The organism is Bifidobacterium sp. ESL0704 (assembly GCF_029392075.1).
In the GTDB taxonomy this organism is placed as follows: domain Bacteria; phylum Actinomycetota; class Actinomycetes; order Actinomycetales; family Bifidobacteriaceae; genus Bifidobacterium.
Window position 1 is genome coordinate 2,191,516 of sequence record NZ_CP113929.1, and the last position, 115,343, is coordinate 2,306,858.

Annotated in this window: 77 protein-coding genes, 2 tRNA genes and 2 pseudogenes (2 of these 81 only partly in view); 43 read left to right on the forward strand and 38 right to left on the reverse strand. The window is 57.0% G+C overall.

Annotation, left to right across the window (positions count from 1 at the left end):
- The 3 genes from OZX64_RS08115 to OZX64_RS08125 all read right to left on the reverse strand — a co-directional run.
- On the reverse strand, positions 1-759 hold the 5' portion of the coding sequence (locus tag OZX64_RS08115; protein ID WP_277172560.1) for a DUF3152 domain-containing protein. It extends 45 nt beyond the left edge of the window; the window shows 759 of its 804 coding nt (coding positions 1-759); the start codon lies at positions 757-759; the stop codon falls past the left edge of the window.
- Between the two features lie 465 nt (positions 760-1,224).
- A complete protein-coding gene (locus OZX64_RS08120) occupies positions 1,225-1,512 on the reverse strand; it encodes a hypothetical protein (protein ID WP_277172563.1) in 288 nt (95 codons plus the stop codon).
- The gene (locus OZX64_RS08125) at positions 1,485-2,216 is read right to left on the reverse strand and encodes an MIP/aquaporin family protein (RefSeq protein ID WP_277156770.1); all 732 of its coding nucleotides are present in this window, start codon (positions 2,214-2,216) and stop codon (positions 1,485-1,487) included. Before OZX64_RS08125 ends, OZX64_RS08120 begins: the two co-directional genes overlap by 28 nt.
- A gap of 660 nt (positions 2,217-2,876) precedes the next feature.
- Here OZX64_RS08125 and OZX64_RS08130 point away from each other — a divergent pair.
- Positions 2,877-2,950: transfer RNA gene (locus OZX64_RS08130), tRNA-Lys, on the forward strand.
- A gap of 73 nt (positions 2,951-3,023) precedes the next feature.
- Here the strand turns inward: OZX64_RS08130 and OZX64_RS08135 are convergent.
- Positions 3,024-4,607 (reverse strand): MFS transporter, encoded by a 1,584-nt coding sequence (locus tag OZX64_RS08135; protein WP_277172565.1) that lies wholly within the window; start codon positions 4,605-4,607, stop codon positions 3,024-3,026.
- Between the two features lie 301 nt (positions 4,608-4,908).
- Here OZX64_RS08135 and OZX64_RS08140 point away from each other — a divergent pair, with 301 nt between their 5' ends.
- A complete protein-coding gene (locus OZX64_RS08140) occupies positions 4,909-6,645 on the forward strand; it encodes an AAA family ATPase (RefSeq protein WP_277172568.1) in 1,737 nt (578 codons plus the stop codon).
- Here OZX64_RS08140 and OZX64_RS08145 read toward each other — a convergent pair.
- The 8 genes from OZX64_RS08145 to OZX64_RS08180 all read right to left on the reverse strand — a co-directional run bounded on the left by OZX64_RS08145 (position 6,589) and on the right by OZX64_RS08180 (position 13,400).
- Entirely contained in the window at positions 6,589-6,870 is a 282-nt protein-coding gene (locus tag OZX64_RS08145; protein ID WP_277172570.1) for a hypothetical protein, read from the reverse strand. The genes OZX64_RS08140 and OZX64_RS08145 overlap by 57 nt on opposite strands.
- Before the next feature lie 41 nt (positions 6,871-6,911).
- Positions 6,912-8,720, reverse strand: a complete 1,809-nt coding sequence (spxB, locus tag OZX64_RS08150) for a pyruvate oxidase (protein ID WP_277172572.1) — start codon at positions 8,718-8,720, stop codon at positions 6,912-6,914.
- A 437-nt stretch (positions 8,721-9,157) separates the two neighbouring features.
- Positions 9,158-10,585, reverse strand: a complete 1,428-nt coding sequence (locus OZX64_RS08155; protein ID WP_277172575.1) for an MFS transporter — start codon at positions 10,583-10,585, stop codon at positions 9,158-9,160.
- Between the two features lie 471 nt (positions 10,586-11,056).
- Positions 11,057-11,503 (reverse strand): 50S ribosomal protein L9, encoded by a 447-nt coding sequence (gene rplI / locus OZX64_RS08160; protein ID WP_277156766.1) that lies wholly within the window; start codon positions 11,501-11,503, stop codon positions 11,057-11,059.
- 17 nt (positions 11,504-11,520) lie between these two features.
- Positions 11,521-11,769, reverse strand: a complete 249-nt coding sequence (gene rpsR / locus OZX64_RS08165; protein WP_277143412.1) for a 30S ribosomal protein S18 — start codon at positions 11,767-11,769, stop codon at positions 11,521-11,523.
- A gap of 73 nt (positions 11,770-11,842) precedes the next feature.
- Positions 11,843-12,484: a single-stranded DNA-binding protein gene (locus tag OZX64_RS08170; RefSeq protein WP_277172577.1), complete on the reverse strand. Its 642-nt coding sequence runs from the start codon at positions 12,482-12,484 to the stop codon at positions 11,843-11,845.
- A gap of 82 nt (positions 12,485-12,566) precedes the next feature.
- On the reverse strand, positions 12,567-12,863 hold the full coding sequence (gene rpsF / locus OZX64_RS08175; RefSeq protein WP_277146104.1) for a 30S ribosomal protein S6: 297 nt from the start codon (positions 12,861-12,863) through the stop codon (positions 12,567-12,569).
- 288 nt (positions 12,864-13,151) lie between these two features.
- Positions 13,152-13,400 (reverse strand): hypothetical protein, encoded by a 249-nt coding sequence (locus OZX64_RS08180; protein ID WP_277172580.1) that lies wholly within the window; start codon positions 13,398-13,400, stop codon positions 13,152-13,154.
- On the opposite strand from OZX64_RS08180, the gene OZX64_RS08185 reads away from it, so the two are divergent.
- Positions 13,381-16,434, forward strand: coding sequence for a hypothetical protein (locus OZX64_RS08185; protein ID WP_277172584.1), 3,054 nt, complete (start codon positions 13,381-13,383; stop codon positions 16,432-16,434). The two genes, OZX64_RS08180 and OZX64_RS08185, sit on opposite strands and share 20 nt — an antisense overlap.
- Positions 16,435-16,686: 252 nt before the next feature.
- On the forward strand, positions 16,687-17,700 hold the full coding sequence (locus OZX64_RS08190; protein ID WP_277156762.1) for a ribose-phosphate diphosphokinase: 1,014 nt from the start codon (positions 16,687-16,689) through the stop codon (positions 17,698-17,700).
- Positions 17,701-18,174: 474 nt separating this feature from the next.
- On the opposite strand, the gene OZX64_RS08195 is transcribed toward OZX64_RS08190, so the two are convergent.
- The gene (locus OZX64_RS08195) at positions 18,175-19,128 is read right to left on the reverse strand and encodes a hypothetical protein (protein WP_277172587.1); all 954 of its coding nucleotides are present in this window, start codon (positions 19,126-19,128) and stop codon (positions 18,175-18,177) included.
- A 1,209-nt stretch (positions 19,129-20,337) separates the two neighbouring features.
- Here OZX64_RS08195 and OZX64_RS08200 point away from each other — a divergent pair.
- Positions 20,338-21,306, forward strand: coding sequence for a ribokinase (locus OZX64_RS08200; protein WP_277172589.1), 969 nt, complete (start codon positions 20,338-20,340; stop codon positions 21,304-21,306).
- A gap of 457 nt (positions 21,307-21,763) precedes the next feature.
- On the opposite strand, the gene OZX64_RS08205 is transcribed toward OZX64_RS08200, so the two are convergent.
- The gene (locus OZX64_RS08205) at positions 21,764-22,567 is read right to left on the reverse strand and encodes a histidine phosphatase family protein (protein WP_277172591.1); all 804 of its coding nucleotides are present in this window, start codon (positions 22,565-22,567) and stop codon (positions 21,764-21,766) included.
- A gap of 301 nt (positions 22,568-22,868) precedes the next feature.
- On the opposite strand from OZX64_RS08205, the gene OZX64_RS08210 reads away from it, so the two are divergent.
- The 3 genes from OZX64_RS08210 (at position 22,869) to OZX64_RS08220 (ending at position 26,599) form a co-directional block, all read left to right on the forward strand.
- On the forward strand, positions 22,869-23,921 hold the full coding sequence (locus OZX64_RS08210; protein WP_277172608.1) for a LacI family DNA-binding transcriptional regulator: 1,053 nt from the start codon (positions 22,869-22,871) through the stop codon (positions 23,919-23,921).
- A 256-nt stretch (positions 23,922-24,177) separates the two neighbouring features.
- A complete protein-coding gene (locus tag OZX64_RS08215; RefSeq protein WP_277172611.1) occupies positions 24,178-25,140 on the forward strand; it encodes a nucleoside hydrolase in 963 nt (320 codons plus the stop codon).
- A gap of 112 nt (positions 25,141-25,252) precedes the next feature.
- A complete protein-coding gene (locus OZX64_RS08220; RefSeq protein ID WP_277175031.1) occupies positions 25,253-26,599 on the forward strand; it encodes an MFS transporter in 1,347 nt (448 codons plus the stop codon).
- 120 nt (positions 26,600-26,719) lie between these two features.
- On the opposite strand, the gene OZX64_RS08225 is transcribed toward OZX64_RS08220, so the two are convergent.
- Entirely contained in the window at positions 26,720-26,860 is a 141-nt protein-coding gene (locus OZX64_RS08225; protein ID WP_277172613.1) for a hypothetical protein, read from the reverse strand.
- Positions 26,861-27,005: 145 nt separating this feature from the next.
- Positions 27,006-27,245 (reverse strand): hypothetical protein, encoded by a 240-nt coding sequence (locus OZX64_RS08230; protein ID WP_277172615.1) that lies wholly within the window; start codon positions 27,243-27,245, stop codon positions 27,006-27,008.
- Between the two features lie 312 nt (positions 27,246-27,557).
- Between OZX64_RS08230 and OZX64_RS08235 the strand changes: the two genes are divergently transcribed.
- The gene (locus OZX64_RS08235; RefSeq protein ID WP_277175032.1) at positions 27,558-28,622 is read left to right on the forward strand and encodes a YwiC-like family protein; all 1,065 of its coding nucleotides are present in this window, start codon (positions 27,558-27,560) and stop codon (positions 28,620-28,622) included.
- Positions 28,623-28,977: 355 nt separating this feature from the next.
- On the opposite strand, the gene OZX64_RS08240 is transcribed toward OZX64_RS08235, so the two are convergent.
- The gene (locus tag OZX64_RS08240; RefSeq protein ID WP_277156756.1) at positions 28,978-29,547 is read right to left on the reverse strand and encodes a DNA-3-methyladenine glycosylase; all 570 of its coding nucleotides are present in this window, start codon (positions 29,545-29,547) and stop codon (positions 28,978-28,980) included.
- Between the two features lie 451 nt (positions 29,548-29,998).
- Positions 29,999-32,527: a phosphomevalonate kinase gene (locus OZX64_RS08245; protein ID WP_277172617.1), complete on the reverse strand. Its 2,529-nt coding sequence runs from the start codon at positions 32,525-32,527 to the stop codon at positions 29,999-30,001.
- A gap of 494 nt (positions 32,528-33,021) precedes the next feature.
- On the opposite strand from OZX64_RS08245, the gene OZX64_RS08250 reads away from it, so the two are divergent.
- The 5 genes from OZX64_RS08250 to OZX64_RS08270 all read left to right on the forward strand — a co-directional run bounded on the left by OZX64_RS08250 (position 33,022) and on the right by OZX64_RS08270 (position 36,848).
- Positions 33,022-33,375, forward strand: coding sequence for a phenylpyruvate tautomerase MIF-related protein (locus tag OZX64_RS08250; RefSeq protein WP_277156754.1), 354 nt, complete (start codon positions 33,022-33,024; stop codon positions 33,373-33,375).
- 650 nt (positions 33,376-34,025) lie between these two features.
- Positions 34,026-34,289: a hypothetical protein gene (locus tag OZX64_RS08255; protein WP_277172619.1), complete on the forward strand. Its 264-nt coding sequence runs from the start codon at positions 34,026-34,028 to the stop codon at positions 34,287-34,289.
- Positions 34,289-34,711 carry a hypothetical protein gene (locus OZX64_RS08260; protein WP_277172621.1) on the forward strand — a complete coding sequence of 141 codons (423 nt, stop codon included), beginning with the start codon at positions 34,289-34,291 and terminating at the stop codon, positions 34,709-34,711. The genes OZX64_RS08255 and OZX64_RS08260 overlap by 1 nt, the downstream gene beginning before the upstream one ends.
- Positions 34,702-36,018, forward strand: a complete 1,317-nt coding sequence (locus tag OZX64_RS08265; protein WP_277172623.1) for a hypothetical protein — start codon at positions 34,702-34,704, stop codon at positions 36,016-36,018. The genes OZX64_RS08260 and OZX64_RS08265 overlap by 10 nt, the downstream gene beginning before the upstream one ends.
- Complete coding sequence (locus tag OZX64_RS08270) at positions 36,015-36,848, forward strand: hypothetical protein (protein ID WP_277172625.1); 834 nt, start codon at positions 36,015-36,017, stop codon at positions 36,846-36,848. Before OZX64_RS08265 ends, OZX64_RS08270 begins: the two co-directional genes overlap by 4 nt.
- Before the next feature lie 66 nt (positions 36,849-36,914).
- Here the strand turns inward: OZX64_RS08270 and OZX64_RS08275 are convergent, their stop codons facing one another.
- Positions 36,915-38,786, reverse strand: coding sequence for a C69 family dipeptidase (locus OZX64_RS08275; RefSeq protein ID WP_277172627.1), 1,872 nt, complete (start codon positions 38,784-38,786; stop codon positions 36,915-36,917).
- Positions 38,787-38,954: 168 nt separating this feature from the next.
- Between OZX64_RS08275 and OZX64_RS08280 the strand changes: the two genes are divergently transcribed.
- Positions 38,955-39,272, forward strand: coding sequence for a mycoredoxin (locus OZX64_RS08280; protein ID WP_277175033.1), 318 nt, complete (start codon positions 38,955-38,957; stop codon positions 39,270-39,272).
- 364 nt (positions 39,273-39,636) lie between these two features.
- Entirely contained in the window at positions 39,637-46,647 is a 7,011-nt protein-coding gene (locus OZX64_RS08285; RefSeq protein WP_277172629.1) for an InlB B-repeat-containing protein, read from the forward strand.
- Between the two features lie 70 nt (positions 46,648-46,717).
- Here OZX64_RS08285 and OZX64_RS08290 read toward each other — a convergent pair whose 3' ends face one another.
- The gene (locus tag OZX64_RS08290) at positions 46,718-47,071 is read right to left on the reverse strand and encodes a carboxymuconolactone decarboxylase family protein (RefSeq protein ID WP_277172631.1); all 354 of its coding nucleotides are present in this window, start codon (positions 47,069-47,071) and stop codon (positions 46,718-46,720) included.
- 69 nt (positions 47,072-47,140) lie between these two features.
- Between OZX64_RS08290 and OZX64_RS08295 the strand changes: the two genes are divergently transcribed.
- Complete coding sequence (locus OZX64_RS08295; RefSeq protein ID WP_277172632.1) at positions 47,141-47,461, forward strand: metalloregulator ArsR/SmtB family transcription factor; 321 nt, start codon at positions 47,141-47,143, stop codon at positions 47,459-47,461.
- Positions 47,462-47,617: 156 nt separating this feature from the next.
- On the opposite strand, the gene OZX64_RS08300 is transcribed toward OZX64_RS08295, so the two are convergent.
- Both OZX64_RS08300 and OZX64_RS08305 read right to left on the reverse strand, forming a co-directional pair.
- On the reverse strand, positions 47,618-47,920 hold the full coding sequence (locus OZX64_RS08300) for a hypothetical protein (RefSeq protein ID WP_277172634.1): 303 nt from the start codon (positions 47,918-47,920) through the stop codon (positions 47,618-47,620).
- 13 nt (positions 47,921-47,933) lie between these two features.
- Positions 47,934-48,191: a hypothetical protein gene (locus OZX64_RS08305; protein ID WP_277172636.1), complete on the reverse strand. Its 258-nt coding sequence runs from the start codon at positions 48,189-48,191 to the stop codon at positions 47,934-47,936.
- 910 nt (positions 48,192-49,101) lie between these two features.
- Here OZX64_RS08305 and OZX64_RS08310 point away from each other — a divergent pair.
- Positions 49,102-49,911: a hypothetical protein gene (locus OZX64_RS08310; protein WP_277172638.1), complete on the forward strand. Its 810-nt coding sequence runs from the start codon at positions 49,102-49,104 to the stop codon at positions 49,909-49,911.
- Between the two features lie 101 nt (positions 49,912-50,012).
- Here OZX64_RS08310 and OZX64_RS08315 read toward each other — a convergent pair whose 3' ends face one another.
- The 6 genes from OZX64_RS08315 to OZX64_RS08340 form a co-directional block, all read right to left on the reverse strand.
- Positions 50,013-50,183 (reverse strand): hypothetical protein, encoded by a 171-nt coding sequence (locus OZX64_RS08315; RefSeq protein ID WP_277172640.1) that lies wholly within the window; start codon positions 50,181-50,183, stop codon positions 50,013-50,015.
- Positions 50,184-50,712: 529 nt separating this feature from the next.
- A tRNA-Lys gene (locus OZX64_RS08320) sits at positions 50,713-50,785 on the reverse strand.
- Positions 50,786-51,045: 260 nt separating this feature from the next.
- Positions 51,046-51,450 carry a DUF1516 family protein gene (locus OZX64_RS08325; protein ID WP_277172641.1) on the reverse strand — a complete coding sequence of 135 codons (405 nt, stop codon included), beginning with the start codon at positions 51,448-51,450 and terminating at the stop codon, positions 51,046-51,048.
- A 436-nt stretch (positions 51,451-51,886) separates the two neighbouring features.
- Positions 51,887-52,246, reverse strand: a complete 360-nt coding sequence (locus tag OZX64_RS08330; protein ID WP_277172643.1) for a DUF1516 family protein — start codon at positions 52,244-52,246, stop codon at positions 51,887-51,889.
- 221 nt (positions 52,247-52,467) lie between these two features.
- Positions 52,468-53,517 (reverse strand): NAD(P)-dependent alcohol dehydrogenase, encoded by a 1,050-nt coding sequence (locus tag OZX64_RS08335; RefSeq protein WP_277172645.1) that lies wholly within the window; start codon positions 53,515-53,517, stop codon positions 52,468-52,470.
- A 371-nt stretch (positions 53,518-53,888) separates the two neighbouring features.
- Positions 53,889-54,938, reverse strand: a complete 1,050-nt coding sequence (locus tag OZX64_RS08340) for a DUF1524 domain-containing protein (protein WP_277172647.1) — start codon at positions 54,936-54,938, stop codon at positions 53,889-53,891.
- Positions 54,939-55,116: 178 nt separating this feature from the next.
- Here OZX64_RS08340 and OZX64_RS08345 point away from each other — a divergent pair, with 178 nt between their 5' ends.
- From OZX64_RS08345 to OZX64_RS08370, 6 genes are all read left to right on the forward strand, one after another.
- Positions 55,117-55,452: a hypothetical protein gene (locus OZX64_RS08345; RefSeq protein WP_277172649.1), complete on the forward strand. Its 336-nt coding sequence runs from the start codon at positions 55,117-55,119 to the stop codon at positions 55,450-55,452.
- Between the two features lie 117 nt (positions 55,453-55,569).
- A complete protein-coding gene (locus OZX64_RS08350; RefSeq protein ID WP_277172651.1) occupies positions 55,570-56,655 on the forward strand; it encodes a LacI family DNA-binding transcriptional regulator in 1,086 nt (361 codons plus the stop codon).
- Between the two features lie 630 nt (positions 56,656-57,285).
- A complete protein-coding gene (locus OZX64_RS08355) occupies positions 57,286-58,647 on the forward strand; it encodes an MFS transporter (RefSeq protein ID WP_277172653.1) in 1,362 nt (453 codons plus the stop codon).
- Positions 58,648-59,125: 478 nt separating this feature from the next.
- The gene (locus OZX64_RS08360; protein WP_277172656.1) at positions 59,126-60,673 is read left to right on the forward strand and encodes a glycoside hydrolase family 32 protein; all 1,548 of its coding nucleotides are present in this window, start codon (positions 59,126-59,128) and stop codon (positions 60,671-60,673) included.
- 514 nt (positions 60,674-61,187) lie between these two features.
- Complete coding sequence (nrdF, locus tag OZX64_RS08365; RefSeq protein WP_277172659.1) at positions 61,188-62,240, forward strand: class 1b ribonucleoside-diphosphate reductase subunit beta; 1,053 nt, start codon at positions 61,188-61,190, stop codon at positions 62,238-62,240.
- Positions 62,241-62,836: 596 nt separating this feature from the next.
- On the forward strand, positions 62,837-64,279 hold the full coding sequence (locus tag OZX64_RS08370) for a hypothetical protein (RefSeq protein ID WP_277172661.1): 1,443 nt from the start codon (positions 62,837-62,839) through the stop codon (positions 64,277-64,279).
- A 353-nt stretch (positions 64,280-64,632) separates the two neighbouring features.
- Here the strand turns inward: OZX64_RS08370 and OZX64_RS08375 are convergent, their stop codons facing one another.
- From OZX64_RS08375 to OZX64_RS08390, 4 genes are all read right to left on the reverse strand, one after another.
- Positions 64,633-65,610, reverse strand: coding sequence for a class C sortase (locus OZX64_RS08375; protein ID WP_277172663.1), 978 nt, complete (start codon positions 65,608-65,610; stop codon positions 64,633-64,635).
- A 104-nt stretch (positions 65,611-65,714) separates the two neighbouring features.
- A complete protein-coding gene (locus tag OZX64_RS08380; protein ID WP_277172665.1) occupies positions 65,715-67,706 on the reverse strand; it encodes a SpaA isopeptide-forming pilin-related protein in 1,992 nt (663 codons plus the stop codon).
- 172 nt (positions 67,707-67,878) lie between these two features.
- Positions 67,879-71,211: a BspA family leucine-rich repeat surface protein gene (locus tag OZX64_RS08385; protein ID WP_277172667.1), complete on the reverse strand. Its 3,333-nt coding sequence runs from the start codon at positions 71,209-71,211 to the stop codon at positions 67,879-67,881.
- A 791-nt stretch (positions 71,212-72,002) separates the two neighbouring features.
- Positions 72,003-72,221 (reverse strand): hypothetical protein, encoded by a 219-nt coding sequence (locus tag OZX64_RS08390; RefSeq protein WP_277172670.1) that lies wholly within the window; start codon positions 72,219-72,221, stop codon positions 72,003-72,005.
- 157 nt (positions 72,222-72,378) lie between these two features.
- On the opposite strand from OZX64_RS08390, the gene OZX64_RS08395 reads away from it, so the two are divergent.
- The 12 genes and pseudogenes from OZX64_RS08395 to OZX64_RS08450 all read left to right on the forward strand — a co-directional run.
- Positions 72,379-76,740, forward strand: coding sequence for a leucine-rich repeat domain-containing protein (locus OZX64_RS08395; RefSeq protein ID WP_277172674.1), 4,362 nt, complete (start codon positions 72,379-72,381; stop codon positions 76,738-76,740).
- 396 nt (positions 76,741-77,136) lie between these two features.
- Positions 77,137-79,653, forward strand: coding sequence for an InlB B-repeat-containing protein (locus tag OZX64_RS08400; protein WP_277172677.1), 2,517 nt, complete (start codon positions 77,137-77,139; stop codon positions 79,651-79,653).
- 328 nt (positions 79,654-79,981) lie between these two features.
- A complete protein-coding gene (locus OZX64_RS08405) occupies positions 79,982-81,046 on the forward strand; it encodes a 2,3-butanediol dehydrogenase (RefSeq protein WP_277156470.1) in 1,065 nt (354 codons plus the stop codon).
- Between the two features lie 296 nt (positions 81,047-81,342).
- Entirely contained in the window at positions 81,343-81,597 is a 255-nt protein-coding gene (locus OZX64_RS08410) for a type II toxin-antitoxin system antitoxin, RelB/DinJ family (protein WP_277172680.1), read from the forward strand.
- Between the two features lie 161 nt (positions 81,598-81,758).
- The gene (locus tag OZX64_RS08415; protein ID WP_277172683.1) at positions 81,759-82,967 is read left to right on the forward strand and encodes a hypothetical protein; all 1,209 of its coding nucleotides are present in this window, start codon (positions 81,759-81,761) and stop codon (positions 82,965-82,967) included.
- Complete coding sequence (locus OZX64_RS08420) at positions 82,964-83,761, forward strand: hypothetical protein (RefSeq protein WP_277172685.1); 798 nt, start codon at positions 82,964-82,966, stop codon at positions 83,759-83,761. The genes OZX64_RS08415 and OZX64_RS08420 overlap by 4 nt, the downstream gene beginning before the upstream one ends.
- A 2-nt stretch (positions 83,762-83,763) precedes the next feature.
- Entirely contained in the window at positions 83,764-85,374 is a 1,611-nt protein-coding gene (locus tag OZX64_RS08425; protein ID WP_277172688.1) for a hypothetical protein, read from the forward strand.
- A 134-nt stretch (positions 85,375-85,508) separates the two neighbouring features.
- Positions 85,509-87,047 carry a glucose-6-phosphate dehydrogenase gene (gene zwf, locus OZX64_RS08430; RefSeq protein WP_277172690.1) on the forward strand — a complete coding sequence of 513 codons (1,539 nt, stop codon included), beginning with the start codon at positions 85,509-85,511 and terminating at the stop codon, positions 87,045-87,047.
- Entirely contained in the window at positions 87,044-88,018 is a 975-nt protein-coding gene (locus tag OZX64_RS08435) for a glucose-6-phosphate dehydrogenase assembly protein OpcA (RefSeq protein ID WP_277172693.1), read from the forward strand. The genes zwf and OZX64_RS08435 overlap by 4 nt, the downstream gene beginning before the upstream one ends.
- 959 nt (positions 88,019-88,977) lie before the next feature.
- Complete coding sequence (locus OZX64_RS08440; protein ID WP_277172696.1) at positions 88,978-91,119, forward strand: InlB B-repeat-containing protein; 2,142 nt, start codon at positions 88,978-88,980, stop codon at positions 91,117-91,119.
- A 270-nt stretch (positions 91,120-91,389) separates the two neighbouring features.
- Positions 91,390-92,046, forward strand: a pseudogene (locus OZX64_RS08445) (6-phosphogluconolactonase); the annotation flags it as partial.
- Between the two features lie 327 nt (positions 92,047-92,373).
- Positions 92,374-92,607 (forward strand): annotated as a pseudogene (locus tag OZX64_RS08450) (6-phosphogluconolactonase); the annotation flags it as partial.
- Positions 92,608-93,186: 579 nt separating this feature from the next.
- Here the strand turns inward: OZX64_RS08450 and gndA are convergent.
- The 3 genes from gndA to OZX64_RS08465 all read right to left on the reverse strand — a co-directional run bounded on the left by gndA (position 93,187) and on the right by OZX64_RS08465 (position 96,995).
- A complete protein-coding gene (gene gndA, locus OZX64_RS08455) occupies positions 93,187-94,647 on the reverse strand; it encodes an NADP-dependent phosphogluconate dehydrogenase (RefSeq protein WP_277156476.1) in 1,461 nt (486 codons plus the stop codon).
- Between the two features lie 826 nt (positions 94,648-95,473).
- Positions 95,474-96,319, reverse strand: a complete 846-nt coding sequence (locus OZX64_RS08460) for a tyrosine-protein phosphatase (RefSeq protein ID WP_277172699.1) — start codon at positions 96,317-96,319, stop codon at positions 95,474-95,476.
- Between the two features lie 208 nt (positions 96,320-96,527).
- The gene (locus tag OZX64_RS08465) at positions 96,528-96,995 is read right to left on the reverse strand and encodes a hypothetical protein (protein WP_277172702.1); all 468 of its coding nucleotides are present in this window, start codon (positions 96,993-96,995) and stop codon (positions 96,528-96,530) included.
- Between the two features lie 489 nt (positions 96,996-97,484).
- Here OZX64_RS08465 and OZX64_RS08470 point away from each other — a divergent pair, with 489 nt between their 5' ends.
- The 5 genes from OZX64_RS08470 to OZX64_RS08490 all read left to right on the forward strand — a co-directional run bounded on the left by OZX64_RS08470 (position 97,485) and on the right by OZX64_RS08490 (position 110,504).
- Entirely contained in the window at positions 97,485-101,609 is a 4,125-nt protein-coding gene (locus OZX64_RS08470; protein WP_277172705.1) for a bacterial Ig-like domain-containing protein, read from the forward strand.
- 179 nt (positions 101,610-101,788) lie between these two features.
- Positions 101,789-105,832 carry an immunoglobulin-like domain-containing protein gene (locus tag OZX64_RS08475; RefSeq protein WP_277172708.1) on the forward strand — a complete coding sequence of 1,348 codons (4,044 nt, stop codon included), beginning with the start codon at positions 101,789-101,791 and terminating at the stop codon, positions 105,830-105,832.
- A 445-nt stretch (positions 105,833-106,277) separates the two neighbouring features.
- The gene (locus OZX64_RS08480; protein ID WP_277172711.1) at positions 106,278-107,111 is read left to right on the forward strand and encodes an alpha/beta hydrolase; all 834 of its coding nucleotides are present in this window, start codon (positions 106,278-106,280) and stop codon (positions 107,109-107,111) included.
- 324 nt (positions 107,112-107,435) lie between these two features.
- Positions 107,436-108,464: a LacI family DNA-binding transcriptional regulator gene (locus OZX64_RS08485; protein WP_277172714.1), complete on the forward strand. Its 1,029-nt coding sequence runs from the start codon at positions 107,436-107,438 to the stop codon at positions 108,462-108,464.
- A gap of 255 nt (positions 108,465-108,719) precedes the next feature.
- A complete protein-coding gene (locus OZX64_RS08490) occupies positions 108,720-110,504 on the forward strand; it encodes a glycoside hydrolase family 13 protein (RefSeq protein WP_277172716.1) in 1,785 nt (594 codons plus the stop codon).
- A 132-nt stretch (positions 110,505-110,636) separates the two neighbouring features.
- Here the strand turns inward: OZX64_RS08490 and OZX64_RS08495 are convergent, their stop codons facing one another.
- Positions 110,637-111,335 (reverse strand): histidine phosphatase family protein, encoded by a 699-nt coding sequence (locus tag OZX64_RS08495; protein ID WP_277172719.1) that lies wholly within the window; start codon positions 111,333-111,335, stop codon positions 110,637-110,639.
- Between the two features lie 281 nt (positions 111,336-111,616).
- Here OZX64_RS08495 and OZX64_RS08500 point away from each other — a divergent pair, with 281 nt between their 5' ends.
- Together OZX64_RS08500 and OZX64_RS08505 are read left to right on the forward strand one after the other, a co-directional pair.
- Positions 111,617-112,345 carry a DUF4235 domain-containing protein gene (locus OZX64_RS08500; RefSeq protein WP_277172721.1) on the forward strand — a complete coding sequence of 243 codons (729 nt, stop codon included), beginning with the start codon at positions 111,617-111,619 and terminating at the stop codon, positions 112,343-112,345.
- 461 nt (positions 112,346-112,806) lie between these two features.
- A complete protein-coding gene (locus OZX64_RS08505) occupies positions 112,807-113,598 on the forward strand; it encodes a nitroreductase family protein (RefSeq protein ID WP_277172723.1) in 792 nt (263 codons plus the stop codon).
- A 717-nt stretch (positions 113,599-114,315) separates the two neighbouring features.
- Here the strand turns inward: OZX64_RS08505 and OZX64_RS08510 are convergent.
- On the reverse strand, positions 114,316-114,582 hold the full coding sequence (locus OZX64_RS08510) for a hypothetical protein (RefSeq protein ID WP_277156500.1): 267 nt from the start codon (positions 114,580-114,582) through the stop codon (positions 114,316-114,318).
- A gap of 262 nt (positions 114,583-114,844) precedes the next feature.
- Positions 114,845-115,343: the 3' portion of an aldo/keto reductase gene (locus tag OZX64_RS08515; protein ID WP_277172726.1), read on the reverse strand. Its footprint extends 443 nt past the window's final position; only the last 499 of its 942 coding nucleotides appear in the window; its start codon lies beyond the right edge, outside the window — the gene reads right to left on this strand; it ends in the stop codon at positions 114,845-114,847.

Here is a 115,343-nt window from a genome sequence, read left to right on the forward strand (position 1 = left end):
GCAGCCGCGCAGGCTCATCGATTGCTCCTGCATCAGCGGCGCGGGCGACCCCGAAGCTGGGCATGAAGGCTGGTTGTCAAGATGGCCGAGGCGGTGGCCCGTCTCGTGGTTGATAACCATTTCGCGGTAACGGTCAAGACTCATGCCCGCTGAGAGCAATTGCGGCGTCGCCTCGTTGTAGCGGTCCTGATTGATGATGACGTTGTCGCCTACGCAACAGCTGTAGCTATTGGAACAATTGGCTGAAAACGTCTGCATCTGCGAGGCCTGAGCAAGATAAACGGTAAAATCGCAATGACTTGAATCGGCGTTATACGTAAACGTGGCGCCGGCACGAGGCCATCCGCGCGGATCGTTCAACGTACGGAACACGACGTTTTCAAAACTCTGGATCACACCGGCATCGCCGACATCGCCCTTGCCGCTCACACAGTACGAGTACTGGCGAACCTGCTTGCCGCTGGCAGCAGCGGTTTTCTGCGCCGCCGCGGCGATCACCGCACGTCGATGATCGTTCAACATCTCCCGACCGGCCGCTTTGCCCGCATTCGGTTTCGGCGGCTTTCTTTTCGAGGTATCGTTTGACCGCGTCGCATTCCCCGACTTATGCAGGGCTTGCGACGAGGCTTGCCGGGCTGCGGAATCACGGTGGCGGACAACGGCCGACACCACGGCTCTGCAACCCACAACGACGGCGACGACGACGATCAACGCCGCTACCGCGACGACGACCCGACGGACGAGATACACCGATTTCATCTCCGGTTGCGAAGCGCGCCCTGGCCTGCGCCTCGCTTCGGTGTTCCGAACAGCGTTCGGGGAATGTTCGCTCCCCAGCAAGGAACCTATGAAACCCTCGGAAATCGCGGAATTCCGATGCGTACTTTTCACCCGGGAATCGCGGACGCCATGTGCCGCATCTCGCCTGGACGGTGAACCCGAACCCGTCTGCCCATACGCTTGATGCGAGGCTTCTGATTGATGCAATCCCAAGAAACCACAAAAAACGCGAAAACCGCGCCTTACGCCGTGATTGAACGCACGGACGCCCGCAATCAGGATACCCGAGAACCAACGCAGGAAAACCCGAATGGCCCCGCCAATCTCCCCCAGCACGACGCTCGCCGGCGATGCTTTCACCGGCTTTTTGCCATGCGGAGACCTCGAGTCTGGCCGTCCACCACGTTTCACATTTGCTCCCACCTAGGCATGGATTGTTATGGGTCAATAATAGGGATTCTTTATGACGGGGAAATTCCGCGCGTCACCAATTTTCATAATCATCGCAAACGCACGCATGAGAACAATCGGCAATACGCAATTTTCTGATATCCGCAACCAGGTAAAGCGGCGGCACTGCCGCTCGATCGGGCACCAGGCACCAGGCACCAGGCACCAGACAAGCGAAAAGGCGCGACCTGCGAAACCGCAGGCCACGCCACTGTTATCAAACAACAGGATACAGGTCTTTTCGCCCCTGCCTATCAGCCGAAGCAGACCTTGAAAATCCACGCGCCGATGATGGCGCCGACAATCGGAGCCACGACCGGGATCCAGGCCTCGCCCCAGCGAGAAGTGCCCTTGTTGGGAATCGGGAGGATCCAGTGCAGGAAGCGCGGCACAAGGTCACGAGCCGGATTGAGGCCGGGGCCAGTGGATCCGCCCATGGAGGTCACCAGACCCCAAACGATAAGGCCGACAACGATGGCTGCAGCCGCCGGGTCCTTCTTGCCCCAAGGCAGAGAGAGCATGCACAGGGCGCCGAGCACGAGAACGAGGGTGCCGAAGAGCTCGTTGAGGAAGTAGACGACTTTGTTGCCGGAGGCCTCAGTGGTGCTGAACGTCGCAAAAATGGCGTCCGGGCTGGTCTCCATCTTGTAGTACGGGAGATAAGTGATGTAGATGATCAGCTGGCCCAGAGCAGCACCAAGAAGCTGCGCGATGATATACGGCATGACCTCGGACCATGGGAACAGGCCATTGACGGCTTGGCCGATGGTCATCGCGGGGTTGATATGCGCACCTGAGACGGAACCGATCATCATGACCGGGAACATCACGCCGAAACCGTAGCCCATCGCTATGTTGAGCCAACCGGTACCATGACCCTTCGTGCCTTTGAGTTCGGTGTTGGCGACCGCACCGTTGCCGAATATCATCAGAAAAGCGGTGCCGATGAATTCGGCAGCCAATTTTGCCGTAAGAGAGAATTCCATTATTCCTCCTTCTCGAGTGCGACGCATGCACCATCGCCACAACCGCGTAGCTTAGGCACAGAACATCTATCGTTCTTAGTCATTATTCGAAAATGCTATGCTCAAACGTTGAACATATTCATATCCGATAGGAAGAATCCTATCTCGCCAAATCGTTGCAACATTCCGATTTTAACGATTTTTCTTTTTTTTAAAATGAAATGTGAGTAAAATCACTTTTTTAATACAATAATTTATTCGATTCTGACTTAAAAAATAGTTATTTTACATCATTATACCTAGTCGAAAAAATACAAAAATATGCACCAGCCTTTTGAACAATAGAGATCAGACGCCTTCTCGCCGAGAAAAGACTCCCCCACTCACCATGAAAGTATTTACCGGCGCCATTGCTGTGCCCAGCACGGCAAACCTTCTTACAACGAAAACAGCATTTCGGAGAATCGAGGACCCAGCAAGATCTACAAGCGCGATATCACACAGCCGCACATTGCAACCGCAGAACCCATGCGACGATTCCCTTTCGCGCCCGATCGGCAAACGAACGAATCAGTCTTATCCCCCGAAAACAACGGAACGCAACACTCAACGACACACCGTCTTGCGTAAGTTTCAATGCGTATGTATACTATTTTCTTGGCTCTTGTAGTTTAGACCAGCGCCCCTATAGCTCAGCTGGTTAGAGCAGCTGACTCTTAATCAGCGTGTCCGGGGTTCGAATCCCCGTGGGGGCACAATCAAGGTATCGTCGTTAGGCGGTGCCTTTTTTCGTATTGTTTGTCAGATACACACCGCTTGCAGCGCCCGTCACCGCCCGTAAGGCTGGCCGGTCAAATCCTCCAGCGTGGCACGAACCGACGGTTCCACGTCATTTGCCTCGCCACCGGCTGCGATGCGGGCGGACTCGGCAAGGGCGATGCCGTCCGTGCGCTTATCGAGATCGAACCTGCGGACAACGATGATGCAAATGACAATGGAGAGGGCATACCAGCCAATCATCAGGGCTCCGAGGCCGTTGCAGGCGAAAGAGGCCTGCACCCGGCGCGAGGAATCAAAACCGACGAATCCCAAGATAGCGCCGACGACAATCGAGGAAAGCCCCGAAGTCAACTGACGCAATCCTGCCTGTATGCCGGTGAACGTCGAGGCGCGATATTTGCCGGACACGACCTGATCGACGTCGGCGATGAACGGGAAGACGGCCCACGGCAGATAACCGGAAGGCGCTTTGGCGATGAAGAAGAACAGGGCGCCGGCGACGGCGAAAACCGTCCACCACGGTTCCGCGATCACCCCGACCAAACGCCATGCCGCGAAGATCCAGGCCAGGCCGACGAGGCTCGCGGCAAAACTCGCCTGATACATGCGTTTCGGACCGACCTTGATCATGGTCGCGCCGAACAGCGGGTTCAACGGCACGGTGATGATGCCGGAGCTTAAGAGCAACGAGGCGAACGCGGCGGATTTGTTCCAGTCATAGATGACGAAAAACACGAAGGTCTGGCCGAACACATCGCCGGCGGTGAGCATCAGCAGGTACAGCGCCAGGTGGCGACGGAAAATCGCAATGCGCAACGTGCTGGCGTACTCGCGGAACATGACGATCAAGCGATGCCACCACAGCTTGATTTCCGCACGAATCGAAAGGCGCTCAGACCGCTGGCGTCCGGCAAACCCTTCGGATCCAGCGTACTGGCCGAATCCCGCCTCCTCGGGCGACATCTCCCACGTGCTCTTCCAACAGATCAACACCGCCACAGCAAAGCAGACCGTGATGGCGATGGTGAACATCATATATCCTGTCGGCCGGTGTTCACCGAAAATCGAAAGCGTGCCCCCACCGATGAGCAGAATAAGCGTGCCGGAAGCCCCTGAAATCAGCAGACGTATGGTCGAGAGCCTGGTGCGGTCGTCGAACCCGTACGCCATCTCGCCGGGCAGCGTGTTGTAGGCGGAGGCGAACAGCTGGGCGACGGTGACCCACAATACATAGACAAGGAAATAGAGCGCAAACGGCAGACCAGGAATCCACAGAAGGATGCCGACCAGAATCAGCGGGGGCACCAACATAAGGAAGAAATGCCGACGGCCATAACGGCGGCCGAACGAGAAACGGTAGAGGTTGTCGCCGAGAATACCGAACGAAAGAGCCGCCACACCACTGATGATGGCGCTTAAGCCCACGACCGATTGCGCCGAGGAAATGGACATGCCGCAGAACCGTGTCCAGAACAGCACCAGGTAGGTGCCAATGAGCGTGAGCTGGCCCCCGCCGAAAATGTCGCCGACGCCGTAGCCGATGGCGTTGCCTAGCGTGATTCGGTCGTGCCGGGAGTGGTGACGGAATCGTGTCTTGCTGCCTTGTCCGCCTCTTCGTCGAGTCCGAATCAAAATCTCATGCTCCTCATATCGAACGCCCTGAAACAATCATTTTTATGATAGACAAGACGTATGGCAACACGCCACAACCTATATATTCGTCAGTCATTTCGATCAAATCACCATTCCTGTATCGCCCTGCTGACGGCGGATCCCTCGAGAACAACATCTCATAATCGGCACACGCGTGAAACCGCAAATCCGCTTGCCCGCGATTACTACAGTTACGAAAGATGATCATTCTTGGCATCAATGGTTATTCGGGAGCTATCACTATGCTGTCTTCTACTGTTGCAGAAAGAGAAGAAGAAATATGTATCTTAAATGCCTAGAATTATCGAATTTTAAATGCTACTCAGGTTCACAAAAATTTGTTTTCTCTCCAGCCACCAACTATTTTGTAGGCAATAACAACGCAGGAAAGACAACGGTTCTAGATGCCATTGCCTTTTTAAGAGACGGCTTACCCAACGGGACAACCATAAAAGACTTCAAATCCCTTCGGCCAGAAGGAGACCAATTCTTCGTCGAAGGAACCTTTTCGGGAGAGGATTTGCCATCTATTATCGAACAATCAATTCCCAAAAATGCCTCTAGACTTGTCAAACGCATCGATGACGAAGGAAACCTCATCATGCGCCGTTCGTTTTCCGACGATACCCAGGTCAAAAAGGTGGATACCTACAATCCAGAAGATGGCACATACAGCAACGTCACTGGCATCTCGGCACCGATTCAGGCTATTTTCGAGCCTACTTTCATGAAAGCCACAGATACTCCTGACAACGTCATCAGCTTTAAGACAAACAAGACACTCGGTCGTCTTATCGCCCCATACACAGAATCTTTCATGAAATCGAAACAATGGGATAACTTCAATACCGCTTATGCCGCTGCTTTCAACGATACGGAAAAAGGCTACGTGAGTTTTCTCGACGAGCTCAAACAAGAAATCAATACACTCACCAATACACAGTATGGCAAAAACCTATCGCTACAATTCAAATTTGAGCCGCCCGAGCCTAAGTCGCTTTCCGAGCAAGGCACTATCAGCGTTTACGACGGATTCGTCGATTCAGACCTCAAGTCCAAAGGGAATGGCATACAAAGAGCGATAGCCTTCGCCATAATTGAGATTTATGCGAAACATAAGAAATCCGAATCCGGAACCCCGTTATTCCTCTGCTTGGATGAGCCGGAAACCTGGATGCATCCACAGGCACAGGTTCAACTTGCCGAAGCCATTTCGGACATTTCACAAACCGAACAGGTATGGGTATCCACACATTCGCCATATATGCTCAGATGTTTCGCAGGTCCCAGCTCTGAGGAGTCAAAGAAAACCGACAAACTGTATCTTTTCCGCGATTTCGATGATTCCATCCCAGCACAAGAACATATCGTCCCCAATGGGGAACTCGGAACATTACGTGTAGGACACCCTTCCTTGGCAGAAATAACGTATCAGGCTTTTCAGATGCCTACACCTGAATTCCACAGCGAACTATACGGCCTGCTTCAAGAAAAGCTTCAATGCGACGGACCCACAGCGGTCGACAACAAACTGATTCCAGATATCAAATACGAAGACGATCATGCCTTTTGGGAACGCCGGCACCAACAATGGATTTCCAAAGGCCGAGAAGGCAATGAGCCCCGAGAACCCGGACGCGAAAATTATCGAGAATATGCCCCCATCGCAGACATCTTTCGTGATGATCCAGAACTCAAACAACATATCATCGATACTTCGACTGTACGATTCGATAGCCGATCCCTTCAAAATAGTCGATCCATTAACAGAGGATGCAATCCAATCGTCAAGGAAAGTCTTCCTACTTTTATTCGCAATTCTTTTGACCATCCGGAGAGCCTCATCGATCGGGACAAAGCCAAAACGTTAGTGACGCAGGAAGAGGAATGGAAATTCTTCAATCAGGCAGACGAACTGGAAAACACACGCAAACATTGGAAACAGGCAGAACTCAAGGATTCAACGGAAATACTCATCAAACTTGTCAAAGCTCTGCCCAATCCCTCCACTGAATAATCCCTCCAACACACGAATCAAGTCAGATTCTACGAGAGCTTGGGTGCGGTCGTCGAACTCGTACGCCATCTCGCCGGGCAGCGTGTTGTAGGCGGAGGCGAACAGCTGGGCGACAGTGACCCACAATACATAGACAAGGAAATAGAGCACGAACGGCAGACCGGGAATCCACAGAAGGATGCCGATTGCCGGCACATCAAAACCATATGATGTACCGGCAATCAAGAGGATGCCAAGCAGCTAGCTCAGGCATCGGTTGTTGATGCTCAGGCGGACCCAAAACGCTTCAGCGGCTTGACATCGCCGCAAAGCCCATGCCGCTTAAGCAGCTCGGCGATAGATACCAACCCTTGCGAATGGTAGGTGCGCGCGAACTCATCCACGTCGGCTTCGCTATGTTGCTCGTCTACGTCGAGCACAAGCTGTTCGACGGGCAGCGGACGGATGCCGGAGATTTTCACGTCGATGACGCTCGGCCCGTCGTAGTTGGCCAGCGCCTTCGCAAACGCATCGTCGAGCTCGGCGAGTGTGCGAACCTCAAAGCCCTGTGCGCCCAGAGCCTCGCACGCACTTGCATAGTCTCCGTCAATCAGATCGACGCCCGAATGGGGCTGATTGATGTCATCCTGCTCGCCTTCGATAAAGCCCAGCGTCTCATTGGTCAGCACGATGTTGATGATCGGCTCATGGTACTTCACCTGCGTCATGATATCCTGCATGTTCATCGCGAATCCGCCGTCACCGCTGATGGAGAAGACCTGACGGTCGGGGTAGCTCTCCTGCGCGCCGATGGCGGCCGGCAGCGCGTAACCCATCGTGGCGTACCATGCGGAGGTCGAAATTTTTTGCTCGGGGCTCACCTTGAGCATGCGGTAACTGTCGATGGTCACGTTGCCTACGTCGACGGCAAAGATCGCGTTCGACTTGGCGTTGCGATTGATGCGGGCGAAGACCGTATCCGGTTCAAGCGGTGTACTTTCGAGATCTTCACGAGCCGCCGACCATTCGTTCCAGTTGGCAAGATCCTCCACGATCACGTCATAGTACGGACGCGAATCGACCTTGGGCGCGACCTCAAGCATCGCCTTCAATGTGGCCTTGGCATCCGCCACGATGCCCAGATCGACGTGGTGACGTTTGCCGATATCCGTGGGCTTGATGTTGACCTGGATGAATGTGGTCTCCGGATGAACAAAATAGGAAGCGAAAGGCATGTTGGTGCCGATGAACAGCACCGCGTCCGCGGATTTGGCCGCATCCACGCCCGGCTTGGTGGCCACGCGTCCGGCGCTGCGCACATACGCCTTCTGACCTTCCGGCAGCACACCGAGACCGAGCGCTGACGACATCATCGGGATCTTCATTTTCTCGGAGAGCGCCACCAGCTCCTCGGCCGCGTCCTTGGCACCGGTGCCGAAGTAGATCAGTGGCCGTTCAGCGTCATTGAGGATTTGGACGGCCTTGGCCACGTCCTCGGCGCTCGGCTCGACACTGACCGTACCGCGGCTGAAATCATGCGCCGTGGAGCGGAAAGTATCGTCAATCGGCGTCCAACCCAAATCCTTGGGAATGATGACCACGGCGACACCGGAATGTTCGTAAGCCTGCCGGATGGCCTGATCGACCACGGCCGGCAGCTGTTCGGCGGTCATCACCGTGCGGTTGTAGACGGCGACATCGTCGAAGATCGGCCCTTCATTGATTTCCTGGAAATAATCCGTGTTCATCATCGTCGTCGGCACCTGTGCCACCAACGCAAGCACCGGCACATGATCGTGTTTGGCATCGTACAGGCCGTTGAGCAAGTGAACGGCACCGGGCCCTGCGGAACCGAAGCACACGCCGATCTTGCCGGTGAACTTGGCTTCGCCGGCCGCGGCCAGCGCACCCGCCTCTTCATGGCGAACCTGAATGTATTTCATAGTGTCGCGCCGGTTGTGCAGCGCGTTCATCGTCGAGTCGAACGACCCGCCGGGAAGCCCGAAGATATGGGTCACGCCCCAATCCTCAAGTACCTTGATCATCGCGTCGGATGCATTGATTTTGTCGGCCATCGTCGGCCCCTTTCGCTTCATTGCCATATTCTGGTTCACGATGTGAGGTCGCGTTTACCGTTTCGTTGGCTCTTGCAGGATCGCACGTTTCGTCGAAACACCAGACCCCGTAAAAGTTTCATTAGCCAGTAAACCAATCAATTGCCTTCACATCGATTGATTTCAACACTAATGCATCGGACTGCGATTTACGCATTACATATCCGCTTTCCAGCCCTAAGCGAATATGATGAAAACTACCCTGTGATACTCATTGCATTATGCATCACATATACGGCTTAGCCCATCCACACAACGGACCGCGTTCCAACCGACGGACGCAATTGTCATTTTTACTTGTTTACGGCAACATCTGCGTAAAAGTGACGGCCGGAAACCGTAAATATATCTTTTTCTGATAGTCCTAAGCAAGCAAATAAAAAGTAACAGCCAGAAACCGACCCACACGAAACAGCGGATCAGACTTCGACCGGCCGCATTCCGACGGACGGAGTTTTGCGAACCTTGATGGAAACAAGCGTGATGCAGAGCGCCACCAGCGAAAGCACGATCAGCAGAGCGAAGGCATTGCTGGCTCCAGCCACCGACGCCGCTTTGACGTTGTGCGGAATGCGGGCTTCGCTGAAGGAAAGCGAGGCGGAAAGCACCGTCGTTCCCAACGATCCGGCATACTGCTGCAGCACGTTGAACAGCGAGTTGAAATCGGTCTGTTGCGGACCGGCGACAAATTTGCTGGCGTCCGACATCGTGTTGCCGTAACCGAAGTTGAAGCCGGCACGCAGGAACATATAGAGCAGGGTCAGAATCACCACGGTCGCTTTGCCGGTCATCGCCCACAAAGCCGTGGCTCCGACGATCAGCGAGATGTTGGAGATCAGAAGCACCAACGTCGGGCCGCGGCGGTCGTAGAGCCGGCCCACGAACGGGGCGATGGCGGCACCAAGCAACGAACCGGGCAGGAGCATCAGCCCAGCGGCCAACGAATCGATGCCAAGGAAGTTTTCGGCGAAAACCGGCAGAAGGAAGGAGCTGCCGATGTTGATGAATTGGAGAATGGCGTAGTTCGCGCCACGCAGGCTCACGATCGGGTTCTTGAACAGACGCAGGTTGAGTAGCGGCGACTTGGAGGCGAGGCAACGCCAGATGAACAGCGCGAGCAGCACCACGGCCACGCAGATGGCGACGGCCACCTTGTACGACCAACCGCCGTCGGCTCCGAACTGGTCGAAGATCTCGGTGAAGCTGATCATGAAGAAGCTCAGCAGCACCAATCCGATGCCATCGAAGGACTTGCCGGCTCCCTGCGCCTTCAGCCGCAGGTTCGTCTCTCCCAAGACCCACGCGACGATAAGCAGCGGCAGCGTGAATACGAAAATGATGCGCCAGGAGAAGTAGTAATTGATGAGGCCGCCGTAGGTGGGGCCGAGCGCGGGGGCGAAAGACGTGACCATGTTTGCCACACCGACGTAGGTGCCGCGTCGGCTCACCGGCACCAGCGCAAGAATGACATTGATCATCAAAGGAGTGGAAACGCCTGTGGCCGCCGCCTGAAGCAGACGGCCAAGCAGCAACAGCCAGTAGTTGAGCGGCAAGCAGCACAGCACGGTGCCGACGATGCTGACGATGATGGCGCAGCGGAAGAGCAGACGAGTGTCAAAACGCTTGAGCAGGAACGATGACGTGCTCATCACGATGGTGACCATCAGCAGGTAGCCGGAAGTCAGCAACTGGATGGTCGAAAGCGGCAGACCGAATTCTCGTGTCATCGTCGGGAACGTGACGTTCAACGACGTCTCGGTCAGGATGCCCGTAAACGAAAGCAACGCCGCCGCGGCGATGGATAGTTTTGTCTGTGTAGATACGCGTTCTTCTTGCAAATTCTTCAAACCTCAATATGCTTTTGCTGTCCCAAGCACTCCAGGGGTGTGGCAACAGTTGGCGCGCCCCGACCCCACCGAACGCGCAACTTACCTAGTATACGCCAATAGCCATCATCGCTTCAAACCAGAACGAGGAGATGGCCTCTTGCCGTACCTACCGGCCCACAACCGGCCCGACTCAGTCGGTTGCCACAACATGCGATTCCGCTATATTTAAGCCGCTGAGCCTCCCCCAGAGACCCAAAACTGGCGCGAATCAATGGTTCCGCCATATTTAAGCCGCTCACCACAACCCCGTGGCTTAGAATATGACGGAACTACGATGTTGACGATTGACGGGCGGCTTGATGGGATCGGTGAGCCCAGTCGTTACTAGCGTATACCGGCTTATACAAGAAAGTCCCGCTGACACGGCATTCGTGCAGCGGGACTTCCCTTGCTTAAGCTTCGGGTATCAACCCGTTATGAATCTTGAAATTACTCGGCAACGACCTTCACGGTGAAGTTCGCGGAGATTTCGGGATGCAGGGCCACGGTGGCGGGGAACTCGCCGGTGGTCTTGATGGTCTCGACCTTGATCGCCTTCGGATCGACAGCGGCCTTGGACTCGAGCGCGGTTGCGATGTCCATGGTGGAGATGCCACCGAACAGCTTGCCGGACTCGGAAACCTTGGCGCTCAACTCGACGACGGTGCCGTCGATAGCGGCCTTGGCGGCCACGGCGTCTTCACGGGTGGCTACGGACTTGGCCAGACGTGCGCGCTTCATCGCCTCGATCTGGGAGGCAGCGTTCTTGCTCCACGCGAAGGCGAGGCCCTGCGGGATCAGATAGTTGCGTGCATAGCCAGGCTTGACCTCGACGACATCACCCGAGTGACCGAGATTCGCGACGGACTTGGTAAGAATAACCTTAGTTTCAGCCATTTTCCTTGCCTTTCCTATCAGCGACCGTTGGTGGCGTAAGGCAGCAGGGCCATCTCACGCGCGTTCTTGATGGCGCGGGAAATCTCGCGCTGCTCCTGGATGGTCACGCCGGTGATACGACGAGAACGGATCTTGCCGCGATCGGAGATGAACTTGCGCAGCAGAGCGGTGTCCTTGTAATCGATCTCGGTGATCTTCGCAGCCTTGAGTGGATTCGGCTTCTTCTTAAACGGCTTTACCGGTGGTTTTGGCCTTTTACGTGACATATCAATGTCTCCTTAACACTTGTTTCAACGTCTATTGCTTGGCTTCTTGCGGTTTCGCGTTTCTAGCGGCTATCTAGAACTCGGGTTCGTCGGAATCCCCGCCGAAATCGGAGCTGCCTCCGAAGCTCGAGAATCCATCGCCCGAGTTGGCGGAACTGCCCCATGGGTCGTTGCCGGTGGCTGGGGACTGTCCTTGCTGGGATTGACCAGCCGAGGCACCTCCCGAGTAACCTGCACCGCCTTGGTATCCGCCGTTGCCGCCACGGTTATAACCGCCGCCATTGTTGCCGGCACCGCCGTTATAACCTCCGTTGTTGCGGGAACTACCCTGGAACCCGCCGTTCGAAGAGGACTGGCGTTGCACCTGGGCGGTGGCATAGCGCAGGGACGGGCCGATCTCGTCGACCGTCATCTCCACGACCGTGCGGTTGCTCCCGTCGTTGGCCGTGTACGAACGCTGCTGCAGACGGCCCTGCGCGATCACGCGCATGCCCTTGGAAAGCGACGACGCGCAATGGTCCGCCATGTCGCGCCACGCCGAGCAGCGCATGAACAGCGCGTTGCCGTCCTCCCACTGCTGGGTCTGGCGGTTGAACGTACGCGGCGTCGAAGCGATCGTGAAACTCGCGACCGATGCCCCGCTGCCGATGGTACGTAGCTCCGGATCAGCCGTAAGGTTGCCGATAATCGTGATAACCGTATCTCCTGCTGCCATGACGTGCCTTCCTCACCAACTTTGCCTCAAATGCTCGAAGCAAAAACCAATAGACTAAAATTCAATATTCCCGCGCAGGGACTTACTTGACATCCTTGCGAAGAATCTTCGTACGGATTACGGACTCGTTCAGGTTCAGAACACGGTCCAGCTCGTCGCTCGTCGCCGGCTCGCAGCTGTAGTTGACCACGACGTAGTTGCCTTCGTTCTTGCCATCGATTTCATAGGCAAGCTTGCGGCGTCCCCAGATATCGGGGTCGGAAACGGAACCGCCCTCTTTGGTGACGATTTCCATATACTCTTGGGTCAGCTTCTTCAGGGCTCGTTCGTCAAGCTCCGGATCGGCAATGAACATCAGTTCATACTTGTGTGCAGACATCACCCACCTCCTTCGGACTACAGTCGGCCGCGGTCTTTCCGCGACAGGAGTGTGTATGCGTGCCATATCACGACGCAAAACCGCGTCAGACATAGCTTTTCTATAATAGTGGTTCCGGCCGACTTCACCGGCCAGTCAATCCGAACCGATATAAGCACACATTTTCCGATAAATACGGCCGAAAAGCCCTATGGTTGTTGACCCTGCGACATATTGTTGACTAATAAAAGTAATACCCCGACAATGGGGTCGCAAAGAGCAGGAAGCGGGGAGAAAGATGATTTGCCCTCACTGTGGTGCAACAATATCGGAAAACGCCAAATTCTGTCCGCGTTGCGGGCAAAGCACGGCACCTGCCGGCTCACGGCAGCCGCAGAATCCCAATGTCGGGGCAAGCGGCGTCGGCGTTGATGCCCACGCGTCCGGGGCATCCATGCCTTCGATTCCCCTGCCGGAAACCCCTGCCTCAGATTTCTCAACGGCTCCCGGAGCAGCTGCAGGCAGCACAGGAATGCCGATGCCACAAGGTCCAGCCACTCAACCGGCACCCTCCGGACAACCAACCGGGCCCGTTCCTTCATACGGCTCCGCGCCCAATATGAACGGCACCATCCCGACCGCGGGCATCCCCACCGGCACCATCCCGACCAGCAATATTCCGACTGGCAATATTCCGACCGCAGGAGTACCGACTGGCACCATACCGACTGGCGTTATCCCGACCATAGGAGTACCGACCAGCAATATCTCCACTGGCAATAGCCCGACTGGCGCCATCCCGACCGCAGGCATCCCCACCAACACCATCCCGACCGGCAATATCCCCAACGGCACCATCCCCAATAACGGACAACCCTCACAAGCGCAGAGGCTTTACAAGGAAATCGTCACTCCCGCAAGTCTCAAGACGATGGGATCGTCCTTGGGCTTCGGCATTGGCGCGGCATTCGTCTTTGCCACGCTCAACGCGGCGATGCTCTCGGCCATCAGCAGCAACGCGATCTCGTCGATGATGAACAATCTCGGTAATGCCTCCCAGCTGCTCGATGTCAAATCCAGCAATTTCTTCTATACCATCATCACCATGCTCATAGCAGGCGTTTCGGGGTCGTTCTCCCTGAAGGCCTCGGCGTTCGGAATCTCGACCGACGCCCTCGGAGCCAGTATCTCGATGTGGCTGCCGATGAGCCTCTCCGGCGTCGCGCTTCTGGTCGGGGCCGCGTTCGGCGCCTACTTCATCGCGCACCGCGTCGGCGTCCGCTTCAAGTTCACCGGTATGGTAAGCGCGGCTGTCGTGGGACTTGCCACAGGCTTGATCTACGTGGTCCTCGGGGCTCTTTTCCCCATGAATTCCTCGACTTCCATAGGCATTCTGGAAGGCAAAACCGCACTCAACGGGGCCACGGCACGCACCTTCATCATGGCCTTCCTGATTTCGGCCATCGGCTCGTTGCTTGGGCTTGCGCTGGCACAATACGCCTCCGACAGCACCAACGTGTTCGTCGCCGCTTGGCGTTGGGGCCACCGTTTGCGCGGCCCGGCACGCACCTTCGTAGAGGCTTTCTTCATCTACATGGTCAGCTATACGCTCATCGCGTTGATCGCCCTCATCATCGTTTCGATCGCCGCCAACGTGCCTTCGGCCATTGTGCTGATTCCTATTATTATGCCGTATCTGCAGTTTGTGCTGCTCTCCTTCTCCTCGTTCGGAGGAATTGCCACCGTAGGTGACAACGCGATTCCCATCACCTTCGGCAGCCTGTTCGCCGCCAAGCCATGGGTTTTCATCCTCGGGGCAGTCATATTCATAGCCATCACGCTCTATATCGCGTTGAGGGCCTCGGCACGCGCCCTGCAAGACAAGTACTACGCCCGTTGGGAGCACACTTGGAAAGCTCCGGTGGGCACCCTCGTCCTCTGGCTGCTGATCGCTTTCGTGCTTACCAGCATGGGCGCCTCAAGTTCAGGCTCCAGCTCCGGAGCAGTGACCATCGTTTCGTGGTATCCCCTGCTGGCCGCAGTCTGGGCATTTGCCATCGAGGTGGTCGCCATGACCTTCGGACCGGCAATGCTCACCTCCATCCCCGGCCTCTGGCAATTCGTGCGTGGAGGCTGCGTGGAACCGACACCACAAAACGTCAACGCCTACGTGGATGCCTGCGGGGCTCGGTTCAGGCATATCGGCGGCAACGGAGGCAACGCGGCCAATGGCTCACCGACGCCTCAAACCCCCGCCCAAAACCATACAGCCGGCTTCCCGGGCCAAAACGGGACGCCCGGAGCAACCCCGACCTCAGCGGCACCTATGCCCGGTCAGGCCGCACCCGCCGGCGCCCAGCCTTTTGCACAGCCAGGTCAGAACGACGCAAATCCGCAGGCCTACGCCACGGGCAGTGTGCCCAACGCTCCATACCCAACGGGGAATCCGTCGCTACCAACGTATACGAATCGCGATAACCCTGCCGGCTTTGAAGATTTCAGCACGGCGTCACCCGTCGCCCCTGTCTCCGGTGCCGCCGCAAAGCCGATGGATCCCAAACAAAAGCGAATCATCATCATTGGCTCGGCCATCGTCGGGGCATGCGTGCTTCTCGGCATCATCTACAGCGTGCTGAACGCGACCGTGTTCAGCCCCAAAACGGTGGTCGACCAATACACCGCAGCCATCGCCGCCGGCGATTTCGATCATGCCAACGCCATTGCCGATCCGCAGGTAAGCGGCAAAAAAGCCGCGCTGCTCACCAATAAGGCCGCCAAGCAAGGCTCGACCATTTCCAACGCACGCGTGACCTCCACCGCGAGGAACTCCGACGGCTCGACGTCGGTGGCCATTACCTATACCCTTTCGGGCAAGACGCACAACGAAACGCTGAATCTGGCCGCCAAGAACCGGGAACTGCTCGTTTTCAACAAATGGACGATCACCACACCACTGGTTGCGAATCTACGAGTTTCCGGACCGAGCGCGGTCAAGGAACTGAATATCAACGGAATAGGCATCTCCGCAGAGAACTCGAGTGACACCGGCAGCTCAAGCTCGGACTCACAATCGATCAAGGCATACAATTTCAAGGCGTACCCCGGAACCTACACCGTCAAAGCCGCGGCAAACGAATATATGACCGGCAATACCTTGACGTTGGAACCGATTTCTTCTAATGACATGTCTTCTGTTTCAAGCTACGAAAACACCATTACGGTCAAGGCGACAGACAAGCTCAAAAATGCCCTGAACGAAGAGGTCAAGAAGAAAGTCGACGATTGCTCCTCATCCACAGATGCCGATCCTGCCGATTGCCCATTCGGCGATTCGTTCTATGAGGACAATTCGGATTATTCGAACTTCTCGTGGAGTGTAAGTTCCTATCCGGAAGTCGATGACGTCAATATGAGCGACTCATCATTCTCCACCGCATCCGACAGCGGCGAAATGGATCTCTATTATCAATACCGTTTCTTCTCTGGCGACGATTGGCAATCGGATAACGACAAACGAAGCATCTACGAAATGAACGGAACGTTCAGTATCGACGGCAACAAGGTGAATGTGAAGTTCGACGACTTTGACTGATGGGCCTTGCGTTCATACGACTTGAAGACGTCGGATCATGTCTGCTGATCGAAGCAGGTTGATGCACTGATCTAGGCCTGATCCGACAAAGCCCATCGATTCCAACCCTGCGCAACCCGCCTTTGAGCAATTTGCTCGGGGTTGCTTGTATCATAGAGACGGTTTCTTGTATTTCCTTTGTCTCGATGCGCTCGAAACGTAAGATATGGAATCGACGTTCGAAGACAAAGCAAAACTATCGGAAGGCGAGATATGTCGGCGATTCTCGAAGGTAAGTCCAAAAAACGACTGGCGTTGGTGACAGGTCGGGCATACCCGGAGCAGGCGGCGGCTACGGCCGAGTGTCTTGGTACCGTACCGCTGGAGACCACAGCCTATGACTTTGCCAACGGCGAGATGTACGTGCGCTATACCGAACCGGTACGCGGCGCCGATGTTTTCGTGCTGCAAAGCCACACTGACCCGATCAACAAGTGGATCATGGAGCAGCTGCTGATGATCGATGCGCTGAAGCGCGCATCCGCCCGTTCCATCACCGTCGTGGCGCCATTCCTCGGCTATTCGCGTCAGGATAAAAAGGGCCTGGGCCGCGAGCCCATCACCGCCCGCCTGATGTTCGACCTCTTCCAGACCGCCGGTGCCGACCGCATCATGACCGTCGACCTGCACGCCTCGCAGGAACAAGGCTTCTTCGACGGACCTGTCGACCATCTGACCGCGATGCCGGTGCTGCTCGACTATGTCAAGAACTCGATGCCGCTTGAAAACGCGACCATTGTCTCCCCTGACGCCGGACGTATCAAGGTCTCCGAGCGTTGGGCCGCGAAGCTCGGCGGGCTGCCGCTAGCCTTTATCCACAAGACGCGCGACGTCACGCGTCCGAACCACGCTGTGGCCCATGGCATTATCGGCGAGGTGCGCGAGCGCGACTGCGTGGTCGTCGATGACATGATCGACACTGCTGGCACCATCTGCGAGGCCGTGCGCACACTGCGCGAGGCAGGTGCGAAATCCGTGACGCTCGTGGCGACCCACGGGCTCTTGTCCGGCCCGGCTACAGAACGGCTGCGCGACTGCGGCGCCCGCGAAATCGTCTTGATGGACACTGTTCCGATTCCTGAGGAGAAGCGTCTGCCGAATATGACAGTGCTTTCTATCGCCCCGCTCCTGGCGGCCGGCATCCGCTCGGTCTTTGAATCCGGGTCAGTCTCGGGCCTGATGGACGGTCTGCCAGAGGACATGCACCCGCGCAACATGTACGCGTGACGAATCCTTCCATTTAAATGTCGTGAGTCCTCCAGCAACGTTGTTTGTTGGAGGACTCACGACGTTCAAACCTACCTTTCCGTCGCAAAACCTCCAACAGCTTTCACTCCCGGCACTTTCACGACTCAAACACACGGTCTAGCGACACAAAACCTCCAACAAGCTCCAGTAGCGGCACTTTTGCGACGCTTTGACTTGATATAGCGACGCAAAACCTCCAGCAATCCCCACTACCAGAGGATTCACGACGTTTCGATCCGACATAGCGTCTCAAAATCTCCAGCAAACTCTGCCAGTGCACTTTATGGCTACGACGCTTCGGCCCCTTCTGACCGTCGGAAGCTTTTCTCAGCTCAAGCCACTGGCACTTTGTGACGCTTTAACCTGATATAGCGTCACAAAACCTCCAGTAAACTCCAGTAACGGCACTTTTATGACGCTGTACGATAGCTTAAAGCCCAACAAGCCGTGTAATCACAATTTCATGCAGGGGACACCCGCATCTATCAACTTACGCACCATTTCCTTACGCCCTAAAACATCACGGTATGTAAGTCGAACTATTCGCGAGACTCCGTTACGGAACAGAAAGCGTTCTCGTTCCTGCTCGCGCCGGACGACTTCCTCAATTACAGCCCCATGCGTCATCGACGGATTGACATACTTTTCCATACCGTCAAATTCGACAACAACAATCTCCCCGCTACGTAGCTGATATTGAAAATCAACTCGGTAGTTCGATCCATTCCCATCAGAATATTCCACCTGAAGCTGAGGGACCGGAAAGCCCTCCTCAATCATCGTGGCCCTACAGAACGATTCGCCGCCACTTTCGCTGCGGGCATCAGCGAATCGAATCAGATCGGCCACCTTCGTCCGTCCATGTCGAATAGTCCGGCACTCAGCGATAATGTCATCTTTGGCGACCAGCTCCGCGGCCAAAGCCGAATCATAGATAGGCAATGAATCTCGGAATGAGCAACGATACCCACAATCCACAAGCGTTCTAGCCACAGACGTCACCGGAATGCCACCGACATCGTGAACCTCAACATGCGGCATCGAAACACAACGCAACAATGGGTTTCGCGACGAACTGGGACTTTCCTTTGTAGCGATGCAAATACTGCCGTCATACAGATTCTGGCGCACACTCAACCCATAGAACGCCGCAGCGGTAACCGAAGCGAACACCCAGCCGGAATGCTTGTGATGCAGGGCACGCGCCACATACAATGTATGCTGGCCAGGACTTAGCGCATTCCACTCCTGGAGCGGGAAAAACAAGCCCGGATACGGCTTCACCAGCTCGCCCGCGACTTGACGCCTATACAACGCCCTGTTCACCGAGGAACTTCCGCCGGCGCAACAACGTTGTTCTTTCTGCGCAGCTGCAATCAGTATGCTCGCCTCTTTATGGTTTCTCATACAGTTACCATAGATGAATCTTGCAAAAAGCAGAGAGAAATCAGAGTGCTGTGGTCGGATGCTATGGCTTATCCACAATTCGGGCGTGTCGCAAAAGTTATCCACAACGCGGCACAGTGCCAACGGCTAACCAACCCGACCGACGCTGCCCTTTGCCGCTCTGCACCGCCATTTTCCGGGTCCATCTTGCCGGCTTTTCATAGGACCATTACGCCCAACGCTCTTGCTCATGTTGCTCATCCCCATTCCCAACAATTTCGCCGCGTCGCCACCGTCATCGCTCCGCCGCTTCGCTGCTCCGCCACCGTCATCCTTTTCGCTCCTTCCCAACCGCCCGCTCCTCTTCTCTCGATCGAGCCGTCGCATAGGCAGCTCTTCCGTTTTTACTTCTGGAGGATTCACGACGCTCAAACGATGATTGGCGTCACAAAACCTCCAGCAACGCCTTCTACTGGCACTTTCGTGACGCCCAGACAGTCATTCGCGTCACAAAACCTCCAACAACCTCTTCCACCGGCACTTTTACGACGCTTCGACCCGATATAGCGTCATAAAACCTCCAGCAACGCCTACAACCGGCACTTTCGTGACGCCCAGACCATGATTGGCGTCACAAAACCTCCAGCAACGCCTTCTACTGGCACTTTTACGACGCCCAGACAGTCATTCGCGTCACAAAACCTCCAACAACCTCTTCCACCGGCACTTTTACGACGCCCAGACAATCATTCGCGTCACAAAACCTCCAACAACGCCTACAACCGGCACTTTTACGACGCCCAGACCACGATTGATGACACAAAACCTCCAACAACCACTTCTACTGGCGCTTTCGCGACGCCCAAACGACAATCAGCGTCGTGGAACCTCCAGTAGCCCCTTCTAGCGGCACTTTTGCGACGCCCAGACCACGATTGGCGACACAAAAGCGCCAACAGCTGCCTGCATTCCAATGAAATCGGAGCCCAATGATTATGCGACCAGCTTGCAAGCCTCTCGGCATCTACCATTTGCCTGCCGAATCCCTGCGCCCCCCCTATCATCAAGGACCATGCCGAAACAAGCAGGATACTCACCCTGAGATGAAAATTTGACTTGTTTGATAAAGCGTTTTACCATAGAGCGATAGTAAAGTAATCGTAGGCTAACACAAAATGTAGATTCCGGCTACAACCTACCTTCACATCAATTACGCGAAACGAGGATGAGATGAGCGCAACGACCCTTCTACACAGTATTTCCGGATCCATCAGCATCGTTGGATCGATGAATGCGGACTATACCGTCACAGCCGCACGCCTTCCCAAACCAGGAGAGACCATTGCCGGTGGCCCTCTGAAGATCCTCCCCGGCGGAAAATCGGGGAACCAGGCGGCGGCCGCGGCCAAGCTCGGGGCGCAGGTCAACATGTTCGGCGCAGTCGGCAGTGACAAGAACGCCGATTTCCTCCTTTCCCAACTCAACGACGCCGGTGTCGACACCTCGCACGTCCTGCACGTCGAAGGCGCCAGCGGCACCACGGTGATCACCGTTGACGATAACGGCGAAAACACCATCGTCTACTCCGCAGGGTCCAACGGCAAGGTAAGCACCGACTACATCAACGCCCAGAAAGACGTTCTGCTGCAGTCCTCAGTGCTCGGCCTGTGCCTGGAAAGCCCCATCGACACCGTCACGGCAACGGCGAAAATGTGCCACGACGCAGGCATCAAAGTGCTCCTGAACGATTCGCCGTTCACCGATAAGCTGCCCGACGACCTGATCGAGTACTCTGACGTGCTGCTGGTCAACGAGCACGAAATGGCGCAGCTGCTCAACATCGCCGAACCCGGCAACGGGGACTGGCTGGGAATGGACTGGAACTACATCGCACGCTCGATGCACGAGTTCGGTTTCAAAGAAGCCGTGGTCACGCTCGGTGGCGACGGTGCCATGGTTATCGAAAACGATCGGACCTATCATGTCAACGCCGCCAAAATCAATGCCGTCGACACCACCGGCTGCGGCGACGCCTTCATGGGGACGCTGCTGGCCGGTCTGTCCTCAGGATTCTCGCTGAACGATTCCGCCTCTTTGGCTTCCTATGTGGCGGCCTACGCGGCGACGGATTACGGCGCACAAGCCTCATACGGCACCAGCGATCAGATCGAGGCCTTCTTCAGCAAAGACCGCGACTGAGCCGATCGGCAGACGAACACACAACGTGGATGACATTTATCAGTAGCTGGTCCATGGTTATCCGCGTAATCGACAAGTGTGCTGACCATCCATACGAGACGGTCAGCACACTTTTTTATGGCGAATTTTTATGGCGAACCAGAGATAGACAGGACGCAGCGCCTAATGCCAGAAAATTATGAGGCCAGCCATTCGGCAACGGGCCTCCAACCATTCAACGACCAGCTAGCTGACTACCTGCAATTCCCCATGAAATAGGCGATAACCCAAGAGAGGGGAATGCCGACAAAAGCGCGTCCGCAACAGACTCCAAAATATTCTTCAAAACGTTCTGCCATATAACAGATAATCCGCTGGAAGACCGAAGACCAGCGAGGCCCCGCCGCCCTTTCAACGTTTCGGCGCTGATTGCGGACACGCATCTTGGCCACCCACCAGACGGCGGCTCATCCGGACTTTAGAGCTTCTCGCCTTCCTTGAGGTAGGACGTGTCGCCGATGCTGAGCACGTTCAGCTTTCCATCCTTGTACGTGATCTTCGTGACGCTGGCGTTCTCAAGAGGGGCGCTCTTGTATTTGTCCGTCATGCCGGCGAGCATCACATTGATGGCCATGCCGTGGCTGACCACGAGGACGTTGCCGCCCCCGTTCTTGCTCTGATCCTCGCCGATCTTCTTGATCGTACGCAGCATGCGCTTGCGAACGGTCTGGGAACTTTCGGCGTAACCGGATTTGTCCGCGAAGTAATGGGCGTCGTCAAGCCACGACCATTTATCGTCGCTCTTGGGGCGTTTTGCGGCTTCGTACGCTTCATACGAGGGGAAACCTGCCGATTGCGCCTGTTGCGCGCTGATGTTGTCGAGAGATTCACCCTCGAACTGGCCGGAGCACGCCTCGCGCAGACCTTCCAGCTCATGAATGGGCTCCTTCTGGCCGGAGCCCTTGAGCACGGCCGAAGCGGTATCGTGCGCACGCTTCAAATCGCTGGAATACACGGACTTGAACGTGATGTTATGCTTCTTCAGCCCCTTGCCAAGGTCGACGGCGACCTTTTCGCCATCCTTGGTGAGAGGCGTATCCGACCAGCCCTGAACCTTATTCAGCTCATTGAACATGGTTTTCCCGTGTCGCGTAAGATAGATGGTCACCGCCGCGGGTTTTGTCTGAGGCTGCTCCGGCTTGTCCGCAGCCGACGTGGCTCCGCATCCGCCAAAAAGCAGCGTGCCCACCGCCAGTAGTCCAGCCAACCATTTCTTGCTCATTCTCATTCCTCCTCGAATATCAGAGAATCCCTTATTTCTTTTAAGTATCCCGCCTAAATCGCAATTTAAACAAAATACCTAAAATAATACAAGAAAGCACAATCTCCGTTGATACGAATAGATAAAGCGCTTTATCGCACAATTGACATGTTACTGTAAAAAAGCGGCATGTCAAATCAAGACGCAAGTCACTCAAAACCGCCAAACCCCGTTCCCATGCGGCATACCGGCTAACGACTACACTTTGTTTGAAGCGGTCGATCGCAAATCAACATGAAAAAAAATGCGTAAACGGAGCAATATGAATCACAAGGCGACATTGAAAGATATCGCAAAAGCCTGCGGCGTCTCAGTCACGGCAGTCTCCCTAGTCCTCAACAACCGTCCGACACGCATGTCTGCGGAGAAACGCGAACTTATCGCAAAAACCGCCAAACAGCTGCACTACGTACCCAATCAGGCGGCTCGCAGCCTGGCCACCAACCAATCCATGCTGCTCGCGTTGCTGATACCCGATATCGAGAACATGTTCTTCGCCTCGCTTTCCAAGGCATTGGAAGACATCAGCAACGCAAGCGGCTATTCGCTGCTCATCGCGAACTCGGACGATTCCTGGAAAGCCGAGCACCGCCTGCTCCGGCAATTCGCCTCACGCGGCGTCGACGGACTCTTCCTGATCCCCTCAAGAGAGTCGGTCAAAGATTCCTCAAAGCTGCGACAAGACGTTGAGGGCTTGGATTTCCCCGTGGTCATCACCGACCGATTGGTCAGCGACAACTGGTGCGACGCCGTCGGCACCGACAACTTCATCGGTGGTAAACTCGCCGCCCAACGGCTCATCGCCGAGGGGCACCGTCGAATCGCATGCGTCTCAGGAGACACCCGCACCGGCAACGACAACCGCCGTATGGCCGGATTCCACGCCGGTCTCGAAGAAGCCGGGCTGCAACTGGAACCCGAGCTCAATGTCGTGGGCAACTACCGTTTCGACGGAGGCTATCACGCGGCGGACCGCATCCTCGACGCCAATGCAACCGCGGTATTCTGCGGCAACGATCTCATGGCCCTCGGCTTTATCCGTCGACTCGAGGAACGGGGCCTCTCCTGCCCCAAAGACTGTTCGGTCATCGGCTACGACAACATCTCCGAACGTTTCGGGTTCAATCACGCACTCAGCACTGTCGACCAGAACATCACCGCCGTCGCCAAAGCCTGCCACGACCTGATTTCGACCCACTTGGGACCGAGGAAGGCGAATGCAGATAGCAAACCCTGGATCGAGGCCCCAAAGCAGCGCCTTATCAAGCCCAAACTGGTCGACCGGTCAACCGTATCCAGCGTTCCGGCGCTATGAAACGATGGGAGGCAAGCACCTATAGCGACGAATCACGATAATATATTACGTCAGAAACTCTCGTATAGTAATAATTACAGAAAAGACAAACACCGGATTTGACGGCACCAATAAAACGCTTTATCATTAATGCCTATAGTGATAAAACGTTTTATCATTACAAATAAAACAACGGCCATACCGCAAAGACGCTGTCACCAACAAAGCTGGAGATTAGCCACACGCCCAACGACGGCCGTAGGAACGAAAGGCAATTATGAAGAAGAAAATCATTCTGGACCTGGACACCGGCGTCGACGACACCCTCGCTATCTCCTACATCCTTGGTAGCCCCGAAGTCGAACTGATCGGCATCACCAGCACGTTCGGCAATGTGCTCGTCGAACAGGGCATTCGCAACGATCTTGCGATCACCGACCTGCTGGGCCACTCCGAGGTTCCGGTCTACCGCGGCGAATCGCACGCGCTGAAGGCCGACTCCTTCACCGTCTCCGACATCTCCGCGTTCATCCACGGCAAGAACGGCATCGGCGACATCGAGATCCCCGATTCTCCGCGCAAGGCCGAAACCGACATGAGCGCCGTCGACTTCATCATCGACTCCGTTCATAAGTACGGCAAGGACCTCATCTTCGTGCCGACCGGAGCCGAGACCAACATCGCCACAGCTCTGCAAAAGGCCCCTGAAATCAAGGACGAGATCGGCGGAATCGTCATGATGGGCGGCGCCCTGACCGTATGCGGCAACTCCGACGCCTGGACCGAAGCGAACATCTCGCAGGATCCCGAAGCATGCGACATCCTCTTCCGTTCCGGCGCACCGGTGACCATGATCGGCCTCGATGTCACGCTGCAGACGCTCATGACCTACAAGGACAGCCAGGTCTGGCGCGATATCGACACCCCGGCAAGCCGCTTCCTCGCCGATATGGTCGACTTCTACATCAAGGCCTACGAGACCACCTCCCCGCATCTTGGCGGATGCGGCCTGCACGACCCACTCGCCGCCGCAGTGGCCGTCGACCCGACGCTGGTCAAGACCCTGCCGATCAACATGAAGGTCGACCTCGAAGGACCGACCCGCGGCCGCACCATCGGCGACAACACCCGCCTCAACGACCCGAAGAAGACGGCGCAGGTGGCGGTCGAGGTCGACGTGGAGCGCTTCCTGCACGAGTTCATGACCCGCATCGGCAACGTTGCGGCAGCAGCGAAGTAAGCCGAACACCATCGATTCCAAGGACGGAAATATGTCAGAATCAACCAAACAGGGCACCGTAAGCCCCACGAACGAAAAACCGAAGGGCAATGACCCCGAGATCACCAGCGATATGGCAGTCAAGGCGCTGATCCCGCTGCTGATCACCTTTATTTTGGGTACGCTGTGCCTGCAGGGCTTCAACCTGGTCTTCACCCAGGTCGGCAAGGACGTCGGCGCACCGGCCCAGGCGTCGCTGATCACCGCTCTGCCCAGCATCGTGCTCGGCATCGTCTGCTTCATCTACGGATCCCTCGGCGACTTTGTCTCTCTGAAGAAGCTGGTCGTGGTGGGCATCACCCTGCTGCTGGCCGGCTCGATCTTCGGCTTCGTGGCCAACTTCTTCTTCACGGCGAACATCTGGACCGTCATCGTGGCACGTATCATCCAGACCGCCGGCGAGCAGGTGGCGGGCTCCGTCTACCTGGTCGTGGCGACCAAGTATCTGAAGAACTCGTTGAAGGTCGTCTTCTTCGGCATCTTCACCGCAGGCTATCAGGTCTCGGCGGCCATCGGCGTCTTCGCCGCCGGCTTCCTGACCTCGATCCATTGGCAGTATCTCTTCCTGATCCCCGTGGTCACCGTGATCTTCCTGCCGCTGCTGCTGCACAACCTGCCGAACAAGTCCGGCACGGGTGAAAAGGTCGACGCGCTCGGCTTCGCCATCTTCGGCCTCGCCACCGCGTTCCTGACCCTCTTCTTCTCCTACACCGCTTGGTGGATGCTACTGGTTTCTCTCGTGCTCTACGTGATCTTCGCGGTTTACATCCACAAGGCGAGCAACCCGTTCATCACCCCGGCGTTCTTCCACAACAAGCGCTGGATCATGGCCATCAGCCTCATCCTTCTCTTCTACCTGCCGAATTACTCCTTCTCCCCGGTGTTCAACGCCATCGGCTCCGAGATCTATCACCTCGGCACGCAGACCGTGTCGCTTTACATCGTCTGGGCCTTCATCGTGGCCGCCATCTTCGGCACCTGCTCCGGCTGGATCGTCGACAAGATCGGCAGGAAGGCCGGCATCATCTGCGCCGCCCTTCTGCAGCTCGCAGGTCTGATCATCGCCGCGTTCTGCGTCATGTCGGGCCCTGTGGCGCTGGCTTGCGCCGGATGCCTCTACTACGCAGGCGTCGGACTGCTGTACTCCCCGGTGGTCGACACCGCTCTGGGCACGCTTTCCAAGGACGAGTCCGGCCGTGGCGTGGGCATGAACGATCTGGCCATGAACGTCTCCGGCTCCGTCGGCATCGCCATCATCGGCGGCCTGATGAGCTCCAAGTCCATGACCGGCTTCAGCCTCGCCGGCTTCACCGGTTCCGCCGCGAACTATGGAAACCTCTTCCTCGTGGCTTCCATCGCGACCATCGTCGGCTTGGTGGTTTACCTCATCTGCAACAAGAAAATCTATGCGGATGCGTGAATATGAATAGTAGATAGCCGGGAAGCGATCGCGACACAACGATGAAAGCTTTCCGGCTTTCTTTTTCCGAGCGCCGGTGCCGGCCACTGTATTTGTTAAGCGGTGGCCGGCACCGGCGTTTTACTTTGCCGCATCGGTCTGAGCCGCTGTTTCTTCCTGCGCCTTCTGCACCTGCTGCTGCTCTTCCATTCCTTCCAGATCTTCCGAGCTTCCCGAGCCGTCGTTTCTCCCTGTTCCTCCCACCTCTCCCGTTCTTTCCATTTCTCCTGCGCCTTTCCTTTCTTCTGTTTTCCGTTGCTTCTGTTTTCCGTTGCTTCTGTTTTCCGTTGCTTTTGTTCCTCTCGTTTCTTTCAGCCCCGTTCCTATCGTTCCCGTTGCTCCTCGCTAGCCACCGTTCCTTCCGAACCTACTGTTCCTTCCAAGCCACCGTTTCTTCCGTTTCTTCCGTTTCTTCCGTTTCTTCCGTTTCTTCCGTTTCTTCCGTTTCTTCCGTTTCTCCCGTTTCTCCCGTTTCTCCCGTTTCTCCCGTTTCCTCCGTTTCTCCCGTTTCCTCCGTTTCCTCCGTTTCCTCCGTTTCCTCCGTTTCCTCCGTTTCCTTCCGCGTCTCCCGCGTCTCCTCTTCTGTTCCTTTTGCTTTCTTTTTCATTTCTTCATTTCTCCCGTTTCTGAGAGACATGACGCATAACAAACGAAACGAACACAATATGCATGTCATCGAACCGCCGAATCCGTATTTCTTCATACCAAGCACTACGCTGAAGTCATGAACGAGACAGAATCTATAAATTGTGTCGCAAAAAATATGTGGATATGTCACCCACACAACGCGATACCAACATCGAGCGCGCCTACCGTCTCGCAGTCAAACCTCCATACGGATGACCATGTCCATAACGGCGCGATAGCCTCAACAACTTCCGCGCATCAGCCGCGACAACACTCTCACCATCACGGCAATATCTGGCTACCCGACCAGCCCGGGGCATGGGTCATGGCACTTTTCCCGGCACTCGGGGGCATTGTCATCGGCGGGCCCTCTTGGCGCAACGTCTGGCTGCTCATCGCATGGGCACTGTGCTACTGCTTCCAATTCTCAGCGGCCCGCTGGCTCGCCGTCCGCGCGCACGAGGTCAAAACCGAGCGAAAACGCCGACCCAAAGCCCAAAATTCCAACAATACCAATGCCACGAATTCGATGACGAAAGGCTCGTCGAACCCAACTTCAAGCCGAGTCCGCCAACACCCGGACCGACCCAATGCACTTCACCCAGACACGAACCGCACCCACGCTCCGCACAAGGCACGTCATTCGAGCATCTATCTCACTGCGACGACGGTCTATCTCATCGCCGTAGCGGTTATCGGCATACCGCTTCTGGTTTCCACGCCCAAACTGCTGTGGTGGATCCCTCCTTATGTCGTCATCGCCGCGCTTTCGTTCCTCGCGGCTTGGCGACGCAGCGAACGAACGCTTTGGGGCAATGCCGTCTCCGTCATCGCAGCCGGCTGCATGAGCCTACTGGCCACCTCGCTCGGCTCGAAGTTCTTCATAATGACCAGCGCGCACGAAAGCCTCGGGGCCAGATTGTCGCCGATCGGCCTTCACCTTGCCTCGACGTCGCAGCATTCATCGCAGTTTTTTCTCGGTTCGCCGCTACTGCCGAAAGCCGGGGCCGTCGCCGCGCTCGGTTTCATCCTCACCGAATACGCCTCGGTCGTTTTTGTCAAAACCATGTTTCGTCAGTACGGCCATTCCGGTTATTACGCACTGTCGGTCATCTACCACGCCGCCCTCGCCGCGCTCGGATTCGCCGCACCTGTGCTGCTACAGAATTTTGCCGGCATGGCATTGCCGCACGGCGTCGCCGAAACCAGCCTGCTTTGGGGCATCGCCGCCACCATGCTGCTGCTAATTGCCATCGTTTTCCCACGCCTCAAGCGACTGAAGGCCATGCAGGTCGGCGGCATCGAGGCCTTCACCAGTCTGATGAACCTCGTCATCATCGCAATCGCGTTGGCATAGGCGATGTTCGGCAACTGCCGTGCGACCGACCGCCCGAGCATCCCGAACCGTCCAGAACCGCCGCCGAACACGACCGTTAGCGATCACCCAAAGCCGCTTCAGCACACTTGCTGCTGGGAAACTGCACCGCACGAACCCTAAAAACCCGTTTACCAGCAGCACCTTGCGATCATGCCGGAAGCTGCACTGTACACCATTTACCAGCAGCACCTCACGCTCATTGCCGGAAATCACACCGCACAACCGCCGCAACAACGCCTACCGGCAGCAAACCATCCGTCGACATCCGTCAAGCATCCACAGACATACGTAGACCGACACGTCGCCCCCCCCAGATTCCAAACGATTGGACACCTCAGCGCGAAAGATACGGGTTGCCGGCGATGATGAAACGACGCGGCCGGTCCTTGGCCTTGGTGATGCCGATACGCTGTGTGGTCTCGACACGTTCACCGGAACGCAACGAGCCCGCTTCCAGCTTGAGCGGAGGCGTGCGCAGGTCGTGGCCGTACAAATCCATGGTGATGCCAAGCGACTTGCAGATTTTGCCCGGCCCATTGAGGCAGTCCTTGATGCGCCTTCCACCACGGCGTTCTTCGATAATTTCAGCGGTTCGCATATCCATCGGTTCGGCGGCACGGATAAGCGCACCCGCGCCGAAACCCTCCTCGAATGCGGTGACGTTCATGCACAGATTCGTGCCATAGACCAGGTAGATATAGGCGTGGCCGGACGGACCGAACATCGCTCGATTTCGCTCGCTTTTCCCGTGAAACGTATGGCTCGCGGGGTCAAGCTGGTCGTAAGCCTCGGTTTCGACGATGCGAACGGTCAAAGTCTCGCCGTCGATCTCGCGCGCCAACGTGCAGCCGAGCAACCGCCGCGCCACGGTTTCAGCGTCCTCGTTCAGAAATGCAGGAAACATACTTCTATTGAAGCCCACCCACCAGAATTCAGCAATTCGCGATTTTGAGGCATCTTGGTGCACCAAGTACCCTCAAAAACCGCGAATTACCCCTCAATCCTCAAAAAACGGCCTGCTTGGTGCACCAAGAACCCACGAATTCGGCAAATGACCCATGAATCTTTCAAAAAAGGCCAACTTGGTGCACCAAGAGGCCCCAAAATCACGGAATGCGCTGAAAACGGGAAGATCTGGGGCCGGTTTCGTATATATTCCGTATCTTGATGAACAGCAGAGCGGCATAATCATCATCGATTCGCGCTGCGCCGGCACCGACACATCGACCTGCCATTCAAAGACGACATACCAGCACAGCCAGATCGACCGACCGCTCAAAGACGACATACCAGCACAGCCAGATCGACCGACCACTCAAAGACGACATACCAGCACAGCCACATCGACCTACCATTCAAAGACGACGTGCCAGAGCCGCCAAATCGACCCCCAGCAAACGCGCCTCTTCAGCGGTTTTGCCGGTGACCAGCAAACCGGTATGCCGCAAATCCGCAACGGTTTTTGCGCCGAGCAACGCCATCAGCGAGCGCACCTGATTCTTCCATCCGTTGATTTCGGCGATCAAGCCGTCTTTCCCGTCTGCGTTGAGCACTTGCAGGAAATGGCCGGAGACACCGACAGCCCGCGCCCCCAAGGCGAGCGCCTTCACTACGTCAAGCGGGTTGCGCACACCGCCGGAAGCCAGCACCGCCATGGCGGTTTCGCTGTAATGAGTTGCTTTATAGCCGGCCTTGCTTGCCTCATCCGCACACGAGCTGGCATCCCTTGCAATGCCGTCGGAATTCGAGACAGAATCGACAACGCCACTATTATTTGACATATTGCATTTATTTGTCGACAATCCCAACAGGCACAACGCCGTGGACTGGCCCCAACCGGCCATATAACCGTATTCGTGACCGGCCCGTCTCGCGTTCTCGATACGCGCGAAATCGGTACCGCCACGGCCGCTCACATCGACGGTACACACACCCAAATCCGACAGCTGACGGACGGTACGCGCACTCATGCCGAAGCCGACCTCCTTGGCCATCACCGGCACCGGCGAGGCCTTGACGATGGCGGCGATACGCTCCGGCCATGTCTCGAAGTCGCGTGCGCCCTCGGGCATCACCAGCTCCTGTGCGGCATTGATATGAACCTGCAGGGCATCGGCCCCAATCATCTCGATAGCACGCAGAGCTTGCTCGACGCTCACTGAAAGCCCGACATTGGCGAAGACAAAGCCAGAGGGGTCATGCTTGCGGATCGCAGTGAACGTCGGCTCGAGCTGCGGGTCACGGATGGCGGCATGCTGTGAACCGGAGGCCATGGCCAAGCCGGTCGCGGCAGCGGCACCGGCGAAGGCCGCGTTGATGACACCGGTTTTCGCCGACCCACCGGTCATCGCATTGATATAGAACGGCACGTCCCAGGTTGCGCCGCAAACTCGCGTGGACAGGTCGACATCACTGACGTCGACACTGCCCAAACTGTGATGGACAAAGGCCAGATCGTCGAAAGCGTTGCGTTGGCTGTCACCGTGCTCGGCGAGCGCGAGACGAACGTGGTCGTCCTTACGATTCGAGCCGGCACCGGAAACCCGCGAATCCGCACCGAACAACCGGCCCACACCGCCGGCAGCAATCGAATTCGAAACCGCCAAATCACTTGTTGCGCAGTCGCCGCCCGGGTTGACGCCGACTTTACTTTGAAAATTTCGATAGGCCCCCACACCGCCGGCACCTTCACCAGGCACGAAATCCCCGGCTCCACCCATCCAATCGGCAAGCTGAATCCGGGGGGCCTGCACCGACAAATCCAGCGGAACGATGCTTTGCTCCTGCCAACCACGCGTGACGGCGGCCCTGTCAGCACTGGGCCCGGCAATCGCGATGCCGCAGTCGCCGCCGCCCGCACCGGAGCTTTTCGCCGCAGCTCCATGGTTTTCGGCCACTTCGACCAAAGCGCGCAAGGCCGGCGTCTCGATGGTCACGCCGGTAAACGATGAAAGGTTCTGCAGCAGCTTGCGAGCCTGACGCACATGCGCGATGACGGCCTGTTCATCATCGGCGACCAACGCCTTCGCCAACGCGTCGACGCACGCATCGCTGCCGTTCAAAAAGTCCTGATACAACCGTTCATGTTCGGCCGCGCTCTGTTGCTGGACATGACCGACCAGCGACGGCGTGGAAGCCGGGTTCCCGGTCCATCCGATCATCAGATGCAGATTGCTGCCGGGCTCGAACGCACGAAGCCGCGCAATGCTCAGCCCAGGCCAGGGCATGTTAATCAGGTCGCCTAACGCCGTGTCCTGCAAGCGATTGGTGACCCACTGACGGTCGACCGCCGTGAAACGGATGCAGCCGCCGAACAGGCTCGCAGCCAAATCGCCGCCGGAGCCGACTTTCTGCGCCCGGCTGGCCGAGACAAAGGCGAGTTTATATTGCTGCATCGGCTCGAGTTCAAGTCCATAGAACGCGGTCAGCGCCTTCATCATGGCCACCGTCACCGCAGCCGACGAGCCGAGCCCATACTTGCGGCCGGAGGCGTCATCAAGCTCGCTTTCGATATTGACGTCGTAGATTTTGAGGTCTTTGCCCTGCTGTTGCGCCAATTCCTCGACCGCGTGGATGACGGAAAGCACGAACGCCGCACCCGGCTGCTCCACGTCGGGCACCGCGCGTCCGGCCCGACGCCGCCACGTCACCGACGCTTCGGGGTGGCCCGCGGAATGGATACGGCCGACGGGATCGACGCCGAAGGGCTGAAGTTGGGCGGCGGAAGTGTCGTGTTCGGTGATGCGGGCGGTCAGGAGCCGATTAACGGCGATGAGGATTGCGGGATGGCCGTGCTCGACCACGGCATATTCGCCGGCGATATACAGCTTTCCAGGGGCCGTCGCTACGCTGCTGCCTGGTTCCTGGGCTCGCCTACCGCTCATCGTTATGCCGTTCCTTCCTCTCATCAACCACATCTGCGCCGCCACCGGCCCTTAAAGCTTACGTAGCACAGCGCAACTAACCAATATCCATGTCAATATTCCAAATGTACGCACAAACCAAGCGAAGATGAACACCTTGAGCCTACTCTGCACCAAATACCCCGATAATCTGCGCAGCACCACCACATTACCCGCACTCTCCCCTATCACCGGACTTCCGCGGGTATCGGCCCCGCACACCGGTCTGCGCACTACCCCAGTCGAGATCAAATGACCGCCAAGACCTTGAACGCCCGATCTGAGACGCACCAACGATAACGGCAGGAAACGAACAACAACAGGCAACGCAACGACCCTTCCCTTTCTTGCCGTTGCATTTCGGTAACGAGAGAAAATACGCGAGCCGCCCCCAAAAAGTGACATAATCCGCCATCAGCAGCGCGCGAGGGCATAAGATTGGCAACATCGAGATTCCCAACAACGAAGGAGCCATCATGCCAGTCATCCATACCCACGTTTCCGTTTCCACCACTCCCGAGCAGCGCGAGGCGTTGAAGGCCGCGTACGGCAAGGCCATCACCGCCGTCCCCGGCAAGACCGAGAGCTGGCTGATGTGCCCGTTCGAGGACAACATGCCGATCTATTTCGGCGGAACCAGCAGCTTGCCGGCCGCCTACGTCGAGGTCAACGTCATGGGAGAGCCGGGAAGCGTCGACCGCGCTGTTTGGGAATCGATGTCGAAGCAGATCATGACCGCGCTTCACGATGAGCTCGGCGTCCCGGAAGACCGCACCTACATCCGCTATACGGCCACCGGCGACTGGGGATGGAACGGCGGGAATTTCTGATCTCGCTTATCCAGCGGCGCTGAAAGGCACCGATACGAATTGTGCAAAAGGCGATAAGCCGGCCGGAGTTCCGCTTCACGCCACGGTTTATCGCCTTGTTCCCACCTTTTCGCCGGGAAGTCTGCTGTCAGGGACCATAAATGATGAATCAAGCATTTGGTCCGAATCCGAATAGTCACTCCCGGGTACGGTGCAGCGCACCCTTATTTACTTGATTCGTGAAGCCTCAGCACAGAAACAAAAGATACCGTCAAACGACGCTATCTTGCTAGCGCTTATTAGCCTTGAACCGACAATCCCCCCCAACCGAAAAGGAAGCTACCTAATTATTGACAATGTTCGGAGACTTTCCTACGGCTGTCACGATGATCAAGTTTGCCTGACATCCATTACAACGAAGGCAGAAAAAGTCCTATAAAAGTACGCCATGAATTGTCGAGGAACCTGCCGAACGGCTTCATTCCAAGACACCGGACCAAAATCCTTGTCCTGACCAACGCGCATATCCGAATAACGTATCATTCAGTTCTTCATGATTCACGGAGACTTGCCATGACCGCGCATACCGTAGTTTTACAACCGTAACGGACCTGTGACGATGCCAGTCTAAAGCCATGTATAACAGCGATTTCGGGATATAATTAAATGTCATGAGCGAGATCAAAAGCAATGAGGCTTCGGCATTATCACATACGCATGCCCTGTCGATAACGGCGGATGACATCATGGGTACAGTGAATTTCGGCTTTTCGGTATCGAATCTGCCGGCTGCCGGGGCTGCGAAAGCTGCATGCTCGTCCCTCGAGACCATGTTCCGGGACGTCACCGACGCCGTCCACGAGATAGGACACGAATCCGCAGAGACCCATAAGGGTCTGTCCCAAGCGGACCAATTGAGTGCTGGCGCGATGTGATGAGCGACGAAGAACACGAAACGCGCATAAGACGTTTAGACGAACGAATCGCGGATTGCGAACGACGTATCAGCCAAGCGCACGAGAAAACCCGCGAATCTGAAAAACAAGCGAAAACCTACGACGAGGCCAGTAGCATCATCATCAACTGGAACCGGCAGGTCACCGACGCCTGGCAGGACCTCCACCAACATGTCAAAGGCGACACAGAATGGCGACAGCTCGAGCAGGACAACGAGGAACGAGAAGCTGGATTTCGGCAGACACAAAACGGCTGCGCCGAAACATACGATATACTCACCAACCAGGCCAGACGGCAACATAAAAACGCGCTCGATATCCGCGACGAGCAGGAGAGCCTGTACCGCACGAAGCACAAATACGAGAACAAGGAGAAGCAAGGGAGGGGCCCATGGGACTGATCGTCGACAAACCAGAGCTGTTAGCCGCCCTCGGCCAGGCCGACCATGACATTAGGGCCCGCCAGCAAGAGACAAGACGAGCCATACGCACCCTCGATGATCTCGCTGCTGACACCACACTGACCGGCCAGGCATGGACCGCCGCAAAGCGACAGGCCACCGACGTGGTCAAACCTCGGCTCGAACAGGCCATCAGCCAAAGCGAACAGATCATGGCCGACAACCGCGAGTTTCGCATGCGCCTGGAGTCTCTGATCGAGGATGACTACCTCGACGAGGACGGCATCGCCGACTGCGTCAACCGTATACGCCAAGCCGACAACCTTCTGCGCCGGGCCCAAGATCTACTGCCTGACGACGCCGGAGAACTCAAAGGACTGCTAGACCGCATGTGGTGGCGAAGCGAGCAACAGGCCAACAGGCTCGAGGACAAGATCCAACGTCTCCACACCCTTGACCAAGCCACACGTCACCTCTACCAAAACAACCAGAACAAGTACGGCAAGGTCGGACACGGTATCAATCCCGACGGCAAAGATGACAGTCCTATTTATTGGGCTGTATTGGAAGGTCCGATCGGCTACGATCCACTGGATCCCGGAGAAAATAATCAAGGACAAATTGGCGACTGTTGGCTAATAGCCACGCTCGACGCCATGATGGAGACCTCTGAGGGACGCAAACAACTCAGGAACGGCGTCAAATGGGACGAGAAGCACCATTGCTACAAAGTCAGGATATACAAGAGCGGCAAGCCTCAATGGGTCACGGTCACCGATATCGCCTCCAACGGTGTGACAAGAGACGGCCTGCCCGGTATCGCCTCCTTGTATGAGGCAGCCATTGAGAAAGGCTTCGGCAAAGGTGCCTTGGATGGCAACACCCCCGGCAACGCCTCCCTCGCCCTAGGTGAAGGCAACCTCGCCGAATCACAGAAATACTTCCAGCTGTTCGGCTTCACCTTCCACGATATAGCCAGTGACGCCACCAAATCCGGCGGGTCCGAGGACGGCGGCATATCCGTCGCCAGCAGCGGTGACTACGGCAAGACCGATAACGGGGAAGATAAATATTCTCATTCTCTATGGGCCACACAGGCACCCGGTTCGGGCAAAGGCGCCAATATCCGAATTGTACCCAACCACGCCTATGAGGTCGTCGGAGCCAAAGACGGGATGATCGGCCTGCGCAACCCATGGGGCAAAATCAGTCAGAGTCCAGACTACAAGGCCGATGACGAGGACGGCGTGTTCTGGATCAGCAAGGAAGACTTCAACCGACTCTTCACGATGGAATCCCAGAAATGACCGACTTGAACGATAAAACGAGACAGGCAGGAAGACACGGCCGCAAACATCTTGTGCTCATCATCATAGCCGCGTTTGTGGCGGTCGTGACGGCGATCATCGCAGTGGATTTCACAAACCTGCATATGGAAGGAAAACACATGAACCAGCAGCAGGGACCAATCGTCAGGGAATCCGCCGACATTTCCCAGGAACGCATCGACAAGGGACGAGTCCAGTCCGCACAGCTCGGCGGCACTATGGATTTTGGCGATGTGGGTATGGGAGTGCCTCATACTTTGGGTAAGACCGACGGCCATTACTCGATTAATCCAGTAATCGGGAGCAGCAGCGACCGAACCGATGATCTCAATCCTATTCTGGATTTGGAGCTCGGCAAGACGGTGACCGTAAAGAAATTCGGTTGTTCGGTGACGTTGATCAAACTCATCGATTTCGACGGGGTTCAGGGCATCACCGTACTGGTCGAGCCCTACCACCACGGCCCTGTCACCCAACAATCGGCTAACATCCCCCAAGAACAACTCGCCCAAGGCCGGACCAGCACCGCGGCATTGGGCGAAACCATCGACTTCGGGGACGTACAGGCCGACCTGCCCTATGGACTCGGCACCCGAAACGGAGATGACACGTCAGCACACATCGTCGTCAGAAGGAACCACAAGTCCTACCCGATGCAATCAGTGGACCTCCGTCTGGGAGAGACCAAGACAACGGAAAACAAGACCTTGGGGTTCAAACCGGTATCGTTGACACTCGTCGCCCTCACGAATGCCAACGGCTTCCAAGGCATCACCCTGCTGGAGACAACGGCAGCCCCCACGCAATGACCAAGCGCTATACAGATGGACACTTAGGAACCTTGCTTGCGGGAACCTTGCTTGCGCCGTCGTCGATTATTGCTGTGGACGGTCCGAGAGGGCGAAAGCGTTGTGCATGTGCTCGCTGGAAATGTAGAGCACCTTGTCGAGCAACTGCTTGCTGCGCGCCTCGAGATAGTCGGCCATGCGCTGGTTCGCGGCTTCCATAATCGGACGCGCAGCATCCGTCTGCCGTTCGTCCAGTACCGATTGCGCCTGCTCAGCGGTTTGCGCTTCTTGGCCATCAACCGGCGCGGCCGCGGCTTTCCGCACCGCCTGCAAAAGCCGCGCATCGGCCTCGGCGACGAAACGATGACCGTGCGAGAAGATGTCCTCGCGGAACGCCTCGACGGCGCTATCGGTCAGGTCGAAGTGCGCATCGGCGAGCACCGCGATGAGACGGTTGGTCCAGTAGAGCGTGGAAGTGGAGACCTCGCCGGTCGTATCGCGCAGATACGCGGGCGTGCGCGAAACGTTGGTATAGAAGGGCGCGTTGGCGGTTGTGGGCTGTGAACCAAACGCCAGCCACATCACGGATCGGTAGCTCGCGGCCTCGGCGGGCAGATAACCGCGGATCTGCATGATCGCCAAGTGACCGGTGCGGCTGATGCCGATCGGACGGAAGCTGTGGCGCGTCGCCGGCGTACCCGCGTGACCATACGGATCGTACGGAGTGTCCTGATAATGCGAGCTCAGCACGACGCTCACGTCTTCGATGCTGACCTTGCTTTCCGGCCTGCGCACCCACGGGATGTCATCGGAAATCGGCGTATAGCGGGCGGCAGGCGAATCCCAGTCCTCGCTGGGGTTGAGGCAGCGCTGCATGTACCAGGCACGCGGGGTGTTGTAGATATGGTCGCGGAACGTCGAGGTGCCGAAAAGCTTGCGCGGGTTGAGATGACGCCAATGCTCCTCGGAGCTGTCCATGCTGCGGTCGAGGTGGTTCGCCTCGATGAACTCACGCAAATCGGCCGAGCAGAGGTAGTCGCGGGTGTCCGTCTCGCCCGGCTTCGGTTCGGCCAGCGCCTCCACCAAATCGAAATGGTCAAGACCGAGCTGGTTAGGGATAGCGGCATAGCAATCGTCGGGCACGCGACGGGCGATCCAATGGTGGCCGCCGATAGATTCGAGATACCACACCTCGTCGCCGTCACAGATACTCACGCCGTTGGCCTCGTAGGTGCCGTAACGTTCGAGCAACCCGCCCAGACGGATGACACCTTCGCGTGCGGAGCGGACGTAGGGCAGCACCAACGTGATGATGTCCTCTTCGCCGATACCGCCGGGAATCTCGCGGCGGGTGCCGGCTGAAATCGCGCTTTCAGCAGGGTTTTCACCAGCGGCTTTACCACCCACAAATCCGCCGGGCTGCAGCCGGCTCTCGCCACCATGGGCAAGGTACACGTCCAGCCCTTGATTGGCGATGTCATCGGCACAACCCGCGTCATAGGGTTCAGGCTCGCCGATCGACGCCCACAGCGCATCGACGGATGGTGCGGGCTCAGTGCTATTGACGCCGTTATGACCCGTGCCAGAAGCGACTTTGCCATCACCATCAGCGGGCACGGTATGCAGCTCGACCATCGGATCGGCGCCAAGCACGCGTTCGTTGACGGCGATGGTCTCGGTGGCGCTCATCGCCACGTTGCGCTCGCTCACACCGGCCTCGGCGAGGATGCCGCGGTTGCGCAGAGCGTTTGGTGCCATGACGTAGGCGCACGGATCGTCGGGCAGATCGATTTCGACGTGGCTCAGCACACTGCGGTAATGGCGAGGCTGGTCGGCCGGGCTCACGGCCACGAACCGCTTCGGATCGTAGCGTCCGCCACCGCTGTCGTCATTGCGCGCGATGAGCGTGGATCCGTCGTAGCTGGCATTTTTTCCTACAAGTAACGTTGTGCAAGGCATGGCCCCAGTCTACGACCCGGTTGCTATGAACCACGCGCCTGCCGCACGTCGGCGGAAAGCGAATATGCCAATGAAACATCGCGCCAATCCTTGCCGACACACAACATCGTCATATACGTTCTACGTGCGCAGCGAAACCTCTTTCCATCATCGCCGAGCCGTTCTATCATCAAGGCAGATTACCGGCATCCGCCGAATACGGCAGACGAATCAGAAAGGAGCCAGCACATGGCAGACAACGTGAACATCGAGATCTATGGGGCCGACTGGTGCGGCGACTGCAAGCGGGCGAAGGCGGCGCTGGAGCGTTTCGGCGTGGCCTACAACTGGCACGACATCGAGCACGAGGACGGCGCCGAGGCCAAGGCCATCGAAATCAGCGGCCAGAAGCACATCCCGGTCGTCCTCTTCTCCGACAGCAGCTTCCAAGTCGAGCCCAGCGCCACCGACCTCAAGACCAAGCTCGAGGCCTTGGGACAGCTCTGAGCGCAACATGCGGGTCGCGCGTTTTCACGCATGTGCGGCAAGCGTTCGACCCGCAGACCTGTAAATCTCACCCTATTTATTTATCTATTACGTGATGTGAACCCTCAAGCCAAACCATCGCTTCCTGCAACCGCACCCGATACGACACACAATATCCCACATCTCATCTGTTACAGCAATCGAATCGGTCGCTCCAACAACACCAATCACTCCAAACGAATAATCTTTATTACATATGGTGTGATATTACACATATTTGTGCTTACTTTCTGATAAAATTTATCCTCGTATATACTGCCGTCCTTGCTGATTCCGCATCGGGACAGCGATATTACGGAGAGCCAGACAAAGAAGAGGGCACATCATGGGAGATAAAGGGAGCGGCAGCAGCAGACGCCGTCGGTCAATCGTTGCAATCATCGCCACCATCATCAGCGTTGCGATGTTCGTGCCACAGACCGCATCCGCGGGGCAGCCCGCGATGTTCGGCTCCGGCCAGCCACCGGGGCAACCCACCACCGCGCAGACGGCATCGGCATCAGCATCAGCAGAAAAGCAAGAAAACCAGTCGAGTTCCAATTCGAATCAGACATCCGACCAATCCGGCCAATCTGCCGAAGCCGCCGCAACAGCAACCCCACAACCCTCATCCACATCGGGCCAACAAGTCCAAAATCCCTCAACACCGGTCTCCTCCCAGCCGACGCAACCGGCAACGCAACCGGCAACGTCCAAGCCCACTTTGGCGGCACCCACTTCACCGCTGACCGCAACGACGCAGCAGACAAAACCGACACAACAGCAACAACAGCCGCAAACGCCCAAAGCCCAATCCGGCACCTGCAATATCGGCCAAAGCACCATCGCCGACTGCTTCCCCGACCCGCAGCTGGCACAAGCGGTGGCCGAAGCGTCAAATTCCAACACCACCACCGTCTTCTCACGAGACATTATCAGCAAAATCCGGTATCTCGACAATTTACGAGGTATCGGCAATCTCGAGGGCATCCAATATCTGGGGATTACAAGCCTAGAGATCGATGAATACGCGAACCCAAAGCTTCGTGATTTCACACCGCTCTATCAGATGCACAATCTCTCTTTCCTCAAACTCCACGGTTTCGACCGATCACAGAATTACCCCACTGAGGCATCCACCCCAATCAATCTAAGCCAATTCTCTTCGATGCCGACATTGCAGTTTCTCATACTCGAGCAAGACCTCATCACGGCCGACCAATATCGGTGGGAAGAAAATCATTCCCTTTACGGATTGAGCCTCGAGGCTTCGACAGTCACCGATGACTTCACAATGGAATCAATAGCCTCATTCCGGAACCTGGCGCAGCTCAATATCAATGCGCTGCAAAGGCAACGCGACTATAGCGTCCCACCCTCACAGCAGCAACCCATCGATCTTACCCCACTCGGACAATTGAAAAATCTCAAAGCGTTGAGTGCAATGCTCCTGTTCAAAGATCCTAGCATAAGCAACCCCGACAATCCCAGCGACAATAAAAAGCCCTTGGAACTCAGCTTCATCGCCCACCTCAACCAGCTTATTTGGCTCGATCTTTCCGGCACAAACATCAAAGACATCACGCCACTGAGCTCGCTCACGCACCTTGTATACCTTGATCTGAGAGGGAACGCAATCGATGACATCACGCCTCTGGCAAGCCTCACCAATCTAGGCAATCGCAACGGCCTCTCTTCCGATGACCAACAAAAGATACTCGGTGGCATCGGTGGCTGCATACACCATGACCCGGACGAAATCGCCCTCAACCTGTCTTATAACAAAATCAGCAACATGGATGCGTTGAAAGACTTGCCCAGTCTCGACAAGATCGATTTGTCGTACAATAACTTCACTAAGACGACCATTCACGTCCCGCCTCACCTTGAGAATCTTGATTTGTCAAACAACAACATCACCAAGGTGACATTTACCGACCAATCCCTACCTGATGTATCGCTCAATAGCAATAAATTGACCAGCATCCCCACGTTTGCCGCATCAACAAAAATCAGCAGACTGGATTTGAGCAACAACAGCATTGACAATCTGAAAGGGATCGAACAGATTACCGGCATAGATAGCCTGATCTTGCGTAACAACCGCATCAGCGACCTGACCCCGTTGACCGGTCTTTTCCCAACTCTCACCAAGACCTCGCTGTCCAGCCTCAATTTAGACGGCAATAACATCACCGACATCTCGCCTCTTAGCGGACTACCAGAATATCAGTGCGCAGCATGGTGGTGCCACACCGATCGTCAGGTTTCCGTCAACAGCCAGAATATCAAGCTCAAAGACGTTGGCTCCGTAGACCGCATTGCCATCAAGACGGCAAAAGGAATCAACAGCGAATACCTTCAACCCGAAAGACTACGCCCAGCATCCACCAGCCACTACGACACCGACACCGGCACCGCGACCTGGGGGTCGCTGGCCGGCACCGACACCGCGAGATTGGACTTCGTTAGCAGCCCGCCCACCTTCAGACACAACGGCATCAGCTTCAGTGGCACGATATCGCAACGGGTTCTCGACTCGTACCAGGTCTCCTTCACGGACACCTATGACAGTTTCTCATCATATCCCACACAACACATAATCAAAGGCCAAAAGGCCGCGCGCCCATCCAAAGACCCTACGCGCTACGGCTACAAGTTCATAGGCTGGCAGGTCCAAGAGGAAGACGGCTCGTGGTCTAATTACGACTTCAGCTCACCCGTCACCAGCGACATCACGCTGCGCGCCGCATGGAAACGCGTCTACACCGTCAGTTTCGACTCCAACGGGGGCAGCAAGGTCGAGAACGTTCAGGTTCCCGATGGCGACTCGCTGTGGTCCGTCGGCTATGACGTTCCGAAACTCACCGGCTACAAGTTCGCCCACTGGCAGATACAGAAAAACGGCCAATGGGTCGACTTCGATTACAACTCACCAATTACCGACAACATCACGCTCAAGGCCAGATGGAAGGCCCTGTATAAAGTCACCTTCGACACTGGCGAGGGCGGCACCGCCATCGATCCCCAATACACTGCAGGCTGGGTGGTCCACGTCACCCCTCCGACCCGCACCGGCTATGTGTTCGTCGGCTGGCAATACGACAAGGACGGCAACGGCAAACTCGTCGACGCCGATCTCACCTCAGGCGTCAGCATCAACCGTGACACCACTTTCATAGCACAATGGATAGCAGGCACCAATGGGTGCTCAATCGGCGTGAGCAAAATCGCCAACTGCTTCCCCGATCTCACCTTTGCCGGCCAAATCGCCAAGGCGTTGAACGCCGACGTCACCTCGACCTTCACACAAAAGATGGTCGACACCACGAAGATCCTGAATCTCAGCGACAGCAGTGCCACATCCATCGAGGGAATCCAGTATTTCACCAATCTGACCTCGCTCAATCTCTCCGGAATGCGGCGAATTCAATCCATCGAACCCGCAGGCACACTCACCAAACTCACCTATCTGAGGCTCAACCAAACGGGCGTTTACGACCTTGCGCCGGTCGCCAAGTTCAAGAACCTCACACAGCTGGAATCCTCCGGAGTCGCGCTCAGCGACATCTCAGCAATCAAGGGACTCACCAAGCTCACCGATCTCACCATCAACGGCAGGACAGGAAGCACCAACGGCATCCAAGACATCTCTGCGATCAAGGGACTTACCAACCTGACCTCGCTCAACCTGGCTTGGAATGCGGTCAGTGACTTCGGGCCGATCCTCGGTCTGCAAGACCTGCACTATCTCAACCTTTCCGGCAACGCCATCACCAAGCTTCCGTCGGCAGAGCAAATAGCCAAGCTCGACGAGCTTACCGAAATCCACCTCGACAGAAACTCCCTGACCGACCTCAAGCCGCTCACGGCGCTTCCGGAACTCACGACGGTCTCGTTCGCCAACCAGTTCGTCAGGGCTCCGAAATCGGCGACTTGGACCAACGCCACCATCAAGACCCCCAAGTTGCCCGATGGGTCGTTCCTCACCTCCCCGAGCCTGAACCCGGCATCCGGCACTTACGACCAATCTACCGGCGTCGCCACATGGGCCAAACCGGAGGACGCGGATCAGGTGTCCGTGTCGTTCAACCAGAGCGTCAGCATCAACGACGCGGCGAGCGCCCTGTTCTCGGGCACCATCACCAGCGCCCTGCCCGCCCGCAGCAAGTTCTACGTCAACTTCAACACCGGCTGCGGCATCACCGTTCCCATGCAGACCGTCTACGAGGGCAACACCGCCCAGGAGCCGCCGGCGCCGACCCGACAGGGATACGAATTCAAGGGCTGGCAGTATCAGGATGGCAACGTATGGACGGACTATGATTTCAGCAAGCCCGTCACCAAAGACATCACTCTTACCGCCCAATGGAAACGCATCACCCACAAGGTCACCTTCGACACCGGCAAGGGCGCGTCCACCATCACCCCGGTGAACGTCGGCGAGGGCGACACGCTCACGCTGCCCCAAACCCCAATCCGCGAAGGCTACAATTTCGTCAACTGGCAATACAAGGATGGCAACGGCCAGCTGGCCGATTTCAACCCCAACCAGCCTATCAACAGCGACCTCACCCTGTACGCCAAGTGGGCGCGCATCATATACAAGGTAAGCTTCGACACCGGAGAAGGCGCGAGCACTGTGGAAGCGCGGAATATTCCATATGGAGAGCCGATCGGCTCCGTCGCAAAGCCAACCTTCATCGGCCATACCTTCAAAGGCTGGCAGATACGCGGCAAGGACGGCAAGCTCACCGACTGCGACCCCGCCACAACAATCGTCACCAGCGATCTGACACTCATCGCCAAGTGGGAGCGAACCGTCTACACGGTCCTTTTCAGAACCGACGGCAGCCCTGTCAACATGCAAAAAGTCGCTTACGGCGACAAGGCGAACAAACCGGCCACCGACCCAACGCGCACCGGCTACACCTTCGCTGGCTGGCAGATATATGACGACGAAGACGGCAAGATCGTCGATTATGACTTCGACACCCCCGTCACCAGCAACATCACCATCATCGCCAAGTGGACCCCCATCCCCTACACCGTCACCTTCGACACCGGCAAGGGCAGCAAGGTCCCTCCGCAGACAGTGAATTACGGGGAAAAGGCGCACAAGCCCGCCGACGAACCGACCTATGAGGGCTACACCTTCATGGGCTGGCAGATACGCGGCGAGGACGGCAAACTCACCGACTACGACTTCGACACCTCGATCACCGGCGACACCACCCTCATCGCTCATTGGACGCTGACGCCCTACACCGTCACCTTCGTAACGAACGGCGGAACCCCGGTACCCGAGCAACGCGTCGCTCCCGGAGACCCCGTCAAGCAGCCCGAGAACCCGACGCATAGCAGGTATGCGTTCGCTGGATGGAAGACCAACCTCGCCCTGACCGGCAAGAACTACGATTTCTCGACACCGGTGACACACGACCTCACGCTCTACGCCAAGTGGGTCATCTACGGCACCTGCATCATCGGGCAGAACTCCATCGCCGATTGCGTACGCGACCCGAATCTTGCCGAAGCCATCGCCGAACAAGTGGGCAACGCCGACCCGACATCGGTGCTCACCCAGGAGATGGTGGACTCCATGACCACACTCGACGCCGCGGACAGGGGAATCAGAAGCCTCTCCGGATTGGAGAACTTCACCAACCTCACCACCCTCGACCTCTCCGACAATGGCCTCACCAATATCTACACCCTGAGTAAGCTCACCAGCCTCACCGACGTGAATCTCAGCGGCAATTACCTGGAAGACACCGAGACACTGGCCACGCTTCCCGCTTTACGCACGTTTGACTTGACAAATCAGACACTGCAATACAAGATGCGATCCCTGTCGCCCGCAACCTATGACACGCCAGGAATGAGCACCATCAGCTCGCTGGACGCCACATGCGACCCGACCGGCTGCCAAATCCTCTCCGGCCAAAACCTCATCAACCGCCGTATCACCGTCTATGCTCCGGTGGGAGTGAACCTAGTCATCGCTCACGTAAAGCAACAAGGCACGTTGAACCACGCTTCGGGAACCTTCAGCGCCAATGTGACGCTCTTCACCCAGCCACCGAACGGCGATGGCGATGGCGACCCCTCATCCCCCGGAGGCAGCTTGCCCCCAGACGGCGGAAACGGGAGTTCGAAAGGCGGAAGCCTCACCGTCACCTACGCCGCGTTCTTCAGATCCGAAGGCGGCAGCAAGGTCAAGACCCAGACCGGCCTGCACGATGGCGACACCGTGACCAAGCCGAAGGACCCCACACGCGCCGGTTACACGTTCGGCTGCTGGCAAGTTCGCAAGAACGGCAACGGCGAGCTCGTCGACTATGATTTCTCGACGCCAGTGACCAGCAACCTCACCTTGCACGCCACGTGGACGCAGGGCGACCCCGAACCCCCGTCACCGCCAACATCCGGGACCCACACGGTCACCTTCGACACCGGCGAGGGCGGCAGCACCATCAACCCCATGCAGGTCAAAGATGGGCAACCTGTCGGGACGGTGGCCGACCCCACACGCAACGGGTACACGTTCAAGGGCTGGCAGATCGACAACGGCAGCGGCACGCTGGTCGACTACAACACCGCCACCACACCGGTCAAGTCGGATATCACCCTCGTGGCCAAATGGGAGGCGAAGCCTGGTACGCCTGGCAATCCCGGCAACCCCAATCCCGGCAACCCCGGTAACCCCGGTCAGCCTGGTAACCCCGGCAATCCCGGCAAGCCCAATCCCGGCAAGCCCAATCCCGGTAATCCCGGCAATCCCGGTAATCCCGGCAATCCCGGCAATCCCGGTAATCCCGGTAATCCCGGCAATCCCGGTAACCCCGGTAACCCCGGCAATCCCGGCAATCCCGGCAACCCCGGTAACCCCGGCAATCCCGGCAACCCCGGTAACCCCGGCAACCCCGGCAACCCCGGCAACCCCGGCAATCCCAATCCCGGTACGCCCGGCAAGCCCAATCCCGGCAACCCCGGCACACCCAGCAATCCGAATCCCAGTAACCCTACACCCGGCAACCCTAGTAACCCCGGTAATCCCAGCAATCCGGGTCATCCTGGTACGCCCAGCAAACCTGGTACCCCCGGAACGTCGGGAACACCGAGCAACTCCGGCAAGCCCACGTCCCCGAGTAATCCGCATCAGACGGGACAGAGCGACAGCAACAAGCGTCCGGGCGCAGCAAGCACCACGGACCCCGCCAAAGGCAAGTCGAACCGCAGAATCGCCGTAACCGGTGCTTCCGTCGTCGCAGTTGCGCTTATCGCGGCCGCCGCACTCGCCCTTGCCGCAGGCATCAAACTGTTCGGAAAGAGCAAAGGCCGCCATAGGGGCTAACGCCACCGGCAATATCTAGACGCGTGGGCGCTACGCCATATATTTCATGCGTAGCGCCCACGCGTTTGTATTATCTACCATCTTGGCCATACGTGTCGTACGCACTCAGCGCGTAGCTGGCGTAGCCATACTGCGGGGCACCGCCGAAGACGATGGCCATATTGAGCCCCTCGATCAATTCATCTCGAGAGACTCTCGCATCGGCCGCCGCACGCACATGCGTCATGATGCACCGTTCGCTGCCACGCGCCACACCCATCAATACGGCGATCAGCGCCTTGGTCTTGCCGTCAAGCGCCCCCGGCTTCAAGGCGTCGCGCTTCAAGGCCAGAAAGTCGCCGACCACCTGCGGGCTGGCTTCCTTATACGCGTCGCGCGCAGCAACAAAACGGTCTGTTTCCTGGGTGATGGCTTCGTCAATCATTGCTGACCTCTTTTATCGTTCATCGGTTCAATATTTATTGAACTAGTTTGACTATCGTATCATGGAAACATGAACGACCAGCTGCACACCGACCCCAAAGACGTCACCCTGCCACAAGCGATGTTCGCTTTGAGCGACCCGCTTCGACTCCGCATCGTTGCGCTGCTCGACGCCAACGGAGAGATGCATTGCGGCGACATCTACCGTGCGCTGGGCATCACCAAAACCGCGGCCTCCCACCATTTCAAGGTGCTTCGAGAATCAGGCCTGGTCTGGCGCGACCACCACGGAGTCCAGCAGAGCGCCCGTCTCCGCCGCCCCGAATTCGACGCGGTCTTCCCCGGCCTGCTCGACGCCGTGCTCAGCAATTTCGACAAGCGCACTGCCTGATTGCTTCGGAAAATTTCGCAACCCCTAAAACAAAAAGGCACCGCCGAACGACGGTACCTTGCTTGTGCCCCCGTGAGACTCGAACCCACAACCCACGACTTAAAAGGACGCTCAACAGAAAAAATTCTGGCGAGCATCCCTTCTCTGGAACAAAAATCAGGCGGTCTGCAGCGGGCCTTGAAGCAGGTGACGCAACCACTCGGAACGATTGGTACCATGCTTTTGCGCCTGCCGGTCAGCATTCTTGCTCCACGACTCAGGCACCAGCACCTGAAGCCTCACCGTACGCTCCTTCTTCTGCCCCGCGCGCGGACGGCCGAGCATAACGGCCTGCGCGTCATCGACATTGTCCATGCCGGTCATTTCCATCAGCATGGCCGCGGCCTCACGGCTCGCCTGCTCTCCTGTCGATTCGACGGCCTTTGAATCGTCCCATTCCCAGTGCTCGAGATCGCTCATAATGCCTTTCCTTTCAGTCCTTGTTCCAGAAGTTGCCCTGTTCGGCGTTTACATGGAAGACCACCAGCCTGCCGCCGGCCTTCTTCATCATCACCTCGATAGTGGGCACCAACGCGTCGCCACGGTACTTTCCCGTAAATTTGAAGTACGTTTCCCCGTGCGAGACGAAGGTCAGCCTGCGAGTCTCATGGAGGAACGCGTACAACACGTCCTCCACCGTGTAGCCGTGCCGTTCAGCCGACTTCGCGAAAATAACCCCATCAGAACTCATGAATTAATTATACTCTAAAAGTATACTCTAGCCAAAACGATTAAACACACCTTATCTTTTAAATTACGCACACTGTGTCCCAGATACAAGTACCCAACTATGCTGTATAACAACAATGACAGGCGGGATGAAGATAGTGTATCACAAAGAGCATTGCGAGCGAACTAAAAACTTTCGCAACTTCCGCAAAACAAAAGAAAAGATAACTGACACCTATAACGCCAAACGCATACGAAGAAAACGATTGTGACAATGCGTCTTCACCATATCCACTACTTTAATTTTGACAATCTGGCTCTGCAAGAAACCGCTCTTTTCTACTTACGGAAAATTCTCAATACTGCTATATTTCTTAGCCGGCTTCGAAATCGCATACTGTATATTGGTATCCAACTTTGCGTACCGTTTCTACATCAGATTGCTCAACCCTGTATCAAGGGCGATTTTCGCGTCCAGCTCGATATGTTTCTTCTTTTTGCCTCTATTCTTGTGCGGGTTATTACGCAACCCAAATAACCGACAACTATTACGCTACTTGCTCTTATTCTGTTCAGCTATCATCACCTGCATGGCGATAGCTTGGTTCATGGATTTCATATTCGACTTTACACAATACTTTTTAAGACGAGACACTAAAACCAAACAGCCACAATCAATCGCTTACAAACCTGTATTCGCTACCTGATCCTCCTTAAATAGCGCTGCCTGCACTATTTTTCTTGGTGCCGGATCGCTTACTCTTGGCGCAACCATACAAATAATCTTCAACGCAACAGCCGTATATTACGTTCTGTACTGGATCAGCGCGGGAATTCTCTTCTTCTTATTCGCCCTATGCATTGTGAGCTTTATATATATCCCAGCTCAGTTTTCATCTTTACCTGATATTCCACAACGGAAAAGCGCCATCTTGCAACGTATCGTGGCAATGTTCCTCATTCTTATATTGCTCGCAATATTGATATTGCTTATCTGGCGTCTTATAGAAATCATCCTAGAAGATACGACAATCGCTTGGGAAATAGTACCGATCATTTTGATATTATGGCTATGGTTATATCTAGGCGCTGCCACACGCAAAGGAAACATCAATTTCGTATACCGAGCAAAAATCTTCTGGAGCAAAATCGGAATCACTGCCTATTCGCTTTTCTTGACATTTCTTTTTCTTACCGTCATTGAAGCACATCTATTTACCGATAGCGATTGCCTCATCATTCTTATACCAATCCTTTTAGCTATGATTGTCCAGTGTTTTGTTGTGATTCTCGCTTTGAACGATGCACGTCATAGTAGAAACCTAAAATGGGTTGCCGACACATTCCCTTATCAGGTCGCGGGAATATTGTTCTGCGGCTTGGCAACAACCCTATTCATTTTCGAATTACTTAGACTCAACGCTCTTTTACCTGAACTACATAAATTAGAAGTACTAGCATTGAACGACCCCAGCAAAAATCAGCTGGTTGCAACATTGCAAATATTGCGCGGAAAAGATGGCTTTCCAACCACAACAGCAACCATTATTAAAGAAATGATGACCACTAATGAAGTCGGTATCGCCACCATTCGTAATTTGCTTTCTGCAATGAGCACATTCATCACATTTACTTTTATCACCGAATTATGGAAAATGCGCGCTTTTGAGAATCCGACCAAAACTCCTTGGGAACGAATACAAGAAATACCGTCTTGGTTTATTCAAAAAAGTGTCAGCTGAGACAAACACTCAATCATGTCCGTCAAAGGAAACAGCCAGATAAAAGCAAACGAAATGACTAAGAAAGGGCCTGCCCGAACAAGCCGGGCAGGTTTTACCGATCAGCGATTGCGCCTATCCTCATAGTCCATCACCAGCAGATAGCCAGTAACGGCTATCAACATAACGTCCACGACGAAACTATCCGTCTTCGCAATGAAAACGGCAAGCAGCGCCGTTATGAACTCCTGCAGATGATTGCTCTCGCTCGGTCCTTTCTGTTCGTTGGGCATGACGATGCCTATTCCTTGTACAGTGCCGCGCCACGTCGGACGCGGCAGCGGCGCACAGGCCGGGCAGCCCGCGCGATCACTTCCACCCACACCATATGGGCTTCCGCGACGGATACAGCATATCTGAAAGGCTGAATCTTGAGGGGCGGTTATACTAGGGGTATTGGTTGACTCACCATTCGTTCGCACTGATAAAGTCGGGCAAAAAAGCTTTAGCGGACGACGCCAATCAATAAGGTGTTTTCAGCGCCTTTTGTACAGTGCCGCAGGTCGGTATTCAATTCTTTGGATGCCGACCCAACGGTTTCCATATCACAATCAATTGATTTCACTCACCGGTTCTGCTATGATTTCCGCCTGCAACTTTCAATCATCCTATTACCCGGGTTATTTGTGTAAGATCGCGGAGCAAAATGCCATCACGGGCGGCAACGACTATATAGCAAAAAACAAAACCACAATTCCAAAGTATCCCGGAATAGCCTATAACTCGAAAAAAGTCGCCAGAAACAAGCCCGGCGACCGAAAGTGCCCCCCGTGGGACTCGAACCCACAACCCACGACTTAAAAGGACGCTGCTCTAACCATTGAGCCAGAGGGGCAACAGAACACTATTATACAGCCACTTCTCGATTTGCGTGTCAAGTTTTGCGTGTCGCAATAATCTTCGCACTGATTCCATTCAAATCGGCATGTCCAAACCGCTTCTGCCATAAAAATGCCACTCAGACACCGCCAGCAGCCCCTTGATGGCATTCATCAATAAGTCCTGAAGTCCTGCCTAAAAGTACCGCTGAATATCAGCAACCGGCTTGTTTATGGCGGAACCAAAACCACAGGGCCGCAGGGCTACAGGAACAACTCATTTCTGCCGCGCCGATCCAACATCTCCACGATGTTTGCCGCGCGCAAGCCACAGGCCAAGCACAAAAACCACGACGCCGAATACCAGCGGCATCCACAGCGTCTGCAGCGGCGCAGCGCCACGAAGCCGATGCGCGAAAGCGACCTCGCACATCCCGATAAGCCCAATCGCCGCAACGATTTTGACGATGGTCGCCGGCCAATTGGCTCGCCACGCGTGCACGAGCGTCGGCACGGCGCTGATCATCAGCACGACGTAACAGACCCGCGCCACCGTCGCCCAACCCTCGACCATGCCGACCGGTCCAAGCACACCGACCACCAGCGCGAGCAGCACCAATACCCCCGCGACAATATGCATCCAACGCCAAACAGCCATAACAGCCCCGATTCGTTCTCTCATCCCGCTCACATTGTCGAATCGAATTGGATACCGCAATAATGCGATCAGCAACGATCAGTCGGCAATGTCTTATAAAGGAGAGGATATACGAAAACAGTCGCCGTTACCGGTTTTTAGATACATTTTCACCAAATCCGTCGCAAAAATCAGGTAGATAATCCGCCAGCTCGTAAGATGGGCAGGCAATCAGACAACCAAACAGACAATCAGATGGGCAAGCAAACAGACACAGGCGGGCAGGCGAGCAGTCATTCGGTCAGACAAACCGACAATCAGACAGACAACCAAGCAGTCAACCAGACAAACAAAAACGAGGCTCCAACTTAATGAAGCCTCGTCCGATCAACGTTCCAGCTCTTATATACCTTCACACAGCCGCATTCGCATTCGCATCAGCATCGAGTAGTAAGGCGCACAGCCGGAACCGCCGCGTCCTTTACAGCATAACGAGCGGGAAACCGTGGGAGACGACGAGGCCGGCCACCGTGACGACGACTACCAGCACAATCGGCACCCAGATGGCCACAGCCGATGCCGTATCCTTGCTTTTCTTCGCAAACCCGATTTCCGCCAGCGCGATCAACGCGAGCGCAAGCACAATCTTCACCACCAGCAGCACGCTGATATGCGGCCAGGCGTGAACAATCAGCACGACGCCGCTCAAAATAATGAGGATATAGCAGACTCGGGCAATCATCGCCCAGATCTTCGTCATTTTCGCCGGCCCCAGCAGCCCCACGGCCACCGCGACGATCAGCACCACGCCGACAACCAGATGCATCCAAGCCCAAAGCATACCAATTCCCCACTTTCACAAACAACTCAATACCAATACTTCAAATCATAGAGCGCCTGACCGCTACTATCAACATCGCTCGTTGCAAGCGTAGCAATTCCGACACCACACAAGTGCTGAAAAACAACGAATGGCGAGACACCCGCTTGGGGCATCCCGCCATTCGTTCAATTAAATCCAGTCAGGACCGATTAACTCACAATATTTGCTTTCGCTGCCACTCACTCACCCATGTGAGGCACCACGACGGCGCGCTTGGAGAGCTTGCCATCGACCAGCTTGTGGTAGGCGTCGAGCGCGTTGTCCATCGAATAGGTCTCGATTTCGGGGGTGATCAGGCCCTCGCGATAGAGCGCGGCGACCTCGTGCAGCTCAGGCATGGAGCCCCAGTAGACGCTGGTGAGCTCCTGCTGCCACGGGTTGCTGTACCAGTCGTAGGAGGCCTTGCCACCGGCGATGCCCACGATGGTCACGCGGGAATCGATGGCGGAAGCGGCCTGCGCGGCGGCGATGGTCGGCGCGATGCCCACGAAATCGAAGGCGGCGTCAACGCCGTGGCCTCCGGTGATCTTGCGGATGTTCTCGACCTCGTGCTCATCGCCCTTGACGGTGATGGCGCCCTTTTCCTCGGCCTTGGCCATGGCTTCCGGCTTCATATCGGTGGCGATGATGGTGGCACCGGTGATGGCTTTCAGAATCTGGATGGCAATCTGGCCCAGGCCGCCCAAGCCGATGACCAGAGCGTACTTGCCGCCACCCTGCAGGTGAGGCAGCGCAGCCTTGATCGCATGATACGGAGTCAGCGCGGCATCGGCGAGCGGGGCCGCGGCGATCGGGTCGGCGTCGCCCAGCGGCACGAGGTTGCGTGCGGGGACGACCATGTACTCGGCCATGCCGCCGTCGCGTCCGAGGCCGATGGCCAGCGACTTGTTGGTGGCCATGTTCTCGCAGTAGTTCTCTTCACCCGCGACACAGCGCTTGCAGTGGCCGCAGCCGGTGGGGCCGTAGACCAGGTAGGCATCGCCCTTGTTGAAACCGGTGACGCCGGTGCCGACCTCTTCGATCCAGCCGGAGGTCTCATGGCCGAGGATGAACGACGGCTTGGTCTGCGCGCCGGTGACCTCGTCATAGTCGCGGAACACCGAAACATCGGAATGGCAGCAGCCTGCGCCGGCGACCTTCAGCAGCACCTCGCCCGGCCCTGGGGTCGGCTTGTCCACTTCTTCAAGTGAGGGGAACGTCTTATACGCTTTAAATACAACGGCTTTCATAGCTGTCCTTTCGTTTTCGGGGATTGTGGTCACACAACACAACCATGGCAACCATGGACGTGGACTTGCGCAACCCCAATACTGTATCGCTTCTCTTCCTGCTTTGGAAGCGAAATCGATATCTACAATCATACAGTTTCAAAAGACTTTAAACACCAGAATATCAATGTTTCTGCAGTTTTGTATAGAATGTCACAAAATCAAGGCAAGCTTTTGCCTTTCGTGTTGACGCAGAAATTCGTCAAACGTTTTACATATTCACTCACTAAGCGTCCCGTGCACCTCCACCCCGCATACCGCAGGACGCTCAGATACGATGCCATTTGACGATTGATGGCTCGAGCGCAAAACCGTCATGAATCACATTTCGCCTATTCGCAGGCGACGCCGTCATGGTCCCGATCCAAAGCGGCACGGTACCCAGGCTGGCCCGAATACAACGGCGCCTTGCCTGCGGCACGCACAGCGGCGCAATTCCGGTAATAGGCATCACCGCCGTCTTGCGGTGCGATGGGCGCAGGCGCGACAGGCGCAGGAGAAGCGGGAGCAGGCGCAGGCTGGGCGGAACCCGTGTCGCCGCTATTCCCCGACTGGGAACTTCTGGAGCCTCCGACAGCGCTACCGGCCGACGCGCCAGATTGGGACGCCGCCGCGTTCCGGGCAAACGGACCGTTATCGACCGGCACCGTCTGCGTCGGGCACGAAGCGAGCACGCGTTGCATCGCGGCTTTCTCCGCCTTGGTAACCCACAGGCCATACTTGTGTTTCACGCCGATCTGGCGTGAAACATAGGAGCAACGGTAAGACTTCTTCTTCGGCAGCCAAGTCGCGGCGTCACCGTCGCTTTTCTGCTGGTTGCTCGGCCCGTCGACGGCCAGCAGATTATACGGGTCGTTGGCCATCTGCTTGCGCTGGCCAGCACTGATCTGCTGCGCCCCGGTCTGCCAGGCGTTGGAGAGCGCAACGACATGGTCGATCTGCACCTTGGACGAGGTCTTTTTGCCCTGCTTGAACCGAATCGTCTTGCCGGTATACGGGTCCTGCAACGTACCCGACATCACCTTGCAATTCTTGGTCCTGGCCTTGAACTTCTTGTCTTTGAGGTCGCGCCCCAAAATGTCGTTGCGGGTGTCGCAACCGTTGCGATCCACATCGGCCCAGGCCCGTCCGAATTGGGCTCGCTTATAGCCCGTTTTGGGCGCGCGTCCCTTGAGCGGCAACGATTCCAGCACGCTCGTGGCGCTCTCGCCCTCACCGGTTGTGTCGGACACGGCGACTGCATCGCCCGCCTCGTTGGTGTTGGCCGAAGCCCAGTCGGGAGTGAAGGTGACGGAAAGCACCGGAACCAACAGCACCGCTGTCAGCATGGCTATGACCGACTTCAATGATCTTGTTATCGTATTGCCGATATTATTCGTCATCGTTTTATTCGTTATCGTATTATTCGCCGTTTTCGTCGTCATCCTGTTCGCGTGATCGTGATTCATAACGTAGTCAGTCATCAATGGTTTTATCTGTGTCCTCAAATACCTATCTATCAACTGCGCTCAATCCGCAGCATCTCATCGCTTCCAATTCTAAATCACCGAACCTACGTAGATGCGTATTGTGAAATCATCATGCGCCGAACGCCGCCATCCGCAGCCGGCCGATGTCAACGACCGCGCAAGACGATGCGGTATTCGACCGTCCTCTCACGACCGAATACCGCAGACCGATCGCCTCAAACCCTCGCCGCCGGACCAACGTATCCAACCCTGTCGCCTCGAACCCATCGCCGCAGACCACATCAGCAGGACCATCGTCTCCGAACCCATCGCCGTAGGCTCCTTCACCTCAGCCCCAACGCCGCAAGCCCCAACAACCGGCACGGCAACGGACTTCAGCAAATGGATGCAACAACGTCAGCGGGAATACGGAATCATCGTAATATGATAAATACATGCTGAAACGAACATCGCCGCCGACCCCTTGCGCCCCCGCCGAAATTCGGCGAACAACATAAGAGTCAGGCTATCTGCGCAATCTCGCGCTGGGAGTATATAAGTAACCATGACCACGATCAAAGAGGTAGCCAAAGAGGCGGGAGCATCGGTGACCGCTGTCTCAATGGCGCTGAACCACCGGGAGAACGGGCACGTCAAGAAAGAACTTGCCAAGCATATCCGCAAAATCGCCAAGGAAATGGGATATCGCCCCAATCCCCTCGCCCGCTCCCTGCGTACCAGCCACACGCGCACCATCGGTTTCATCAGCGAGGAAATCGCCACCACCCCGTACGCCGGAGAGATGATTTTGGGCGCTCAGGACGCCACGAGCGAGCTGGGATACATGATGCTTTTGGTCAACGCGGACGACGAAGGCGACGAAGCCGGCGAGATCGACGCGCTCAGACGATACGGCGTGGACGGCTATCTTTACGCCAAAATGTACGACAGAATATCGAGCATCCCCAAGCCTCTTTCCCACGAAAAAACCGTCCTCATCGACGCGACGTCATCGGACGAAAGCGTGCCGTACATTGTCCCCGACGAAGTCGCCATGGGCTACGATGCCACCACATACCTCATCGAATCAGGCGCCAGGCGCATCGCCTACATCGGCTGCTGCGAAAATCTCCTTGCCGAACCGCTGCGCCTGAGAGGCTACCGAAAGGCCCTCAGAGAAGCGGGACTGCCCTTCGACCCGGAACTCATCGCGAGCGTGGCCAACAACGGCGTCGCGCTCAAGGCCGTCTCCGAGCTGTTCGATCGCGCGCACCCCGACGCCTTCTTCTGCTTCAACGATGCCCGCACTTGGTACGTCTACCAGTGCGCCGCGCAACGCGGGCTTGAGATTGGCCGCGACATCTCCGTGGTCGGTATCGACAACAACCGCATCATCAAGGAGACCTTCGAGCCGCGACCGACCACCATCGCGCTGCCCCATTACGAAATGGGTTATTGGGGCGCACGCAAGCTGATCTCGATGATTGAGGACCGCGATCTGCGCCCGACCGACAACAAGAAAACCGTCGCCGCAATCCCGGCACTCGACGCACCGAATCCAGTACGCATCCGCTGCACGTTGCTCGAACGTGGGTCCGTGGCCAATAGGGGTTCCGCAATCAATACGAGCTCCGCAGCCAAAAACAGGTAAGCATTCGGGCGCTCGTCTGCGTCCCCGGCCGGCGCTTGATGGCACATCGACAGACATTTGCCGGCACATCGGCAGACACCTATCTATATTCCGGTAAACGCTTAGCGGTATTCCGACAGACGCCTGCCGACATTCCGATAGACGTCTGCCGACATTCTGTCTGTTCTACCGACAGATACTTGGCGGAATCCCACTCGTCATACCTGCATAGAACACCACCGGGCTCTCCGCCCACCCGCCCGGATATACGACAGTTGCGACGATAGGAACACACAAACGTCGCGCCTAACGTACCAGGGCCGAGGCAAGTCATACGGCAACTACGCCGGAAACAGCATATCGGCGTCACATTGGCCGCGCATTTACCCGAGCATGCGGCGAGCTCGGCACCAACGCTTCAAGCCGATTGACCAAGGCGATACCGTGATTATTAGATACATGCATACCAATAATCCAAATATATGGTTCCTCTTTATCCGAAAACGCCGGAAACGATTTACAATTTGACGTAAATCGTTTCTCGCCGTATATTTTTACCAGTTTCTTGCCCAGGGCAATGCCGCAGAATTCGGCAAGGACGACAGTAAAAAGGCATCGCGTGGCAGCAATGCCGAAAAGAAAGGTGATGAAATGGCAATTAAAGGCGCCAAGACGTACCGAAACCCCTCGTATCTTCAGAGCTCCACCGGTATCTTCATGTTCTTCTGCTCGTGGGGTATCTGGTGGTCCTTCTTCTCGATCTGGCTGACCAGCCCGGCTCCCAAAGGCATGGGCATGACCGCCGCCCAGCAAGGCGACATCTACTCCGTTAACTCACTGGTGACACTGTTCATCATGTTCTTCTATGGCATCATCCAAGACAACCTCGGCATCAAGCGCCGCCTGGTAATCGTCGTCTCGTGCATCGCCGCATGCGTCGGCCCCTTCGCACAGTTCGTCTACAAGCCCCTGCTTTTGGCTGGCGGCACCACCAAGTTCATCGGCGTTCTGCTCGGCTCGATCGTCCTCTCCGCCGGCTTCATGGCCGGTTGCTCGCTGATCGAGGCCATCACCGAACGCTACAGCCGTCACTTCGGCTTCGAATACGGCCAGTCCCGCGCTTGGGGCTCCTTCGGCTACGCCATCGTAGCGCTCATCGCCGGCCCGCTTTTCAACATCGACATGAAGTGGAACTTCTGGCTGGGCTCGCTCTTCGGCGTAGGCATGCTGTGCGTCTATCTGTTCTGGCGCCCGGCCGAGCAGCAGGAAGAGCTGAAGAAGGAAGCCGACCCGAACGCCCCGCGCACCAACCCGACGGCCAAGGAAATGATCTCCGTGCTCGGCATGGGCTCGCTGTGGGCACTGATCATCTTCATGCTTTTCACCAACACCTTCTACACGGTTTTCGACCAGCAGATGTTCCCGAGCTACTACAAGAGCCTCTTCGCCACCCCGGCCCAGGGCGCGGAATGGTACTCGATCCTGAACGCCGCCGAGGTGTTCTGCGAATCCGCGATGATGGGTGTCGTCCCGGTGATCATGGATCATATCGGCGTGCGCAACTCGTTGCTGCTCGGCGCGGTGACGATGTTCCTGCGCATCGGCCTGTGCGGCGTCTTCCACGACCCGGTGATGATCTCCGTGGTCAAGATGTTCCACGCCATCGAAACCCCGCTCTTCTGCCTGCCGGCCTTCCGTTACTTCACCTTGCATTACGATACGAAACTTTCGGCGACGCTCTACATGGTCGGCTTCCAGATCGCTTCCCAGGTCGGGCAGGTCATCATGTCGCACCCGCTTGGCTCGCTGCGTGACGCCCTCGGCCCGCAGAAGACCTTCTTCACCATCTCCGGCATCGTCCTGCTCGCTTTGATCTACGGGTTCTTCGTGATCAAGAAGGATGACCAACAGGTGGGCGGCGACCCGTTCATTCGTGTGCGCGACCGCAAAAAGGCCGAGGCTCAGGGCGAGGCCATCCAGGCCGATGAGGCGGCGGACCAGCTTCCGGCCTAGCGAGACCTTCCCACCCGGCGCTGCTGGAGGTTTCACGACGCATTCGGACCGATTAGCGTCGTGAAACCTCCAGCACCCGACACTACCGGAGGATTCACGACGCATACGCATCAATTAGCGACACGAAACCTCCAACATCACACCCAACCAGAGGATTTACGACGCATACGCATCAATTAGCGTCACAAATCCTCCAACACACGACACTACCGGAGGATTCACGACACATCCGAAGCAACCAGCGACGTGAATCCTCCAGTATCCCACTCAGCCGGAGGATTCACGACGCCCAGACGATGATTAGCGACACGAAACCTCCAACATCACACTCAGCCGGAGGACTTGCGACGCATCAGCATCAATTAGCGTCACAAATCCTCCAACACCCGACGCCACCGGAGGATTTACGACGCATCAGTACCGATTAGCGTCGTGAAACCTCCACTGCATTCCATCACCGACAAGAAAGGCATCAAAGATGACTACCGAATATCCTGTTTACACCCCGATCCGCGACCATGACGAGGAACTCGCCAAAGCCGAAGCCGGTGTCGAGACGCTCGCCCTCGAACGCGAGGATCGTTGGTATCCCAAGTTCCACATCGCTTCCAACGGCGGCTGGATCAACGACCCGAACGGTCTGTGCTACTACAAGGGCCGCTGGCACGTCTATTACCAGCTGCACCCCTACGGCACCCAGTGGGGCCCGATGCACTGGGGCCACGTCTCCAGCGTCGACATGGTCTCTTGGCGCCGCGAGCCCATCGCCATGGCCCCCAGCCTCGAACAGGAAAAGGACGGCGTCTTCTCCGGCTCGGCGGTCATCGATGACAACGGCAAACTCAAGTTCTATTACACCGGCCACCGCTGGACCAACGGCAAGGACGATACCGACGGCCAGTGGCAGGTCCAGATGCTCGCCGAGGCCGAGGACGACGAGGCCACCAAGCTCAACAAGCGCGGCATGGTCATCGATTGCCCGCGCGAGCGCGTCGATTCCCACTTCCGCGACCCGAAGGTCTTCAAGCTCGATGGCGTCTGGCACCTGATTCACGGCGTCTCCACCGCCGACCACCGCGGCCAGATCTGGGCCTACACCAGCGACGATATGATCAACTGGAAATTCCAGAACGCGCTCTACGATGACCCGGACCCGGACGTCTTCATGCTCGAGTGCCCCGACTTCTTCCCCTTGAAGGACAAGGACGGCAATACCAAGTGGGTCATCGTCTTCTCCGCCATGGGCTCGAAAGCCAAGGGCTACATGAACCGCAACGAAAACAACGCCGGCTACATGATCGGCACCTGGAAGCCGGGTGAGGCCTTCAAACCTGAGACCGAATTCCGCCTGCTCGATTGCGGCGCGAATTACTACGCGCCCCAGTCCTTCGAGGCCGACGGCCGCCGCATCATGTACGGCTGGATGAGCCCGTTCAGCGAAAGCGCGCCCATGCAGTCCGACGGTTGGTGCGGCCAGATGACCCTGCCGCGCGAATGCTATCTCGGCGAGGACGGCGACCTGCACACCGTGCCTGTCACGGAAATCGACAAGCTGCGCATCAACACTTTCGACCACGTCGCCCGCCCCATCGAGGCCAATGAGGAAATGCTGATCGACGAGGATGCCGAGGCCGTGGAGATCGAGCTGGACATCAACCTGAAAGACACCACCGCCGAGCGCGCGGGCCTCAAGGTGCACGCCACTTCCGACGGCTCCTATACCTATGTCGCCTATGACGCACAGGCCGGCACCGTGGTCGTCGACCGTCAGGCCGCGGCCCGTGGCGATCGCGGCTACCGCGCCGCCAAGCTGACCGACGCCGAACTGGCCGCCGACGAGCTCAAGCTGCGCGTCTACGTCGACCGCGGATCCGTCGAGGTCTATGTCAACGACGGCCGCCACGTGCTGAGCTCCTACAGCTACCCGTCCGAAGGCAAGCGCGCGGTCAAGCTTTCCGCCGAATCCGGCGTCCTCGCCGTCGACCGGCTCACTGTCCACGACCTCAAGAGCATCGGACTGGAGTAGTCGGCACCGATAGCCAAAATCCCCATATCATATTGAGCCTGTCATCGACAACTCACGTTGATGACAGGCTCAATTTATCGGTTCAGACGGGTTTAACGACTCCATTCAGCAACCATAAAAAGCGCAATTAAACGAATTTTCACCATCGCTACCTTGCGATTTTCACCGGCCCTACTATAGGATTTTCACCAACCCTACCTTGCGATTTTCACCGGCTCGCATTATTGAATAGTCATTGAACCGGCATGCAACCGACAACCGTCTCTGTTAGCTACATCACAGCGATATCCCGCGTGCCGTCCTGCGAAGCCATGTCCTACCGACTACTATATTTAGCGGTATCGCATTGCCCAATCACTAGATGTAGTGTTGCCGGTGTTGGAAACCAATCGCTCTATGTCAATGGAATACGGGAGAATGAAACGTCTCAAACGTATTCGCGAGCAGCTTGCCCAAGCGCAACGCGGGTACCGGAAAACTCGAATACAGAACGGCATAAAAGTAAGGAACACTCATGACAAACGAGGTCAAACTCGCCGATGACAAGATGATGGCCGATTCGCTGACACCTCCGCAGTGGTCGACGGCCTTCGCCAAGGGCGCGGATCCGAACTCCATGCGCATCCGCCCGGTCAACTGGAACAACATCCAGGACGACAAGGACCTCGAGGTGTGGAACCGCCTCATTGCCAACTTCTGGCTGCCCGAAAAGGTGCCGCTCTCGAACGACATCCCGACCTGGCGCTCCATGACCGAGCACGAACGCACCACCACGGTCCGCGTCTTCGCCGGCCTCACCACGCTCGACACCGAACAGGCCACCGTCGGCGAACTCGTCCAGATCCCCGACGCGCTGACCGAGCACGAGCAGGCCATCTACACCAACATCGCCTTCATGCAGTCGGTGCACGCCCGCTCCTACTCCTCCATCTTCTCCACGCTGTGCTCCTCCGAGCAGATCGACGAAGCCTACCGCTGGGCCGTGGGCAACGACCTCGTGCAGGAGCGCGTGCGCATCGTCATGGAGCAGTACCAGTCCGAGGACCCGCTGAAGCGCAAGGTCGCGGCGGTTATGCTCTCCTCGCTGCTGCTGTACGCGGGCTTCTACCTGCCGCTCTACTTCTCCAGCCGCGCCAAGCTGATGAACACCGCCGACATGATCCGCCTGATCCTGCGCGACAAGGCCATCCACGGCTACTATTCCGGCTACAAGTACCAGCGCCACCTCGAGCACCGCACCGCGGCCGACCAGGAAATGCTCAAGAAGTACACCGACGATCTCTTGAACCAGCTTTACGACCTCGAGGTCAAGTACTCCGACCAGGTCTACGAAGGCTTCGATTTCATCGACGACGTGCAGGCATTCGTTCGCTACAACGCCAACAAGACGCTGATGAACCTCGGTTACGAGGCCAAGTTCAGCGCCGCCGAGACCAAGGTAAGCCCCGAGATCATCGCCGCGCTCTCGCCGTCCGCCGACGAGAACCACGACTTCTTCTCCGGCTCCGGCTCCTCCTACGTCATCGGCAACGCCGAGGCCACTGACGATGAGGACTGGGACTTCTAAGTAAAGATTCCGGTTGCAAAAGTCGACAGATAGAAGAATTGAATGGCGGATTATCGCCAAACCGTTCTCTATCTGTCGACTTTTGTAACTGCGGTTTCCATCCACCCGACTTCAGACGCGCATAGGTCGGCAGATACAATACAGGAATCGGCGGAAAATAGCCGTTCTTGATTTTGCATCTGCCGACCTTTGCGCATCGTAAGGCGCCCATATGTCCGTCCATGAGACTCAGCGCACCTTGGCGCTGTCGGCTCTTTCCGCCCGTCCGCCCGTCCGCCCTGCCAACCGGTTCTGGTACAAAGTGGTCAAGTTCTGGTACAAAGTGGTCAATCATACGATTTTGTGGTCATTAACACCGCCGAAAATGACCACTCTGTCGCAGTATTGACCACTTTATTGCAGTACCGACCACTCTGTCGCAGCAGTGACCACTTTTACCAGCAGAGTTGCGAATCCCAATAATCGCAGTCCGCCAAGCACCGTTTTGTTTCCCATTACCCGGCATATCGGCTATAATGGAAGGTAATAGGGTACATACATCGGTGTGCATGCAGTGAATTGGGCATAACCCTTCAGTTTGTACCAATACTAGGATTATGAAAGTACACATGTTGAAGACGTCAAAGGCAACCAAGGCAACCAGGCGAGGCACGATACCGGCCGCATTCGCGGCAGTGGTGCTGATGCTGGCTTCGCTGCTGCTGCCACAGACCGCGACGTTCGCCACCTCGGCCTCGCCGCAAGACGACACATGCGTCATCGGCGCCAGCACTATCGCCGAATGCTTCCCCGATTCCCTGCTGGCCTCTTCAGTGGCAAACGCGGCCAGCGATGGCGGGCATAACGTCACCACCTCCAGCCCTTTCACAGCAGACATCGTCAAGCGCGTCGTCAACCTCGACATCGCCTTCAACGGCTTGACGAGCCTCTCGGGAATCGAGCATCTCACCAATCTGACCTCGCTGTTCATACCCTCAAGCCAGCTTCGGGACCTGACCCCTCTCAAGGGCTTGCACAAACTCGCCAATCTCACCATCGACAACAGCCCCAACATCCGCCTTGCCGACATTGCCGGCCTCTACCCCGTGGAAACGCTCAGCCTTTCCAACGACAATATCGACAGCGACTCGAGGGCGCTGCCGAATCTTTCCCAATTATTCAATCTCTATAGCTTGGATCTCAGCAACAACGCCATCAGCGACATCACCCCGCTGAGTGGGCTCAGGCAGTTGATGACGCTGAATATGGCCGATAACGACCTCAGCGACATCAGCGTGCTGAGCGGCCTCAAGCAGCTGTACCGTATGAATCTTTCCAACGACGATGCTGTAGCAAACGGTCACGGCAACGCCATCAGCGACCTCACCCCGCTGGGTGACCTCCCTCTGTTAGTGGAGTTCAGCATCATCAACCAGCGCGCCGCTACTACCAGCAACACTGCCGGCACCGTGAGCCTGCCGACGGCCAAATCGACGGACGGCACTTTCATCGCGCCGCAGGCCGGCAGCATACAGCCCAATACCGGCTCTTACAATCCGTCTACCGGGCAGGTGACATGGGCCGGGCTGAAGCTCGGAGACAAAGCGTCGTTCTCGGTGTTCGCCAAGGATTTCCCTAACTGCCCCAAGGGCTGCACGGTCTACAGCGGCACGATTTCCACGACCATCACCCAGCCTACCGAAACCGAAAGCCTGGCCCCCAACCTGAACAAAAAGGCCATTGACCCGGTTCCCGACCCCGAGAAGCCGAAAGAGCCGCACCGTCCTTCCCACAAGCCGACCACGCCGACGGACCCTACACCGGATCCGGATCCAGATCCCGACCCCACTCCAGTGCCCACGGATAATTCTTCGCAATCAGACACGTCGAAGCAATCTCGAAAAAGGAACGGCCGGACCCGTGCAGCGTCCGAGCAGCAACGTCCACGCGGCTCGATATCGAAGACCGGGGCCGCAGTAGCGACGGTGGCCATAGCAGCGATTGCGCTTGCAGGTCTCGGCATTGCCGCCTATACCTTGGCCCGACGCCACAGACATTGAATGCAGTAGTGTCTGTTGCCGGTTTGCTGCAGCGTTAGCAAGCATCGTTGGCTGGCATCGTAAGCAAGTATCATTAACCGGCGCCGTTAAACCGGCACCGTTGGCAGGTACCTTGAGGTGGCATCATTAGTCGGCATCATTGCCGCGTATTCGGCGTCTTCGATACCGTCTTCGGCATTGTCACGTATTAAATATCTTTGCCATCAGCTTCGGCATCATTGCCCGTACTCGGTATCATCTTCGATATCGCCTTCAGTACCATCTTCGGCGCAACGTCGCATCGACCGAATTCGTCACAGGTATGCCTGACAGCACTGATAACGCCTATTCACCAGTGCAACCAAGCAACAGCGTCAACGCCCGGCCCTAATGCCGTGCGAACCTTGCTTTACCTGGCGTGCACGATGATTTTTGACGATGGCAGCGGACGCCAGCCCCATGACCGTCAGAGCCAATCCCGTCGCAACCCCGGCAATGGTGCCCATAACGTGCTTGCCGAAATCATCCGGATAGGAGGTATCCAACGAATAATCCCTCACTCCGGAAACTAGCAAACGGTGATCGTTGACCCCGTAGGGGGTGCAGGTCATCAGCGTGACCCTGTCGACGCCGGGCTCGATTTTGAGCTTGCTTTCGTCATCTGGCTTGATGACATTGATGCGGTCGACCCTATAGCCCATCTTTCTGCCGGCTACGTTGAGGTAAAACACGTCTTTTTTGTTCATCTCGTCAAGTCGGGTGAACATCATCGCCGTGGTCATGCCAGTGTGCGCGGCAATGACGGCATGGGTCGAGGGACCGCCCACGGGCAGGGAGCTACCATACAGATGCCCTGCACCGATATCAAGAGTGCTCATTGCAGTGCCGTGATAGATACGTAAATCAACGTGGATTTTGGGGACAATGACCGTGCCCATGATGCCGCTATCATAATGCAACAGACTCATATAACGCTTGTCGCCCATTGCGACCGAGTCTTCTTTGGCCTGCTTGCGCGCCACCGCCGGATCGCTGGAAGTATCCGGATCAAGGGAACCCATCACCGGCTGACCGTAGGTGGCAAGGTCACGATTGTATTGTTCGGCCTGCGCCAAAATCTCGCGGCCATGCGGGTCTTTGGCCATGTGCCGAGAAAGCTCATCACTGGCTTTCGCCTGTTGAAATGACGTCACGCCTCGCGCGGCGAACGGATAGCCGACAATGACGACACCGACCAGCAGCAACAGCACCGCGATCGTTTTCATGCCAGCAAGCAGCCAATCCACCGATTTCGAACCGTTGCCTTGCGGCTGGGCGTTCCCCCGAATCAACGAGGAAAAAGACGAGGCCATGCCTCCTCGATCGACATTGCCAACCCTACCATTCAGTTGGTTATCGACCTTCGGACGCATGGCCTCATATCTCCAATTAATTCATTAATTGTGGTCAGTACACGTTACCGTGCCATCGTACCTTGCGCACGCGAACGCTGGACATGACGGATGCCGAAGTACAGCGCCAACGCGATAGCGATCAGCAAAGCACCCAACACCACGCGCATCACGATGCCCACCATACCAGTTGCCGGCAGCTCGGTAAGTGACTTGATATTCAGCACGTGAAGCTTATTGGAATTATTATCTACAGCGCCAGGCGTGGTCACCAATCCGTAGTCATCGCCAGTCACTGTATAGGTGTACTTAGCCTGATCAGGGTGATTGTCCTTATCAGGAACCGTGTGTTTCACCTCAACAGTGAACTTGAAACCAGCAGGAATCATGTATCCTTTAGGAGTTTCCCTCTCGACAAAGGTATATTTCCCATCGGCAAGACCATTAATCACGAATGATTTGCCGTCAGAAGTAACGATATTATCAACTCCTGTTTTGCCACCAAGCAATGGCTCATGATAATAATCCGTTGTACCGTTGCTTTTGCCAGTGTCTTTAACGAATAACAACGCGTTGCCCTGTTCTGTGTCGCCTTTATAAACTTGGAACTTGACACCGCCCAGCTGCGCACCGATATCATTCGATATCTTGTCCACTTTAATGGAACCCGAGAAGAAATAAACATGGTTACGAGGAGTGCGAACCCAGTTGCAGCAGTCTCCAGTTCCATACATACTGTAAACCGTGTTTTTATTGCCATTTCCATCCAGTTCGGCATCTTCATTGAGCACTACTGAGTAATCGATTGTGACTGTCTTCCCGCCTGCTGACCAATCCTTCTGAGCGATTTTGTTGTTGATATATTTCGACAAATCAAAGACGAGCGTTGCCTGCTTTATTGGATCGCCAGTAAAATCCGTCGAAGTCGGGCTAACATCATCACCACAAATCTTTGGCTCATTAGGCTCGGTGTCTCCCTGTTGTGCAGAACAGCTAGCAGATTTGTTGGAATTAGAAGCCTGGCTGGCAGAGCTGGCCGAGGCGGCAGGGCTAGCGGGGGTGGAGGAGGTGGGGGAGGAAGGTTTATATGCCTTCAACAAGTAGTCCGCACCTGGACCTTCCTGAAGAGGGACGCCTCCGACTTTCACAGTGAACTTAGAAGCGTCAGGATAATAAGTCAAACTAGGAGACAGAATATCCACAATCCAGAAATGGAAAGAGTCGGGAGCACCTGTATAACCTGTATAAATAGGTATCTCACTACTAATAGTGTAATGGACATAATCGCCAATATTGTAGCTTGTTTGTTCCACTTTCTTATCGGTCTTAATGTCGGGAGCCTTGACATTAATCTCCGATGAACCGGAACCCGGAATTCCCTTCACCTCAGTACTAACAAGCATAGGAATAGACTCCGGCTTCTTCTCTACATTTGAAGTATCTACTCCATCAGCGGTAGTAGTTACATCGAGGATTAGATAAATACCGTTGGGAATATTGAACGTTACATCTGTGGCCTGGTCGCCTCCAACCACTTGAATGGTCTTTGGATCTGTATCTAACTCACTCTTTATCACCTTGTCAAGAGTTACAGCATTCTGGCCATCCGGCGGAACCTTCGTATTGAGAAGTTCCGTCACGAAATCACGCACTTCTCCGGTATATTGCCCTGTCAGTTCCTTACCTTTGTCTGAAGCCAGCCCCCACTGCGTGGCAAGCCACGCCATAGGATCAGCCTCATTCACGGTTTTGCCCGGAGCGGCTGTTGCCTTCGCTGCCGAGACAATAGCCGCTTTGAGATCAGCATTATCGCGAATGGTAGAAACGCCATATTTGCCCTCCGCGCTATTCACCCCGACATAGTCAGCGAGTTTCAAAGCCCTAAACTTGTGACCACCAATCGCCTCTTTTTTGCCCTTAAGTTTGAGAGCCACAATCGGCTGAGGCCCTGGCAGTTCAGTCGCCGAAGCGCTCACGGCACCGGCGGCCATGGTGGCGACGCCGACCACGCATGCAATCGCAGAAGCGAACAATCGCCTCATCTTTGTTTTTTTCATTGTGTTTCCCTTTCATATCTCTTATTTGAGAGTTTTGGAAATATTGTTTTACGAGGCCGAAACCGGGCACGCGTTCCATTGCGCACCGAGGTCCGAGCCGTTCATGAACGTTTACGGCACAGCGGCCTGTCCATGGATACAAGCGATTAGTTTCCGAACGTTTACCAACATCTCACTCATCCCCCCGCCTATGCTGCGCGGTCACGCGGGAACCAGCCAGTACACGTTCCCTGATCGCAATCACGCTCAAAACTACGGCGCCCGCAAGCAGCACCATGAGCCACCACCATGTGGTGACGGCGGAAGACAAACGCGAAGTGGAGCTCGCAGCACTGTCAACGTTGTCGCAATACGGCAACGCCTCACTGCGCGTACCGAACCAGGCCGACTGCTGCGCCATGTTCAATACCGTTCCGTCACGAGACAGGCACTTTGGCTTCTGCTCATGACTCCGCGAACTGCCATCAGCGCGACGATCACCCTGCTGAGATGTACCGTTGCTTCCGTTCGCCGAGCGACCGGAGTTTGCCTGCGACCCGTTCTGCGAATTTCCCGACGTACGCGGCGAGGAAGCCTGGCCGCGAGACGAGGAGTGAGCCAACGCGTCAAGGTCGATCACGCCGTCATCCACGACGTTTCCGGAGTCGGCGGTCGTTGACGAATGGTCGACGCCGACCTTCTGCCAGCGCGCATACAGCGTATTGACACCGGGACGCATATTGAGACGCACACCCGGCTTGTACACGCCATCGGCGTCCCGGCTCTTGGCCCAGCCTTCGAATGTATAGCCGGATACCTTGTAGCCGTTGGACTTCAGGGCACGCTTGCTGTATTGGAAGCCGCTATTCGCCGGCACCTTTGCGCTGAACACGTCATCGGACACGGAACCGGTGGCCGCCGCTCCCTCAGGGGTATTGGCGTCATAGCGCACGACATACTGGGCATCGACCGAAGGACCATGGCTGCTGCCGGACCCGGTGCGAACCCACTGGGCGTACAGTACGACTTTCTCGCCGCGACTGACCGAAATCGAGTCGCCGGAAGCGTAGGCGTGGCCCGGGTTGCCGGCCGAGTCCCGTCCGCCATCCCAAACCGTGTTCCAACCGGCGAAACGGTAGCCCGCGATCGCGGGATTCGACGCAGGAATCGTCTGCGGCATACCTGCGACATCGGCGCCGCTGACCGTGATGTCATCGGGCAAGCTACCACTCAGTTCACCGGAGGCATCGTCGGGAAGGTTCGGATCGAAACTGATCGTCCCCTGCTCCTGCCACACATAGGTCTGGGCGGGATCGCCGCTTGCTCCCGTACCCGGGGCGCGGGCGGCGAGCTGCGCATTGGCGCTGGAGTCACTGGTGTCGTTGCTGGTCCACGCGTTGTCGCTGCTGGTCCACCGACCGGTATATCCCTTGCTCTTCAAGGGCTCGGCGCCGAAGAACTCAGGGGTAAGCCTCGTCTTGGGGCCCACCACGATCTTGTTCAGGTATTCCGGCAGCACGCGGCAGGTGCCGCTGTCCGATCCTACCGTCCCTGCGGCGCACGCGGCCACGTCGGCGGCATTGCTCGCTTTGGCCACGACATGCGTGGTGTCCCAAGTCGAAAGGTCCAAGGAAGTGATCGAAGTGCCCTGGAACATATAGGTCATGCTCGTCACCTTGGAGGTGTCCCAGCCGGTGACGTCGATCTTCTTCAGATTGTCGTCGCCACCGAACATATCCCACATCGCGGTGACATTGCCGGTCTTCCAGTGTTCGACGTCATTGAGATCGGTGCGTTTGCGGTTGCGCTGGAACATTCCCGCCATGGATTCGACCTTGGAGGTATCCCAAGAGTCCATGCCGCTGATACCGCTCAATGCCGTGTCATAGCGGAACATACCCTCCATATTGCGCACCTCTCCGGTGTTCCAACCGGAAAGATCGCCATTGCCAAGGGAGGTCAGCGCGCCATCCAAGTAGAACATATAGGAGACATCGGTCACACCGGCGGTGTTCCAATTCGGGTTCGTGCCGTCCAACCCCCTAACCCGGCCAAGCGACCTGTCGCCGGCGAACATCGCACGCATCGACGTGGCCGAGTCGGTCTTCCATTGCGACAGATCAAGCGAGGTAAGCCCGTCTAGTCCCATAAACATACGGTCGAATGCCTTGACCTGGCTTACATCCCATTTGCCAACATGGTCGAAAACGGTATTGTCCATGCCAATCGGCGCGGCTGCCGCACCTTGTTCCGCGTCATCGCGTACCGGCAGCGAAGACACCTTGTCGTACATGGAGAACATGCTTTCCATATTCTCCACCTTGCCGGTGTCCCAACCCGTAGCGGGATCCATGCCATCAATCGTCGTCAATTTCCTGTCTTCGGCGAACATCTGCGACATATCGGTCACCTTGCCGGTGTTCCAACCCGAAAGATTCAGGTCCTGCAACGCGCTGTCCCCGGCGAACATACCGGACATGTCGGCGACGTCGCCGGTTTTCCAAGCCGACAGATCCAGATGCTCCAATGCGGCCGCGCCACGGAACATCGATTTCATCGAAACGCCCTCGGCCCCGGCAGCCACAGGTTTCAGACCTTCCAGCCCCTTGATTTCCGTCAATGTCGAATCGCCTTCAAACACGCTCGACATGTCGGCGACGGCGGAAGCCTCCCAACCGGAACAATCAACGGAGCGCAACGCCTTGTCTCCGGCGAACATATGGGCCATATCGGTCAAAGCGCCGACGTTCCATCCGGCAAGAACCACACCGGTCAAGGCGGTATCGCCAGCGAACATCATGGACGTCTTTTTCGCCGCGACGCCGGTCCAACCGGAACAATCAACGGTCGTAAGCTTCGGGTCATTACGGAACATCTGCGAGAAATCACCGTCGGTCCCGCTCAAGTCAAAGTTACCCGGGTTGTCCATTTGCAAGGACTCAAGATTGGGCAACGCCGAGAACAGCCCGGCAACATTGCCGGTCAGACGGGTTTGGCCATCCGCATTCGCTATATGGATTTCGACAATCTGGCCGCGCAATGGGCTTCCCTGCGCCCAAGGAACGACGGCGGAACCGTTGACCAGCCCGGCACTCACCGTGACGACGCAACCAGAGCCACTATCAGCCGACGACCATGAAGCCGAGCCCGACGATGAATCCCATTGCCCGGAATCGCCGCAGGTCGAGTTCACACCTTGAGTATGGACGGCCGGGGCCGGTGTGGTTGCGGCATTCGCATGGTTTTGTGAGTCTTGGGAATCCTGAGAATCCTGAGCGGTAGTGCTCCCATCCCGATTATCCTCATCACCGCTTGAAGCAACACTGTCATCATCGGCATTCGGCTGCGAAGCGGCATCGGTCTGACCGGAAACGGAAACCCCCTGCCCATCAGAGGCATCCGATGTGTTCGAACTTTGGGCGGCGGACACGCTCCCATCAGTCTCATCCGCGTAAGCGAGACCAGGGCATACGAACAGGGCAAGCGCGGTGGCCGCGCCCACCAGTGCTCTCCGCCACTGCCTCATTCTCGCCCTTTCTCAAATTCAAAAGCCGTATGCCGCCGTTGCCACGAAATCAAGTTGTCACAATCAATTCACGACAAACATAAAACCTTTTTCATTTGTGTTCAAAACACATCGCGTGCTTCTATTTTGATTATAATCACATCATTCAATAATGTAATATCCAGTTATTCACTTTTGATAAGTCTTTACATTTAAGAAAAAAACTGTGACCGCCTCCACATTGTACGCAAACAGTGCTTCGCCGAGACAACACCTTTGCCTTCTTCAATAACAATAGCGTAAAACGCTGTCATAGAGCCGTTTTGTGCATACATAAAAGACCGAAAACCGGGCAAGACATCGACTTCGGCAAAAGAAACAGTGGCTCTTTTGTCGGTAAATACCACCATTGCCCTTCGTTTACCCAAGACTATATATCTCAAAAAATGCCGCCAATATGTGATGACAATCACACTCAAATAATCGAATTGCAAAAAACGTTGAACGAATATTTGTAAAACGATTACAAATCAACGATTTTCAAAACAGCTCTCTAGCGCAGACGCACATTCCCGCGGCAAGACGGAGAAGTGCGATAGCCTTGCACCTTAAAATAACGCCTCCCGAGCCGCACTTCTCACTTTCAGCTTCTGCCGTGGGCACCGACGCCCGTCCGAATAACTCGTCGGCCCCGCCAACGCCACCGGCATCGCCGCACTGCGAATACATCCACGGAAACATATTATAGAAGAGTAATTTTTATCACATTTGTTCATACATTCCGATATTCTTATCTGTTGTTTGCTCTGAAGTTATGCGTGGTCGGCATAGTTGTGATCGCGCTCCTTACAGACCACGCCGCAGCTGTAAGCGGCTCCTTCTAAAGAAAGAAGCGTAGGAATCGCCATGAAACGGAACACCCATAAGACGCTATTGCGCAGATCGCTCATCACCGGCATTGCGGTGGCATTAAGCGCAGCGATGCTCGCGCCAACGGCCTCAGCGGCCAACCAATCAGCGATGTTCAGCACCGGTCAACCTCCGGGTCAGACCGCAAGCACCGCATCATCGCAGCAACCGAACCAAACGAAACCTTCAGCGTCAGACCAACAAACGCAGTCAAACGACTCCTCCGTCCAAACACCGTCATCCGCATCGGCAACGAAGCCGAATTCAGCCACCACGGACGTGCAAGGCAATTCTTCAGCCCCCGCAGCACAACAATCAGAGCATCCGGCAAAGCAGACAACGCCGTCCAAGCAAACCACGACGCAGAACGTATCGAAGCAAGCCGATTCACAGCAAACAGCCACACCTGAAAACGCACCCCAAGCCGGCAACTGCGCCATCGGCCAGAGCACCATCGCCCAGTGCTTCCCCGACCCGAACCTCGCCAAGGCCATCGCCGCACAGGAAAAGGCCCGAACCACTTCCACATTCACCCAGTACATGGTCGACCACACCACCAAGCTTGACCTGAAGGGCAAATCCATCAGCTCGATCGAGGGCCTGCAGCTCTTCACCAACCTCGGTCACGGCATCAAGCCAAAGGCACAGACCATAGTCCGAGGCGGCTCCACCGGAGATATCAACCCGGCTGCCACCGAACTCGATCTCAGCGGCAACGACCTCACCGACGTCAGCTCTCTTGCCGGCCTCACCAATCTTCAAACACTTAATCTGAGCAACAACCGAATCAGCGACATCGCACCGCTCGCCGGACTGACCAACCTCACATTGCTGGGCCTGAGCCACAACCAGCTCATCGACCGACCTCTCGACAACGGCTTCAACAATAACGATTCGGCGAACAGGCTCGACCCCTTGGCCCACCTCACCAAGCTGGAAAGCCTCGACCTGAGCTTTAACAAATTGACGGCCATGCCTTTCGTCGATAACAGCAACCACTTCATCAGCGCTTTCGCGCCGCTCAGTCATCTCCCTCTCAACCGGCTGAACCTCAGCCACAACCAAATCAACGAACCCGGCACGGAATCCTCCACCGATTCCAACGCCAATCCCTTCTCCTCCATGCGAAACCTGGGGTACCTTGACCTCAGCCAAAACCGCATCGGACGCATCGAATTCCTGAACGCGCTCGGCGGCTCAGAAGGCAATCCACCACTCTACTACCTCAACCTCAACCACAATCGCCTGCAAGACGAGCCAAACGACAACTGGGCCCCGGCAGTACTTGCCCCGCTCACTCACCTCACCAATCTGTCAGAACTGGGACTTGGCTTCAACCGCACATACGACCTAAGCCCGCTGGCCAAATTGACCGATCTTCACGAGCTCAATCTCACGGGGACCCAATCCGAAGACCTCACCGCGCTGGCCGGACTCACACAACTGAACCAGCTGTATCTCGGAACCGGTGACCTCACCAACAATCATCGCAGCAATTACATCAATCCAAATACTCCAGGAGGGTTCTACTGGGGAAGCGTCTATGACGACGGAACATGGGACGGCTTTAACTCCTGCTCGAACACAGGTGATTGCACGTCCTTCCAATCCCAACCGTTGAGTGATATCACCCCACTGAAAAACCTTACGAATCTTGGAACGCTTTACCTGAATAACAGCGCCGTCACCGATCTGACAGCACTGGCAGGACTCAACGGCCTCTGCCAGCTCGACCTCAGCAGCGACCTCCAAAACGGCGAGAACGTCGGAAAACTCGTCGATGTCACGCCGCTCGGCACGCTCAACAATCTCGGAGACCTCAATCTGTACGGCAACCACATCACCGACATCACCGCGCTGTCGCACCTTCAGAACCTACGAAACATCGACGCGTCCTATAACGAGATCCGCACCTTGCCGTCACTGGAAAAGATGGGCTCTGCCTATACCGATTTCTATTTCGCATACAACCAAATCAACCATATTGCGACACCTTCAACTACTGTCCGCTCCTTGGGAAGCCTGAACTTGGCGCACAACCAAATCCGGGATATTACGCCGCTCGCACAATATAGCGGTTTCCGAATCCTGGATCTGAGCTTGAACCAAATCAGCAACGTCGAAGGACTCGCGCGCCCCAAGATCTCCGACGAACTCAGACTCAACAACAACCGCATCTTCGACATATCTCCCATGCCAAGCAATATCGGCATCAGAACGTTGAGGCTTGCCAACAACCACATCAGAGACATCGCAGCACTACGCGCCATGCCCAATCTCACTTTCGTCAGTCTTGCCAACAACCAAATCAGCGACATCACACCGCTCGCATCGACTAAGCAACTGACATCGCTGGATTTGACGAGCAACGTCGTTCACGACATCACACCGCTCAAGGGTCTGACCGAACTGCATGATTTGAAGCTTTCCAGCAATTGCATCAGCGACACCACGCCACTTGCCGGACTCAGCAAAGTGGGATTGGTGGACCTCGAGAACCAGAAAATCTCATTGCCGGACGCGGTTGCCACGGCGACCATGACCCTTGAATCGGCCAAAGGCCCGGATGGCACACATCTGCAGCCCACAACGATCACACCCGCCTCAGGCGTCTATGACGCGACCACTGGGCTGGTGAGCTGGACACAGCTCGACGGGGTCAAGAGCATCGGTCTTGAGTTCAGCCAGATGATACCAGTAGGCAACTTCGCAAGCACCTTCAGCGGCACCATCTCACAGAAAATCGACAATTCCGGCAACGGAAATTCAGGCAGCACCACGCCATCGACCCACACCGTCACGTTCGACTCGACCGGTGGCAGCGCCATAAATCAGGAAACCATCAACGACGGCGGCAAAGCCACCGAGCCGAACAAGCCGACACGAGACGGCTTTGTCTTCGATTGCTGGCAGATCAAGATCAACGGCAAGCTGGTCGACTACGACTTCAGCAAACCGGTCACAGGTGACATCACGCTCTACGCCAAGTGGACGCGTACCTACACCGTCACCTTTGACACAGACGGCGGCACGTCGATAGACCCGCAAACCATCGTCTCCGGGAAAAACGCCACCGCTCCCAAAGAGCCGACACGTAACGGATACCTGTTCCAGAAGTGGCAGATCGATCAAGACGGCAAGCTCGTCGACTACGACTTCAATACGCCGGTGACCGGCAACATCACGTTGCACGCGCTTTGGACCAAGCTGCAGGGCTGCGTCATCGATCACACCAGCATCGCCGAATGCTTCCCTGACCGCCGACTGGCCGGTGCCGTCGCAAAAGCCCAAGGGAATCGCGCTATCACCGTCGCTTCGACGTTCACGCAGACGATGATCGACAAGACGACGGCGCTCAGTTTCATCGGCGACCCCGACCACCATATCGGAATCAAAGACCTGACCGGTCTGGATCGGCTTGTCAATCTGACGCACCTCAATCTTGACACCAACCTGATCACCGACATCACATCCGTCGGCAACCTGCACAAACTGGCATGGCTGAACCTCTCCAACAACCGCATCAGCGACATCACACCCATCGGCAACCTGCACAAACTGGCATGGCTGAACCTCTCGCGCAACCGCATCAGCGACATCTCGCCGCTGGCCAACCTCGGCACCGGAAACTCTGCTGCAAGAACGTTGGCAAGGCGAGCGACGGCTTTGACTCTCGGAACCCAATCGCCGGCCATGCCATCACTGCCGATCATCGGTTCACAGGCCGATGAAGAGCCTCAGCTTGGCGAGCTCAATCTGGCCGATAATGAAATTGTGGATGCAACCGCACTTTCCGGCTTGACCTCGCTGACCACGTTGGACCTCTCCGGTAATCAGATCAGCGATATCAGCCCGCTCAGCGATCTGCAAAATCTGACCAAGCTGAATATTGCTAATAACAAGGTCACCGATATCAGCCCACTCTCCGGCCTGTCCAAGCTCACCTCGCTCAACATCGACGACAACCAGATCGAGAACGTCAAACCGCTCGCCGCATTGAACGGGTTGACCAATCTGAGCCTAAGCGGAAACCACATCGACGACACCAAGCCGCTGACCGGACTGTCTGGTCTCACGACGTTCGATCTGAAGAACCAGAGCCTGAGCGTCACGGTGGAATCCCTGTCGCCGGCGACCATCGACCTGCCGACCATGAACAGGGTCGACTCCGCCAACGCCACCTGCGCGCCCACCGGATGCTCGGTCTCCGTCGCCGCGATGCAAAAATCCAGCGGATACCGTGCGGTGGTGAACTATCCGAAGAATATTAAGGAAGGAACGCTCAGCTTCGACGAAACCGGAGCGCTGGGGAGCGCGACCGGCGTCATCAGCGGCATCATCACGCTGAAGCTCTCCAAATCCGGAGAGGCCGACGGGTCCAAGCCCACGCAACCGGGCACAGGCCAGCCGGGCCAACAGCCCCAGAAACCGGAGTCTCACCCATCAGCACCCGACAGGCACAACGACGGCACCCATTCGCAGCAGGACAAGGGGCATGCAGCCCAAGGCATCGCCTCCACGGGAAGCACGGTGGCAGCCATGGCGATAGCGGCCGCAACGTTGTTCGTCGCGGGACTGTCGCTGACGATCGTGCGGCACCGTTACACCCCACGGCACAAACCGATGACGCTCGGTAGATAACCGGACGATTGGCCTATTCCGGCCAAATACCTCGGAGACGAAGGCAATCCCACCCATTTATCGCTTTCGTTTCCGGGGTTTAACCCCGTTCCGCAGACCTACCCCGCGAACCCAGGCCACCAACAACGCCACCAACAACGCCACCAACAATAGGGAGGAGAGCCATATCCAGCAGCGAACCGCAAGACTTCACAACCCATGCGCTTTCCCGCCATATCGGCCTTCCGACCGGGCAAAGCACGAAGATATCTCCAACCGATCACCGAGACATCGTTTGATGCACAATCACCGATAACTCAATAATCAGATACCATCCAATATTCGGTAGTTGAGCCACGTAGACGTGGACTCCGTAACCGAACTCAAAGAAGACAACAGAAGAGCAAAGAGGACACCATGGACGCCAGACACGCCACCAGAAAACCGCATTCCCACAAAATCGTCATCGCAGCGATAGCCGCCATAACCGGCCTGGCCATGCTCATCCCGACCGGGGCGCAGGCCATGCAGCCACAGGCCGTGCCGCAGACGCCGCAGGCCGAGCAGACCACGCAGGTCCGGTCCCAAGCGAAAGCACCCGTCCAGGCCCGAAAGACGCAGAACACGGCGGCATTGAAACGGACCCCCACCCCGTTGGATTACAACTGCACCATCGGCACCAGCACCATCGCCGAATGCTTCCCCGACCCAGTACTCGCGGCTGACATCGCCCAAAAAGAATCAACCACCATCAGCGCAGCATTCACCCAAGCTATGATCGACCATACCACCCAACTAAATCTTGGTCATCGGCTCGTTTCACCAACCATCAGCAATCTTCAAGGCATCGAAGAGTTCACCAACCTCACCGAGCTCGACCTCGCGTACAACAAGGTCAGCGACCTCACACCAGTGAAAGGACTCACCAACCTCACCAAGCTCTACCTCTCAAACGACAAGGTCAGCGACCTCACACCAGTGAAAGGACTCACCAACCTCACCGAGCTCGACCTTGCCGGCAACAAGGTCAGCGACCTCACACCAGTGAAAGGACTCACCAACCTCACCAAGCTCTACCTCACAGATGACAAGGTCAGTGACCTCACACCACTCGCCAACCTCACCAACCTCACCAAGCTCTACCTAACCGGTAACCAAGTAAGCGACCTCACCCCACTCAAAGGTCTCATCAACCTCACCTACCTCGACCTCTCATTCAGCCAGGTCCGCGATCTCACACCACTCGCCAACCTCACCAACCTCACCAACCTCGACCTTACATATATCGAGGTCAGTGACCTCACGCCACTCGCCAACCTCACCAACCTCACCAAACTCGTCCTCGATATGGATCAGGTCAGTGACCTCACGCCACTCACCAACCTCACCAACCTCACCAGACTCGGCCTCAACTACAATCAGGTCAGTGACCTCACGCCACTCACCAACCTCACCAACCTCACCAACCTCGACCTTAGGAACCAGAAGTTAGAACTTCAGCAGGCGACCTCATGGCCGATGACGATCGAGACCGCGAAGGCGGCCGACGGCAGCCACATCACCCCCACGCTGAATCCCGCAGCCGGAACATACAACTCTTCCACGGGCATAGCTTCATGGACGCAGCAGCAGATGAATGGCAAGGACACCGCTAAACTCACTTTCAGCCAAAATGTCACCATCGGCACAAAGACAACCCTGTTCTCCGGCCAAATCACCCGTAAGCCGGCAGCACCGCAAGTGACCCACACGGTCACCTTCGACCCCAACAACGGCAACGCCGCCACCACGACCGAGGTTAACGACGGCGACCCTGTAGCCAAGCCGACAACCGACCCGACACGAGCACACTACACATTCAAGGGATGGCAAATTACCCGTGACGGCACAACCACCGACTACGACTTCGACGCCCCGGTCACCGCCGACCTCACCCTCACCGCCAAGTGGGAGCAAATCACCCACACCGTCACCTTCGACCCTAACGACGGCGAGACCGCCACCACGGCCGAGGTGAACGACGGCGAGACCGTAGCCAAGCCGACAACCGACCCGACACGGGCACACTACACGTTCAAGGGATGGCAAATTACCCGTGACGGCACAACCACCGACTACGACTTCGACGCCCCGGTCACCGCCGACCTCACCCTCACCGCCAAGTGGGAGCAAATCACCCACACCGTCACCTTCGACCCTAACGACGGCGAGACCGCCACCACGGCCGAGGTGAACGACGGCGAGACCGTAGCCAAGCCGACAACCGACCCGACACGGGCACACTACACGTTCAAGGGATGGCAAATTACCCGTGACGGCACAGCCACCGACTACGACTTCGACGCCCCCGTCACCGCAGACCTCACCCTCACCGCCAAGTGGGAGCAAATCACCCACACGGTCACCTTCGATACCGGCACGGACGCCAGCACCCTCGACCCGATGACCGTCAACGACGGCGACCCCGTCGGCACGGTCACGAACCCGACCCGCGAGCACTACACGTTCAAGGGATGGCAGACCAAGACGGGCGAGACCTACACCGACTACGACCTCAATACCCCGGTCACCGGCGACCTCACCCTCTACGCCAAGTGGGAACGCGACCCGGATCCGACGCCAGATCCAACGCCGACGCCAGACCCGACTCCAACTCCAACTCCTGATCCGGCACCGACGCCGACCCCTGCGCCAACGCCCGACCCTACGCCAACTCCTACGCCTACTCCGACACCAGCACCCAAGCCAGAGCAGCACAAGAAGGACCACCCGAAGACCGATTCGAAGCCAAAGACCGAGACTGCCACGAAACCCCAGTCCGTTCTGGCCCGCACCGGTAACGTCGTGATTCCTGCCGTTCTGACGGCCGTAGCCCTCCTGCTCCCGGGATTGGCAATCGCCGTCACCGCCCGCACCAAGAAGCGGAGCGAGTAATCCTAGTAAGTCCCCGCTCTCGCCGTCACGCTGCGTCACTTCGATGACGAGGTCGGAGACTTCAGCACGTATCAGCATAAGGTCGGCGGATACGGAACAGAGATCAGCAGTAAACAGCTATTCTCAGTCCCGCAGCTGCCGACCTATATTTTTTTCCATCAACCTTCACGGACGTATGGTCATACCGCTACCGTGAACGCTAACATTCTTATATACCGCCAATTCTGCCCACAATAATGTGACGCAGGACACATTTTTTCGTCCGAAATCCCTACAATGAAATAGTGAGCATTCGGGGCATCGGCCCGCGAAACCGAAAGGAATGACTATGAAAGCTGTTCGTATTTATGGCAAAGAAGACGTACGCGTCGAAGACATCGACATCGCCGATCCGAAGCCGAACCAAGTGCAAATCAAGGTGAAGGACTGCGGCATCTGCGGTTCCGACCTTCACGCCTATTCGGTGGCCTGGGGCCTGCCCACGCAGCCGCACCCGCTGACCGGCAAGACCGTACCGATCACGCTGGGACATGAGTTCTCCGGCGAGGTCGTCAAGGTCGGCAGCGCGGTTACCGATTTCAAGGTCGGCGACGGCATCGCCGTAGAGCCGCTGATCGCATGCGGCAAATGCGCCAACTGCCGCTCGGGCAACTACAACTTCTGCGACAAGGTCGTGGCAGAAGACGGCGCCGGCAACTTCCTCGGCTTCTCCGAAGACGGCGGCATGGCGGAATATGCCAATATCGATGACGTTTTCGCACATCACCTGCCCGAAGGCCTGGATTACGAGCTGGGCGCTATTTGCGAGCCCACCTCCGTCTCCTTCGAAGGCATCAAGCGCTCCGGACTGCGCGTCGGCCAGACCGTCGCAGTGCTCGGCGCAGGCCCGATCGGCCTGACCACCGCTATCTTGGCCCGCATCGCCGGCGCACCCCGCGTCTACATCTCCGACGTCTCCGACGTGCGTCTGGACATGGCCCGCAAGCTCGGCTTCACCGACGTGCTGAACCCGACCAAGGACGACGTCAACGCCGTCATCCGCAAGGATTGCCCCGACGGAGTGGACGTTTCCTTCGAGTGCGGCGGCGTGCAGGCCACGTTCGACACCGCTTTGCAGGTCACCCGCCGCAACGGCACCGTGCAGCTCGTCGCGCTCGGCAAGCCGCTGAACGTCAACTTCACCGATGACGTGATCATGCAGGGCTTCACCATCACCACGACGCTTGCCTACGAGAACTGCTTCGACACGGTACTCGGCATCATCGCCGCCAACAAGGAGCAGTTCAAGCCGCTCATCACCAAGAAGCTCGGCCTCGATGACGCCATCGAAGGCATCAAGGCCCTGGCCACCGACAAGAGCCAGGTCAAGGTGATGATCGACCCGGCGCTCTGAAGCCCGCCAGCCACCGGTTTGGATGAGTAAGTCATATAGCATTCCTCGCCTCACCGTCCAAACCGGCTTGCAACCCATCGCGGCGGCCTGCGTCTCCTTATTTATAACTATGGGAAACGCAGACCGCCGCTTTTGTATATTCGGGTACAGCAGTACAGCAACAGGCGACCTCACCAACATCCTTGCCGTCGGTTTGCAGCCACAACCGCATCCAAGTGCATAGCGAGAAGTAAAATTGTTAATTATAATGCTCAATCCATATCTGAGATTGCCGAACGAGCACTGTAATTAACAAAATGAAGAACAGCGTCTCTGCCTATGACAATCAAGGCATCTTACCTACTGTTGGTTTGAACGGACTCGGCAGCATCGGTCTCGATACAAGCGGAGCCATCAACATTTTTCTCCGTCAGGTCATCGGTGACCAAGGTCTGTCCTTCCGCCCCAAGCGCGACGCAGTAAACGCACGTGCCCGGTACGAAGCTGAACACCATATCGGCAAGACCTTCAACTCCGCAAACGCGCCTACGCAAGAACTCGACAACGCTTAAAGCAATTGCGATTGATGTATCTGCAACATTCACGAAATTTATTTTATATTTATCAATATAAGACTTGGAACCACAGTCACATTATCGTACAAACAGAGCAAAACGAAGAGTCGTACGGCTTGTTGTAAAATTGAATTCGTTAAGATGAGGACGTGAGGCTAATGGACAGCATAGGCGCTTTGCATTTAACCATATTGGTACTGCTCCTGCTCCTTGCATATTTTATGGCTCTCGCCGCACACAATAAACATTCGAACACATTTTTAAACGACACCCCGAAAACTGACTTCAAACTTCAAAGCATGGCTCCACATTATGATTCCAATAAGCCCCTGCAGAAGATATACGTAGATTATCTCGACGACGCATTAAGTAATACCAGAAATCACAACATTGCCCTTTCCGGCCCCTACGGATCAGGCAAAAGCAGTATTCTTGACGGTTTAAAGCAGCAGCCCAAATATGAAGGGCATATACTTACCGTCTCATTGCTTACCTTTGTTCCGCCGAAAGACAGCAATGCTAATTCTTCAGATTTTGTTGGAGCACACGCGCTGATTACCACGCCCGCCAATGATTCAACAAAAGAACCCGAGACAACGACTCATCGTTTGCAAAGAGCCATTGTCGAACAGCTTCTCTTTACCAGCACACCTGACAAATTAAGAAAATCAAAATTCAAGTTAGCTCATAAAACAAGTCTCAAAACCGCTGTCTTTCAAGGGCTTTGCGCTGAAATCGTCATTGCGTTTATTTTGGCTTTTTTGGTTGCTACCGACGATAAAAAGGGTGATATTTTTAGCAAGATACCAACCCTTATACAGCACCATCTTGTATTCGTTTCTATATGCCTGGCCCTGTCACTTGCACTACTATCACTTTTCTTTTACTACATATTCCCGCGTTTGCGCTTTTCAATGATCAACACAGGTAGCGCATCATTCCAATTCAGCGATATTAAAACCACCTATTTCGACGATTACCTTGACGAAATCGTGTACTTTTTCGAAGCCAACTATCAATACAATATCGTTGTTTTCGAAGACTTGGACCGTTTTGACGATATGGGAATATTCCTGGATCTCAGAGAGCTCAATACAATCATCAACAAAAGGCGACATGGCAGTGTCCGATTTATCTACGCCGTAAGAGACAGTCTTTTTGGCGATTCCAATACGAGCAAAAGCGCAACATATGACACCACAAACGCAGATGCCAGCAACAGCACATCACCATGGGACTCACGAGCCAAGTTCTTCGATAGCATCATCTCCGTCATCCCATTCAACTCATCGATTGCCGCAGCGGATCTTCTGATGCAGACCTTCCAAGACGAATTTACCGACGCAAACGAAGAAGGCGCCCAATGACAGACAACCAAAGAAGTTCCCTATCTCAGCATGCGGAGTTCAACCGATTGTTCGCTATTGTCAGCCCGTACATTACAGACAAACGTTTAATGATTACGATCAGAAACGACTATGTCATCTATCACGAGGCTCTTAAAAATACTTTTTCAGATCCCAGCAATATTGAACGAATGACAAGCAGGCGCTACTCATGGGAAACCAGACTACTTGCCATGACCATATACCGCAATATCTACATTGGTGACGCCGAAAAAATTCCGAGTGGCGATAGCCTGTTAAATGACATCTACGATATCTATGTGGCAATTCTGAACAGGATTTCCGCCCATACGACGATGCAGGATCTACTTGCCGATACACAAGAATACGGCAACAACGTTGACCGCAAATTCGTAGGTTTCCCAAACGACAACATCATCCACAAAACGTTGCGTTGCGGATTGTCAACTGACCTCATAGCAAACAAAGAATTCCCGGCTATTATCGATTACTTATGCGAGCATGTGTTTCAAGATCCGGTTCGCCAAAATCTCATCAGGATTTTATTGTCACAAGGTTACATAGACGAAGATTTTATGCTTTTTACTATATCTTTGCCTGAGAACGCCACTATTAATCAAGTTCTTTTTGAAATGCACTGCATTAAAGGGCGAAATCCTAATTATAACTATCCACTGTCCGATGAGGATATTCGCACGCTCATTGAAAGACATCCCCTCGAAATTACGCAACCCTATAGTTTCAATATCTATATTCTTATATTTCTTTTAAATCACAGCGATGAATATCTCTAAAGATGGAGGATACCTTTACATTGCAAAAAGAACGCTACGTAGATTACGCCAGAGCAATTTTCCGGGAAATGAATAAATCTGCTGTAAACAACAATGATGGCTATCAGTTTCTTAGCTCTTTTCTTACCAGTGAGCAAACCAAAAACGAAATTAATCCAGGGATAAGATATAAGGCCATTGACCTTTTCACCAAGGAATCGTCTACAGCTTTCGATGTCATTCTTAATGATTTGACAATCAGCGATGATGATAGACTCCGTTTTTTGGAACGCGCAATCCAAAAAAGCGAAACAAGCCATAGAGCATACCCATATGGAATTCCCCAATTATTGATGTTCATCATCGACAAATCGAGCGAAAACAACCCCGGCAGACCGTTCATGCCCAAAGCTGACAAGCAAACCCTCGATGAACGGGTCGGGCAGATCGCCAATCTTTGCGTAGATTATGTGAGCTTGAGAAATATGGATCCCAACGGTAATGGGCTTGCCGTTTACGACACTGTACCCAATCTTCAAGCAGTTCCTGCCCGTCTACGCCATGCTTTTGGAGAACACGGCATATTCAAACTCAATCGGGACAACCTGATCGAAGCTATTCGACAAATACGCAATAGCAATTCATCAGATACCAAACTAACGCCAGGCAATCCCGAACTTACCTTGGATTATTTACGTCAGCTTTCGAATATCCCCGGATACGAGGGAAATGTGTCTGATGTGGATAAAACCCTGTATGGGTCGATTCTCGTTCGGTTAGATGAGTACCTCGACATCTTGAATGCCGATGAAGTGGCGATTACCGACACAGCAGACGAAGATACTATAGCGAAAATCTTCAGAGACATCGCCATTTTTGACCCTGAAACAGAGCTGGCAGAAGATGACGTAAACGATTTTGAGCGTCATATCAACGATATCTTCAAAAAAATGAAGAAGCATACCTATGTTCTTTCTTCATTCATACCCCAATTTACTAAGGGCTTCCAGATTTATCAGCATTCAATAAATCTGAAGGCGCCCGAATCGACGTACACTTATGTTTTAATGTCATCGCTGGCAGAACAATCTTTGTTCTCGCTCAACCTTGCCAATATCAGTTTTTATCTTGATCACACCAAAATCGACTTCATTCCGGAAACTACCGCACCACCATCTGCTCATAAAGAGCGCTACATTGTAGATTCAAGTCTAGCAACGATGCTTCAGAAAGCCTGCCCTCGCCCTTTTATTGGCTTTCCTAGCTACTCCAGCGCGGATTCGCTCCAAAAGCAGCAGCTGCGAAATATACGGGACGCAATCGTGAGCGGAACCATTGCCGGATGCTTTACCTCTTTGAAGGATTCAGATTCCGTATCTAGCACTAAGCAAGCCGTCGAGCAATCGCTCGACATACCGGTTGCTCTTATCAAACAGTTGGGAACGCCGCCCGTCACCAATGTCACTCCTCTCATCCCATCCTTCGAAACTCAGCCAGATTACGATGAGTCCGATTCTTACCACTGGCCGGATCCAGATCCTATCTCTGGTTATACCGGAATGATCCTGCAACGTTTTAAGAAAGAAGGCATCATTCTCGCCATTCCTGAAAATTACCAGGAATCAGATGAATAGTTCAGACATGAACTCACTGCAAATCTTTAAATCGCACGAACCCATCAACGTCCAATTGTGATTCAAGCGACAGTAACGTCCACCGAATTCGTTTTACGCCGGGCGATATAGGAGTTGGCACTACACTGGAAAATATGAGTGAACAACAAACTTGGGTGAACCCTCTGCGTGACCCGCGAGACCTGCGGCTGCCACGCATTGCCGGACCCTGTAGCCTAGTGATTTTCGGCGTCACCGGTGATTTGTCGAAGAAAAAACTGCTGCCGGCCATCTACGATCTGGCCAACCGCGGACTGCTGCCGCCGAGCTTCGGGCTGATCGGATTCGGCCGCCGCGAATGGAGCAACGAGGAGTTCGCCAATTTCGTGGAAGGCTGTGTCAAAGAGCGTTGCCGCACACCGTTCCGCGAATCGACCTGGGCCAACCTCGCCAAAGGCATGCGCTTCGTCACCGGCACCTTCGACGACAAAGCCGCTTTCGAACGCCTGAGCCAGACGGTCAAGGAGCTCGACCGCGACCGCGGCACCCGCGGCAACCACGCCTTCTACATGTCCGTGCCGCCGAGCGCTTTCCCCATCGTCTCCCAGCAACTGGCCGATTCCGGGCTCGCGCGCTCCAACGACGACGCATGGCGCAGGGTCATCATCGAGAAGCCGTTCGGCCACGACCTTGAAAGCGCGAAGGAGCTCGACCGCGTGGTCTCCGAGGTCTTCGACCCGAGCTCGGTCTTCCGTATCGACCACTACCTCGGTAAGGAAACCGTGCAGAACATGCTGGCGCTGCGCTTCGCCAACTCCATGTTCGAGCCGATCTGGAACTCCAATTACGTCGACCACGTGCAGATCACGATGGCCGAGGATATCGGCATCGGCGGCCGCGCCGGATACTACGACGGCATCGGCGCCGCGCGTGACGTCATCCAGAACCACCTGCTGCAGCTGATGGCTTTGACCGCGATGGAGGAACCGGTGAGCTTCGCCGCCAGCGACCTCACCGCCGAAAAGACGAAGGTACTTTCCGCCGTTCGCCTGCCAAAAGATCTCGGCGCGTACACCGCCCGTGGCCAGTATTCCGCCGGATGGCAGGGTTCGCAGGAGGTCTGCGGCTACCTCGACGAAAAGGGCATCGACAAGTCCAGCACCACCGAGACCTACGCCGCCATCACCCTCGACGTCGACACACGCCGCTGGGCCGGGGTGCCGTTCTACCTGCGAACCGGCAAGCGCCTGGGCAAGCGCGTCACCGAAATCGCCGTGGTCTTCAAGCGCGCCCCGCACCTGCCCTTCGAGCAGACCGCCGTGCGCGAGCTTGGCAACAACGCCATCGTCATCCGCGTACAGCCCAACGAAGGCGTCACCATGCGTTTCGGCGCGAAGGTGCCGGGAGCCACCGCCATGGAGGTGCGCGACGTATCGATGGACTTCAGCTACGGGCGTTCGTTCACCGAGAATTCGCCGGAAGCTTACGAGCGCTTGATTTTGGACGTGCTGCTCGGAGACCCGCCGCTCTTCCCGACCACCGCCGAGGTCGACCTGAGTTGGAAGATCCTCGATCCGATCGAAGAATATTGGTCCACGCTCGGCCAGCCGCAGCCTTATCGCGCTGGCACTTGGGGCCCACAAGAAGCTGACGAAATGCTCGCACGCGATGGACGCCATTGGAGGATGCCATGATCATCAAAATGCCGAATACCCAGACCAACGCCGTTGCGCGCAAAATCGAGGAGCTTCATCAAGAGCGCGGCGAGGCCGGCAACGACCGTGTGCTGACGCTGATCATTTCAACCGATGAGGGCGAGCTTGAGAACGCGCTGAAAATCGCCAATTCCGCGGGGCGTGAGCACCCCTGCCGCGTCATCGCCATCGTGCCGAACAGCAAGGAGCTGCCGTTCTGCGACGTCGACAAGGAGCCGGACTGCTATGTCACCGATTCCGGCGACGTCGAGACCGACCTTGATGCGCAGGTTCGCTTCGGCGCGGACGCCGGTGCAGGCGAAGTCATTATCCTACGTCCGCGCGGCGGGCTGTGCCAGCATACCGATACGTTGGTCATGCCGCTGCTGGTGCCCGATACACCGGTCGTCACCTGGTGGCCAACCAATCCGCCGGCGAACCCTTCTAAGGACCCGCTCGGCGCGATGGCCGGAAGCCGCATCACCGACGCCTTGCGTTCGGACGATCCCGACAAGACCTTTGACACGCTCCGCGCCAACTGGGAGCCCAAGGACGTCGACTTCTCCTGGACGCGCCTGACCGTCTGGCGCGCGATGCTGGCCACCACCATCGACCAGCCGCCGCATCTGCCGATCGAGTCCGTCAAGGTCACCGGCCAGCCTGACTACCTGCCGTTGAAACTGCTCGCCGCGTGGCTTGCGCTGAAGCTCAACGTGCCGGTCGAGCTCGGTTACGTCACTGGTACCGAAGCCATTACCGGCGTCTATCTGAACCGTTCCGACGGGACGATTGCGTTGGAACGCCCAGATTCGCGCGAGGCCGTCATCAGCCAGCCGGGGCAGACGCCGCAACGTGTCGCCATGCCGCTGCGTTCGCTCGAGGACTGCTTGAGTGAGGAACTGCGCCGCATCGACCCAGACGAGGTCTACGCCGACGTCATCACCAAGGGCTGGAGCAAGGTCAAAGGCTGAGCCCAAGCATTGCTGATGCCTCGCCCAAGGCGTTGCTGTGTGAAAGGTGCATTTTGGCGCTGCTAAGTTGCACCTTTCCCACAGCACCGTCAGAAACATACACGTCCGGGTCGCCAAAGCGGACCTCCCGCACACCAGCGTCAAAAAGATGCACGTTCCAGTTACTAAGGTGCATCTTCCACACGCCAGCGTCAAAAAAGTGCATCTTAACGGTGCCAAAACGCACATTCCAAACAGCACCGTCAGAAAAATGCACATCCGGGTCACTAGGCACCCTTCACACAGTGGTGTCAGAAACATGCACATTCGGGTCGCCAAAGCGCAACTCTCGCACACCAGCGTCAAAAAAGTACACCTTAGCGGTGTCAAAGCGCACATTCCACACGGTACCGTCAGAAAAGTGCATATCCGGGTTACTAGCGTGCACATTCCGAACAGCAGCATCAGAAAAATGCACCCTAGCCAATGCCAAGCACCTTCCATACAACAGCGTCAAAAAGATGCACATCCGGGCTACTAAGGTGCATCTTTTACACAGCAACGTCAAAAAAGTGCATCTTAACGGTGCCAAAGTGCACATTCCGAACAGTACTGTCAGAAACATGCATGCTGGCGTTGCCAAAGCGCACCTTTTACACAGCAGCGTCAGAAACGTGCATGTAGCATGCTGCAAATAGCACTTTCCCGTGCCTATACCCGATCCTCACCGCAAGCCATTCATTGATGCATGGCGAATGATGATCCCCTGATATCGCCGTCATTCCAACGTTTCTCATTATCCAATTACGATATTCTCGCTATCGGCATTGCCTAATTATTTACTACGAACAAGCAACGGAAGGCTCATTCCAAACGCATGGCCTATACCAAAAACTAGACGATTGCAACGGTTTTGCATTCCTGATAACAACAATATACACTGAACAACGTTACGGGATATGTAATAGAGAAGAGTAATTATGCGAGAAATCATTCGCCCCACTCGAAACATCTCAAAACGACTGCTGGCTGCCATCGCCACCTTGAGTATGCTGGCATTGCCGGCAGCAGCCAATGGTGCCGAGCCCCGGCAAGGATGCGACTTGGGCCGGAGCACCATCGCCCAGTGCTTCCCAGATCACGACATCGCGCAAAACGTCGTGGAACATATGTCGACCACTTTTCACGCCACGACCAACAGCGTTCTCACCCAGCAAATGGCCGATTCTGTAGATAAAATCGACCTTCAAAACTCAACGGGGAACATGAAAAACCTTGAGGGTCTACAGTATCTCCGCAACCTTGACGGCGTAACGGTCATCAACAATGGGGTTCAATCTCTCGAGCCGCTCAGAAACCTCAACAATCTGACGTCGGTCTCCATTGAAGATTTGGATAATGGCGACATCACACCCATCACCAGCGCCAACCACATCGACAAGATGTTTGACATCGACATCGAAAACAGCCCGAGCTTGCACGACATCTCGTCAATGGCAAACTACAAGACCTCCACAGCCCTGCGCTACGTCGATCTCAACTCAAATAGCATCAGCGACATCACGGCTTTCAAGGGGTTCACCCACCTCTCGAGCCTTCGACTCGAAGATCAGCACATCATCGAACCCGACGCAACATCCTGGCCGGTGAGCGTCCAAGCACCAAAAGATGAGGACGGACATTACCTTTCTTCTACGCAAACCTCTCCGGCCGCAGGATCGTATAACGCCACGACAGGCAAGCACACATGGAGCAAAACGGACGGCGGCACCTCGAAAACCATGGAATACACTTTCGACATCTCACTGCTCTCCTCTGCCATGCCCGTCTGCGGTAGCAGTCCAGGATCCGATATGTGTTCCTACAGCGGCTCAGTACGCAGAGACGTCAAGCACAAAGTCACCTTTGCCACCGGTGAAGGCGCCAGCACCGTAAACCCGCAAACCATTTACAACGGCGAAACCGTCTCAATCCCCTACCGAGATCCTTCGCGCCCGCACTACGATTTCGTGGAATGGCAATATAAACCGGACGGCACCACCCTCACCACATATCCTGAAGATACGCAAGTCACCGATGACATGACTTTGTATGCAAAGTGGGCGCAAATCACCCATCAGGTCACGTTCGACACCGGAGACGACGGCAGCGCGATCAGCGACCAAACAGTCAACGACGGCGACCCCATCCGCGTACCGCAAGCGCCCACACGCCCCGGCTATACCTTCGTCAAATGGCAGTACAGCCCGAACCATGACGGCAACCTCGTCGACTACAACAGCGCCGCCCCCGTCACCGACAACCTTTATCTCGTTGCCGAATGGAAGATCTACACGCATAAGGTCACCTTCGTCACCGGCGAAGACGCCAGCACCATCGATCCGATCGACGTGCAAGACGGGCAGTCCATCTCCATCGCCCACCATCCCTCCCGCCGCGGTTATACTTTCGACGGCTGGAAATACCAGCCAGACGGCACCACCTGGACAGACTATGACGACGAAGCGCCTGTCACCACCGACCTCACGCTTACTGCCAAGTGGAAACGCAACATCCACCACGTCAGCTTCGACACGGGCGGAGAGGGCAGCAGCATTCCCGATAAAAACGTCACCGATGGCGACACCCTTGGCGAGGTGGAAACCCCGACGCGTACCGGCTATACCTTCGACGGCTGGCAATACTACGATTCAGCCACCGATGGCCTAGTCGACTTTGACGTCAACACGCCTATCGACTATCGCTTCGACGAATATATGACGCTCTTCGCGAAGTGGAAGCCCGTCACGCCGACGCCGGGCACACCGACGCCTACTCCAGGCACGCCGACACCGACACCGACGCCGACACCGACGCCGACACCAACACCCACACCCACACCCACACCAACACCCACACCCACACCCACACCCACACCGAAGCCGAAGCCGGTTCCTACGCCTACGCCCAGCGCGCCCACGCCCAATGCCGACAAACACAATGCCAAGCAGCCAACTCCCGCACAGCCGACACTCAGCGCCACCGGCTCCTCCGTTAGCGGCATTGCGCTTATCGCAACGTTATGTGCCGTATTCGCAGGGATCCTGACACTGGCGATCGGCTCTCACAAACATCGCGCGTAGGCATCACCCCGTCAGCGATTCCGCTTGACAAGTCATCCATCTCGATTCCGCTTGATAGGTTTATCCGCCTCATCAAGCGGAATTGTTATCAGTCGTTGCCGCCATGCGAACAGCATCCCTTGCATATACCTAAGCTGGCATGTGTAAAAAGTGCGTTGAAGAGGTACTCATTCGCACTTTTTGTGCACCCGACCAACTGGCATGTGCGAAAGGTGCCATTTATAGTTGTGAGTTAGCACTTTTACACAGGCACTTGAGGAAGGCTCGCATATGGTACAGCGAAAACTGGAAGTATATAAGGACCCGGAAACCGTGGCTTTAGCCGCGGCGCAACGCACGTTGCTCGCCATTCTGGACGCGCTGAACGAATGTGACGAATCCGGCAAACCGCTTCGCAGCCGCTACGATGTGGCGCTGACCGGCGGATCCGACATCCTGCGGGCGCTGAGCTATATGGCTTCAAATCCGCTGGCCGAAGCCATCGATTGGACACGCGTGCACTTCTGGTGGGGCGATGACCGCTTCGTGGCGGCGACCGACGAGGACCGCAGCTCCTGGCAGGCACGGCAACGCTTCCTCGGCAAACTGGTCGCCGACGGTCTGCTCCCCGAATCCAACATCCACGAGATGGCCACGGACACCCGTACGCCCGATGCAATCGCGGCCGCCAGCGACGAGGAAAACAAAGCTCTGGTCGACAAAGCCGCAGCGGATTACGAAGCCGAACTCTTCGAAGAATTGGGCGGACAACCCCAACATTCAGCAAATGAAACCGTCAAAGATTTTTGCAATATAAATGGTGATGGCGAGAATGCTGTAGACAACAGTAGCAACCAGGCAACCGCGCTACCGGCAATGGACCTGCTGATTCTCGGCATGGGCCCCGACGGGCACTTTGCCTCGCTCTTCCCCGGCCACAACGAGATCAAGATCGGCACCTCCGACGCTCAAGCGGCCAAAGCTTGCTATACAGGCAACGTCAACGATCCCGCTGCTACCGATACCGGAGCCACCGCTTCCGCCGAAACCCCAGCCACCGCTTCCGCCGAAACCCCGGCCGACACTTCCGCCGAAACCCCAGCCGACACTTCCGCCGAAACCCCAGCCGACACTTCCGCCGAAACCCCAGCCGACACTTCCGATAATGGTAACGTTAATTCTTCCATAGAAGCCGGCAACCCGTCTCTCGTCGATGCCAATGTCAGAAACGGCGTTCCCACGAAAACCGCCGTAGCTGATTCGCCCGCATACCCGCTGGCCGTAGGCGTGACCCACTCTCCCAAGATGCCACCGCTGCGCGTCTCGATGACCGCACCGATGCTCGCCCGCAGCCGCCGCACCTGGATGCTCACATGCGGGGCCGGCAAGGCCGATGCCACCGCCGCCGTCTTCGCGCAGCCCAACAACCCCGACTACCCGGCCAGCTTCGCCACCGGCACCGAGGAATTCGTCTGGTTCACCACCCCCGACGCAATCGCAAAACTATAGCATTCGTCAACGTGGTCGGTTTCAAAAAATATCTCTGGACCCGACCACGCCATCGTTGTTGGCGAACGATATTTATTTCAACGATTTCAAGATTTCGTCAGTTTTATCAAGGTCCTCACGATTTCAGTGCTGGCAAACCGCACATAACCAACCGCCAAAGTCCGCTTACCAGCACAACCAAGGTCCTCACGATTTCAGTGCTGGCAAACTGCACATAAGCACTCACCAAAGTCCGTTCACCAGCACAACCAAGACCCCCCACCGTTCCCAATGCTGGCAAACCGCACGTCACAAACCGCCAAAGTCCGTTCACCAGCACAACCAAGACCCCCACCGCTCCCAATGCCGGCAAACCGCACATAACCAACCACCAAAGTCCGCTTACCAGCACTAACCGCTATATTTGCGCCATTGCGCCCGTAAACGAAGCAAACATACCCTTCAAATACAGAACCGTCCTCCGCCAGATACCGAAACTATCAGCATCCGACAGAGGACGGAATAATTCAGATTCTCGCAGCTGACCACATACTCATTCAGCCACGAAAATCAGACGATCAAACGTCGACAGCCAACCAATCAGTCGCTCATCTTTTCTTCCGGGCGACCAGGCTCGGCCCACAAGGTGTGGAAGACGCCGGGCTCATCGACGCGGCCGTAGGTGTGCGCGCCGAAGAGATCACGCTGGGCCTGGATGATGGTGGCGGGCAGACGCTTGGAGCGCAGGCCGTCATAGTAGGAAAGCGAGGTCGAGAAGACCGGTGCGGGGATGCCGCAGCTCGCGGCCTTGCCGACGACGCGACGCCAGGAAGCCTGTGCCTTCTCGATGGCGTTCTTGAAGTACGGGGCGAAGAGCAGCGAGACATTGGCCTCGCCGGACTCGAACGCGTCGGAAACGACGTTGAGGAACTGGGCACGAATGATGCAGCCGCCGCGCCAGATGCGAGCAACCGCGGCCAGATCGATCTTCCAGTCGTACTGCTTGGCTCCGTCGCTGATCTCCTGGAAGCCCTGGGCGTAGGAGACGATCTTGGAAGCGTAGAGCGCCTGACGGATGTCTTCAATGAAGGCCTTGCGCTCGTCGTCGTTTGCGAACGTAATCTTGCCGTCAGGGCCGGTCAGGTTCTGCTTGGCGGCGCCTTCACGCAGTTCGGTCTGGTCGGAAAGGCCACGGGCGAACACGCCTTCCGCAATCGCGGTGACCGGGGTGCCGATCTCGAGGGCGGTCTGGACCGTCCAAGTGCCGGTGCCCTTCATGCCGGCCTGGTCGACGATGATGTCAACCAGCGGCTTGCCGGTCTTCTTGTCCTTCTCGTGCAGCAGGTCGGCGGTAATCTCGATGAGGTAGGAATTGAGCTCGGTCTTGTCCCAAGACTCGAACACGTCGCCGATCTCGTCGGGAGTCATGCCCATGCCGCGACGCATCAGGTCGTAGCTTTCGGCGATGAGCTGCATGTCGGCGTACTCGATGCCATTGTGCACCATCTTGACGAAGTGGCCGGCGCCGTTCTCGCCGATGTGGGTGACGCAGGGCTCGCCTTCCGCCTTGGCCGCGATGGACTTGAGGATCGGGCCGAGGGTCTTCCAGGATTCATCAGTGCCGCCGGGCATCATGGACGGGCCGTTCAGCGCGCCTTCCTCGCCACCGGAAACGCCGCAGCCGACGAAGTGCAGACCGCGGGCGCGGATTTCCTTCTCACGGCGGATGGTGTCTTTGAAGTAGGCGTTGCCGCCGTCGACGATGATGTCGCCCGGATCCATGGCATCGGCGAGCGCCTCGATCATCGCGTCGGTCGGCGCGCCGGCCTTGACCAGGATGATGGCCGTACGCGGCTTGGTCAGGGAGGCCACGAACTCGTCAATGGTCTTAGCGGGAACGAACTTGCCTTCGTCGCCATGATCCTTCATAAGCTTTTCGGTACGCTCATAATGGCGGTTGTAAAGCGCCACGGTGTTGCCATGATGCGCGAGATTCCTTGCGAGGTTCGAACCCATTGCCGCCAGACCGACGACTCCGATATTTGCTACAGCTTCCGTCATTGTTAGCCTTTCAACTTGACTTTTCTTCAGCGGCGTGACGGCCGAAACCGTTCTGTCGGCTTGCCATATCATCCGCCCAAGCTTTAATGTTTCCGGACTTTACCAGGCCCGAAACATACTCCCTTAGTCTATCTCCATCCAAGCCTATATGCATTCCCGGAAAGTGGAATATGCCACATTACAATATGTCACCGGCAGCAAATCCTGGCAACACACCGCAATCAGGCTTACCCAGCTTCCAGCGTCGCAAAGCCGCCACCACTCGGCGCGTCGCAAAAGCGCCACTACAAGGACCTACCAGAGGATTTGCGACGCTTATCAGCCACTTAACGTCACAAAAGCGCCGGCAGAAATAGCTAACGGAGGAATCACGACGCAAAACAACCAGATTGCGTCGCAAAAGCGCCAACACAAGGACCTACCGGAGGATTCGCGACGCCCAGCAGCCACTTTAGCGTCGCAAAAGCGCCACAAGAGGCACCAACCGGAAAAACACGACACTAGACAATCCTCAAGCGTCACAAAAACGCCAACACAGACGCCTACCGGAGGATTCGTGACGCAAAACAACCAGATTGCGTCACAAAAACGCCAACACAGACGCCTACCGGAGGAAACACGACGCCTACCGACCAACTAGCGTCACAAATCCGCCACCACAAGGACCTACCGGTGGATTCGCGACGCTCAACAGCCACTTAACGTCACAAAAGCGCCGGCAGAAATAGCTAACGGAGGATTTGCGACGCTCAACAGCCAATTAGCGTCGTAAATCCTCCGCTTACAGCACTGAGAAGGCCGCCGTCGGCATGCCGACGGAATCCGCCTATTCCACGAACAACGCGCGCAAGCCGGTCACTTCGTCCGCGCTCATGCCGTTTTGCAGGCAATATTGCTCCACGTCTCCGTATTCGCTCTTGATGCCGGCGAGCACGCCACGCATCAGCTCCGGCGGCGAGGCGAGCATCGCGGTCTGAGCAGCCGTGATCTGGCCGACGCCCTTTTCATCGCTGGTCAGGCCGCTCAGCACGGCTTTCTTGAATGCGTCGCCGAGATTCGCTCCGGACTGGGCATAGCAGGAAACCACCATGTCGTCGCTCACGCCGAGCAAGCTCATCAGGATGCCCGCGGTGATGCCGGTGCGGTCCTTGCCAGCGGTGCAATGGATGAGCATCGGATGACCGTCATCCTTCAGTAGCTTGCGCAGGATAAGCACAATCTGCTCGGCCGAGCCGAAGACGATATCGTGGTACATCTCGGCCATATCGATGCCTTTGGCCATGTTCTTCATGCCGCCGTTCTCGGTCATGGTGGTCTTCAGCAGCGGGACGCGGTCAACGTGGATGTCATCGGGAAGCGTATACGGCCATTGCTCAATTTCAAGCGGATCGCGCAAATCCACCACTTCCTTGACATTCAGCCGGTGCAAATCAGCGATACCGTGCTCACCCAAAAAATTGAGGCCAGCGGTCCGGAAGAACAGCCCGCCGCGCAACTTGTGCCCGTCCGCCGTCGGGTAGCCGCCGATGCCACGAGAGTTCGGAACGCCATCGATCTCGACGCCGGCTCCGTCGCCGACAGGCCGGTAGCCGAGATAGGCTGTGCCCTCTGCAACTCCGTCGGAAACCACGCCCGTAATATCGCCGGCATCATCCGCTTTCAGATTCGTCATAACACTCCTGCTTTCGTGGGCCCGGGCCCAATCAATCTGTCAATCTGTCATTAATACAATGAAACAAGTTTATCGACAAACCTCAGCGTTACCTGAATGTTGTCATAATATGAAGCAAGGGCGGCGCAATTCGCAATGCACAATACGACATCGCTGTTCGCACCAGTCATGTCGCTTCGTGTCGTCACTACATTATTCTTTTCTGAGCTCACGCACATTCCAACCGCATCCCTGCCATATCCCGCCGCATCCCGCCATATCCTGCCATATCCCGCCATATCCCTGCCATATCCCGCCGCATCCCGCCATATCCTGCCATATCCTGCCATATCCTGCCATATCCCGCCATATCCCTGCCATATCCCGCTGCATCCCTGCTGCATCCCTGCTGCATCCCGCCATATCCCGCCATATCCAGCCATGTCCAGCCATGTCCAGCCACGTCCAGCCACGTCCAGCCACGTCCAGCCACGTCCAGCCACGTCCAGCCGCATCCCGCCGCATCCCATCCGCATCCCATCCACGTCCAGCCACGTCCAGCCGCATCCAGCCGCATCCAGCCGCATCCAGCCGCACCCAGCCGCATCCAGCCGCATCCAGCCGCATCCAGCCGCATCCAGCCGCATCCAGCCGCACCCAGCCGCATCCAGCCGCATCCAGCCGCATCCAGCCGCACCCAGCCGCACCCCTACCGCATCTCCGCCGCATCTCCGCCGCATCCAGCGACATCCCGGCCAACCGCCAACCGCCAACCGCAGACAGCCAACCGCAGACAACCAACAACCAACCGCCAACCGCCAACAACCGAGACGTCAGAAACCCGGCCACCAGAAACCCCGGCCACCGGAAACCTGGACCTACGAAGAAAGCGGCGTATCAGGAAAACGTAAGCAACGTAGCGAAAACAATGGGAATTACCTATCGAAAACACACAATAGCGCATCGAACAATGATTGCGTTACCTTTTTAACCTTTGACATACGACAACCGCGATGGCGGCAATTTGCTGCGTCGAATAATACGTATTGCATAAAAGTACTGAAATAAAGCTGTTTCGAAGATGACAAATATCATTATTTTTTCTATAATGGTTCTTACTTTTAATGTTTACGCAAACATTGAAACGGCTAATCCAACGAAGGAATTAGAGAAAGAAGACAAATCCATGAAAGGCAAAGTAGCCGCAGCCGTGGCCAGCCTGACGTTGATTGCGGGCAGTATCCTGCCGACAACCGCGATGGCCTCCACGAGCGTAACGACAAGGGACGGCGAGGCGATAACCTCGCTGACGCCTAATCCATGGTTCGCCAATGGCCCGTTTGAGGGTTGGGGGACATCATTGGCCTGGCTGGCAAACGCCACCGGCAACTACGGTGAGCCGGGATCAATCAAACATTCCAGCGGCGACGCTGCGAAGGACGCCCAGGCGCTGCAATATGGCAAGGACCTGCGCGAACAGTTCTATCAGAGCATTTTCGGCCGTGACGGACTCGACCTGAACATGGCCCGTTACAACATCGGCGGCGGCAACGCCTCGGATGTCGCCTACGGCTACCCGTTCATGCGCCAGGGCGCCGCGGTGCCCGGTTACTGGGCCCAGGACCCCGACGGCTCCCTCGGCCTGTACGGCGGCACCGGCACCAAGCAGGCGGACAAGAATGCGCTCGACTCGAAGTACGACGCCAACAGCGACGATTCCTACGTCTGGGGCGCCAAGAGCAAGGATTCACAGGACGCGAAGAACGTGCAGGCCCAGGAATGGTGGCTCAAGCGCGGCGCGCAGAACGGCGACATCACCGACGTGGAGGCCTTCGCCAATTCCGCGCCGTGGTTCATGACCGAAAGCGGTTACGCCACCGGCGGGCAGAACTCCTCGAGCAACAACCTCAAGGACCCCCAGAAATTCGCCCAGTACATGGCCAAGGTCGTGCAGCATCTGAACACGCTGCAAGCCGAGAACGGCAACAAGGTCAAGGTCAACACCGTCGAGCCGCTCAACGAGTCGGAAACCGGCTATTGGGGCACCCCAAGCGATATGGCGAGCGCCCATTCCGCCGGAACCAGCGCCGACGCCCAGCTCATCCAGCGCTATTGGAACCGCTACTACGCGGCCGCGGGCAAGGACCAGAGCAAGACCCCGTACTCCACCGCGGTGAAGAAGCCGCAGGAAGGCATGCACGTCGACAACGACGTCGCCCAGACCACCATGCTCGCCCTCGCCTCGGCGCTTAAGGCCGACGGTCAGAAGGACGTCAAAGTCTCGGCCACGGACGCCACCGATTCCGGTCAATTCGTGGATTCGTACAACCAGTATTCGCAGGACGTACGCAACGCCATCGGCCAGTACAACACCCATTCCTACGGCACCAACCGGCAGCGTGTGGCCCGCGACATCGCGCAGAGCGACAGCAAGCGCCTGTCGATGAGCGAGGTTGACGGCTCCTGGCAGGGCGGCGGCTTCAACCCGTACGGCTTCGACAACGGCCTGGGCATGGCCGGCAAGATCAACAACGACATCTACGCGCTGCAATCCGACGACTTCACCTTCTGGCAGGTCGTGGAGGACCTCTACAACATGTCGACCGGCGACACGGACATCAACGGCCACACCGCCAACCCCAAGGGCGAGAACACCAATTGGGGCACCGTGCTGATCGACTTCGACTGCAACGTGGCCGGCCCCGACGGCAAGCTCTACTCCGAGCGCGACGTGGACAACAACGGCGGCAGCACCAACGGCATCAAGGCCTGCTCGGTGGTCGTGAACTCCAAGTACAACGCCGTGCGCGCCTACACCAAGTTCATCCACCGCGGCGACCAGATCATCGCCAACAACGCCACCGCGAACAACCTGACCGCCACCTCGGCCGACGGCAAGACGCAGACCGTGATCCACCGCAACAACGGCTCGAACGACGAGAAGCTCGTCATCGACCTGTCCAAGTATGGCGACATCGCAGCCAATGCCTCCGGCAAGCTCTTCCTGACCACGGCTCCCGCCTCCAAGGATGACAAGTACGCCGCCACGCTGGACTACATGAACCAGTACAGCAACGTGGCCCAATCCGCCGACGCGGTGAGCATCGACCGCAACGCGAAGACCGCGACGGTGACCATCCCCGCGAAGTCCATCGCCTCGATCCAGCTCAACGGCGTCACCGGCGTCGCCAAGAACGTGGCGCTGAACGACGGGCAGTCCTACCAGCTGGTGGGCCAAGGCTCCAACCGCAACCTGCAGGCCGCAGACAACGGCTCGCTGACCATCGAGGACGCTGCGGACACCACCGCCAAGGCGAAGGCGCAGATCTTCGCGTTCCACGAGGTCGCCGCCGATCCGGCACGTCCGACGCTGCACCGTTACGTCATCTCCTCCGCCGACGGCACCAAGATCCTCAAGAACGACGGCAAGTTCGCCGCAGGGAATGTGGCATCAGCCAAGAGCGACAAGAACGCCATCTGGACACTCAACACCGAGGACGGCGAGCACTACAGCCTCGTGAACGCCGGGGCGCAACAGGCGCTTGAAGTCGGCGGGCAGAAGACGGCCGCGGGCTCATCGGTCGGCACGTACATCTCCAACGGCGGCACCAACCAGGCCTGGTCGATCCGCGACGTCGTCGCCACCGGCATCAAGCCCGTCAAGGTGCAGACGCCAGTCGGCACCATGCCGACCATGCCGGCCACCGTCACCCCGTACTACACCTGGGGCACCGGCCAACCGGCGAGCGCCACGTGGGACACCTCGTCGCTGGCTGGTCAGGTCGCAAAGGCGGGTACCTACTCCGTCAACGGACAGGCCACCGACATCTACGGCAACACCCTGGCGGTGAAAGCCACGGTCTACGTGGGCAAGTTCACGGTCACCGATCCGGCATCCATCACCGTCGTCAAGGGCAGCACGCTCGCTGACGTCAAGGCGAAGGCCCCGGCAACCGTGAACGCGCACGTCGGCGACTCCCCCGAATTCGCCACGGCCGCGCAATGGCAATGGGGCAGCCTGGCCGACAGCGATTTCACCGCCATCGGTACGAAGCATGTGACCGGCACCGCGAGTGACGGCGCACAGGCGACGATCCCCGCCGTGCTGACCATCTACGTCACCGCACCGCAGAACACGAACGGCGACAACCTAGCCGCCAAGTTCTGCACCAACGCCCAAGCCTCGTCGACAGAAGGATCATATTCGGTGTCCAACACCTGCGACGGCAAGACCGATGATCACGCATGGTCGAATTGGAAGCAGCCGGCCACCGACACCGATCCGTGGCTGAGCTACACCTTCGACACCGCGCGGCAGTTGAACTCTCTGGAATTCGTCTCCTTCGGCGAGGCGACACCAAAGAGCTTCAGCGTGCAGTACCGCAACGCCGCCAATGACGCGTGGGTCGATTCCAGCATCACCGCGCAGACCAACGGCAACAACCGCGGCGACACCACCAAGGTGGACATCAGCTCACTGCCCGCGACCGCAGGCATCCGCCTGAAGCTCAACTACCGCGACGACGCCAACTACTACGCCAAGGTCTCGGAGGTGCGCATCTTCGAGAAGAAGGTGGTCGCCTCCCCGTCCAGCGACGCGACGCTCGGCGACCTGCGCCTCGATGGCAAGCAGATCGACGGCTTCAGCCCCTCGAAGACCGCCTACGAGGTCAGGCTTCCGTTCGACACTGAAGGCAACCCGACGCTGCAGGCCTACGCCACAGACAACGACGCGGAGCTTTCGGTGAAGTGGGAGCAGGCCCAGGATGCGCAAAACGCGAGCCTGGGCGGCAAGGCGGTCATCACCACCGTCGCCGCCGACGGCACGACCACCCAGAACACCACCGTCACGTTCACCCCGACGGCGCAACTGAGCAGCCTTCGCGTGACCGCCCCCACCAAGACGCAGTACCGCATCGGCGAGCAGTTCGACACGACCGGCATGACCGTCATGGCGGTCTACACCGACCTCGAGCGCAGCGAGCACACCAAGGCCATCGCGCTTGACGACCCGCAGCTGTCCATCACCGGATTCGATTCGGCAAGCGCCGGCGACAAGTCGGTCACCGTCTCCTACCGCGGCGTGAGCAGCGCGTTCACGGTCCATGTGAAGGCGAACCCCGCCAACGCAGGCACACCCGGCACTTCCGGCAAGCCTGGCAAGCCCGGCACCACGGCGCAAAACGGCAAGAACAAGGGCAAGGCCGAACTGAGCAAGACCGGTGCCGCCATCGTGGCCCCCACGGTCCTCGCCTTGGTCGCGCTTGCCGCCGGTGCGCTGGCGATGGCGTTGCGTCGCCGCCAAGCCTGACCACCATATGGCCGTGTCGATCTGACTGACACGTCGACCGGCACGACCATCCTTTCGAGACTCACGTCTTTTTGCAATTTCGCTTCACCCACACCGGCGCGGGTCTCGGTTATTCATGGACGGCTCCCTAAATTGGGCGGCCGTCCTCTCTATCGTTTTTGAACCATTAAGGAATCGATATGAAATTCCATTCCACAGTTTTCATTGGCGCGCTGGCGACAACGGCGCTCTGCGGTTCGCTGATACTGCCAGCGGCATCGGCCGCCGAACCGCAGACGGCGCAACCGCCCACGATATCGCCCGCAGCCACCTCATCCTCAGCAGCCGTTCCACAACCGTCGGCCGCCCAGCAAGGGCAGCAGAGCACGGCCAATAGCCCAGTCTTGGCTGCAGGCACCTCAACATCGGCAAACGCTGACGCCTCTTCCGTCACTTCGGCACAGCCGGCCGCCACAGCGGGCAAGACCACTTCGTCCGCTGCAAAAACACAATCATCCACATCACCGGCATCGTCGGCCAAGCCACAATCCGTCACGACCAAAGCAGTGACGGACAAGTCCGGCCTCACCGCGTTGCTGGCGGCGACCACCAAGGAAAAGCTGCAACCGCTGACTTCGGGAGGTCATGCGAGCAACAGCACGGCTCTCTACGACAAGGCCACACCCAATGCCAGCGACGTGAACAAGCTCAACGCCGCCCGCACCTCCGCCCAGCAGGTGATCGACAACGCGAGCGCCACCCAGAATGACATCACGCAAGCGGCGACCGCGTTGCAGAACGCCTTCGATGCCGTGCGCTTCATCTACCATTACACCGGCGTCACCGGCACGAACGGCGCCCGTATCTTCGACAACAACGGCTCGCTCATCCAGGCCCACGGCACCGGCATCCAGAGGGTGAAGACCTCGCTGCTGGCCCCGGCGGACCGGTCGATCGATGCCAACGGCGACGGCAGCGTCTACGTGATGTGCGGCGAGGACAAGACGGACCGACTGGTGGCCCACGGCGTGCGCATCTACTATTCCGACGACCTCTACAACTGGGTCGACAAAGGCTTGGGCTTCCAGACCTATCTGGGTGACGCCGACCTGGCGAACAAGAAGAACGGCGCGGACGCGACCTACCAGCGTTATTACAACGTCGCAAACATGGAAAGCGACCCCGACTACACCAACATCTACGGCTCCGACTTCTCGGCCTTCGCCAACGACGCCTCCAACTACAACATCTCCAACGCCCAGCAGGCGCTCGACAAGCTGCTGTGGGACTTGAAGGCGCTCAAGGGCACCGGCACCAACCCCACCCAGACGAGCGCGGTGTTCGAGCGGCCGAAGATGGCGTATAACCAGGCCACCGGCCGCTGGGTCATCTGGTTCCACTCCGACGGGCCGAAGTACGGCAACGAGGATACGGCCACCTACTCCAAGGCCAAGGCGGGCGTCGCCATCTCGACGACCTCCAACCCCGCAGGGCCTTACAAGTACCTCGGTTCCTTCCGCATGAGCCCGGGCAACAACGCCGGCAACCCCGGCATGGCCCGCGATATGAACCTCTACATCGACAAGGGCAAGGACCTCAACCATGACGGGGCCGACGACGCCTACCTCATCTACTCCAGCAACGAGAACCGCGACCTGACGATCTCGCTGCTCGACAAGACCTACACCAAGCTGGCCAAGCCCGTCGCCCAGCAGCAGAAGGGCACCGACGTCGCCGCCGGCGACACCTACAACATCGCGGCCACGAACAGCAAGGAGTCCCCCGCACCGTTCAAGTGGAACGGCAAGTACTACATCATCTATTCGGAGACCACCGGTTGGGCGCCCAACGAGAACAAGTACACCGTCAGCTCCGGCGACAACATCCTCGGGCCCTACCACGAGGCGGGCACCCCGTTCATCGACGGCAGCGGCTACGAGCAGAGCCATACGAACTCGTTCTACACGCAGTCGAGCTCGGTGATCCCCTACGACGAATCCAAGGGCATCTTCCTTTACTGGGGCGATCGTTGGTTCAACCCGGACACCGGCGCCGACATCAGCCAATCGCGCTATGTGATGACCCCCATGCGTATGGTCAACGGCAAAGTGCAGGTATTGCCCGCGGCGGACTGGAAGACCAGCGAGCTGCCCAACTATCAGGCAGTCGACGTGCAGACCCAACTGCCGACGAGCACCGGATCGATGAGCGAGCTGATGAGCGGCCTGCCCAACACGCTCGACGTCAAACTGGGTGGTAGCGAGACCACGACCAACACACCAGTGGCCTGGGATCCGTATTTCGGCCCTGACCAGCCCACCGGCGCGGTGACCGTGACCGGCAAGCTTACGAGCCTCAACAACGCACGGATCAGCTTCACCGTCTCCGTGTACCCCAAGAGCACCGTGCTCTTCATGGACGCCGGCAGCGACCCGAGCCATGAATCCGCGTACTACACCGAACTGAAACGGCACGCGACGCTTCTAGGCACCAACGCGCAGCACAGCGACCAGGCCTATTCGGCCGGCGGCTGGGGCATCTCCAGTTCCGTGGGATCCGGCAACGGCACGGACGTCGACAAATACGAGACTGACAGCACCGATATCTACGCGACCGGTTACTGGGCCAAGGCCGGCAAGACGATCGACTACAAGGCCGACCTGCCCGCCGGCACCTACACCGCCCAGGCAGGCTACAAGGAATGGTGGAGCAACAAGCGCCAGACGGTCTTCACCGTCTCCGATGCCACCGCCAACAAGCAGCTGGCCCAGACCACGATCGTGCCGACCGGCAGCGGCAACGCCACCGACGCGCAGCAATTCACGCTCAGCGAGGCGGCCACCGTACTCTTCTCGACCAAGTCGACCGGAGGCGGAGACCCGGTGCTCAGCTGGATCAGCGTGAGCAAGGTGGAGCCCGACCAAATCGTCTCGGTCACGCCCGAGCCCGGCATCATCTCCTTCTTCGACGGCAAAGCACCAACGCTACCCAAACAAGTGACCGTCAACAAGGGCGACGGCAGCTCGGAAAGCAAGCCCGTAACCTGGCAGAACGTCGATAGCGCGAATATGCCGATCTACACACCCCAGACCGTTCAGGGCATCGTAGACGGCACATCGCTTCCGGCCGTGGCAAGCGTCGAGAAGATTCCGGAGAACCTCGAATACTTCATCGACGTCGACGGCGGTGACACGGGCTCGCAGAACCCTTCGGCCAGTTACCAATCCACCGTCAAGACGATGGCCTCCAACGACGAGACGCTGCTCAACAGCAAACCCGACCAGGTCTTCGACGCCAGCGCCGGCACGACTTGGGGCAACGCCTCGACGAATTATGCGCAACGCAATTCGGACTCGACGAACCCCTTCGACTACGGCATCTACGCGGGCAAAGACGGCACCAAGGACACGCTTTCATACGCGCTCACCCTGTCGCCCGGCAAGCATACGGTCTCGATCGGCATGCACGACTGGTGGTGGCAGACCCGTCCGACGACCATCACCTACCAGACCGCTGATGTGCAGCAGACAGGCAAGGCGAACGCTCGCACCGCCATCGTCGGAACCCAATCCGACCCGCAGCCCTTCGCCACGGTGACCGTCAACAACGCGCAGACCATTGCCACCGGTGAAATCAACATCAGCGGCGAGCGCGACCAGCTGGTGACGTTCACGCTCACCTCCGACACCGGCACCGGACCGGTACTCAGCTGGATCGCGGCGACCGAGGCGCCAAAGGGCACTACTCCGACACCACCGGCGAATAGCAACCATGCCCCGGTGATCTCCGGCGCGAGAGACACGACGGTGGCCTTCGGGACCATATTCAACGCCAAGGCCGGAGTGAGCGCCAGTGACGCGGAAGACGGTGACCTGACCTCGCGCATCCAGGTTTCGGGCACGGTCGACACCTCGCATGCGGGCGTGTACACCCTGACCTACACGGTCACCGATTCCGCCGGCGCCACGGCCACAGCCACCAGAAAGGTCACCGTCTCTCCGGCGATCAACAACGGCGGCAACAACCCCGGCAACAGCCCCAGCGGCAACAAGCCCGAGTCACCTTCCAACGGCAACAACAAGCCGAAGGATCCGACCAACGGCGCTCACGGGACGGCGAATGGCCACACTTCCAACCTCGCAAAGACCGGAAGCACAGCATCCGCGGTCGCAGCCGCAATGATGACGGCGCTCTGCATGGCGTCGGCCATCACGGCGGCCCTCGCCCTGCACAAAAGGAGCTGAACCACACGCATCCCAGGCACATTCGGCCGCATTCCCGCAGAAACAAGACCAATCCCTGCGGGTATGTGGCCGGCCCAGCCGCATCCAGTCGCATTCCCACCGATTCCAAGCTGATTCCGAACTGATTTTGGCGGGTAGGCGGCTGGATGACAAGGTGCGGGAACGCACAATGCAAATGATTCGCATCGAGGCGCGCACCAGCGGCCAGCAATCGCCGCGCCTAGCAACCCGATGAAAATGAGGCTGCTGATTGCATCATGTTGAGCAATCAGCAGCCTCATTCATGCCACTAGATGGCAACGGCGAGCGCCGCTTATCCCCTCACCGATACCTCCATAATGGGCGGGAACGGTCTGGTGATGGAACAATAATCATGAATTAGACATCTCACGTTCCGACGCGGAGCAATATCAACAAAGACGTGACACTACAAAGGGTGAAGATCATGCAGTATATCAACAAAACCATCGACGGCATTGACGGCAGCAAAGCCGAACTCACCGTCTATTCCATCGACAACAGCGAGGAAATGAATCCGCAACGTCGGCGCCCCACCGTGCTCGTCATCCCCGGCGGAGGATACGTGTTTACCAGCGAGCGCGAAGCCGAGCCCATTGCGCTCAAGGTTCTAGCTGCCGGCTACAACGCGGCCATCCTGCGCTATTCCTGCGCCCCATCCGTCTATCCCACCGCACTGCTCGAAGCCGCAGAAGCCATGAAACTGCTGCGAGGCAACGCCGAAGCCTGGCATATCAAGCCCGACGCCATCATCGTCGCCGGATTCTCCGCTGGCGGGCATCTCGCCGGCAATCTCGCCACCACCGCAGGCGACGAGACCATGCGCGCGCACGGCTATGACCCGGACGAGGTGCGGCCGAACGGGCTGATGCTCGGCTATGCCGTGACCACTTCCGGCAAGTACGCCCACCGCGACAGCTTCGACAAACTGCTTGGAGCCGATTGCAAGAGCGATCCGGCGCTGCTTGAGGAGGTCTCGATCGACAAGCATATCGACGCCAAGACCCCGCCGACTTTCATCTGGCACACCGTGCCCGACGAACTGGTGCCCGTTGAGGGTGCGGAAATGACGTTCGCCGCCTGCGTGCACGCCGGAGCGGACGTCGAGGCCCACTTCTTCCCCACCGGCCACCACGGCCTCTCGCTGGCGAACGCCGACGTGGCAGGAGCCGGCGATCCGGCTGGTGTCGACGAGGGCGTGCAACAGTGGTTGCCGCTGTTTATCAACTGGCTCAAGCGTCATTTCGGGGAAGCGGAATAATCGCCGATAGCCGGGAACAAAAACGCTTGCTGTCCCAGCACTCGAAACCGGCCTTCACGCAAGCGGCACCATCACTGTAAACATTCGCATTCAATGCTTCCTGTGCTACGATGAAATCGATCGTGCCCATGCACGATGAGGCATGCGCTGTTTCAAGGAGGATGGGGACGCTCAGCAGAGACCGAATTCGCCTCCTTGCAAAATACGGCCACCCGTGACCATGCCCCGCGCGCAACAGGCAGAACCGTCAATCCTGCACTGGCTTGACCCATTCAACAGTCAATAGAGATATCTCTATTGATTATCCGCAGTAAAGGCGCAACCATGCGAAACAATATCGAAGATGTGGCGAAACGAGCCGGAGTGTCCATAGCGACGGTATCGCGTACGTTCAAGCATCCGGATCTCGTAGCCGCAAAAACACGGAACAAAGTCATGGACGCGGCCAACGAACTGGACTTCTCCATTTCGCGCTCGGCTTCCGTCTTCCAAGCCGGACGCACCTACCGCATCGCCCTGCTGATCAACGACCGCTCGTCCACCTGGTTCAACGCGCACATGTACGAAGGCCTCGACTCCGTCTTTCACCCGGCAGGTTACGACATCACCTTCTCGCATATCGTCACCAGCGACACCCGCCGCGCGTTCTTCGAAAACCTGCCCATCAGGCGCAACGTGGACGCGGTCGTGGTCGCCTCGTTCGACATCAGCCGGCAGGAGGCCTCGCGTCTGCACAGCATGGGCATCCCCATCGTCGGCATCAACGCCATGCCCCAAGACGCGTTCTCGCTTTCCATCTCGATCGACGACGAAAAGGCGATGCACCTGATGACCCGCCATCTCATCGCCATGGGCCACCGCGATATCGTGTTCATCGCCTTCCCTTCAAAGCCCGAAAACGTCGGAACCTTGCGTTTCAGCGCCAACGAACGGAGCAAAGGGTTCCAGCGGGCCTGCGAGGAGAGGGGGATCGATCCATCCGTCATCCTCATTCCGGACGACGAGAACATCGTCGACAACGCACTGACGCGGCTTTTCGACCGCGATCACATGCCGACGGCCATCTGCTGCCAGCAGGACTCGCTGGCGGTTCCCCTCGTCACCAGGCTGCAACAGTTCGGCTATCGAATTCCCGAGGACATTTCCGTAACGGGATTCGACGACCTCGATTCCGCGCGACAAATCGGCTTGACCACGGTCCATCAGGACCCTACGCAGATGGGGGCGGCCATCGCGCAACGGACCTTGGACCTGCTCGATAAAAAGCCCGTAAACCCAAGTCACGAAACGTTGGATACGCAGATCGTGTTCCGCCATTCCACCGCGCCCGTCAAAGACGTCACGACATCGTGAGACGCAGGCAACTCAGCCAACACAACTTTTATCGGCCCTGAGACGCCTGCCCGAAAAAGCCGTCACTTCACGCTTCCTATACCAGCGTACGTCACAATACGCTATGAAAACATTTTCTAATACCGGCTTTCTTTATAAATAAAATCAGGGTACACTAGTTTTACACATATTCGTATGATTGATTTGTTAACGTTGTCATAAGACAAACGCACCTACGTTATCAGCTGCATTCTAGCCATCCAAGGAGGGAATCCAATGACCGCCAACAACACACGCGCCGACTGGTGGAAGCAGGCCGTCGTCTATCAGGTCTATCCACGCAGCTTCAAGGATGTCAACGGCGACGGATTGGGCGACATCGCAGGCATCACCGAGAAAATGGGGTATTTGAAGACGCTGGGCGTCGACGCGATCTGGCTTTCGCCGTTCTACCCCTCCGAGCTCGCCGACGGCGGCTATGACGTCATCGACTACCGCAACGTCGACCCGCGCCTGGGCACCATGAGCGATTTCGACAACATGGTCGCCACGGCGCACAAGGCCGGTATCAAAGTCATCGTCGACATCGTGCCGAACCACACCTCCGACAAGCACCGCTTCTTCAAGGAGGCGCTCAAGGCCGGACGCGGCAGCGCCGCACGCGACCGCTACATCTTCCGCGAAGGCCGCGGCAAGAACGGCGAATTGCCGCCGAACGACTGGCAGTCGCTCTTCGGAGGCCCGTCCTGGCAGCAGGTCGACGACGGCCAGTGGTATTTCCACATCTTCGCCGCCGAGCAGCCCGACGTCAACTGGAAGAACCCGGACATCCACGAGGAATTCAAGCAGACCTTCCGTTTCTGGAGCGACCACGGCGTCGACGGATTCCGCATCGACGTGGCACACGGGCTGGCCAAGGACTTCGACAGCAAATCGCTGGAAGAGCTCGGCCGCGAATACAGCGTGGAAAACAACGTCAACCACGACGGCAAGAACCCCATGTGGGACAGGCCGGAAGTCCATGAGATCTACAAGGAATGGCGCCAGGTCTTCAACGAGTACAACCCGCCGCGTTTCGCCGTCGGCGAGGCCTGGGTCGTTCCCGAGCACCAGCATCTCTACGCCTCCCCCGACGAGCTCGGCCAGGTCTTCAACTTCGAGTTCGCCAAGGCCAACTGGGACGTCGACGAGATGCGCACCGCCATCACCGAAGGCCTCGAATCCGCGGCACAGAGCGGCGGGTCCACCTCGACATGGGTGATGAGCAACCACGACATCCCGCGCAACGCCTCCCGCTATGGCCTGCCGCAAGTCAAGGCGAACGGCCAGCATCAGATCGCCACCGATTGGCTGCTGCGCGACGGCAAAACCTACATCGAGGACCGCGAGCTCGGCACCCGCCGCGCACGCGCCGCCGCGATGATGGAATTCGGCCTGCCCGGATCCGTCTACATCTACCAAGGCGAGGAACTCGGCCTCTTCGAGGTGCCGAACATCCCATGGGACCGCCTCGAGGACCCGACGCCGTTCCGCACCGCGCGCAACTTCAGCGACAAGGGCCGCGACGGCTGCCGCGTCCCGCTGCCATGGATTGCCGGCGACGAGCCGAAGCCCGCCAGCTGGAGCGAGGACGGGGCTTTCGGTGAGGGCGCCTCGTTCGGCTTCTCTCCGGCCAAAAAGGCCGACGGCAGCGCGAGCGCCGAGCCGCACCTGCCGCAACCGCTTTGGTTCAAGGATTTCGCCGCCGACAAGGAAGCGGCCGACCCGCAGAGCATGCTGAACTTCTACCGCGAGATACTCAAGAACCGCGCGCAGCTGCTCACCGCCACCGGCAACCACGATGCCATCACGATGCTGGACATAGGCCACGACGTCATCGCCTACTCACGCCCGTCCACGGCCGCAGGCGATAAAGCGGATGCAACATTCGTCAGCGTCACCAATTTCGGGGTGGCTCCTGTGGCTCTGCCGAACGGCAAGACCCTGCTGACCTCGGCACCGCTCGACGCCGACGGCAAGCTCCCGCAGGACGCGAGCGCCTGGCTGTTGCTGGACGAGTAAAACTGACCGATTATGCGAATCGCAAAGTGCCTGAACCCAAAATTCACAATGGTTCAGGCACTTTGCGATTCCGTTCGAAACGTAAGAGCCCAACGCAACAAGTTCCGAACGTAAGTCATCCGTTTATTCGTCTCACACGTTCCAGCGCACGATGACGGGGTCGTTTTTGTAGTAGCCGAGCTGCGAATAGTGGGCGGTATCGAAACGCAGGAGACGGCCAGCTCGCGGATCGACGTGCAGCCACTGAGTGGTGAGCACACGCAGGATATGGGCGTGCGCGACGAGCAGGACGTTGTGGCCGGCGAGGATCAGCGGCGTCACCCGTTCAATCACGCGCCGGGCACGGGCAGCACCCTCATCCACCGTCTCGCCGATGCCGCTGTGGACATCGATTTTCTCGCCGTCAGGCAGTGTGCAGACCCAATCACCCTGCAATTGCGCAGGCAACGTTTCCGGCCCCTCTTCCCACACGCACCAATCGTGTCCGATCGCCGAGCCGACTTCCTCACGCCGACGTCCCTCTGCCGGGCCATAATCCCATTCTTCGAGATCGTCAAGCGTTTCGAAATCCGAATAACCCGCCAATTGTGCGGTCTCGCTTGCACGATGCAACGGACTCGAAAAAATATGCCCACGCCCGAAACCGTCCGGGAAAGCCTCGCGCAATCGTTTTCCGCCGGCCATTGCCTGCCGCCGCCCCTCTGCGTTCAACGGCACGTCCGTGCGCCCTGTATATTGCCCGCTGACACTCCATGCGGTCTGACCGTGACGCAGCAACACCAAGTAACCAGGTTTCGAGGCATCCTCGCCTGAAGTAAGATAATCACTCATAGTGCAACTCTAACTCGGACCGGGCGTCTCGTCCACAACGGTGCGGCATTGCGCAGACATCCTCGACGAACGTGTCGGTTGCATCATCACTTCCCTACGCAAGCCGGAAGTTGGAAAACGGTAGGCCGCAGGCGGAAAGCAACAAGCAACAAGCAACAAGCAACAAAAGTGTAGAAATGAGTCGTATCCGGCCTCAAAGGCCCAAACGATGCGCCGCTTCAAACTGTAATCAACAATCAAGAGAAAATAACCACGGACAGTGCGCCGTCTATCATGGAACCATGCATGCACGTCACAGCAAAACCGCAGTGAAAGAAGCCGGCCAGGAAGCCCTCACTGAACGCGCGGAGCACTCCGGCGTTTCTGCCGAATCGGGCAATCGCGCGCCAGACAATACGTCGGCATGGGGTTCCTTCATGCCTTCCACGCCTGCGGATGCCGACGCTTCAGATGACGCTGCACAATTCGGCGATTCGGACGGAATCGGAGTCCGAATACGCGACGACAATAACGCCTTGCACACCGCTGAAGCGCCATCTTCTCCGGCCCAGACCTCGGCGACGGAAACTCGGCCGTCAGCCTCATCTTCACCGACGACTTCGACCTCGTCGTCAGCCTCATCTTCACCGACGACTTCGACCTCGTCGTCAGCCTCATCCGCCGACCGCATCGTCGAAACCCTCCAACACGTCGACCAGAAAGTAGAAACCATGCGTCAGAACCGTTTGCAAGACCCAGACACCTTGGGCGACAAAATCGTCAAAATCGTTTTGCCAACCGCCTTGGGGGCGCTGGCCGGCAAGATATTCAAAGCCGTTTGGGACAGCCAAGTGACCAACCGCCGCAGGTCGACGGGCGGCATTACCGAAGACAGCCAGCAACAGGGGCTTATCGCCAGCATCATTTTCGCCGCAGCTTCAGCCGCGTTCGGTTCCGTCATCTCCTCATTGAGCACGCGTGGGTCGAATGCGCTGGTCACCCGCCGCCAGAACCGTCGCAGCGGAAAGTAACGGCCCGAATCGGGCACGAGCCTATCTGAATGCCGAAGCGAACGAACGATCTCAACAGCCTTGATATGGCCATCCCGCACGAGCTCATCAAATAAACCCTCTATGCCTGCCGTCAGCACCACTTTTCGCATATTAATGGCTCGCAACCGGGAAATTCTGTCGGGTTGGCACAACCTTCTGCGGCCGGTCGCGTTGCGACGCCGGACACACATCGGACGGCACCACAATGCGATGGCCAAAGCCGATAGATACCATCCATAATATTCCAATATTCCCATATTCCCGCACCGCTTGCCTGCCGATACCCACCAATGGACGCTTTTACATGCTTGCTCGCATGGTTCATGCCAAACACGACATCTGCGTCTCCTATTCCGGCATAGGCCCAAATCACACCCGCCGTCTTACTCAGAGCGAAAAATCACCGGCATGTTCCGCACCGGTTCTGCGAGAATATGGCTATGAACGAATCTCAACATAACCTACGCACCAACGAAACCATCACAACGCTGCTCAACCGCCGTTCCATCCGCAAGTTCAAGTCGGATGCCATCGACGAGCAAACCGTTGCGACGCTGGAAATCGTGGCGCAGCACGCGGCATCAAGCCAGTATCTGCAGGATTGGTCGGCCATCCGCGTTGAGGATCAGGCCATCAAGGACGCCATCGCCGAGATCTGCCACCAGACCTACGTGGCCGAAGCCCCGTTGCTCTACCTCTTTGTCGCCGACGAGCATCGCAACGCCGCCATCGCCGAGCGCAAGGGCGTCGACGTGCACGCCGACGAATTCACCTTGAACTCCAGCTACCGCTTCTCCCAGGCGCAGAACGACGCGGTTCTCGCGCTGCACGCCATGGAGACGGCCGCCTACTCGCTGGATCTGGGCTGCGTGATCCTCGGCTCCGTCCTGAACAACCCGCGCAAGCTCATCGAGCTGCTGCACCTGCCGGAATTCACCTACCCGGTGCTCGGCCTCGCTATCGGCAAGCCCGACCAGTCGCCTGCGCTGAAGCCACGCATGGAGCGTGACGACCAGTTCTTCGTCGACCGCTACCCTGCCGATGACGCGCAACTGCTCCACGGGCTCGATGCCTTCGACAACACCGTCCACGAGTATTACGATTTGCGCAACACCGACCGCCCCGTCGACGCCTTCAGCGACCAGATCGCCAACAACTCGGTCGACCGCGGCGTCTTCAGCCGCTCGGTAGTTCCAGTAGCCGAAGACCAGCACTTCCGCTTCGACCGCTGACGCCTAGGCCGATCGTACTTGCTACCAAGCCAATCGCTCTGCTGGAGCTTTTGCGACGCTAATCGTCCCATTCGCGTCACGAAACCTCCAGCAGAGCACGATAGCGGAGGAAATCAGACGCTAAATGGCTTGTTGGCGTCGCAAAAGCGCCAGCAGAACACGATAGCGGAGCAAACACGACGCCAAACGGCCCATCTACGACACAAAAGCGCCAGCAACGCCTGATAGCGGAGAAAACGCGACGCCAAACACGCCAATCGCGTCACAAAAGCGCCAACAAAGCACGTCGACGAAGACAACACGACCTGGAACCACTCCACTCACACCTTCCACTGCCCCACCTGCGTCGCAAAAGCGCCAGCAACGCCTGATAGCGGAGAAAACGCGACGCCAAACACGCCAATCGCGTCACGAAACCTCCAACAGGGCACGATAACGGAGGAAATCAGACGCTAAATGGCTTGTTGGCGTCGCAAAAGCGCCAGCAGAACACGATAACGGAGCAAACACGACGCCAATCGTCCCATCTGCGTCACGAAACCTCCAGCAGAGCACGATAGCGGAGGAAACGAGACGCCAAACGCGCCAAACGCGACACAAAAACGCCAACAACGCCCCATAACGGAGCAATTACGACGCCACCCAATGGGCATATAGGCCTCAGCGAGTCAGGCAAATCGGCAACAGCGCCAAGCCTGCCCGCAGCCGGACCCTGTCTTAGCGCCGCCGCGGCTTGAAACCACGCTTGCGCGAATGAGGCTTCGCACGTCGCGCGGCAGCTTGCGCGCTGACACCACGCAAGAACTGTTCCTCTTTGGGATCGTGATGAGTCAAGTGCCAGCCACCGCAGAACTCGCATCGATACACCCACAGCTCGGCATCACGCTCGATAAAAGCCTGACGAGCTGCGCGCTCGGCCTGGGCCTTGTCGTGGTAGATGATCTTGCGCGAGCTGGCGCAACGTTTCGGCGTGAAGTAGTGCACGTATCCACCCTAGCAATGCGGGATTACAGCAATCTGAAAGCGCTCAGACCGTCCGCCGCGGGATTACAGCCAGCTGAACGACCGTGGAACCGCACCATAAGCCGATTCACGCAGATACTATGCTGCTGGAAAACCGCATATAACCAACAATCAAAGTCCGTTTACCAGCATCCGCGACGCGCATAGATACAAAATGCTGGTAAACTGCACCTGAGCCGAAGCCAGATGCAGTTTACCAGCATGAATATGTTGAATCAGCGATTTACGGCAGATCGTTGCCGGCGGCGAAGTAGAGATCGTACCACTCCTGCGCGCTCAGCTCGACATCGGCCCCGGCCACCATCTCGGTCAGACGGCTCGGCGTCATCGAACCGAGCAACACCTGCATATGCGCGGGATGACGCAGAATCCACGCCACGGCAATCGCGTTCTTGGTCACGCCGTGCGCATCGGCCACGCGCTGCATCACCTCGTTGAGTTCCGGGAACTTCGGATTGTCGATGAAGACGCCCTCGAAGAAGCCGAACTGGAAGGGGCTCCACGCCTGGATGGTCATGTGGCGCAAACGCGAGTAGCTGATAAGCCCGCCGTCATGGTCGACGCTCGGCGCATCGGTCATGTTGACGTGCATCTCCTGACGCACCATGCCGGTGTGGCCCAAACCGAACTGCAGCTGGTTGACCTCGAGCTTCTGATCGAGGCCGCTCTGCAGCATCTCGACCTGCATCGGGCTGAAATTGCTGACGCCGAAATGACGCACC

Coding starts and splice junctions, on each gene's coding strand:
- OZX64_RS08440 (WP_277172696.1), top strand. CDS start 88,978: ATGCGAGAAATCATTCGCCCCACTCGAAACATCTCAAAACGACTGCTG.
- OZX64_RS08490 (WP_277172716.1), top strand. CDS start 108,720: ATGACCGCCAACAACACACGCGCCGACTGGTGGAAGCAGGCCGTCGTC.
- OZX64_RS08245 (WP_277172617.1), bottom strand. CDS start 32,527: ATGAGCGGTAGGCGAGCCCAGGAACCAGGCAGCAGCGTAGCGACGGCC.
- zwf (WP_277172690.1), top strand. CDS start 85,509: ATGAGTGAACAACAAACTTGGGTGAACCCTCTGCGTGACCCGCGAGAC.
- spxB (WP_277172572.1), bottom strand. CDS start 8,720: ATGAAGCGAAAGGGGCCGACGATGGCCGACAAAATCAATGCATCCGAC.
- OZX64_RS08290 (WP_277172631.1), bottom strand. CDS start 47,071: ATGATTGACGAAGCCATCACCCAGGAAACAGACCGTTTTGTTGCTGCG.
- OZX64_RS08275 (WP_277172627.1), bottom strand. CDS start 38,786: ATGCCTTGCACAACGTTACTTGTAGGAAAAAATGCCAGCTACGACGGA.
- gndA (WP_277156476.1), bottom strand. CDS start 94,647: ATGACGGAAGCTGTAGCAAATATCGGAGTCGTCGGTCTGGCGGCAATG.
- OZX64_RS08325 (WP_277172641.1), bottom strand. CDS start 51,450: ATGAGAGAACGAATCGGGGCTGTTATGGCTGTTTGGCGTTGGATGCAT.
- OZX64_RS08230 (WP_277172615.1), bottom strand. CDS start 27,245: ATGAAAAAGAAAGCAAAAGGAACAGAAGAGGAGACGCGGGAGACGCGG.
- OZX64_RS08425 (WP_277172688.1), top strand. CDS start 83,764: ATGGAGGATACCTTTACATTGCAAAAAGAACGCTACGTAGATTACGCC.
- OZX64_RS08360 (WP_277172656.1), top strand. CDS start 59,126: ATGACTACCGAATATCCTGTTTACACCCCGATCCGCGACCATGACGAG.
- OZX64_RS08225 (WP_277172613.1), bottom strand. CDS start 26,860: ATGGAAAGAACGGGAGAGGTGGGAGGAACAGGGAGAAACGACGGCTCG.
- OZX64_RS08205 (WP_277172591.1), bottom strand. CDS start 22,567: ATGAGCAAGAAATGGTTGGCTGGACTACTGGCGGTGGGCACGCTGCTT.
- OZX64_RS08415 (WP_277172683.1), top strand. CDS start 81,759: ATGGACAGCATAGGCGCTTTGCATTTAACCATATTGGTACTGCTCCTG.
- OZX64_RS08215 (WP_277172611.1), top strand. CDS start 24,178: ATGAAGAAGAAAATCATTCTGGACCTGGACACCGGCGTCGACGACACC.
- OZX64_RS08285 (WP_277172629.1), top strand. CDS start 39,637: ATGGGAGATAAAGGGAGCGGCAGCAGCAGACGCCGTCGGTCAATCGTT.
- OZX64_RS08420 (WP_277172685.1), top strand. CDS start 82,964: ATGACAGACAACCAAAGAAGTTCCCTATCTCAGCATGCGGAGTTCAAC.
- OZX64_RS08335 (WP_277172645.1), bottom strand. CDS start 53,517: ATGAAAGCCGTTGTATTTAAAGCGTATAAGACGTTCCCCTCACTTGAA.
- OZX64_RS08410 (WP_277172680.1), top strand. CDS start 81,343: ATGAAGAACAGCGTCTCTGCCTATGACAATCAAGGCATCTTACCTACT.
- OZX64_RS08330 (WP_277172643.1), bottom strand. CDS start 52,246: ATGCTTTGGGCTTGGATGCATCTGGTTGTCGGCGTGGTGCTGATCGTC.
- nrdF (WP_277172659.1), top strand. CDS start 61,188: ATGACAAACGAGGTCAAACTCGCCGATGACAAGATGATGGCCGATTCG.
- OZX64_RS08315 (WP_277172640.1), bottom strand. CDS start 50,183: ATGCCCAACGAACAGAAAGGACCGAGCGAGAGCAATCATCTGCAGGAG.
- OZX64_RS08305 (WP_277172636.1), bottom strand. CDS start 48,191: ATGAGTTCTGATGGGGTTATTTTCGCGAAGTCGGCTGAACGGCACGGC.
- OZX64_RS08260 (WP_277172621.1), top strand. CDS start 34,289: ATGAGCGACGAAGAACACGAAACGCGCATAAGACGTTTAGACGAACGA.
- OZX64_RS08370 (WP_277172661.1), top strand. CDS start 62,837: ATGAAAGTACACATGTTGAAGACGTCAAAGGCAACCAAGGCAACCAGG.
- OZX64_RS08125 (WP_277156770.1), bottom strand. CDS start 2,216: ATGGAATTCTCTCTTACGGCAAAATTGGCTGCCGAATTCATCGGCACC.
- OZX64_RS08470 (WP_277172705.1), top strand. CDS start 97,485: ATGAAAGGCAAAGTAGCCGCAGCCGTGGCCAGCCTGACGTTGATTGCG.
- OZX64_RS08495 (WP_277172719.1), bottom strand. CDS start 111,335: ATGAGTGATTATCTTACTTCAGGCGAGGATGCCTCGAAACCTGGTTAC.
- OZX64_RS08270 (WP_277172625.1), top strand. CDS start 36,015: ATGACCGACTTGAACGATAAAACGAGACAGGCAGGAAGACACGGCCGC.
- OZX64_RS08240 (WP_277156756.1), bottom strand. CDS start 29,547: ATGTTTCCTGCATTTCTGAACGAGGACGCTGAAACCGTGGCGCGGCGG.
- OZX64_RS08480 (WP_277172711.1), top strand. CDS start 106,278: ATGCAGTATATCAACAAAACCATCGACGGCATTGACGGCAGCAAAGCC.
- OZX64_RS08170 (WP_277172577.1), bottom strand. CDS start 12,484: ATGGCAGCAGGAGATACGGTTATCACGATTATCGGCAACCTTACGGCT.
- OZX64_RS08460 (WP_277172699.1), bottom strand. CDS start 96,319: ATGACGAATCTGAAAGCGGATGATGCCGGCGATATTACGGGCGTGGTT.
- OZX64_RS08220 (WP_277175031.1), top strand. CDS start 25,253: ATGGCAGTCAAGGCGCTGATCCCGCTGCTGATCACCTTTATTTTGGGT.
- rplI (WP_277156766.1), bottom strand. CDS start 11,503: ATGGCTGAAACTAAGGTTATTCTTACCAAGTCCGTCGCGAATCTCGGT.
- OZX64_RS08400 (WP_277172677.1), top strand. CDS start 77,137: ATGGACGCCAGACACGCCACCAGAAAACCGCATTCCCACAAAATCGTC.
- OZX64_RS08380 (WP_277172665.1), bottom strand. CDS start 67,706: ATGAAAAAAACAAAGATGAGGCGATTGTTCGCTTCTGCGATTGCATGC.
- OZX64_RS08340 (WP_277172647.1), bottom strand. CDS start 54,938: ATGACGAATAATATCGGCAATACGATAACAAGATCATTGAAGTCGGTC.
- OZX64_RS08295 (WP_277172632.1), top strand. CDS start 47,141: ATGAACGACCAGCTGCACACCGACCCCAAAGACGTCACCCTGCCACAA.
- OZX64_RS08505 (WP_277172723.1), top strand. CDS start 112,807: ATGAACGAATCTCAACATAACCTACGCACCAACGAAACCATCACAACG.
- OZX64_RS08200 (WP_277172589.1), top strand. CDS start 20,338: ATGAGCGCAACGACCCTTCTACACAGTATTTCCGGATCCATCAGCATC.
- OZX64_RS08385 (WP_277172667.1), bottom strand. CDS start 71,211: ATGAGGCAGTGGCGGAGAGCACTGGTGGGCGCGGCCACCGCGCTTGCC.
- OZX64_RS08250 (WP_277156754.1), top strand. CDS start 33,022: ATGCCAGTCATCCATACCCACGTTTCCGTTTCCACCACTCCCGAGCAG.
- rpsR (WP_277143412.1), bottom strand. CDS start 11,769: ATGTCACGTAAAAGGCCAAAACCACCGGTAAAGCCGTTTAAGAAGAAG.
- OZX64_RS08500 (WP_277172721.1), top strand. CDS start 111,617: ATGCATGCACGTCACAGCAAAACCGCAGTGAAAGAAGCCGGCCAGGAA.
- OZX64_RS08140 (WP_277172568.1), top strand. CDS start 4,909: ATGTATCTTAAATGCCTAGAATTATCGAATTTTAAATGCTACTCAGGT.
- OZX64_RS08375 (WP_277172663.1), bottom strand. CDS start 65,610: ATGGCCTCGTCTTTTTCCTCGTTGATTCGGGGGAACGCCCAGCCGCAA.
- OZX64_RS08190 (WP_277156762.1), top strand. CDS start 16,687: ATGTCGGCGATTCTCGAAGGTAAGTCCAAAAAACGACTGGCGTTGGTG.
- OZX64_RS08345 (WP_277172649.1), top strand. CDS start 55,117: ATGCGTATTGTGAAATCATCATGCGCCGAACGCCGCCATCCGCAGCCG.
- OZX64_RS08435 (WP_277172693.1), top strand. CDS start 87,044: ATGATCATCAAAATGCCGAATACCCAGACCAACGCCGTTGCGCGCAAA.
- OZX64_RS08355 (WP_277172653.1), top strand. CDS start 57,286: ATGGCAATTAAAGGCGCCAAGACGTACCGAAACCCCTCGTATCTTCAG.
- OZX64_RS08185 (WP_277172584.1), top strand. CDS start 13,381: ATGCCACAAGGTCCAGCCACTCAACCGGCACCCTCCGGACAACCAACC.
- OZX64_RS08485 (WP_277172714.1), top strand. CDS start 107,436: ATGCGAAACAATATCGAAGATGTGGCGAAACGAGCCGGAGTGTCCATA.
- OZX64_RS08265 (WP_277172623.1), top strand. CDS start 34,702: ATGGGACTGATCGTCGACAAACCAGAGCTGTTAGCCGCCCTCGGCCAG.
- OZX64_RS08195 (WP_277172587.1), bottom strand. CDS start 19,128: ATGAGAAACCATAAAGAGGCGAGCATACTGATTGCAGCTGCGCAGAAA.
- rpsF (WP_277146104.1), bottom strand. CDS start 12,863: ATGTCTGCACACAAGTATGAACTGATGTTCATTGCCGATCCGGAGCTT.
- OZX64_RS08475 (WP_277172708.1), top strand. CDS start 101,789: ATGAAATTCCATTCCACAGTTTTCATTGGCGCGCTGGCGACAACGGCG.
- OZX64_RS08405 (WP_277156470.1), top strand. CDS start 79,982: ATGAAAGCTGTTCGTATTTATGGCAAAGAAGACGTACGCGTCGAAGAC.
- OZX64_RS08350 (WP_277172651.1), top strand. CDS start 55,570: ATGACCACGATCAAAGAGGTAGCCAAAGAGGCGGGAGCATCGGTGACC.
- OZX64_RS08255 (WP_277172619.1), top strand. CDS start 34,026: ATGAGCGAGATCAAAAGCAATGAGGCTTCGGCATTATCACATACGCAT.
- OZX64_RS08210 (WP_277172608.1), top strand. CDS start 22,869: ATGAATCACAAGGCGACATTGAAAGATATCGCAAAAGCCTGCGGCGTC.
- OZX64_RS08300 (WP_277172634.1), bottom strand. CDS start 47,920: ATGAGCGATCTCGAGCACTGGGAATGGGACGATTCAAAGGCCGTCGAA.